The 109,285-nt window shown below is 68.7% G+C and carries 114 protein-coding genes and 1 other annotated feature (2 of these 115 only partly in view); of the genes, 77 read left to right on the top strand and 37 right to left on the bottom strand.

The features are described from left to right. The 3 genes in view from mce to B5X82_RS15580 are tightly spaced (at most 37 nt apart) and all read right to left on the bottom strand, a layout consistent with a single transcriptional unit that may run on beyond the window. Positions 1–58 carry the beginning of a methylmalonyl-CoA epimerase gene (gene mce, locus B5X82_RS15590; RefSeq protein WP_079649071.1) on the bottom strand. It extends 368 nt beyond the left edge of the window, so the window shows 58 of its 426 coding nt (coding positions 1–58); it begins with the start codon at positions 56–58; its stop codon lies beyond the left edge, outside the window. Then, positions 55–1,245, bottom strand: a complete 1,191-nt coding sequence (bktB, locus tag B5X82_RS15585; protein ID WP_079649069.1) for a beta-ketothiolase BktB — start codon at positions 1,243–1,245, stop codon at positions 55–57. Before bktB ends, mce begins: the two co-directional genes overlap by 4 nt. A gap of 37 nt (positions 1,246–1,282) precedes the next feature. After that, positions 1,283–2,815: an acyl-CoA carboxylase subunit beta gene (locus B5X82_RS15580; protein ID WP_079649068.1), complete on the bottom strand. Its 1,533-nt coding sequence runs from the start codon at positions 2,813–2,815 to the stop codon at positions 1,283–1,285. Positions 2,816–2,942: 127 nt separating this feature from the next. Between B5X82_RS15580 and B5X82_RS15575 the strand changes: the two genes are divergently transcribed. Together B5X82_RS15575 and B5X82_RS15570 are read left to right on the top strand one after the other, a co-directional pair. Further along, a complete protein-coding gene (locus tag B5X82_RS15575; protein ID WP_079649066.1) occupies positions 2,943–4,364 on the top strand; it encodes a helix-turn-helix domain-containing protein in 1,422 nt (473 codons plus the stop codon). 70 nt (positions 4,365–4,434) lie between these two features. Next, positions 4,435–4,899 (top strand): hypothetical protein, encoded by a 465-nt coding sequence (locus tag B5X82_RS15570; protein WP_079649065.1) that lies wholly within the window; start codon positions 4,435–4,437, stop codon positions 4,897–4,899. Positions 4,900–5,016: 117 nt separating this feature from the next. Here the strand turns inward: B5X82_RS15570 and B5X82_RS15565 are convergent, their stop codons facing one another. The 3 genes from B5X82_RS15565 to queG are packed head-to-tail and all read right to left on the bottom strand — an operon-like array spanning position 5,017 to position 7,433. Beyond that, positions 5,017–5,364, bottom strand: coding sequence for a DUF952 domain-containing protein (locus tag B5X82_RS15565; protein ID WP_079649063.1), 348 nt, complete (start codon positions 5,362–5,364; stop codon positions 5,017–5,019). A gap of 17 nt (positions 5,365–5,381) precedes the next feature. Continuing rightward, positions 5,382–6,251, bottom strand: coding sequence for a 3-hydroxyacyl-CoA dehydrogenase family protein (locus B5X82_RS15560; protein ID WP_079649062.1), 870 nt, complete (start codon positions 6,249–6,251; stop codon positions 5,382–5,384). Positions 6,252–6,284: 33 nt separating this feature from the next. Then, positions 6,285–7,433, bottom strand: coding sequence for a tRNA epoxyqueuosine(34) reductase QueG (gene queG, locus B5X82_RS15555; protein WP_079649061.1), 1,149 nt, complete (start codon positions 7,431–7,433; stop codon positions 6,285–6,287). 142 nt (positions 7,434–7,575) lie between these two features. On the opposite strand from queG, the gene msrB reads away from it, so the two are divergent. Beyond that, positions 7,576–8,061, top strand: a complete 486-nt coding sequence (msrB, locus tag B5X82_RS15550) for a peptide-methionine (R)-S-oxide reductase MsrB (protein WP_079649060.1) — start codon at positions 7,576–7,578, stop codon at positions 8,059–8,061. 198 nt (positions 8,062–8,259) lie between these two features. On the opposite strand, the gene B5X82_RS27305 is transcribed toward msrB, so the two are convergent. Then, a complete protein-coding gene (locus tag B5X82_RS27305) occupies positions 8,260–9,033 on the bottom strand; it encodes a cold-shock protein (protein WP_079649059.1) in 774 nt (257 codons plus the stop codon). A gap of 349 nt (positions 9,034–9,382) precedes the next feature. Between B5X82_RS27305 and B5X82_RS15540 the strand changes: the two genes are divergently transcribed. From B5X82_RS15540 to rpoN, 6 genes are all read left to right on the top strand, one after another. Continuing rightward, positions 9,383–10,123: a TerC family protein gene (locus B5X82_RS15540; RefSeq protein WP_079649058.1), complete on the top strand. Its 741-nt coding sequence runs from the start codon at positions 9,383–9,385 to the stop codon at positions 10,121–10,123. Between the two features lie 71 nt (positions 10,124–10,194). Continuing rightward, a complete protein-coding gene (locus B5X82_RS15535) occupies positions 10,195–10,812 on the top strand; it encodes a ribonuclease D (RefSeq protein ID WP_079649057.1) in 618 nt (205 codons plus the stop codon). Between the two features lie 133 nt (positions 10,813–10,945). Beyond that, positions 10,946–11,641 carry an LPS export ABC transporter periplasmic protein LptC gene (gene lptC, locus B5X82_RS15530; RefSeq protein ID WP_079649056.1) on the top strand — a complete coding sequence of 232 codons (696 nt, stop codon included), beginning with the start codon at positions 10,946–10,948 and terminating at the stop codon, positions 11,639–11,641. Then, positions 11,641–12,162, top strand: coding sequence for an LptA/OstA family protein (locus B5X82_RS15525; protein ID WP_079649055.1), 522 nt, complete (start codon positions 11,641–11,643; stop codon positions 12,160–12,162). The genes lptC and B5X82_RS15525 overlap by 1 nt, the downstream gene beginning before the upstream one ends. A gap of 155 nt (positions 12,163–12,317) precedes the next feature. After that, entirely contained in the window at positions 12,318–13,094 is a 777-nt protein-coding gene (lptB, locus tag B5X82_RS15520; RefSeq protein ID WP_079649054.1) for an LPS export ABC transporter ATP-binding protein, read from the top strand. 37 nt (positions 13,095–13,131) lie between these two features. Next, the gene (gene rpoN, locus B5X82_RS15515) at positions 13,132–14,670 is read left to right on the top strand and encodes an RNA polymerase factor sigma-54 (RefSeq protein WP_079649053.1); all 1,539 of its coding nucleotides are present in this window, start codon (positions 13,132–13,134) and stop codon (positions 14,668–14,670) included. Between the two features lie 32 nt (positions 14,671–14,702). On the opposite strand, the gene B5X82_RS15510 is transcribed toward rpoN, so the two are convergent. Next, entirely contained in the window at positions 14,703–15,134 is a 432-nt protein-coding gene (locus tag B5X82_RS15510) for a hypothetical protein (protein WP_079649052.1), read from the bottom strand. A gap of 68 nt (positions 15,135–15,202) precedes the next feature. Next, complete coding sequence (locus B5X82_RS15505) at positions 15,203–16,465, bottom strand: NupC/NupG family nucleoside CNT transporter (RefSeq protein ID WP_079649051.1); 1,263 nt, start codon at positions 16,463–16,465, stop codon at positions 15,203–15,205. Positions 16,466–16,567: 102 nt separating this feature from the next. Between B5X82_RS15505 and B5X82_RS15500 the strand changes: the two genes are divergently transcribed. Both B5X82_RS15500 and argB read left to right on the top strand, forming a co-directional pair. Then, a complete protein-coding gene (locus tag B5X82_RS15500; protein ID WP_079649050.1) occupies positions 16,568–17,224 on the top strand; it encodes a queuosine precursor transporter in 657 nt (218 codons plus the stop codon). A gap of 56 nt (positions 17,225–17,280) precedes the next feature. Further along, entirely contained in the window at positions 17,281–18,186 is a 906-nt protein-coding gene (gene argB, locus B5X82_RS15495) for an acetylglutamate kinase (RefSeq protein WP_079649049.1), read from the top strand. Positions 18,187–18,416: 230 nt separating this feature from the next. Here argB and dapD read toward each other — a convergent pair whose 3' ends face one another. The 9 genes from dapD to B5X82_RS15450 form a co-directional block, all read right to left on the bottom strand. After that, positions 18,417–19,241 (bottom strand): 2,3,4,5-tetrahydropyridine-2,6-dicarboxylate N-succinyltransferase, encoded by an 825-nt coding sequence (gene dapD, locus B5X82_RS15490; protein WP_079649048.1) that lies wholly within the window; start codon positions 19,239–19,241, stop codon positions 18,417–18,419. Next, on the bottom strand, positions 19,238–19,909 hold the full coding sequence (locus tag B5X82_RS15485) for a pyrimidine 5'-nucleotidase (RefSeq protein ID WP_079649047.1): 672 nt from the start codon (positions 19,907–19,909) through the stop codon (positions 19,238–19,240). Before B5X82_RS15485 ends, dapD begins: the two co-directional genes overlap by 4 nt. Before the next feature lie 64 nt (positions 19,910–19,973). After that, positions 19,974–20,327: a HesB/IscA family protein gene (locus B5X82_RS15480; RefSeq protein ID WP_079649046.1), complete on the bottom strand. Its 354-nt coding sequence runs from the start codon at positions 20,325–20,327 to the stop codon at positions 19,974–19,976. Between the two features lie 66 nt (positions 20,328–20,393). Beyond that, positions 20,394–20,873, bottom strand: a complete 480-nt coding sequence (locus B5X82_RS15475) for an SUF system Fe-S cluster assembly protein (protein ID WP_079649101.1) — start codon at positions 20,871–20,873, stop codon at positions 20,394–20,396. 13 nt (positions 20,874–20,886) lie between these two features. Continuing rightward, positions 20,887–22,101, bottom strand: a complete 1,215-nt coding sequence (locus tag B5X82_RS15470) for a cysteine desulfurase (protein WP_079649045.1) — start codon at positions 22,099–22,101, stop codon at positions 20,887–20,889. After that, a complete protein-coding gene (locus B5X82_RS15465) occupies positions 22,098–23,183 on the bottom strand; it encodes a SufB/SufD family protein (RefSeq protein ID WP_079649044.1) in 1,086 nt (361 codons plus the stop codon). Before B5X82_RS15465 ends, B5X82_RS15470 begins: the two co-directional genes overlap by 4 nt. Positions 23,184–23,298: 115 nt before the next feature. Next, the gene (sufC, locus tag B5X82_RS15460; protein ID WP_079649043.1) at positions 23,299–24,042 is read right to left on the bottom strand and encodes a Fe-S cluster assembly ATPase SufC; all 744 of its coding nucleotides are present in this window, start codon (positions 24,040–24,042) and stop codon (positions 23,299–23,301) included. 39 nt (positions 24,043–24,081) lie between these two features. After that, the gene (sufB, locus tag B5X82_RS15455) at positions 24,082–25,554 is read right to left on the bottom strand and encodes a Fe-S cluster assembly protein SufB (protein WP_012049120.1); all 1,473 of its coding nucleotides are present in this window, start codon (positions 25,552–25,554) and stop codon (positions 24,082–24,084) included. 3 nt (positions 25,555–25,557) lie between these two features. Beyond that, a complete protein-coding gene (locus B5X82_RS15450) occupies positions 25,558–25,962 on the bottom strand; it encodes an SUF system Fe-S cluster assembly regulator (protein WP_012049121.1) in 405 nt (134 codons plus the stop codon). A gap of 175 nt (positions 25,963–26,137) precedes the next feature. Here B5X82_RS15450 and B5X82_RS15445 point away from each other — a divergent pair, with 175 nt between their 5' ends. After that, positions 26,138–27,172 (top strand): quinone-dependent dihydroorotate dehydrogenase, encoded by a 1,035-nt coding sequence (locus B5X82_RS15445; RefSeq protein ID WP_079649042.1) that lies wholly within the window; start codon positions 26,138–26,140, stop codon positions 27,170–27,172. Positions 27,173–27,181: 9 nt separating this feature from the next. Here B5X82_RS15445 and B5X82_RS15440 read toward each other — a convergent pair whose 3' ends face one another. Next, positions 27,182–28,033 (bottom strand): LysR family transcriptional regulator, encoded by an 852-nt coding sequence (locus B5X82_RS15440; protein WP_079649041.1) that lies wholly within the window; start codon positions 28,031–28,033, stop codon positions 27,182–27,184. Between the two features lie 105 nt (positions 28,034–28,138). Here B5X82_RS15440 and B5X82_RS15435 point away from each other — a divergent pair, with 105 nt between their 5' ends. From B5X82_RS15435 to B5X82_RS15425, 3 genes are read left to right on the top strand one after another with little or no spacing between them, the layout of a single operon-like run. After that, a complete protein-coding gene (locus B5X82_RS15435; RefSeq protein WP_079649040.1) occupies positions 28,139–29,590 on the top strand; it encodes an amidohydrolase family protein in 1,452 nt (483 codons plus the stop codon). After that, positions 29,587–30,084, top strand: a complete 498-nt coding sequence (locus B5X82_RS15430) for a nucleoside deaminase (protein ID WP_079649039.1) — start codon at positions 29,587–29,589, stop codon at positions 30,082–30,084. Before B5X82_RS15435 ends, B5X82_RS15430 begins: the two co-directional genes overlap by 4 nt. Beyond that, positions 30,050–31,330: a cyanate transporter gene (locus tag B5X82_RS15425; protein WP_079649038.1), complete on the top strand. Its 1,281-nt coding sequence runs from the start codon at positions 30,050–30,052 to the stop codon at positions 31,328–31,330. Before B5X82_RS15430 ends, B5X82_RS15425 begins: the two co-directional genes overlap by 35 nt. On the opposite strand, the gene B5X82_RS15420 is transcribed toward B5X82_RS15425, so the two are convergent. Both B5X82_RS15420 and B5X82_RS15415 read right to left on the bottom strand, forming a co-directional pair. After that, positions 31,240–32,859, bottom strand: a complete 1,620-nt coding sequence (locus B5X82_RS15420; protein ID WP_079649037.1) for an EAL domain-containing protein — start codon at positions 32,857–32,859, stop codon at positions 31,240–31,242. The genes B5X82_RS15425 and B5X82_RS15420 overlap by 91 nt on opposite strands. A 127-nt stretch (positions 32,860–32,986) precedes the next feature. Next, positions 32,987–34,582 (bottom strand): isocitrate lyase, encoded by a 1,596-nt coding sequence (locus B5X82_RS15415; RefSeq protein WP_079649036.1) that lies wholly within the window; start codon positions 34,580–34,582, stop codon positions 32,987–32,989. A gap of 252 nt (positions 34,583–34,834) precedes the next feature. Between B5X82_RS15415 and B5X82_RS15410 the strand changes: the two genes are divergently transcribed. The 6 genes from B5X82_RS15410 to B5X82_RS15385 all read left to right on the top strand — a co-directional run bounded on the left by B5X82_RS15410 (position 34,835) and on the right by B5X82_RS15385 (position 41,732). Further along, positions 34,835–36,478, top strand: coding sequence for a putative bifunctional diguanylate cyclase/phosphodiesterase (locus B5X82_RS15410; RefSeq protein WP_079649035.1), 1,644 nt, complete (start codon positions 34,835–34,837; stop codon positions 36,476–36,478). Positions 36,479–36,667: 189 nt separating this feature from the next. Further along, positions 36,668–37,492 (top strand): diaminopimelate epimerase, encoded by an 825-nt coding sequence (gene dapF, locus B5X82_RS15405; protein ID WP_079649034.1) that lies wholly within the window; start codon positions 36,668–36,670, stop codon positions 37,490–37,492. Continuing rightward, on the top strand, positions 37,489–38,748 hold the full coding sequence (gene mtaB / locus B5X82_RS15400; protein WP_079649033.1) for a tRNA (N(6)-L-threonylcarbamoyladenosine(37)-C(2))-methylthiotransferase MtaB: 1,260 nt from the start codon (positions 37,489–37,491) through the stop codon (positions 38,746–38,748). The genes dapF and mtaB overlap by 4 nt, the downstream gene beginning before the upstream one ends. After that, positions 38,745–39,680 (top strand): signal recognition particle-docking protein FtsY, encoded by a 936-nt coding sequence (gene ftsY / locus B5X82_RS15395; RefSeq protein ID WP_079649032.1) that lies wholly within the window; start codon positions 38,745–38,747, stop codon positions 39,678–39,680. Before mtaB ends, ftsY begins: the two co-directional genes overlap by 4 nt. Then, positions 39,677–40,303 carry a septation protein A gene (locus tag B5X82_RS15390; RefSeq protein WP_079649031.1) on the top strand — a complete coding sequence of 209 codons (627 nt, stop codon included), beginning with the start codon at positions 39,677–39,679 and terminating at the stop codon, positions 40,301–40,303. Before ftsY ends, B5X82_RS15390 begins: the two co-directional genes overlap by 4 nt. 121 nt (positions 40,304–40,424) lie before the next feature. Continuing rightward, positions 40,425–41,732, top strand: a complete 1,308-nt coding sequence (locus B5X82_RS15385; RefSeq protein WP_079649030.1) for a methyl-accepting chemotaxis protein — start codon at positions 40,425–40,427, stop codon at positions 41,730–41,732. Positions 41,733–41,900: 168 nt separating this feature from the next. Here the strand turns inward: B5X82_RS15385 and B5X82_RS15380 are convergent, their stop codons facing one another. Beyond that, positions 41,901–42,533: a superoxide dismutase gene (locus tag B5X82_RS15380; protein WP_079649029.1), complete on the bottom strand. Its 633-nt coding sequence runs from the start codon at positions 42,531–42,533 to the stop codon at positions 41,901–41,903. Positions 42,534–42,735: 202 nt separating this feature from the next. Here B5X82_RS15380 and B5X82_RS15375 point away from each other — a divergent pair, with 202 nt between their 5' ends. Next, positions 42,736–43,302, top strand: a complete 567-nt coding sequence (locus tag B5X82_RS15375) for a urate hydroxylase PuuD (protein ID WP_079649028.1) — start codon at positions 42,736–42,738, stop codon at positions 43,300–43,302. 78 nt (positions 43,303–43,380) lie between these two features. Here B5X82_RS15375 and B5X82_RS15370 read toward each other — a convergent pair whose 3' ends face one another. Next, positions 43,381–44,139, bottom strand: coding sequence for a glycosyltransferase family 25 protein (locus tag B5X82_RS15370; RefSeq protein WP_079649027.1), 759 nt, complete (start codon positions 44,137–44,139; stop codon positions 43,381–43,383). After that, positions 44,136–45,185 (bottom strand): phage shock protein operon transcriptional activator, encoded by a 1,050-nt coding sequence (pspF, locus tag B5X82_RS15365; RefSeq protein WP_079649026.1) that lies wholly within the window; start codon positions 45,183–45,185, stop codon positions 44,136–44,138. The genes B5X82_RS15370 and pspF overlap by 4 nt, the downstream gene beginning before the upstream one ends. 174 nt (positions 45,186–45,359) lie before the next feature. On the opposite strand from pspF, the gene B5X82_RS26810 reads away from it, so the two are divergent. The 8 genes from B5X82_RS26810 to B5X82_RS15330 all read left to right on the top strand — a co-directional run bounded on the left by B5X82_RS26810 (position 45,360) and on the right by B5X82_RS15330 (position 48,240). After that, on the top strand, positions 45,360–45,506 hold the full coding sequence (locus B5X82_RS26810; RefSeq protein ID WP_176152572.1) for a hypothetical protein: 147 nt from the start codon (positions 45,360–45,362) through the stop codon (positions 45,504–45,506). Between the two features lie 91 nt (positions 45,507–45,597). Beyond that, on the top strand, positions 45,598–46,269 hold the full coding sequence (gene pspA, locus B5X82_RS15360) for a phage shock protein PspA (RefSeq protein ID WP_079649025.1): 672 nt from the start codon (positions 45,598–45,600) through the stop codon (positions 46,267–46,269). A gap of 4 nt (positions 46,270–46,273) precedes the next feature. Beyond that, entirely contained in the window at positions 46,274–46,543 is a 270-nt protein-coding gene (gene pspB / locus B5X82_RS15355; protein ID WP_079649024.1) for an envelope stress response membrane protein PspB, read from the top strand. A 36-nt stretch (positions 46,544–46,579) separates the two neighbouring features. Continuing rightward, complete coding sequence (pspC, locus tag B5X82_RS15350) at positions 46,580–46,960, top strand: envelope stress response membrane protein PspC (RefSeq protein WP_079649023.1); 381 nt, start codon at positions 46,580–46,582, stop codon at positions 46,958–46,960. Positions 46,961–47,110: 150 nt separating this feature from the next. Next, entirely contained in the window at positions 47,111–47,425 is a 315-nt protein-coding gene (locus tag B5X82_RS15345; protein ID WP_079649022.1) for a hypothetical protein, read from the top strand. A gap of 17 nt (positions 47,426–47,442) precedes the next feature. Next, the gene (locus B5X82_RS15340) at positions 47,443–47,700 is read left to right on the top strand and encodes a hypothetical protein (RefSeq protein ID WP_079649021.1); all 258 of its coding nucleotides are present in this window, start codon (positions 47,443–47,445) and stop codon (positions 47,698–47,700) included. Positions 47,701–47,723: 23 nt separating this feature from the next. Further along, positions 47,724–47,978, top strand: coding sequence for a hypothetical protein (locus B5X82_RS15335; protein ID WP_012049144.1), 255 nt, complete (start codon positions 47,724–47,726; stop codon positions 47,976–47,978). A 16-nt stretch (positions 47,979–47,994) separates the two neighbouring features. Next, positions 47,995–48,240 carry a hypothetical protein gene (locus B5X82_RS15330; protein ID WP_079649020.1) on the top strand — a complete coding sequence of 82 codons (246 nt, stop codon included), beginning with the start codon at positions 47,995–47,997 and terminating at the stop codon, positions 48,238–48,240. A gap of 41 nt (positions 48,241–48,281) precedes the next feature. On the opposite strand, the gene B5X82_RS15325 is transcribed toward B5X82_RS15330, so the two are convergent. Further along, on the bottom strand, positions 48,282–48,989 hold the full coding sequence (locus B5X82_RS15325) for a DUF4386 domain-containing protein (RefSeq protein WP_235862706.1): 708 nt from the start codon (positions 48,987–48,989) through the stop codon (positions 48,282–48,284). Between the two features lie 111 nt (positions 48,990–49,100). Between B5X82_RS15325 and B5X82_RS15320 the strand changes: the two genes are divergently transcribed. From B5X82_RS15320 to B5X82_RS15310, 3 genes are read left to right on the top strand one after another with little or no spacing between them, the layout of a single operon-like run. Continuing rightward, positions 49,101–49,514, top strand: a complete 414-nt coding sequence (locus B5X82_RS15320) for a SufE family protein (protein ID WP_079649019.1) — start codon at positions 49,101–49,103, stop codon at positions 49,512–49,514. Continuing rightward, positions 49,511–49,936, top strand: coding sequence for a SecDF P1 head subdomain-containing protein (locus B5X82_RS15315; RefSeq protein ID WP_079649018.1), 426 nt, complete (start codon positions 49,511–49,513; stop codon positions 49,934–49,936). Before B5X82_RS15320 ends, B5X82_RS15315 begins: the two co-directional genes overlap by 4 nt. Before the next feature lie 48 nt (positions 49,937–49,984). Continuing rightward, a complete protein-coding gene (locus B5X82_RS15310; protein ID WP_235862705.1) occupies positions 49,985–50,962 on the top strand; it encodes a DNA topoisomerase IB in 978 nt (325 codons plus the stop codon). Positions 50,963–50,977: 15 nt separating this feature from the next. Here the strand turns inward: B5X82_RS15310 and B5X82_RS15305 are convergent, their stop codons facing one another. Together B5X82_RS15305 and B5X82_RS15300 are read right to left on the bottom strand one after the other, a co-directional pair. Further along, complete coding sequence (locus tag B5X82_RS15305; RefSeq protein ID WP_079649016.1) at positions 50,978–51,346, bottom strand: response regulator; 369 nt, start codon at positions 51,344–51,346, stop codon at positions 50,978–50,980. 113 nt (positions 51,347–51,459) lie between these two features. Then, on the bottom strand, positions 51,460–51,990 hold the full coding sequence (locus B5X82_RS15300; RefSeq protein WP_079649015.1) for a J domain-containing protein: 531 nt from the start codon (positions 51,988–51,990) through the stop codon (positions 51,460–51,462). Positions 51,991–52,150: 160 nt separating this feature from the next. On the opposite strand from B5X82_RS15300, the gene B5X82_RS15295 reads away from it, so the two are divergent. The 3 genes from B5X82_RS15295 to B5X82_RS15285 all read left to right on the top strand — a co-directional run bounded on the left by B5X82_RS15295 (position 52,151) and on the right by B5X82_RS15285 (position 58,217). Next, a complete protein-coding gene (locus B5X82_RS15295) occupies positions 52,151–53,926 on the top strand; it encodes an AMP-dependent synthetase/ligase (RefSeq protein ID WP_079649014.1) in 1,776 nt (591 codons plus the stop codon). A 486-nt stretch (positions 53,927–54,412) separates the two neighbouring features. Beyond that, positions 54,413–56,965, top strand: a complete 2,553-nt coding sequence (locus B5X82_RS15290; RefSeq protein WP_139385114.1) for a TonB-dependent receptor — start codon at positions 54,413–54,415, stop codon at positions 56,963–56,965. 137 nt (positions 56,966–57,102) lie between these two features. Continuing rightward, positions 57,103–57,156, top strand: a sequence feature (sul1 is cis-regulatory element that is thought to sense ions involved in sulfur or methionine metabolism; They are found in Alphaproteobacteria). A 59-nt stretch (positions 57,157–57,215) separates the two neighbouring features. Then, positions 57,216–58,217 (top strand): acyltransferase family protein, encoded by a 1,002-nt coding sequence (locus B5X82_RS15285; RefSeq protein WP_079649098.1) that lies wholly within the window; start codon positions 57,216–57,218, stop codon positions 58,215–58,217. Between the two features lies 1 nt (position 58,218). Here the strand turns inward: B5X82_RS15285 and B5X82_RS15280 are convergent, their stop codons facing one another. The 3 genes from B5X82_RS15280 to B5X82_RS15270 form a co-directional block, all read right to left on the bottom strand. Beyond that, positions 58,219–60,321, bottom strand: a complete 2,103-nt coding sequence (locus tag B5X82_RS15280; RefSeq protein ID WP_079649013.1) for a S9 family peptidase — start codon at positions 60,319–60,321, stop codon at positions 58,219–58,221. A gap of 84 nt (positions 60,322–60,405) precedes the next feature. Beyond that, the gene (locus tag B5X82_RS15275) at positions 60,406–61,764 is read right to left on the bottom strand and encodes a HAMP domain-containing sensor histidine kinase (RefSeq protein WP_079649012.1); all 1,359 of its coding nucleotides are present in this window, start codon (positions 61,762–61,764) and stop codon (positions 60,406–60,408) included. Further along, entirely contained in the window at positions 61,761–62,441 is a 681-nt protein-coding gene (locus B5X82_RS15270; RefSeq protein WP_176152578.1) for a response regulator transcription factor, read from the bottom strand. Before B5X82_RS15270 ends, B5X82_RS15275 begins: the two co-directional genes overlap by 4 nt. Positions 62,442–62,752: 311 nt before the next feature. On the opposite strand from B5X82_RS15270, the gene B5X82_RS15265 reads away from it, so the two are divergent. Next, positions 62,753–63,325, top strand: coding sequence for a hypothetical protein (locus B5X82_RS15265; protein WP_079649096.1), 573 nt, complete (start codon positions 62,753–62,755; stop codon positions 63,323–63,325). A gap of 5 nt (positions 63,326–63,330) precedes the next feature. On the opposite strand, the gene B5X82_RS15260 is transcribed toward B5X82_RS15265, so the two are convergent. Then, a complete protein-coding gene (locus B5X82_RS15260; RefSeq protein ID WP_079649095.1) occupies positions 63,331–63,792 on the bottom strand; it encodes a MarR family winged helix-turn-helix transcriptional regulator in 462 nt (153 codons plus the stop codon). Positions 63,793–63,929: 137 nt separating this feature from the next. Here B5X82_RS15260 and B5X82_RS15255 point away from each other — a divergent pair, with 137 nt between their 5' ends. The 3 genes from B5X82_RS15255 to B5X82_RS15245 all read left to right on the top strand — a co-directional run bounded on the left by B5X82_RS15255 (position 63,930) and on the right by B5X82_RS15245 (position 66,433). Continuing rightward, positions 63,930–64,355, top strand: coding sequence for an organic hydroperoxide resistance protein (locus tag B5X82_RS15255; RefSeq protein ID WP_012049159.1), 426 nt, complete (start codon positions 63,930–63,932; stop codon positions 64,353–64,355). A gap of 183 nt (positions 64,356–64,538) precedes the next feature. Next, positions 64,539–65,078: an RrF2 family transcriptional regulator gene (locus B5X82_RS15250; protein WP_079649011.1), complete on the top strand. Its 540-nt coding sequence runs from the start codon at positions 64,539–64,541 to the stop codon at positions 65,076–65,078. 149 nt (positions 65,079–65,227) lie between these two features. Further along, positions 65,228–66,433 carry an NAD(P)/FAD-dependent oxidoreductase gene (locus B5X82_RS15245; RefSeq protein WP_176152571.1) on the top strand — a complete coding sequence of 402 codons (1,206 nt, stop codon included), beginning with the start codon at positions 65,228–65,230 and terminating at the stop codon, positions 66,431–66,433. A gap of 175 nt (positions 66,434–66,608) precedes the next feature. Here B5X82_RS15245 and B5X82_RS15240 read toward each other — a convergent pair whose 3' ends face one another. Next, entirely contained in the window at positions 66,609–67,004 is a 396-nt protein-coding gene (locus B5X82_RS15240) for a hypothetical protein (protein WP_079649010.1), read from the bottom strand. 182 nt (positions 67,005–67,186) lie between these two features. Here B5X82_RS15240 and B5X82_RS15235 point away from each other — a divergent pair, with 182 nt between their 5' ends. From B5X82_RS15235 to B5X82_RS15215, 5 genes are all read left to right on the top strand, one after another. Further along, the gene (locus tag B5X82_RS15235; protein ID WP_079649009.1) at positions 67,187–68,356 is read left to right on the top strand and encodes a low temperature requirement protein A; all 1,170 of its coding nucleotides are present in this window, start codon (positions 67,187–67,189) and stop codon (positions 68,354–68,356) included. Between the two features lie 57 nt (positions 68,357–68,413). Continuing rightward, entirely contained in the window at positions 68,414–69,622 is a 1,209-nt protein-coding gene (gene rlmN / locus B5X82_RS15230; protein WP_079649093.1) for a 23S rRNA (adenine(2503)-C(2))-methyltransferase RlmN, read from the top strand. Further along, entirely contained in the window at positions 69,622–69,804 is a 183-nt protein-coding gene (locus B5X82_RS15225) for a hypothetical protein (protein ID WP_016744333.1), read from the top strand. The genes rlmN and B5X82_RS15225 overlap by 1 nt, the downstream gene beginning before the upstream one ends. Positions 69,805–69,943: 139 nt before the next feature. After that, positions 69,944–71,170: an SAM-dependent methyltransferase gene (locus tag B5X82_RS15220; RefSeq protein ID WP_079649008.1), complete on the top strand. Its 1,227-nt coding sequence runs from the start codon at positions 69,944–69,946 to the stop codon at positions 71,168–71,170. 44 nt (positions 71,171–71,214) lie between these two features. Beyond that, positions 71,215–71,538: a hypothetical protein gene (locus tag B5X82_RS15215; RefSeq protein ID WP_079649007.1), complete on the top strand. Its 324-nt coding sequence runs from the start codon at positions 71,215–71,217 to the stop codon at positions 71,536–71,538. Between the two features lie 17 nt (positions 71,539–71,555). On the opposite strand, the gene bdcA is transcribed toward B5X82_RS15215, so the two are convergent. Beyond that, the gene (bdcA, locus tag B5X82_RS15210; RefSeq protein ID WP_079649006.1) at positions 71,556–72,269 is read right to left on the bottom strand and encodes an SDR family oxidoreductase; all 714 of its coding nucleotides are present in this window, start codon (positions 72,267–72,269) and stop codon (positions 71,556–71,558) included. Between the two features lie 74 nt (positions 72,270–72,343). Between bdcA and B5X82_RS15205 the strand changes: the two genes are divergently transcribed. Beyond that, positions 72,344–72,943 carry a TetR/AcrR family transcriptional regulator gene (locus B5X82_RS15205; RefSeq protein ID WP_079649005.1) on the top strand — a complete coding sequence of 200 codons (600 nt, stop codon included), beginning with the start codon at positions 72,344–72,346 and terminating at the stop codon, positions 72,941–72,943. Positions 72,944–72,987: 44 nt separating this feature from the next. On the opposite strand, the gene B5X82_RS15200 is transcribed toward B5X82_RS15205, so the two are convergent. Beyond that, complete coding sequence (locus tag B5X82_RS15200) at positions 72,988–73,614, bottom strand: EF-hand domain-containing protein (protein ID WP_079649004.1); 627 nt, start codon at positions 73,612–73,614, stop codon at positions 72,988–72,990. A gap of 207 nt (positions 73,615–73,821) precedes the next feature. After that, a complete protein-coding gene (locus tag B5X82_RS15195) occupies positions 73,822–74,301 on the bottom strand; it encodes a hypothetical protein (RefSeq protein WP_079649003.1) in 480 nt (159 codons plus the stop codon). Between the two features lie 116 nt (positions 74,302–74,417). Here B5X82_RS15195 and B5X82_RS15190 point away from each other — a divergent pair, with 116 nt between their 5' ends. Further along, positions 74,418–75,635: an argininosuccinate synthase gene (locus B5X82_RS15190; RefSeq protein WP_079649002.1), complete on the top strand. Its 1,218-nt coding sequence runs from the start codon at positions 74,418–74,420 to the stop codon at positions 75,633–75,635. Between the two features lie 105 nt (positions 75,636–75,740). Here B5X82_RS15190 and B5X82_RS15185 read toward each other — a convergent pair whose 3' ends face one another. Continuing rightward, complete coding sequence (locus tag B5X82_RS15185; RefSeq protein WP_139385113.1) at positions 75,741–77,384, bottom strand: glycosyltransferase family 39 protein; 1,644 nt, start codon at positions 77,382–77,384, stop codon at positions 75,741–75,743. Positions 77,385–77,590: 206 nt separating this feature from the next. Between B5X82_RS15185 and B5X82_RS15180 the strand changes: the two genes are divergently transcribed. The 30 genes from B5X82_RS15180 to B5X82_RS15040 all read left to right on the top strand — a co-directional run bounded on the left by B5X82_RS15180 (position 77,591) and on the right by B5X82_RS15040 (position 108,440). After that, positions 77,591–78,700 carry a sensor histidine kinase gene (locus B5X82_RS15180; RefSeq protein ID WP_079649000.1) on the top strand — a complete coding sequence of 370 codons (1,110 nt, stop codon included), beginning with the start codon at positions 77,591–77,593 and terminating at the stop codon, positions 78,698–78,700. Further along, a complete protein-coding gene (locus tag B5X82_RS15175; protein WP_079648999.1) occupies positions 78,697–79,497 on the top strand; it encodes a LytR/AlgR family response regulator transcription factor in 801 nt (266 codons plus the stop codon). Before B5X82_RS15180 ends, B5X82_RS15175 begins: the two co-directional genes overlap by 4 nt. A gap of 44 nt (positions 79,498–79,541) precedes the next feature. After that, positions 79,542–80,393: an HpcH/HpaI aldolase/citrate lyase family protein gene (locus B5X82_RS15170; protein ID WP_079648998.1), complete on the top strand. Its 852-nt coding sequence runs from the start codon at positions 79,542–79,544 to the stop codon at positions 80,391–80,393. Between the two features lie 199 nt (positions 80,394–80,592). Next, positions 80,593–82,650, top strand: coding sequence for a PAS domain S-box protein (locus tag B5X82_RS15165; protein ID WP_223811122.1), 2,058 nt, complete (start codon positions 80,593–80,595; stop codon positions 82,648–82,650). Next, complete coding sequence (locus tag B5X82_RS15160) at positions 82,647–83,273, top strand: response regulator transcription factor (RefSeq protein ID WP_079648996.1); 627 nt, start codon at positions 82,647–82,649, stop codon at positions 83,271–83,273. The genes B5X82_RS15165 and B5X82_RS15160 overlap by 4 nt, the downstream gene beginning before the upstream one ends. A gap of 74 nt (positions 83,274–83,347) precedes the next feature. Next, positions 83,348–84,367 (top strand): UDP-glucose 4-epimerase GalE, encoded by a 1,020-nt coding sequence (gene galE, locus B5X82_RS15155; RefSeq protein ID WP_079648995.1) that lies wholly within the window; start codon positions 83,348–83,350, stop codon positions 84,365–84,367. 485 nt (positions 84,368–84,852) lie between these two features. Then, the gene (locus tag B5X82_RS15150) at positions 84,853–86,826 is read left to right on the top strand and encodes an OPT family oligopeptide transporter (protein ID WP_079648994.1); all 1,974 of its coding nucleotides are present in this window, start codon (positions 84,853–84,855) and stop codon (positions 86,824–86,826) included. A 102-nt stretch (positions 86,827–86,928) separates the two neighbouring features. Then, the gene (efp, locus tag B5X82_RS15145) at positions 86,929–87,492 is read left to right on the top strand and encodes an elongation factor P (RefSeq protein WP_079648993.1); all 564 of its coding nucleotides are present in this window, start codon (positions 86,929–86,931) and stop codon (positions 87,490–87,492) included. Between the two features lie 82 nt (positions 87,493–87,574). Next, on the top strand, positions 87,575–88,396 hold the full coding sequence (locus B5X82_RS15140) for an inositol monophosphatase family protein (protein ID WP_079648992.1): 822 nt from the start codon (positions 87,575–87,577) through the stop codon (positions 88,394–88,396). A 336-nt stretch (positions 88,397–88,732) separates the two neighbouring features. Next, on the top strand, positions 88,733–89,110 hold the full coding sequence (ndhC, locus tag B5X82_RS15135; protein ID WP_012049182.1) for an NADH-quinone oxidoreductase subunit A: 378 nt from the start codon (positions 88,733–88,735) through the stop codon (positions 89,108–89,110). After that, the gene (locus B5X82_RS15130) at positions 89,101–89,664 is read left to right on the top strand and encodes a NuoB/complex I 20 kDa subunit family protein (protein WP_079648991.1); all 564 of its coding nucleotides are present in this window, start codon (positions 89,101–89,103) and stop codon (positions 89,662–89,664) included. Before ndhC ends, B5X82_RS15130 begins: the two co-directional genes overlap by 10 nt. Beyond that, positions 89,661–90,485: an NADH-quinone oxidoreductase subunit C gene (locus B5X82_RS15125; protein WP_079648990.1), complete on the top strand. Its 825-nt coding sequence runs from the start codon at positions 89,661–89,663 to the stop codon at positions 90,483–90,485. The genes B5X82_RS15130 and B5X82_RS15125 overlap by 4 nt, the downstream gene beginning before the upstream one ends. Continuing rightward, the gene (locus tag B5X82_RS15120) at positions 90,482–91,738 is read left to right on the top strand and encodes an NADH-quinone oxidoreductase subunit D (RefSeq protein WP_079648989.1); all 1,257 of its coding nucleotides are present in this window, start codon (positions 90,482–90,484) and stop codon (positions 91,736–91,738) included. Before B5X82_RS15125 ends, B5X82_RS15120 begins: the two co-directional genes overlap by 4 nt. Then, a complete protein-coding gene (locus B5X82_RS15115; protein ID WP_079648988.1) occupies positions 91,738–92,427 on the top strand; it encodes a complex I 24 kDa subunit family protein in 690 nt (229 codons plus the stop codon). Before B5X82_RS15120 ends, B5X82_RS15115 begins: the two co-directional genes overlap by 1 nt. Further along, positions 92,424–92,573: a hypothetical protein gene (locus B5X82_RS26805; protein WP_176152570.1), complete on the top strand. Its 150-nt coding sequence runs from the start codon at positions 92,424–92,426 to the stop codon at positions 92,571–92,573. Before B5X82_RS15115 ends, B5X82_RS26805 begins: the two co-directional genes overlap by 4 nt. 54 nt (positions 92,574–92,627) lie before the next feature. Next, a complete protein-coding gene (gene nuoF / locus B5X82_RS15110) occupies positions 92,628–93,926 on the top strand; it encodes an NADH-quinone oxidoreductase subunit NuoF (protein WP_079648987.1) in 1,299 nt (432 codons plus the stop codon). Next, entirely contained in the window at positions 93,923–94,615 is a 693-nt protein-coding gene (locus B5X82_RS15105; protein ID WP_079648986.1) for a hypothetical protein, read from the top strand. The genes nuoF and B5X82_RS15105 overlap by 4 nt, the downstream gene beginning before the upstream one ends. Before the next feature lie 5 nt (positions 94,616–94,620). After that, on the top strand, positions 94,621–95,292 hold the full coding sequence (locus B5X82_RS15100) for a hypothetical protein (protein WP_079649092.1): 672 nt from the start codon (positions 94,621–94,623) through the stop codon (positions 95,290–95,292). Next, on the top strand, positions 95,292–97,295 hold the full coding sequence (gene nuoG, locus B5X82_RS15095) for an NADH-quinone oxidoreductase subunit NuoG (RefSeq protein WP_079648985.1): 2,004 nt from the start codon (positions 95,292–95,294) through the stop codon (positions 97,293–97,295). The genes B5X82_RS15100 and nuoG overlap by 1 nt, the downstream gene beginning before the upstream one ends. After that, positions 97,292–98,338 (top strand): NADH-quinone oxidoreductase subunit NuoH, encoded by a 1,047-nt coding sequence (nuoH, locus tag B5X82_RS15090; protein ID WP_079648984.1) that lies wholly within the window; start codon positions 97,292–97,294, stop codon positions 98,336–98,338. Before nuoG ends, nuoH begins: the two co-directional genes overlap by 4 nt. Position 98,339: 1 nt before the next feature. Continuing rightward, positions 98,340–98,825, top strand: a complete 486-nt coding sequence (gene nuoI, locus B5X82_RS15085) for an NADH-quinone oxidoreductase subunit NuoI (RefSeq protein ID WP_012049193.1) — start codon at positions 98,340–98,342, stop codon at positions 98,823–98,825. 35 nt (positions 98,826–98,860) lie between these two features. Further along, positions 98,861–99,472, top strand: a complete 612-nt coding sequence (locus tag B5X82_RS15080) for an NADH-quinone oxidoreductase subunit J (RefSeq protein ID WP_079648983.1) — start codon at positions 98,861–98,863, stop codon at positions 99,470–99,472. Continuing rightward, entirely contained in the window at positions 99,469–99,774 is a 306-nt protein-coding gene (gene nuoK, locus B5X82_RS15075; RefSeq protein ID WP_012049195.1) for an NADH-quinone oxidoreductase subunit NuoK, read from the top strand. Before B5X82_RS15080 ends, nuoK begins: the two co-directional genes overlap by 4 nt. A 7-nt stretch (positions 99,775–99,781) precedes the next feature. Further along, entirely contained in the window at positions 99,782–101,866 is a 2,085-nt protein-coding gene (nuoL, locus tag B5X82_RS15070; RefSeq protein WP_079648982.1) for an NADH-quinone oxidoreductase subunit L, read from the top strand. Positions 101,867–101,870: 4 nt separating this feature from the next. Next, complete coding sequence (locus tag B5X82_RS15065) at positions 101,871–103,397, top strand: NADH-quinone oxidoreductase subunit M (RefSeq protein WP_079648981.1); 1,527 nt, start codon at positions 101,871–101,873, stop codon at positions 103,395–103,397. Further along, the gene (gene nuoN / locus B5X82_RS15060) at positions 103,397–104,842 is read left to right on the top strand and encodes an NADH-quinone oxidoreductase subunit NuoN (protein WP_079648980.1); all 1,446 of its coding nucleotides are present in this window, start codon (positions 103,397–103,399) and stop codon (positions 104,840–104,842) included. Before B5X82_RS15065 ends, nuoN begins: the two co-directional genes overlap by 1 nt. A 93-nt stretch (positions 104,843–104,935) precedes the next feature. After that, positions 104,936–105,679: a biotin--[acetyl-CoA-carboxylase] ligase gene (locus tag B5X82_RS15055; RefSeq protein ID WP_079648979.1), complete on the top strand. Its 744-nt coding sequence runs from the start codon at positions 104,936–104,938 to the stop codon at positions 105,677–105,679. Positions 105,680–105,710: 31 nt separating this feature from the next. Continuing rightward, entirely contained in the window at positions 105,711–106,493 is a 783-nt protein-coding gene (locus B5X82_RS15050; protein ID WP_079648978.1) for a type III pantothenate kinase, read from the top strand. Between the two features lie 81 nt (positions 106,494–106,574). After that, positions 106,575–108,155: a ribonuclease J gene (locus tag B5X82_RS15045; RefSeq protein WP_079649091.1), complete on the top strand. Its 1,581-nt coding sequence runs from the start codon at positions 106,575–106,577 to the stop codon at positions 108,153–108,155. A gap of 15 nt (positions 108,156–108,170) precedes the next feature. After that, the gene (locus B5X82_RS15040) at positions 108,171–108,440 is read left to right on the top strand and encodes a DUF1467 family protein (RefSeq protein WP_079648977.1); all 270 of its coding nucleotides are present in this window, start codon (positions 108,171–108,173) and stop codon (positions 108,438–108,440) included. A 37-nt stretch (positions 108,441–108,477) separates the two neighbouring features. Here the strand turns inward: B5X82_RS15040 and B5X82_RS15035 are convergent, their stop codons facing one another. Beyond that, positions 108,478–109,285, bottom strand: the end of a protein-coding gene (locus B5X82_RS15035) for a M28 family metallopeptidase (RefSeq protein ID WP_079648976.1). 857 nt of this gene lie beyond the right edge of the window; only the last 808 of its 1,665 coding nucleotides appear in the window; its start codon lies off the right edge, out of view; its stop codon occupies positions 108,478–108,480.

Genomic DNA, 109,285 nt, shown 5'->3' with positions numbered 1-109,285 from the left:
TGCTCTTCTCGATCGACGGGGTGGCGACCCCGACATGGTTGAGCCGGCCGAGCTTCATGCGCAGCGCTCCACCACCATGGCGATGCCCTGGCCGCCGCCGATGCACATGGTGATCAGGCCGTAGCGGCCGCCGATGCGCTCCAGCTCATAGACGGTCTTGACCGTCAGGATCGCGCCGGTCGCGCCGACCGGATGGCCGAGCGCGACGCCCGACCCGTTCGGGTTGACCTTGTCGGGATCGAAGCCGAGCTCCTGCGCCACCGCGCAGGCCTGCGCGGCGAACGCCTCGTTCGCCTCGATCACGTCGATATCGGCCAGGGTCAGGCCCGCGCGCTCCAGCGCGATCGGCACCGCCTTGATCGGGCCGACGCCCATGTAGAGCGGCTCGACCCCGGCATGGCCCCAGCTCAGGATCTTCGCGAGCGGCTTCAGCCCCTTGGCGTCGACCGCCTTCTTGGTCGCCAGCACGACCATCGCCGCGCCGTCGTTGATGCCGCTGGCATTGGCGGCGGTGACGGTGCCGTCCTTCTTGAAGACGGGACGGAGCTTGGCCAGCTCCTCGGCCGAGACGTCGCTACGGACATGCTCGTCGGTGTCGAACGCGACGACACCCTTGCGGGTCTTCACCTCGACCGGGACGATCTGATCCTTGAAGCGGCCCTCGGCGATCGCCCTGGCGGCGCGCTGGTGGCCCTGCAGCGCCAGCGCGTCCTGCGCCTCGCGGGTGATCTGGTAGCGTTCGGCGACATTCTCGGCGGTGATGCCCATATGGACCTTGTCGAACGGATCGCTCAGCGCCTCGATCAGGCCGTCGGTCATCTCGACATTGCCCATCTTGGTGCCCCAGCGCGCGCCCTTCACGACATGGGGGACGCGGCTCATCACCTCGGCGCCTCCGGCGAGGACGATGTCCGACTCGCCCAGCACCATCGCCTTGGCGCCGGTGACGATCGCCTCGACGCCCGAACCGCACAGCCGGTTGAGGGTCAGCGCCGGGGTCTCGATCGGCACGCCGGCGTTCACGCCGACCATGCGCGCCAGATAGGCATCGCGCGGCTCGGTCGGCATCACCTGGCCCATCACCACATTCTGCACGTCGCCGGGTTCGAGTCCGGCGCGCTCCAGCGCGGCCTTGGCGACGATCACGCCGAGCTCGGCGGGGGGAACGTCCTTCAGCGCGCCGCCGAAATCGGCGATCGCGGTCCGCGCGGCGCCGACGATGTAGATGTCTTGGATCTGGGCCATGAAAGGGTTCCTGCTGCTGGGGTCCGCGCTTCTCTGCTCAGAGCGGAATGTTGTCGTGCTTCTTCCAGGGATTCTCGAGGCTCTTGTTGCGCAGCTTGCGCAGGCCGAGCGCGATCCGCCGACGGGTCGAATGCGGCATGATCACCTCGTCGATGAAGCCCTTCGACGCCGCCACGAACGGGTTGGCGAAGCGGTCCTCATATTCCTTGGTCCGCTGGGCGATCTTCTCGGCGTCGCCGATGTCCTTGCGGAAGATGATCTCGACCGCGCCCTTGGCCCCCATCACCGCGATCTCGGCGGTCGGCCAGGCATAGTTGAGGTCGCCGCGCAGATGCTTCGACGCCATCACGTCATAGGCGCCGCCATAGGCCTTGCGGGTGATGACGGTGATCTTCGGAACGGTCGCCTCGCCATAGGCGAACAGCAGCTTGGCGCCATGCTTGATGATGCCGTTATGCTCCTGCGCGGTGCCGGGCAGGAAGCCGGGCACGTCGACGAAGGTGACGATCGGGATGTCGAACGCATCGCAGAAGCGAACGAAGCGCGCCGCCTTCTTCGACGAGTTGATGTCGAGGCAGCCCGCCAGCACCATCGGCTGGTTGGCGACGATGCCGACCGGACGGCCTTCGATCCGGCCGAAGCCGATCACGATGTTGCCGGCATGGTTCGGCTGGACCTCGAAGAAGTCGCCTTCGTCGACGACCTTCGCGATCAGTTCCTTCATGTCGTAGGGCTTGGTCGCGCTGTCGGGGATCAGCGTGTCGAGGCTCGGCTCGGTGCGGTCCCAGGGATCGTCGGTCGGCCGCTCGGGCAGGTCGTGCCGGTTCGACAGCGGCAGGAAGTCGACGAATTCGCGCACCGACAGCAGCGCTTCGATGTCGTTGTCGAAGGCGTTGTCGGCGACCGAGGTCTTGGTGGTGTGGGTGACGGCGCCGCCCAGCTCCTCCTGCGTCACCACCTCGTTGGTGACGGTCTTGACCACATCGGGACCGGTGACGAACATGAACGAGCTGTCCTTCACCATGAAGATGAAGTCGGTCATCGCCGGCGAATAGACCGCGCCGCCCGCGCAAGGCCCCATGATCACGCTGATCTGCGGGATGACGCCCGACGCCAGGATGTTGCGCTGGAACACTTCGGCATAGCCGCCCAGGGAGGCGACGCCCTCCTGGATGCGGGCGCCGCCCGAATCGTTGAGGCCGATCACCGGCGCGCCGACCTTCATCGCCATGTCCATGATCTTGCAGATCTTCTGCGCGTGGCGTTCGCTGAGCGCACCGCCATAGACCGTGAAGTCCTGGCTGAAGACGAAGACGAGGCGGCCATTGACCGTGCCCGATCCGGTGACGACGCCGTCGCCGGGGATATGCTCGGCTTCCATGCCGAAATCGGTGCAGTTGTGCTCGACATACATGTCGAGCTCCTCGAAGCTGTCGGGATCGAGCAGCACCTCGATGCGCTCGCGGGCGGTCAGCTTGCCCTTGCGGTGCTGCGCCTCGATGCGCTTCTCGCCGCCGCCGAGCCGCGCCGCCGCGCGCTTCTCCTCGAGCTTCTGCAGGATCGCCAGCATAGGACCATAGGCTCCTTGGGATATTTGATCCGGCCCCCTTTTCAAGCTTTGCGCGATAAGGCAAATGTGAACTTGCGGACTTGCGAAGTCCCTATTTGCAAAATTGACGCTCGGAGGGACGGAGGCCATGGCACGACGCACCGGAACGCGCCTCTTCGCGGGGCACGAGCTGCGCGCGCTGCGGCAGCGGGTCGGGCTTGGCCAGGCGGCGATGGCGGCGCGCGTCGGGCTGTCGGTCTCCTATCTGTCGCAGCTCGAGAATGACGACCGGCCGATCACCCCGGCGGTGGGGGAGGCGTTCGCCAAGGCCTTCCCGATCGACTGGAACCGCGACACCGCCGGCGACGCCGAGCGGCGGCTGGCGACGCTGCGCGAGGCGTTCGCCGATCCGCTGTTCGCAACCGCCGAGGTCGGGCCGCAGATGCTCCACCGCATGGTCGAGCAGCAACCGGTCTTCGCCGATCAGTTCGTGCGTCTCCACGATGCCTGGCGCCGGGCCGAGGAACGGCTCCAGCTCGTCGACGACCGGATCGCCAGCGGCGTCCCCGGCGACGACCGGCTGCCATGGGAGGAGGTGCGCGACTGGTTCCATGAGGAGGGCAATTATGTCGACCCGATCGATCGTGCCGCCGAGGCGCTGGCCGACGATCTCGACGCCGAGCCGCTGCCCGAGGCGCTGATCGCGCATGCGCTCAAGCATCGCCACGGGGTCGACATCGTCACCGCGGCCGACGACGGCGGCGGCATGTTGCGCCGCTTCGACCGGGCGCGGGGGCTGCTGACGATCGGATCGGCGCAGCCCCCCGAGACGCGCCGCTTCATGATGGCGCACCAGCTCGTCCAGCTCGAACTCGACCGCGAGATCGCCTCGGTCGCCGCGGAGGCGCGGTTCCGCGCGGCGGAGGCTTTCCCGCTGCTCTCGGTCGGCCTCGCCAACTATGCGGCGGGGGCGCTGCTGATGCCCTATCGCCGCTTCCGCGACACCGCGCGCGGGTTGCGCCACGACATCGACCGGCTGTGCCAGCGCTTCGGGGTAAGCTTCGAGCAGGCGTGCCACCGGCTGTCGACGCTCCAGCGCCCGGCCGAGCGCGGTATCCCCTTCTTCTTCTGCCGGGTCGACATGGCCGGCAACATCACCAAGCGTCATTCGGCGACCCGGCTGCAATTCGCCCGCTTCGGCGGCGCCTGCCCGCTGTGGATCGTGCACGAGGCGGTGGCGATCCCCGACCGCATCCTCGTCCAGCTCGCCGAGATGCCGGACGGGGTGCGCTACGTCCAGATGGCGAAGGGGCTGGTCAAGCCGTCGGGCAGTTTCACCCGCGCGCCACGCCGCTTCGCCGTCGCGCTCGGCTGCGAGGTCGAGCATGCCCGCGACTTCATCTATGCCGATGCGCTCGATCTCGGCAATCCGGGGGCGGTCACGCCGATCGGCATCTCGTGCCGGCTGTGCCCGCGCGAGCATTGCGACCAGCGCGCCTTCCCGCCGGCCGGCCGGCCGATCGAGGTCGACGCCGACCGGCGCGACGTGGTGCCCTACCGGATGAGCTGAGAAAATCCTTGCCCGGGCGGGGGGCGGGGGGTGTAGGCTGTCCCGGCAACAGGGGAGAGGAAGACAGGGCATGCGACCCATCACCCGCGCGATTGTCACCGCGACCGCCCTGTCGGGCTCGCTCGATCTGCTCAGTGCTTTCGCGTTCAGCGCGGTCAAGGGCGTCGGGCCGCTCCGGGTGCTGCAGGGCGTCGCTGCGGGTCCGTTCGGCGATCCGATGCTCCAGGGGGCGAGCGTACCGGTCGCGTTGGCCGGGCTGATCGTCCATTATGCGCTGATGACGGTGATGGTGACCGTCTTCATGATCGCGGCGAGCCTGCTGCCCTTCATCCTGCGGCGGCCGCTGCTGTGGGGCACGCTCTACGGGCTCGGCCTCTATCTGGTGATGTACTGGATCGTCCTGCCGCTGCGCTGGCCCGAACTGTTCCCGCGCACCGGCGCCTGGGACGTCGGCAACGCGCTCTTCTCCCACCTGGTCTGCGTCGGCCTGCCTATGGGATGGGTGGCTGATCGGGTGCTGCGGAAAGAGGCGTAGGTCCCGGCTCTTCGCTCGCCAACTTTCCTCGTCATTCCGGCGGAGGCCGGAATCTCGGGAGAGTTGGTGGCGCTCCTCTCCTGAGGCCCCGGCCTCCGCCGGGGGGCCGATCCTCGGTTACCCCGCCACCGGCAGCCTGATCGCGCCGTCCTCGTCGCGCTCCAGCGGGCCGTAGGCGACCACGCTGTCCAGCGTCAGCACCGCATAGAGGTGCGGGAACAGCGCACCGCCGCGCGACGGTTCCCAGCGCAGCGCGTCGCCGAACGCGGACAGGTCGACGGCGGCGACGAACAACCCCTCCTTGCCGGCGAAATGCTTCGCGACCGTCTCGTCCAGCTGGGCCGCGGTCGACAGGTGGATATAGCCGTCGGCCAAGTCGACCGGTGCGCCGGCGAAACGGCCGTCGGCTTCGAGCCGGGCCATCTCGTCGGCGAGCAGAACCTTGTAGGCGATCGGGTCGGCCATGGCGGGTCGTTCCGTCCTCAGAAGCTCGGGACCGGGGTCTCGCCCGAATAGTCGTAGAAGCCCTTGCCGGTCTTGCGGCCGAGCCAGCCGGCCTCGACCAGCTTCGACAGGATCGGGGCGGGGCGATATTTGGGATCGCCGAAATCGGACTGCAGCACGCGGAGCACCTCCATCAGCGTGTCGAGGCCGATCATGTCGGCCAGCGTCAGCGGGCCCATCGGATGGCCGAGGCCCAGCTTCACGCCGGCATCGATGTCGGGGATCGAGGCGAGCCTCTCGCCCACCGCGAAGAAAGCTTCGTTGAGCAGCGGCAGCAGGATGCGGTTGACGACGAAGCCGGGGCTGTCGGCGGCGAGGATCGTCGTCTTGCCGGTGCGGCGGCCGAATTCCTCGGCGGCTTCGACCGCCTCCGGGCTGGTGGCGAGGCCCTTGATCAGTTCGAGCAGCGGCATCAGCGGCACCGGGTTGAAGAAGTGCATGCCGATGAAGCGCGCCGGATCGGTCGACGCCTGGGCGAGCCGGGTGATCGAGATCGACGAGGTGTTGGTGGCGAGGATCGCGTGGGGGGCGAGCACCTTGCCGATATTCTCGAAGATCGTGCGCTTGATCGCCTCCCGCTCGGTCGCGGCCTCGATGATCAGGTCGGCGGCGCGCATCGCGGACAGGTCGCCGATCGGCTCGATCAGGTCGACGGCGGCGTCGCGCTTGCCGGCGTCGAGCTTGCCGCGCTCGACCGCCTTGTCGAGCAGCTTGACGATCCCGGCCTTGCCCTTGGCGGCGACCTCGACCGACACGTCCGACAGCAGCACCTTCAACCCCGCCTGGGCTGCGATCTGCGCGATCCCCGCGCCCATCTGCCCCGCCCCGACGACTCCGATGATGTCCATGCTGTTCCCTCCGACTCTCTTCGGGGCCGCCTGTTATCGGGCGGCGGGCGCGGCCGCAATCTCCGCGTCCCATTCGGCGGCGACGTCCGAATCCTTTTCGTCGGCGCGGCGGGTCGCCCGCTCGGTGGCGAAACCGGCCGGATCGAGCCGGCCGAGGGCCCAGACCGCAGCGCCGCGCACCACCGGCGCAGGATCGTCGAGCAGCGCCATGATCGGTGGCAGCAGCCTCGCCAGCCCGCTGTTGCCGGCGGCGATCAGCGCGTTGCGCAGCATCCGGTCGCGCCCGATCCGCTTGATCGGCGATCCCGCGAACACCGCGCGGAAGCCGGCGTCGTCGAGGCCGAGCAGGTCCTCCAGCTCGGGCGCGGCGAGTTCGGCGCGCGCGGCGAAGGCGCGGTTGGCGGCGGCGGCCTCGGCGAATTTGTTCCATGGGCAGACCGCCAGGCAATCGTCGCAGCCATAGATGCGATTGCCGATCGGCGCGCGGAATTCGGCCGGGATCGGCCCCTTATGCTCGATCGTCAGATAGGAGATGCAGCGCCGCGCATCGACGACATAGGGGCGCGGGAAGGCGTCGGTGGGGCAGGCCGCCTGGCAGGCGGAGCAGCTTCCGCAGCGATCGTCGTGCGGATCGTCGGGGGGCAGCTCGAGGCTGGTCATGATCGCGCCGAGGAACAGCCAGCTGCCATGCTCGCGCGAAACGAGATTGCTGTGCTTGCCCTGCCAGCCGATCCCGGCCGCCGCCGACAGCGGCTTTTCCATCACCGGCGCGGTGTCGACGAACACCTTGAGTGCGCCCCCCGCCCGATCGACCAGCCAGCGGGCGAGATGCTTGAGCGCCTTCTTGACGACGTCATGATAGTCGGTGCCCTGCGCATAGACCGAGATGCGGCCGATGCCGGGTGCATCCGCCAGCCGCATCGGGTCCTCGCGCGGGGCGTAGCTCATGCCGAGCATGATCAGGCTGCGCGCCTCGGGCCACAGCCCCTGGGGCCGGGCGCGCTCGCCCTTACGCGCTTCCATCCACTCCATCGACCCGTGCGCGCCCGTCGCCAGCCACGCATCGAGCCGGGCCGCGCTCTCGGGCGCGGCGTCGGCGCGCGCGAAGCCGCAGGCGGTGAAGCCCAGCTTCAACGCCTCGTCCCGGATCGCCTCGCGCAGGGAGATGGGGTCGTCGGTCATTTCCGGTGAATCTAGAAGGGTCGCGGCCAAAACCCAATGTTTCGTCATGCCGGCTCTCGCTGGCGATGTTCTCCTCCGTAACCAGGGCCAAGGTTGCCGCGTATCTTCTCCGTCCCCACATTGCAGTGAAAGGAGCAGGGTGATGACGGTCGATCGACGCACATTGCTGGGCGCGGGGATGGCGGCCGCGGTCACGGCGATCATCGCCGGCCGGGCCTTCTCGGCGCCGAAGCGGGCCTATGCCTTCACGCTGAGCGACGCCGAATGGCGCAAGCGGCTGAGCCCGCTCGCCTATGCCGTGCTCCGCGAGGAAGCGACCGAGCGCGCCTTCACCAGCCCGCTCAACAAGGAGCATCGTGCCGGCACCTTCCTGTGCGCGGGCTGCGTGCTGCCGCTGTTCAGCTCGGCCACCAAGTTCGACAGCGGTACCGGCTGGCCCAGCTTCTGGCGGCCGCTGCCGCGCGCGGTCGACACCAGCACCGACTATAAGATCGGCGTGCCACGCACCGCGGTGAGCTGCCACCGCTGTGGCGGCCATCTCGGCCATGTCTTCGACGACGGCCCGCCGCCGACCGGCCAGCGCTATTGCATGAACGGCGCGGCGCTGACGTTCGTGGCGAAGGGCTGAGGCTCTCTCACCTCCTCCCGTCATTCCAGCGAAAGCGGGAATCTCCCTTCCTTATGTCCTTCTCGCCGCAGCGGAAAAGGCAGGGAAGATCCCGGCTTCCGCCGGGATGACGATCCAAATATCGGATGACGGGGAGGCAAAGAAAAAGCCCGGCCTCCCCATGGGAAGCCGGGCCTTTCGTTCGCCGAAGCGCCCCGCTCAGCCGAGCGGGGTGAGGTTCACCGCCGCGTACTTGCCGCGACGATCGACCTCCAGCTCGAACTCGAGCCGGTCGCCTTCGTTGAGGTTGGTCATGCCGGCGCGTTCGACCGCCGAGATGTGCACAAAGGCATCGGGCTGTCCGTCGTCGCGCTGGATGAAGCCGAAGCCCTTCATCGCGTTGAAGAACTTGACCGTGCCGCTCGCCTTCTCGCCGGTGAGCTGACGGGCCGGGCCGCCGGCCGCAGGACGCGGACCGCGATCCTCGACCGGGAGCGGTTCGCCCTCGATCTTGAGATCGGTTGCCGAGACGCGGCCGCCGCGATCGACGAGCGTGAACTCCAGCGGCTGGCCTTCGGCGAGGCCGGTGAGGCCCGCCTGCTCGACCGCCGAGATGTGCACGAACACGTCCTCGCCGCCATCGTCACGGACGATGAAGCCGAAGCCCTTCTGCCCGTTGAAGAATTTGACGACGCCCTTGCCTTCGCCAATCACCTGGGCGGGCATGCCGCCGCGACCGCCGCCGCCGCCGAAGCCGCCACCGCCGCCACGGAAACCGCCGCCGCCGCCGCCACCGCCGAAGCGATCGCCGCCGCCGCCATAACCGCCGCCACCGCCGAAGCGATCGCCGCCACCGCCGTAACCGCCGCCGCCGCCGAAGCGGTCACCGCCGAAACCGCCACCACCATAGCCGCCGTAACTTTCGTCACCGAAGCCGTCGCGCTTGTCCCTGCCGCCGCCGCGCGGACCGCGCTTCCCTCTATCGAAACCCATGCCTTGCAGTTCTTCCCGAATCTCGCCCCATGCATCGAAAGGACGGGGCACCGGGCGTGGGTCCATCATCCTTCCGGCGCGCAAAAATCAGACGCGCCAAACAAAAGACATAAAGCAAATATTCCCGGTGAGCGAGCGGTTTAATGGTGCTGTACCGGCCCTGAACGCGTCGATCGGGTGGAATCGACCGCCGGAATGAGCATGTAACCGTATTTTCTGACGGCTTCGGTGCTCCGCAGCGCCCCGATTCGCGTTTAGCGTCGGCAAATCCGCTTCCGAGTCGCGGCCGGTCGAATCCGTACCGGGACACGGCCGGATCCTTCCCCAAGCAAAGCCCATCAAGGACATCATGCCCGACATCGCCGCCATCTTCGCCGATCCCGCCAATTGGGCCGCGCTCGCCGCGCTGGTGACGATGGAGGTGGTGCTGGGCATCGACAACCTGATCTTCATCTCGATCCTCACCAACCGCCTGCCCGAGGCGCAGCGCCCCCGCGCGCGGATGATCGGCATCGGTCTCGCGCTCGGCCTCCGTCTCGTGCTGCTCAGCCTGATCGCCTTCATCGTCACGTTGACCCGTCCGATCATGGAGCTGTTCGGCCAGCCGCTGTCGTGGCGCGACATCATCCTGATCGCGGGCGGACTGTTCCTCGTCTGGAAGGCGACCAAGGAGATCCACCACAATGTCGACCAGGACGACGAGGGAGAGTTGTTCGACGCGAAGCGCGCCGGACTCGGCTTCGGCGCGGCGATCGTCCAGATCATCCTGCTCGACCTGGTCTTCTCGATCGATTCGATCATCACCGCGGTCGGCATGACCGACCATGTCCCGATCATGTTCGTCGCGGTGATCGCGGCGGTCGCGGCGATGATGACCGCGGCGGGCCCGCTGTCGCGCTTCATCGAGCGCAACCCGACGATCGTGATGCTGGCGCTCGCCTTCCTGTTCATGATCGGCATGACGCTGATCGCCGAGGGCTTCGGCGTCCATGTGCCGAAGGGCTATATCTACGCCGCCATGGCCTTCTCCGCGGCGGTCGAGGCGCTCAACATGATCCAGCGCAACGCCCGACGGCGGAAGGCCGGGTGAGTCGGTAGACCCGGTCTCCCGGATCGGGCTTATGGATTGCCCTCGGCCCGGCCGGGCTTTATGGCGGCGCGATGACAGTCCATCTCCATCAGGAAGACCTGCCCGCCGACGCGCTCGGCCCCGGCCCGGTCGCGGTCGACACCGAGACGATGGGGCTGATCACCCCGCGCGACCGGCTCTGCCTCGTTCAGATCTCCGACGGGCGCGGCGACGAGCATCTGGTCCGCTTCGCGCCCGGCAGCGACTATGCCGCGCCGAACCTGCGCGCGGTGCTCGCCGATCCGGCCCGGCTCAAGCTCTACCATTTCGCGCGTTTCGACCTCGCGGCGATCAGGCATTATATCGGGGTGATGGCCGCGCCGGTCTATTGCACCAAGACCGCGTCGCGGCTGGTCCGCACCTATACCGACCGCCACGGCCTCAAGGAGCTGGTGCGCGAGCTGCTCGGCCAGGAGGTGTCGAAGCAGCAGCAGTCGTCCGACTGGGGCGCGCCCGACCTGACCGACGCGCAGAAGGACTATGCCGCCTCGGACGTCCGCTACCTCCATGCGATGCGGACGATCCTCGACGAGCGGCTGGCGCGCGAGGGACGGACCGCGCTGGCCCAGGCCTGTTTCGACTTCCTGCCTGCCCGCGCCGAGCTCGACCTCGCCGGCTGGCCGGAGATCGACATCTTCGCGCATGTTTGATGTCGTGCGACATGGTCCGCTATAGCGGACCCGGCACCGGCCCGCGCACCCACCCGACCGCCCATAGGATATCATGTCCGGGCGGTCGGGTGGCGGCGCGGGCTGGTGCCGACTGCCGGAGGCCCTGAACAGAATGTCCGAACTCGCCGACCGCGTCCGCAGCGAGCGCCAGCTCTGGGCCGCCAGCGGCAGCAGCCACGACCGGGTGATCGCGATCCTGCGGATCCTGCTGCCGGTCGCGATCGGCGTGCTGGTCGTGCTGCTCGCGCTCGCGCCGCTGACGGTCGGCCGCGACATCAGCTTCGTCCTGTCGAAGGACCGGGTCGAGGTGGCGCGCGAGCGGATGCGGGTGACCACCGCCACCTATCGCGGCCAGGATTCGAAGGGCCAGCCCTTCCAGCTCACTGCCGGCTCGGCGGTGCAGGCGACCTCGCGCGACCCGGTGGTGCGGCTCCAGCAGCTCGCCGCCGAGATCCAGCTTCCCGAAGGGCCGGCGAAGATCGTCGCCGGGCACGGCCGCTACGACATGGACAGCGAGAAGGTGGCGATCGACGGACCGGTCCATCTGCGCTCGGCCGACGGCTACAATATCGAGACGCGCGACGTCGGCATCGATCTCAAGACCCGCCAGGTTGCGAGCCAGGGCCCGGTCGACGGCCGGATGAACATCGGCACCTTCTCGGGCGACCGCTTCACCGCCGATCTCAACAAGCGGATCGTCGTGCTGGAAGGCCGAGCCCGCTTGCATATCGATCAGCGACAGGCCAAGGCAGCGCCCAAGCCCCAGGCCGGGGCGAGAGTCGGCGCGAAGGTCGGAGGTCAGCGGTGATGGGGCGTGCGGTGCTGGCGAAATCGCTGCTGATCTCGGTGCTGGCCGGAACGGCCGCGCTGGCCGGCGCGCAGACCGTCAACGCGCTGAAGCAGCATGATTCGAACGCGCCGGTGGATTTCGCCGCCGACCGGATCGAGCTGCAGGACCGCGCCGACCGCGCGGTGCTGACCGGCAATGTCGACGTCAAGCAGGGCGACATGCGGCTGCGCGCGGCCAGGCTGACGATCGCCTATACCTCGGCCGCCCAGACCGAGGTGACGCGGATGGACGCGTCGGGCGGAGTCGTGCTGACCACCTCGACCGAGAATGCCCGCTCGCAATATGCGATCTACGACCTGCGCACCCGGCTGGTGACGATGATCGGCAACGTCGTCATCGTCCGTGCCGGCAAGGGCGAGACGCGCGGCAACCGCCTGGTCCTCAACCTCAACAGCGGCGCGGCGTCGCTCGAGGGCGGCGGGGCGGGCGGCCGCGTCACCGGGCGTTTCACGCCGCCGCCGCGCAAGACCGGCAACTGAGTTCCGGGCCGCCGCGCGGCCCGGCCGCAGCGGATCGTCTCATTTCGGCAACTCGCCGCCCCCAAAAAGGCCATGCACGAAGCTTGCCAGTTTCCATGGGCGGCGGCTTTCGCTAACTAGCGCCGGATAATATCGACTGCGGGAAACGCCCAGCCATGAACGACACCGCCACGCTCGAACGCCCCGCCGGTCCCGACGGCACCGGTGCCGTGCGCGGCCTTTCGGTCGTGTCGATCGCCAAGACCTACGACAAGCGGCAGGTGCTGACCGATATCTCGCTCGACGTCGCGCGCGGGGAGGTGGTCGGCCTGCTCGGCCCGAACGGCGCGGGCAAGACGACCTGCTTCTATTCGGTGATGGGGCTGGTCAAGCCCGACGCCGGGCGCATCCTGCTCGACGGCGATGACATCACCACCCTGCCGATGTACCGCCGCGCGATCCTCGGCCTCGGTTATCTGCCGCAGGAAACCTCGATCTTCCGCGGCCTGACCGTCAGCCAGAACATCATGGCGGTGCTCGAGCTGGTGGAACCCGACAAGGCGCAGCGCGTCCAGCGGCTCGATTCGCTGCTCGGCGAGTTCCACCTCAGCCATTTGCGCGATTCGGCCGCCATGGCACTGTCGGGCGGCGAGCGTCGCCGCTGCGAGATCGCCCGCGCACTGGCCGCCGACCCGTCGATCATGCTGCTCGACGAGCCGTTCGCCGGCATCGATCCGATCTCGATCTCCGACATCCGCGAGCTGGTCCGCGATCTCAAGCGCCGCGACATCGGCGTGCTGATCACCGACCATAATGTCCGCGAGACGCTCGACATCGTCGACCGCGCCTGCATCATCTACGACGGCAAGGTGCTGTTCCAGGGCAGCCCCGCCGCGCTGGTCGCGGACCCGAACGTCCGCCGCCTCTATCTGGGCGAGGGCTTCTCGCTCTGAGCGCGATGCGGCGCTTCCCCACCTCGGCCCTGTAGCCATGGCGCTCGGTCCCCGCCTCGACCTTCGGCAGAGCCAGTCGCTGGTGATGACGCCGCAGCTCCAGCAGGCGATCAAGCTGCTGGCGCTGTCCAATCTCGAGGTCGAGGCGTTCATCGCCGAGGAGATCGAGAAGAACCCGCTGCTCGAGGCCGGCGGCGGCGAGGCGGGCGAGCGTGACGAGGCGCCCGGTGCCGACGAGGTCTTCGATGGAGACGGGTTTGACGGAGACGGCATCCGCAGCGACGGCTTCGACGAGGATGGCCCGACCGCCGACCGGCTGGTCGAGGCCGGCGACGCACTCGCCGACGCGCCGCTCGACGTGGATTATACGGCCGAGACCTTCCACCATGACAGCGCCGCCGACAGTCCGCGCGGGATGGACGGCAGCCTGGGGATGGACGGTGTCGCGGGCGGCGGCGTCGACGAGGGGCGCGGGCTCGACGATTATGCGACGGCGACGCTCTCGCTCCACGATCATCTGACGGCGCAGGCAGGCGAACTGCTCGACGGGTTCGAACTGGCGATCGCCGCGCGGATCATCGACCTGATCGACGAGGCCGGTTATTTCGAGGGCCAGACCTTCGAGATCGCCCAGGCGCTCGACGTGCCGCTGTTCCATGTCGAGCGGGTGCTGGGGGTGATCCAGACGCTCGATCCGACCGGGGTCGGCGCACGCTCGCTGGCCGAATGCATCGCACTCCAGGCGAAAGAGGCCGATCGCTACGATCCGGCGATGGCCAAGCTGATCGACAATCTCGACCTGCTCGCGCGCGGCGCGATCCCGCAGCTCCGCCGACTCTGTGGAGTCGACGAGGAGGACATGGCGGACATGATCCGCGAGCTCCGCGACTATGATCCGAAGCCGGGCCTGCGCTTCGGCGGCGAGCCGCCCGCGCCGGTCACCCCCGACATCTTCGTCCGCCGCACCGGCGGCGGCTGGGCGATCGAGCTCAATGCGGCGACGCTGCCGCGGCTGATCGTCAACCGGGCCTATTATGCCGAGCTGTCGGGCGGGCCGCAGGACAAGGGCAGCAAGGCGTGGCTCGGCGAATGCCTCGCCTCGGCCAACTGGCTGGTCAAGGCGCTCGACCAGCGCGCGCGGACGATCGTCAAGGTCGCGCGCGAGATCGTCAAGCAGCAGGAGGCCTTCTTCCTCCACGGTGTCGAGCATCTCCGCCCGCTGACGCTGAAGGCGGTGGCCGACGCCATCGGCATGCACGAATCGACGATCAGCCGGGTCACCTCGAACAAATATCTGATGTGCGAGCGCGGGCTGCACGAGCTCAAATATTTCTTCACCAGCGGGGTCGCGGCGGCCGACGGCGGTGACGCGGTCTCGGCCGAGGCGGTGAAGAGCCAGATCGCCAAGCTGATCGCCGCCGAGGGCGACGACATATTGTCGGACGACAAGCTGGTGGAGCTGCTCAAGGACAAGGGCTTCGACCTCGCCCGCCGCACCGTCGCCAAATATCGCGAGGCGATCGGCCTTGGATCGTCGGTCCAGCGCCGCCGCCAACGCGCGATGAAGGCGGCGTAGCGCTCTTCATCCCCCTTTTCAGGGGAGGGAGATCAGGTGTCGCACGGCGCCGCCGGCAGCGCGCGCGCCTCGCCCTTCAGCGGCAGGCTCGCCGAGACGCCGTTGGTGAAGCCGATGTCGAGCCGGTCCCCCGCGCGGATCGCGCGCCACAGCGCACCGAAGGCGGCGGCATTGGCGTGGTCGCGGGTGGCGATCATCCCGTCGCCGTCGGCATGCATGACCACGGTGCGGTCGCCGGAACGGAAGCCGACGTCGCTGCCGGGCGGCGCACCGGCACCGGCGATCGCGACCTGGATGGCGGGGGAGCCGTCGGCAGGGCAGGCGATCAGCACATGGCTGCCGCGCCGGCCGAGGTCGCCGACCAGGTAACGTGCAACGTCGGCTTCGGCCGACCAGCGGGTCGGCAGCGCCATGATCGGCGCCGACAAGATGAATGCCCCACCGATCGCCCAAGCTGCCTTCATCGGATCGCTCCCGCGGTACGGTCCGGTCGAAACGCGCGGAGGAGGCGAAAAGGTTCCTCGGCTCGTCGTCAGTTCGGCAGCAACAGTCCCGCCAGGGCGGCCGACATCAGATTGGCGAGGCTGCCCGCGATCAGCGCCTTGATGCCGAGCCGGGCGATCACCGGGCGCTGATTGGGAGCGAGGCTGCCCGCAGACGCCATCTGGATCGCGATCGAGGAGAAGTTGGCGAAGCCGCACAGCGCGAAGGTGGTGACCGCCAGGCTGTGCGCGTCGAGCGTCGCCTTGATCTGGCCCAGGTGGATATAGGCGACGAATTCGTTGAGGACGATCTTCTCGCCGAACAGGCCGCCCGCCACCTGCGCCTGTTCCCACGGGATGCCGAGCAGGTACATCACCGGCGCGAAGACGAAGCCGAGCAATTGCTGGAAGCTCAACGCCGGATAGCCGAACCAGCCGCCTGCGACGCCGAGCAGCCCGTTGGCGAGCGCGACCAGCGCGACGAAGGACAGCACCATCGCGCCGACCGCGACCGCGATCCGCACGCCGGTCTGGGCGCCCTGCGACGCCGCCATGATGATGTTGGCGGGGCGTTCCTCCGCCTCGTGCGCCTCGGCAAGGACGATCGCCTCCTCGGCGGGATCGTCGCCGAGCGGCAGCTCGCCCTCGGGGACGCGGGGGTCGGGCATGATGATCTTGGCCATCAGCAGCCCGCCCGGCGCCGCCATGAAGCTGGCGGCGAGCAGCAGGTCGATGCTGATCCCCATCGCCGCATAGGCGGCGAGGATGGTGCCCGCGACCCCGGCCATGCCGGTGGTCATCACCGCGAACATCTGGTGCGGGGCGAGGCCGGCCAGATAGGGACGGATGACCAGCGGCGATTCGCTCTGCCCGACGAAGATGTTGGCGGCGGCGCACAGCGATTCGACCTTGGAGACGCCGGTCACCTTCTCGATCGCGCCGCCGACCCAGCGGATCACCGCCTGCATGATGCCGAGATAATAGAGGATCGAGACCAGCGAGGCGAAGAAGATGATCACCGGCAGCGCGGCGAGCGCGAAGCTGGTGCCGCCGATCTCGGGCTTGACCAGCGATCCGAACAGGAAGTCGGTACCCGACTGGGCATAGCCGAGCAGGCTCGACACGCCCGCCGACAGTCCGGCGAGCACCGTCCGGCCCCAGGGCACGTAGAGCACCAGCACGGCGATCGCGGCCTGCAGGGCGAACGCCGCGCCGACGACGCGCGGGCGGATCGCGCGGCGGTCCGACGACAGCGCCACCGCCACCAGCAGGATCAGCGCGATGCCGGCCAGGCCGGTCAGCCATTTGGTCATGAAAGAGAGGTTCCCCGCCCGCCCGAAAGCGCCACCATGGCGCGGCGCCCGGCGCGGTCAAGCGCTCTTTCGCTCCTGCAATAAAGCCGGTAGCAGGCGTCCATGGACGCCTCTCCGCCTTCGACCCCGGCCAGCGTGCCTGCGCGCTCGCTCTTCATCCTCTCGATCTTCTACGGCGGCATGGTCTGCATCGCCGGCGTGCTGGGGGTGAAGCAGGTGGCGCTGGGGCCGCTCGCGGTGGAGGCGGGGATCTTCGCCTTCCTGCTGCTGGTGGTGATGGCGAGCGCGGTGGCCGAGCTGCACGGCCGCGCCGCCGCCGACGCGTTGGTGCGCTGGGGCTTCCTGCCGTTGATCGCCTCGGCGCTGCTGATCCGGCTGGTGCTCGCGCTGCCGACCGACCCCGGCATGTACCCGCCGGCGGTCGAGGCCTTCCCGATCGTGGTGGGACAGGGCGCGCGGATGATGATCGCCGGGCTGATCTCCTACGGCCTCTCGCAGACGCTCAACGTGCTGATCTTCGACAAGCTCAAGGGCGGCGGCGTCGGCCGCTTCGTCTGGCTGCGCGGCATGATCGCCAGCATCGTCAGCCAGATCGCCGACACCGTCATGTTCATCACCATCAGCTTCTACGGCGAGCGCGAGATCCTCGGCCTGATGGGCGGGCAGATGGTGACCAAGGTGGTGCTGTCGGTGATCCTTGTGCCGCCGCTGATCACCCTGTTCGTCGCCTGGGGCAGGAGGGCTGACGCGCGGGGGTGAGCAGAGGCGTGAACGCGCTACTTTATCCCGGGGCCCGGCTCCGCTAAGGGGCCGCCATGTCGACCGATCACAGCCCCGATCCGCTCCTTCTCACCAAGGCCGAGACGCTCGTCGAGGCGCTGCCCTATATGCAGCGCTATGCGGGCGAGACCTTCGTCGTCAAATATGGCGGCCATGCCATGGGCGATCCGGAGGCGGCGCGCGACTTCGCCGAGGACATCGTCCTGCTCAAGGCGGTCGGGATCAATCCGGTGGTCGTCCATGGCGGCGGGCCGCAGATCGGCAAGATGCTCAAGACGCTCGGCGTGGAGAGCAGCTTCGTCGACGGCCTGCGCGTCACCGACGCGGAGACGGCGCGGGTCGCCGAGATGGTGCTGTGCGGGTCGATCAACAAGGAGATCGTCTCGTGGATCGCCCAGGCGGGCGGCCGTGCGGTCGGCCTGTCGGGCAAGGACGGCCGGATGGTCGTCGCCGAGAAGGTCCGCCGCACCCAGCGCGATCCCGACAGCAATATCGAGAAGGCGGTCGACCTCGGCTTCGTCGGCGAGCCCGCCGACATCGACCGGCGGGTGATCGACACCATCTCCAAGGCGGGGATGATCCCGGTGGTCGCGCCGATCGCGATCGGCGAGGACGGCCACACCTACAACGTCAACGCCGACACCATGGCGGGCGCGATCGCGATCGCGCTGGGCGCGGCGCGGCTGTTCCTGCTGACCGATGTCGCCGGCGTGCTCGACAAGGAAAAGAAGTTGATCCGCGACCTGACCCCGCGCCAGATCACGGCGCTGCGCGAGGACGGGACGATCCAGGGCGGGATGATCCCGAAGCTGGAGACCTGCGTCCATGCGGTCGAGGGCGGGGTCGACGCCGCCGTCATCCTCGACGGCCGGGTGCCGCACGCGATGCTGATCGAAGCCTTCACCCGCCGCGGCGCGGGCACGCTGATCGGAATGGGGTGAATCCCCGAAAGCTCTCCCTCCCCTTCAGGGGAGGGAGGTAAGTTCTGCGAGGTCGGGATTGCCCCCCGGCAATCCCTGAAACATGCTGGGGGCATGTTTCACCTCGCTGAAGGGTACGCAACCAAGGGGGCCGATCCCCCTTGGCGGAGTTCTGCGCTGTAGCCGGGGAGGCTCGCTACCGCTCGCCACCCATCCCCGACCCCCTCCCTTGAAAGGGAGGGGGAGTTCGTTCAATCCCGCAGCAGCTCGTTGATCCCGGTCTTGGAGCGGGTCTGGGCGTCGACGCGCTTGACGATCACGGCGCAGTAGAGGCCCGGTCCGCCGTCCTTGCCGGGCAGCGTGCCGGGGACGACCACCGCATAGCTCGGCACGCGGCCGACGAAGACCTCGCCGGTCGCGCGGTCGACGATCTTGGTCGAGGCGCCGAGATAGACGCCCATCGACAGCACCGCGCCCTGCTCGACCACCACGCCCTCGGCGACCTCGGAGCGGGCGCCGATGAAGCAGTCGTCCTCGATCACCACCGGGCCGGCCTGGAGCGGCTCGAGCACGCCGCCGATGCCGACGCCGCCCGACAGGTGGACGTTGCTGCCGATCTGCGCGCAGCTGCCGACCGTCGCCCAGGTGTCGACCATCGTGTTCTCGCCGACATAGGCGCCGAGGTTGACGAAGCTCGGCATCAGCACCGCGCCCTTGGCGATGTGCGCGCCGCGGCGGACGATCGATCCCGGCACCGCGCGGAAGCCGGCGGCGCGGAACTCGGCCTCGCCCCACTTGGCGAACTTCGACGGGACCTTGTCCCACCAGCTCGCGCCGCCGGGCCCGCCGGGAATCAGCTCCATGTCGTTGAGGCGGAAGGAGAGCAGCACCGCCTTCTTGAGCCACTGGTTGACGGTCCAGCCATCAGCGCCCTTCTCGGCGACGCGGCGTTCGCCCGAATCGAGCAGGCCGAGCGCGGTCTCGACCGCGTCCCGCACCTCGCCCCTGGTCGAGAAGGTGACGCCCTCGCGCTCGTCCCACGCCTTCTCGATCACCGTCTGCAGATCGCCGCTCATTCCATTCCCCTTGTGAGTTCGTCGAGCCAGTGGCCGACGTCGTGTATCTCGATATCGATGAAGCTGGCGTCGGCCTCGTGGTTGCCGAACTCGGAACCGTTGTTGACCCACACCGTGGTCATGCCGATCGCCTTGGCGGGCTTCAGGTTGCGGGCCATGTCCTCGACGAACAGCGAGGTCGCCGGGTTGACGCCGAACGCCTCGACCATCGATGCGTAGCTCGCCGCCTGCGGCTTGGGCTGATAGGCGCAGGCGTGGATGTCGTGGATCGCCTCGAAGCTTTTCGAGAGGCCGAGCCGCTGGAGCACCCGGCCGGCATAGTCGGCATCGCCGTTTGTGAAGATCAGCTTGCGGCCGGGCAGCTTCGCGATCGCGTTCACCAGCTTCTTGTCCTCGGCGAGCACGTCCATCTCGATGTCGTGGACGAAGGCGAGGAATTCGTGCGGGTCGATCGCGTGGCTGTGCATCAGCCCCGACAGGGTGGTGCCGTGCTCGCGGAACAACTGCTTCTGGATGCGCTTGGCCTCGGCCGGATCGACCCCCAGCAGCCGCTCGACATAGAGGCCCATCCGCACGTCGATCAGCCCGAACAGGTCCGCCGACGCCGGGTAGAGCGTGTTGTCCAGATCGAAGATCCAGGCATCGATATGGTCGAGCGCGGGCGGCATGGCCGGGCGAGTAGCCTCTGGGGAAGGTGGAGGCAACTTCATTCCCCCTCCCTTGAAAGGGGGGCTAGACCGTGAAGCTCTCGCCGCAGCCGCAGCTGCCCTTGGCGTTGGGGTTGGCGAAGACGAAGCCGGCGGTGAAGTCGTCCTCGACCCAGTCCATCGTCGAGCCGATCAGGTAGAGCAGCGATCCGCCGTCGACGTAGAAGGTGCCGCCTGGGGTCTCGATCCGCTCGTCGAACGGGTCGGCCTCGGTGACATAGTCGACCGAATAGGCGAGGCCCGAGCAGCCGCGGCGCGGGGTCGACAGCTTGACGCCGATCGTGCCTTCGGGCGCGGCCGCCATCAGCGTGGCGATGCGCGCCTCGGCCGACGGCGTCAGGATCAGCGCGGCGGGGCGCGGGCGGGTGGTCGTCGTCATCGGTTCAAACTCCAAACCCATTCACCCCGAGACCCCTGCGAATCATGTGGGAAGGGTTGTTTCACCTTACAACATCCCCAGTTCGAGCTTGGCCTCGTCCGACATCTTCTGTGGGTCCCACGGCGGGTCCCAGACCAGGTTGACCTCGGCCGATCCGACCCCCGGCACCGCGCCGACGCGCAGCTCGACCTCGCCCGGCATCGATTCGGCGACCGGGCAATGCGGGGTGGTCAGGGTCATCGTCACCACGACATGGTTGTCGGCGGTGATGTCGACCCCGTAGATCAGCCCCAGCTCGTAGATGTTCACCGGGATCTCGGGGTCGTAGATCTCCTTGAGCGCGGCGATCACGCCCTCGTAGACATCGCCGCCCGGCTCGCCGGTGCCCGCCTCGGCGGGCTTCTGCGACAGGAAGCCTTCGAGATAGTCGGGCTTGCGCGCGCTCTCGTCCGCCGCGCCCGCGTCCGTCGCCGCGTCGACGCGCGCCTTGGGCGGCGGCGGCACCGCGTCGACCTCTTCGATCTCGATCTTCCCCGTCTCGTTCATCGCTTCGTCCATCTCACCCGAAAATCCGCGTCACCCGTTCGATTCCCCGCGCCAGCGCGGCGACGTCGTCATCGTCATTGTAGATGCCGAAGCTCGCCCGCGCGGTGGCCGGAACGTCGAGAAGCTCCATCAGCGGCTGGGCGCAATGGTGCCCGGCCCGGATCGCCACGCCTTCCTCGTCCAATATGGTGCCGATGTCGTGCGGATGCACCCCCTCGATCGCGAAGGAGACGATGCCCGCCGAGTCCTCGGGCCCGAACAGCCGCACGCTGTTGATCCCCGACAGCGCCGCGCGCGCCTTGCGCACCAGCGCCGCCTCATGCGCGTGGATGAAGGGCAGGCCGATCGATTCGACATAGTCGATCGCGGCGTGGAGGCCGAGCGCGCCGACGATGTTGGGCGTCCCCGCCTCGAACCGCTGCGGGGCGGGCGCCCAGGTCGTCCTGCCGAAGGTGACCCGGTCGATCATCGATCCGCCGCCCTGATAGGGCGGCATCGCGTAGAGCAGCTCGGCCTTCGCCCACAGCACGCCGATCCCGGTCGGCCCGTAGAGCTTGTGGCCCGAGAAAACGTAGAAGTCGCACCCGATCGCCGCCACATCCGCGCCGATCCGCGGCACCGCCTGGCAGCCGTCGATCAGGATTTTCGCGCCGACCCGATGTGCCAGCTCGGTTGCGCGGCGGGCGTCGAGCACCGAGCCGAGCACGTTCGAGACATGGGCGAACGCGACCAGCTTGTGGCGTTCGGTCAGCATCGCCTCGGCCGCGTCGAGGTCGATGCGGCCGTCGGCGGTGAGCGGGCAGACGTCGATTTCGATGCCGGTCCGCTCCTGGATGAGCTGCCAGGGCACGATGTTCGAATGATGCTCGAGCTGCGACAGCAGGACGCGGTCGCCGGGCTTCAGGGTGGCGACGCCCCAGCTCTGCGCGACGAGGTTGATCGCCTCGGTCGCGCCGCGCACGAACACCACCTCGTCGGCGCTGCGGGCGTTGAGGAAGCGGGCGACCCGCTGGCGCGCCGCCTCATAGGCGATCGTCATGTCGGCCGAGCGGCGATAGACGCCGCGATGGACGGTCGCATAGTCGCGGCCATAGGCCTGGGCGATCGCGTCGATCACCGCCTGCGGCTTCTGCGCGGTCGCTGCGGTGTCGAGATAGTGCCAGCCGTCCGGGATCGCCGGGAAATCGGCGCGGCGGCTCAGCTCGGCGATGTCGACGACGCTGCTCATATCCGCTCCTCCAGCCAGGCTTCGGCCGCGGCCTGGAAGGCGTCGCGGACCGGTTCGTCGCCGATCCGCGACAGCGCGTCGGCGATGAACGCCTGAGTCAGCAGCGCGCGGGCGCGATCGGGGGTGATGCCGCGCGACGTCATGTAGAACAGCGCCTGCGCGTCCAGCTCGCCGACCGTCGCGCCATGGGCGCACTTCACATCGTCGGCGAAGATCTCCAGCTCGGGCTTCAGGTTCACCGTCGCGGTGCGCTTGAGCATCAGCCCGCGCAGGCTCTGCTCGCCGTCGGTCTTCTGCGCGTCGCGGGCGACCTCGACCCGCGCCGCCATGCTCGTCGTCGCCTGGTCGTCGGCGACCGCGCGCCAGAGCTGGCGGCTGGTGCCCTCGGGCTCGGCGTGGCGGACGACCACCGCGGCATCGTGGCGCTGGCTGTCGCGAGCGAGCAGCGCGCCGCCATGCTCGGCATAGGCGCCGGCGCCGTCGAGGGTGACGAAGGCGTCGAGCCGGCTGCCGCCCGCGCCCGCACCCAGGATGGTGGTGACGAGGCTCGCGCCCGCGCCGAGCACCGCTTCGTCGCGCAGCGAGGTGAAGCCCGATCCCTGGACCAGCCGGATCGCCCGCATCAGCCGCGCCGATCGGCCCAGTTCGATCCGGGTCAGCCGGTTGGCCCAGCCGTCGCCCACATAGGTCTCGACGATGCTCGCCTGCGCATCCTCGGCCATCACGATCCGCGCCGGGACGTGGCTCGCGCCGCCGGTCGCGACATGGACGATCTCGATCGCGCCCGGTGGCGTCGCGCCGTCCTTGTGGACCGCCAGCGTCCAGCCGTCGCCGCCGGCGAGCCGCGCGAGAGGATGGGTCGAGGCCGCGTCGACCGTGCCGACCGTCACCGGGCCCGGCCGGCTGCGGCCGGCGTCGAGCCGCCCGTCGACGAACAGCAGGCGGGGCCCGTCGCCGATCCAGTGCGAATCGAGGTCGGCGGCGACGCCCGTGGCGTGGGCGGCGGACAGCGCTTCGAGGCCCGACAGGTCGGACCAGCGCCACGCTTCCTCACGGGTCGAGGGGAGGGTGAGCACGCTCATTTCCCCACCCCGTCATCCTGAACTTGTTTCAGGATCCACCAGGCCACAGGCGCCAGCGCTCGCGGAGGAGTGGATGCTGAAACCAGTTCAGCATGACGGAAGAAGATGCCCGTCCTCACGCCGCGATCGCCCCGTAGCCCTCGCGCTCGAGCTCGAGCGCCAAATCCGCGCCGCCGGTGCGGACGATGCGGCCCGCCGCCAGGACATGGACGAAGTCGGGTTTCACATAGTCGAGAAGGCGCTGATAATGGGTGATAAGCAGCACCGCCTTGTCGGGCTTGCGCATGATCGTGTTGATGCCGTGGCCGACGGTGCGCAGCGCGTCGATGTCGAGGCCCGAATCGGTCTCGTCGAGGATCGCGAGCGTGGGGTCGATGATCCCCATCTGCACCATCTCGTTGCGCTTCTTCTCGCCGCCCGAGAAGCCGACGTTCACCGGCCGCTTGAGCATGTCCATGCTGAGGCCGAGCGCGTCGGCCTGGGCCCGCGCGCGCTTGAGGAAGTCGCCGCCCGACAGCGGCTCCTCGCCCCGCAGCCGGCGCTGCGCGTTGAGCGCCTCGCGCAGGAACTGGACGTTGGAGACGCCGGGGATCTCGACCGGATACTGGAAGCCGAGGAAGACGCCGGCGGCGGCGCGCTCATGCGGTTCCTTGTCGAGCAGGTCCTCGCCCTGGAAGGTCACGCTGCCGTCCGTCACCTCATAGCCGGGGCGCCCCGCCAGCACATAGCTGAGCGTCGACTTGCCCGCGCCGTTCGGCCCCATGATCGCATGGATCTCGCCCGGATTGATCGTCAGCGACAGCCCCTTGAGGATGGCCTTGCCATCGACGTCGGCGTGGAGGTTCTCGATCTTGAGCATTGTTACTTTCCAGCGGGGTGACGGTTGCGGGGGAAGGGATCAGCCAACGCTGCCCTCCAGCGAGATGCCGAGCAGCTTCTGCGCCTCGACCGCGAACTCCATGGGGAGCTGCTGGAGCACCTCCTTGGCGAAACCGTTGACGATCAGCGCCACCGACGCCTCCTGGTCGAGCCCGCGCGACATCGCGTAGAAGAGCTGGTCGTCGCTGATCTTCGAGGTGGTCGCCTCATGCTCGATCTGCGCCGACGGGTTCTTCACCTCGATATAGGGGACGGTGTGCGCGCCGCAGCGGTCGCCGAGCAGCAGGCTGTCGCACTGGGTGAAGTTGCGGGCGCCTTCGGCGGTCGGGGCGACGCGGACCAGGCCGCGATAGGTGTTGTCGCTGCGCCCGGCCGAGATGCCCTTCGACACGATCGTCGATCGCGACCCCTTGCCGAGGTGGATCATCTTGGTGCCGGTGTCGGCCTGCTGGCGGTTGTTGGTCACCGCGACCGAATAGAATTCGCCGACCGAATTCTCGCCCGCCAGCACGCAGCTCGGATATTTCCAGGTGATCGCCGATCCGGTCTCGACCTGGGTCCAGCTCACCTTGGAATTGCGGCCCTGGCACAGCGCGCGCTTGGTGACGAAGTTGTAGATGCCGCCGCGCCCCTCGGCATCGCCGGGATACCAGTTCTGGACGGTCGAATATTTGATCTCGGCATCGTCGAGCGCGACCAGCTCGACCACCGCGGCGTGGAGCTGGTTCTCGTCGCGCATCGGCGCGGTGCAGCCCTCCAGATAGGAGACGTGGCTGCCCTTGTCGGCGACGATCAGGGTGCGTTCGAACTGGCCGGTATTCTCGGCGTTGATGCGGAAATAGGTCGACAGCTCCATCGGGCAGCGGACGCCCTCCGGGATGTAGACGAAGGTGCCGTCGGAGAAGACCGCGCAGTTGAGCGCCGCGAAATAATTGTCGTGCATCGGCACGACCTTGCCGAGCCACTTCCTGACCAGCTCGGGATAGTCGCGGATCGCCTCGCTGATCGAGCGGAAGATGACGCCCGCCTTCTCCAGCTCGGCGCGGAAGGTGGTCGCGACCGAGACCGAGTCGAACACCGCGTCGACCGCGACCTTGCGCGCGCCCTCGACCCCGGCGAGCACCTTCTGCTCCTCGATCGGGATGCCGAGCTTCTCATAGACCTTGAGGATCTCGGGATCGACCTCGTCGAGCGAGCCCAGCGCCTTCTTCGCCTTGGGCTCGGCGTAATAATAGGCGTCCTGATAGTCGATCGGCGGCACGTCGAGCTTCGCCCAGTCCGGCGGCGTCATCGTCAGCCAGTGGCGATAGGCCTTGAGCCGCCAGTCGAGCATCCATTCGGGCTCGCCCTTCTTGGCGGAGATGAAGCGGACCGTCTCCTCGCTCAGCCCCTTGGGCGCGAAGTCCTGCTCGATGTCGGTGGTGAACCCCCATTCATAGTTGGAGGCCCGGGCCGCGGCATCGAAGGCCGCCTTGTTGCGCACGTCGCTCATATCTCAGGCCCTCGACAGGGTTGCGAGGCTCACGCCGCCCAGCGCGCCGCGGATCGTGTCGTTGACGACACCCCAGTGCGGCTTGACGCGGCAGGCGCTCTCCAGCCCGCAGTCGTGACGATGGTCGTCGACGCAGGCGGTCATGGCGATCGGTCCCTCGACCGCCTCGACGATGTCGGCGAGGCTGATCGCGCCGGGATCGCGCGCCAGGCGGAAGCCGCCGCCGGTGCCGCGCGCCGAAGCGAGCAGGCCGGCCTGGGCGAGCCGCCCCATCAGCTTCTGCGCGGTCGGCAGCGGCACGCCGGTCTCGTCGGACAGCAGCGTCGCGGTCAGCCGTTCGCCGGCGCCGTGGCGGGCGGCGGCGGAGAGCATGACGACCGCATAGTCGGCCAGGCTGGACAGGCGCATCGCGTTTCGATCCCAATCGGACTGATTCGATCCGATTGGGCAGATGGGCGCGGACGCGGCTCAGGTCAAGGGTGGATATCCACCTTTTCCCGTCATCCCGGCGGAGGGAAGCGGGACGGCGGAGGAAGCAACTTCCCCCATGACGGCGCGGGCATGTCCCGCTAAGCGGGCGTCCATGTCGCTCTATGCCGCCCTCCGTCCGCTGGTCTTCACCCTCGAGGCCGAACGCGCCCACCGCGCGACGATCCGCGCGTTGCGGCTCCGGCCGCGCACGGGCCTGCCCGCGTCGGACCCGCGGCTCGCGATCGAGGTCGCCGGGCTGCGCTTCCCCAATCCGGTCGGGCTTGCCGCCGGCTTCGACAAGGACGCGCAGGTGCCCGACGCGATCCTCGCGCTGGGCTTCGGCTTCGCCGAGGTGGGGACGCTCACCCCCTTCCCGCAGCCCGGCAATCCGCGCCCGCGCCTGTTCCGGCTGGTCGAGGACCGCGCGGTGATCAACCGCATGGGCTTCAACAATGGCGGCCAGGCGGCGGCGCTCGAACGGCTGCTCCGCCGCAACGACCGCCCCGGCATCGTCGGGGTCAACATCGGCGCCAACAAGGACGCCGTCGACCGCATCGCCGACTATGCCAACGGCGTGCGGGTAATGGCGGGGGTGGCGCGCTACCTGACGGTCAACATCTCCTCGCCCAACACGCCGGGGCTGCGCGCGCTGCAGGATCGCGGCGCGCTGACCGCGCTGCTCGACGCGGTGACCGCGGCGCGGCCGGCAGGCGGTCCGCCCGTCTTCCTGAAGGTCGCGCCCGACCTGGAGCCCGCCGACATCGACGACATCGCCGAGATCGCGGCGGCGCAGCGGCTCGACGGGCTGATCGTCTCGAACACCACCATCTCGCGCCCGCCGCTGCGTAGCCGGCATGCCGGCGAGAGCGGCGGCCTGTCGGGCGCGCCGCTGCGCGACCTGGCGCAGCAGCGGCTCGTCGATTTCCGCAAGGCTACCGGCGGCGCCATCCCGCTGATCGCGGCGGGCGGCATCGCCTCGGCCGCCGACGCCTATGCCCGCATCCGCGCCGGTGCCAGCCTCGTCCAGCTCTATTCGGCGCTGGTCTATGAGGGGCCGGGGCTCGCCAGGCGGATCAACGCCGGCCTGGTCGAGCTGCTCGACCGCGACGGCTTCGCGACGATCGCAGACGCGGTCGGCCGGGGCTGAGGCCCCGTCCTATTCGGTGGTCGCCCCGTCGCGGCCGGCGAGGACCGCGATCATCCGGTCGGCGAGCTCGCCGATCGGCCCCGCCGTCTCCCAGCCGTAGAGCGACACCGCCATCGGCCGCTCGCGTCCCAGCGGCGCGTGGATGCGTAGGTCGCGGCCCAGCGTCGATCGGCAGGGGAGCAGCGATATCCCCATCCCGGTCTCGACCGCGACCAGCACGCTCGACAGGCTGCTCGACGTCAGCGCGACATACCAGCGGCGTCCCTCGCGCTCGATCCGCGCGAACATCTCGTCGCGATAGAGGCCGCCGGCCGGGAAGGCGACCAGCGGGATCGGATCGGGCCAGTCGGGCGCGGCGCTCCCCTCGTACCAGGCCATCGGCTCGGCGAAGCTGATGCGGTGGTCGGGCCCCGGCCTGGCCTCCTTGACCACGACGATGTCGAGCTCGCCGCCATGGTAGCGGCGGGTCAGCTCGCGGCTGAGCCCGATCGTCACGTCGAGCCGGATGTCGCGATGTTGCCCGGCGAAGGCGGCGAGCGCGCCGGTCATCGCGTGGGTGGCGATGTCGTCGGGCATGCCGATCCGCACCGGATGGGTGCCGGCCGGGTCGGTCAGCAGCCGCTCCGCCTCGGCGTGCAGCGCGAGGATGCGGCGGGCATGGCCGAGCAGCCGCTCGCCCGCCGGGGTCGGCAGCACCGGCCGCGCGGCCCGGTCGATCAGCGCGCGCCCGACGCCCTGCTCGAGCCGGGCGAGCTGCTGGCTGATCGTCGACTGGGTCATGTTGAGCGCCGCCGCGGCGCTGGTGAAGCTGCGATGGTCGGCGATCGCCACGAAGGCGCGGAGCAGGCGGGGGTCGAGCATCGAACACCATTCATATCCTGAATGATGATCATCCTGATATCCCATTTGCGCATGATGACAAGGCCGACGATAATCGCGCCAGGACATTGCCAGCCGGATGAGACGATGAAAGCTTTCCTGATCGCACTGGCCGCGGCGGCGGCGTTCCAACCGATCCCGGCGGCCGCCGCGAAGCAGGCCGCCGACCTGCTGATCCGCCACGCGGTGGTGATCGACGTCGAGGGCGCCCGGCCGATTCCCGACCAGGCGGTGGCGATCAAGGGCGACCGCATCGTCGCGGTCGGCGGCGATGCGGCGGTGGCCAAGGCGTGGACCGCGCCCCGGCGGATCGAGGCGAAGGGCCGCTACCTGATCCCCGGCCTGTGGGACATGCACGTCCATTTCGGCGGCGGCCCAGCGCTGGCCGAAGAGAACAAGGCGTTGCTGCCGCTCTACGTCGCCTATGGCGTCACCACCGTCCGCGACGCGTCGGGCGATCTGCCGAACGAGGTGCTGCACTGGCGCCGCGAGATCGCCGACGGCACGCTGTTCGGCCCGACCCTGCTCAGCTCGGGACCCAAGATCGAAGGAATCAAGCCGGTCTGGAAGGGCACGCTCGAAACCGGTTCCGAAGCCGATGTCGACGCGGCGGTCGACAAGCTGGCCGGGCTCGGCGTCGACTTCGTCAAGATCACCGACAGCACCCTCAAGCCCGACCTGTTCCTCTACGCCGTTCGCCGGGTGCGCGCGGCGGGGCTGCGCGCCTCGGGGCACATCCCGATGGCGCTGACGGTCGGCCAGGCGGTCGATGCCGGGATCAGCTCGATCGAGCATCTCAGCTATGCCTACAAGGCCGGGGTGAAGGACGAGGCGGCGATCGCCGCCGATGTCGCCGCCGGCCGCATCACCCGCGCCGAGGCGCAGGCGCGGCTCGATGCCGGGTTCGACGAAGCGACTGCGATGGCCGCCTACCGGACGCTGCGCGACCGTCAGGTGTTCGTCACGCCGACCCTCAACATCGAACGCACGCTCGCCTTCCTCGACAGCGACGATCATTCGAAGGACCCGTTCCTCGCCTACGTCGGGCCGGGGCTGCGCAAGACCTATCAGTGGCGGATCGACCGCGCCGCCAAGGCGACCCCGGAACAGATCGAGGCGCGCCACCGCGAGTATCGCCAGACCGCCGCCGTGCTGCCGATGCTGGCGAAGGCGGGGGTGACGATCATGGCCGGCACCGACGCGGGCTTCCTCAACTCGTTCGACTATCCCGCGCTCGGCCTGCACCAGGAACTGGCGCTCTATGTCGAGAACGGCCTGACCCCGGCGCAGGCGCTGTCGGCCGCGACCCGCGCCGGCCCGGCCTGGTTCGGCAAGCTCGACCGCTACGGCTCGGTCGAGGCGGGCAAGCAGGCCGACCTGGTGCTGCTCGACCGCAACCCGCTCGAGGACATCCACGCGACCCGGTCGGTCGACACGGTGGTGCTGCGCGGCATCGCGCATGATCGCGCCGCGCTCGACCGGCTGCTCGCCGAGGCGCGGGCGAAGGTCGCGCGCTGGGATGCCGGGGCAGTGCAATGACAAAGTCGTCGACCGACGCGGAGCAGGGCTTCCTGCGCGCCGCGATCGAACTGGCCCGCGACAATGTCGCGCAGGGCGGCCGGCCGTTCGGTGCGGTGGTGGTGAAGGACGGCGCGATCGTCGCCGTCGGCGTCAACGAGATTCTCGCCACCAACGATCCCACCGCCCATGCCGAGCTTGGCGCGATCCGCGCTGCGGCGCGCCGGCTCGCCACGCCCGACCTCAGCGGTTGCACCGTCTATGCCAGCGGCCACCCCTGCCCGATGTGCATGGCGGCGATGCGGATGGCCGGGATCGGCGCGGTCGCCTATGCCTATTCGAACGAGGACGGCGAGCCGTTCGGCCTGTCGACCGCCGCCGTCCAGGCCGCGATCCTCGCCGATCTCGGCCGTCCCGCCGGCGAGCAGGCGATGGCGGTCCGCCACCGGCCGGTCGACGGTGCGGAGCGGCCCGACATCTATGCCGAATGGCAGCGGCGGCGCGACCTTGCGTGACGCGGGGCGTGACCCGCGGCGATGGCCGCTGCTCGTCGCGGTGGTGCTGGTCGGGCTCAACCTCCGTCCTTTCCTGACCGCGGTCGGCCCGCTCGCCGGCGGCATCCGGACCGATACCGGCATGACGCTGCAGGTGCTGGCGTCGCTCACCCTGGTGCCGATGCTGCTGATGGGGGTGCTCGCCTTCCTCGGGCCAGCGGTCGAGGCGGCGGTCGGCGCCCGCCGCGCGGTGGTCGCGTCGCTCGCGCTGCTCGCGCTCGGCTCGCTGCTCCGCCTGGTCGCGGGCAGCACCGCCGGGCTGATCGGCACCGCCGCGCTGCTCGGGCTCGGCGTCGCCGTGATCCAGGCGGTGTTCCCCGGCATATTGAAGCGTCATTTCCCCGATCGGCTGCCGCTGGCGATGGGGCTCTATTCGGCGATGCTGATGGGTGGCGGCGCGGTCGGCGCGCAGCTTTCGCCGCTGATCGCCTCCGCCGCCGGAAGCTGGCGGGTCGGGATCGGCTGGCTCGGCCTCCCCGCGCTCGCGGCGCTGGTCGCCGCGCTGGTCGCGATCCCCAGGGGCGAGGCGCCGGTGCGGGGCGAGGCGCCGCCCGTCGGCCTGCTGCTGCGGCGCCCGCGCACCTGGCTGCTGATGGCGAGCTTCGGGCTGGTCAACGGCGGTTATTCGACGGTCGTCGCCTGGCTGTCGCCCTTCTACCAGGAGCATGGCTGGACCGCCGCGGCGAGCGGCCGGCTGCTCGCGGCGATGGCGGCGAGCCAGGCGGTCGCGGCCCTGCTCTGCCCGCTGCTCGCGCGCCGCCACCGCGACCGGCGCCCCTGGCTATGGCTGACCATGGCGCTCCAGGCCGGCGGTTTCGCCGGGCTGGCGGCCGCGCCAGCCGCCGCGCCGCTGCTCTGGGCGTGCTGCGCCGGGGCGGGGCTCGGCGGTTGCTTCGCGCTCACCCTGGTCGTCGCGCTCGACCATCTCCCCCGGCCCGCCGACGCCGGCGCGCTCGCCGCGCTGATGCAGGGCGGCGGTTTCCTGATTGCCGGGGCGGCGCCCTGGGTGGTGGCGGTGCTGCACGATCGGACCGGCGGTTTCGCGGCGGGCTGGCTGCTCCACCTCGCCGAGATCGGACTGGTCGCGGGATTGACCCTGCGCCTGCGCCCCGACTCCTATCGCGCCGTGATGGCGCCGTCGCCCGATCCTGCATGGCCCCGGCCGGCATCGGTGGAGCTGTCGTCTCCCTCGGCGTTGCGGCCCTGACGGAAGGCTGCGAATTCGGCGGCCGGCAACGCCCGCGAATAGAGCCATCCCTGTGCGAGCGGGACTCCCGCGGCCCTGAGATAGGCCTCCTGCTCGCGCGTCTCGACGCCTTCGGCGATGATGCGCAGCTTCAGCCCATGCGCCATGTCGATGATGTGCGGCGTCACCACGCTGGTCGCGGCGTCGGTGGCGATCGCCTCGACGAACGACTTGTCGATCTTGAGCGCGTCGAGCGGCAATCCCTGGAGCAGCGACAGGCTCGAATAGCCGGTACCGAAATCGTCGATCGCGACCATGTGCCCCGCCGCGCGCGCCGCCTTGATCGCGCTTGCCGCGATCTCGGCGCGGATGAAGCCCTGTTCGGTCGCCTCGATCCAGATTTGCGACGGTTCGATCCCCGACCGCGCCACCGCGTCGCTCAGCACCGGCAGGAAGCGTCCGCTCTCCAGGTCGCGCGCGGAGATGTTGATCGATATGTGGAGGCCGCGGTCGGCGCGCAGCAGCTCCGCCTGGTCCTCGATCACCCGTTCGATCAGCAGGTCGGTGAGCGGAGAGATCAGCCCGGTGTCCTCGGCGAGCGGGATGAACAGGTCGGGCCTGATCCAGCGGCCGTCGGGCCGGCGCCAGCGCAGCAGCGCCTCGGCGGCGACGCAGCGGCCGTTCGAAAGGTCGATGATCGGCTGGTAATGCACGACGAATTCGCGCCTGCGGATCGCGATCGCCAGTTCCTTCTCGGGCGACAGCCGCTGCCGCGACACCCAGATGACGATCCCGACCAGCACGGTCGAGACGAGCAGGCCCATCGGCAGCAGCAGCAGATAGTCGTTGCGCAGCCGGCCGAGCGCCTGGGCGCGGTCGCTGAACGCGAAGGCGGTCAGTGGCGGCTCGCGCAGCGACGCGAAGACATGGCGTTCATCGATTCCCGCCGCCGCGCCCGCCGTCAGGATGCGGAGCAGCCGCGGATCGCCCTTGCCCGACATGGCGATCAGCCGCCCCGGCCCGGCGGCGATGCCGAGCGTCATATGGCTGTCGGTCAGGACGTCGACCAGCCGTTCGGGCTTGATCAGCGCGGTATAGCCGTCATGGCTCATCGCCAGCATCGGCTGGCTGCGGAAGGTGCGCGGCTCGATGTGGAGGACGAGGGCGAAGCCCCCGCCCAGATCGACGTCGGGCGGCGTGCGGGGGACGTGCTGGCGGATCGGGCCGAGACTGGTGCAGACGAGGCGGCCATCGCGGAAATAGCCGATATCCTCGACGTTGCGCGCGTCCATCGCGATCTGGCGCAGCTGCGCGACATGATCGGGGGAGCATTCGGTCCCGGGCCGCGTCTCGGCCTCGATCAGCACCCGCCGCGCGTCGGCGAACACCCGCTTCGTACGCATTAGCGTCCAGCGGGCATATTCCGCCATGTGCCGCTGCTCGGCCGCGATCGCCCGGACGCGCAGCAGATGGGCGACGGCGACCATCGGCAGCAGCCCCGCCAGGATGGCGAGGCAGGCCGCGACAATGAGGATCGTCCGTCTTCGCATCGGCTGCCCCGTCCCGAGTCGGGGTCATCCTGACGCCGATGGCGGTGATTAGGCAAAGACATTCCTGACGGAAGAAGGCCCGGAGCTTTCGCCCCGGGCCTCCCTTCCTCTCCGAACCTCGTGCGGATCAGGCCGCGAACTGGTTCATCGTGTTGTGCGCGCCGCCGGCCTTCAGCGCGGCCTCGCCGGCGAAATAGTCCTTATGGTCGTCGCCGATGTCGGAGCCGGCCATGTTCTGGTGCTTCACGCAGGCGATGCCCTGACGGATCTCCTGGCGCTGCACGTTGAGGACGTAGCCGAGCATGCCCGCCTCGCCGAAATATTCCTTGGCGAGGTTGTCGGTCGACAGCGCCGCGGTGTGGTAGGTCGGCAGGGTGATCAGGTGGTGGAAGATGCCCGCCCGCTTCGCCGCGTCGCGCTGGAAGGTGCGGATCTTCTCGTCGGCCTCGGCCGCCAGCTCCGATCCGTCATAATCGACGCTCATCAGCTTGGCGCGGTCATAGGCCGACACGTCCTTGCCCGCTTCGGCCCAGGCGTCGAACACCTGCTGGCGGAAGTTGAGCGTCCAGTTGAACGACGGCGAGTTGTTGTAGACCAGCTTCGCGTCCGGGATCACCTCGCGGATGCGGTCGACCATGCCGGCGATCTGCTCGATATGCGGCTTCTCGGTCTCGATCCACAGCAGGTCGGCGCCGTTCTGGAGCGAGGTGATGCAGTCGAGCACGCAGCGATCCGCCCCGGTGCCGGCCCGGAACTGGAACAGGTTCGAACGCAGCCGCTTCGGACGCATCAGCTTGCCGTTGCGGTTGATCACCACGTCGCCGTTGATCGTGCTGGCGTCGGTGATCTCCTCGCAATCGAGGAAGCTGTTATACTGGTCGCCGATGTCGCCCGGCTCGGCCGAATAGGCGATCTGCTTGGTCAGGCCGGCGCCGAGCGAGTCGGTGCGGGCGACGATGATGCCGTCGTTGATGCCCAGTTCGAGGAAGGCATAGCGGCAGGCGCGGATCTTCGCGAGGAAGTCCTCGTGCGGCACGGTCACCTTGCCATCCTGGTGGCCGCACTGCTTCTCGTCGGACACCTGGTTCTCGATCTGCAGCGCGCAGGCGCCGGCCTGGATCATCTTCTTGGCGAGCAGATAGGTCGCCTCGGCATTGCCGAAGCCCGCATCGATGTCGGCGATGATCGGCACGACATGGGTCTGGTGGTTGTCGATCGCGTGGATCAGGCGCTGCTCCTCGACCTGGTTGCCGCTCTCGCGGGCCTTGTCGAGATCGCGGAACAGCCCGCCCAGCTCGCGCGCGTCGGCCTGGCGCAGGAAGGTGTAGAGTTCCTCGATCAGCGCGGGCACGCTGGTCTTCTCGTGCATCGACTGGTCGGGCAGCGGCCCGAAGTCGGAGCGCAGCGCGGCGACCATCCAGCCCGACAGATAGAGGTAGCGGCGCTTGGTGGTGCCGAAATGCTTCTTGATCGAGATCAGCTTCTGCTGGCCGATGAAGCCGTGCCAGCAGCCCAGCGACTGGGTGTAGTTGGCCGGGTCGAGATCATAGGCGGCCATGTCCTCGCGCATGATCTTCGCCGTGTAGCGAGCGATGTCGAGGCCGGTCTGGAAGCGGTTCTGCAGCCGCATGCGGGCAACCGCCTCGGCACCGATGCCGGCCCAGGGCGAACCCTGGCCGCGGATCAACTGCTCGGCCTGCGCGATTTCTTCCTGATAGGTCATGGTCACTTCCTCGGGCTGTACAAGCTATGTGCCCGAACAACCGCGAATCCGGTCCGGAGTCAGCCCGATATTGTCAGAAAATCGGGTCGGACAGTGAGATTCAGGACCGTTTCGCAAGAAAAGTTGTAAGGAGTTTACAGGCCTGCCATCCGCACTTCCGTTACGGCAAGGCAATGAAGCCTGCCGGCGTTAAATCCTTGGAAACCTGGCGCGCCTAGAATCGCCGTTTCGGAACCGACCCCGGAGTAGGCGATGCGCGGCAAGACGATCGAGGAGGGGCCGCCGCTGCGCCCGCCGCGCGATCATGGCGACCGGCTGGCCGGCGGGGTGACGATCGCCGCGGTGTTGCTGGTCTGCGCCTCGGCCTTCACCGTCGCCGGATCGGTGGCGCGTTCGGTCCAAGGCGCGCTGTCGGTCACCGACAATCTGACCATCTCGGTGCTGTTGCTCAACGTCGCGCTGACCCTGCTCGGCTGGCGCCGCTATCGCGCGCTCAAGCAGGAGGTGGCATTGCGCCGCGCCGCCGAAGCGCGGGCCAGCGAGCTGGCGACCAGCGACCCCCTGACCGGCTTGCTCAACCGCCGCGCGCTCGGCGAGAGCGGGGCGCGGCTGGTCGAGACGTCGCTCGGCCAGCGCCGGCCGGTGGCGATGCTGATGATCGACCTCGACCATTTCAAGTCGGTCAACGATCTGCACGGGCACCTCGCCGGCGACCAGCTTCTCCGCGCCGCTTCCGCCGCGATCGTCGCGCCGCTTCCGCCGCACGCGCTCGCGGCACGGCTCGGCGGCGACGAGTTCGCCTGCGCCTTCGCCTTCGATCCCGACCAGCCGGCGGCGGTCGACCATGTCGCCGACGCGATCCTCGCGCGGATCGCCGAGCCCTTCCTGATCGGCGGGGTCGAGGCGCGGATCGGCGCGTCGATGGGGATCGCCCGCACCGAGGCGGGCTGCCGTACCGTCGACACGCTGATGCGCCGGTCGGACATCGCGCTCTATGCCGCCAAGCGCGCAGGGCGGAACCAGCGCGCCTGGTTCGACGCGAGCATGGAGCGCGAGCTGGAGCTGCGCAACGAGATCGAGCTGGGCCTGCGCGCCGGCATCCCCTCGGGCCGCATCGTCCCCTGGTTCGAGCCGCAGATCGACCTCGCCACCGGCGCGCTGACCGGTTTCGAGCTGCTGGCGCGCTGGGACCATCCCGACCATGGCATCATCGAGCCGGCGGCGTTCATCCCGATCGCCGAGGAATCGGGCCTGATCGGCGAGCTGTCGATGTCGGTGATGCGCGCCGGGATCGAGGAGGCGCGCCACTGGGATCCGTCGCTGCTGCTCAGCGTCAACATCAGCCCGTCGCAGATGCGCGACGCCTGGCTTGCCCAGAAGATCGTCAAGCTGTTGACCGAGACGAGCTTCCCGGCCGAGCGGCTCGAGGTCGAGATCACCGAGGCGGCGCTGTTCGAGAATCTCGGCCTCGCCGCATCGATCGTCGCCAGCCTGAAGAACCAGCGCATCCGCGTCGCGCTCGACGATTTCGGCACCGGCTATTCGAGCCTGACCCATTTGCGCACCCTGCCGCTCGATCGGATCAAGATCGACCGCAGCTTCGTGCTTCGCATGACCGAGGACGCCGAAGCGGCGGCGCTGGTCCGCCTGATCGTCTCGCTCGCCCAGGGACTCGACGTGCCGGTTCTGGCGGAGGGCGTCGAGACCGGCGAGATCGCGGCGATGCTGACCGCGATCGGCTGCACCATGGGGCAGGGCTGGCATTTCGGCCGCCCCGCGCCGGCGCGCACCACCCGCGCCCTGCTCGCGGGACGCGGCCTGCTCTCCGCCGCCAGCCCGATCGCCCGCGACGGCGAGGTGGTCGCGATGCGCCAGCGCCGCCGCAAGCGGGCGTGACCCTAAGTCCTCCCCCCCGCGCAGCGGGGGAGCGGGACCGCGGAGCGGTGGAGGGGCGGCGCGATCAGCGCCGTTGCACGGCGCACCCCTCCACCACCCTGCGGTGGTCCCCCTCCCCGGCGGGGCCGGGGAGGATTTGGCAGCGGCTCTTATGGACTCGGGCCCTTCTAATCCTTAAGTCGCGCGGCGATGCAGGTCCGCTTTCACAAGATGCACGGTCTCGGCAATGATTTCGTCGTGATCGATGCGCGCGTCACCGCGCCGGTCGAGATGACCGCGGCGCGCGCGCGGGCGCTTGCCGACCGCAAGACCGGGGTGGGCTGCGACCAGCTCATCCTGCTCGAACCGTCCGCCGTCGCCGACGCGCGGATGCGGATATTCAACGCCGACGGCAGCGAGGTCGAAGCGTGCGGCAACGCCACCCGTTGCGTCGTCAGCCTGCTCGGCGGCAGCGCGCGGATCGAGACGGTCGCGGGGCTGCTCGAAGGCCGCAGCGCCGGCGATCAGGTCTCGGTCGAACTCGGTGAGCCGCGCTTCGACTGGGATGCGATCCCGCTCGCCTATGCGATGGATACGCGCGCGATGCCAGTCGCCTGGGAGGATCTCGAGGCGCCGATGGCCGCCAATGTCGGCAATCCGCACGTCGTCTTCTTCGTACCCGAGACCGACGCGGTCGCGCTCGACCGGCTCGGGCCGCAGATCGAGACCGATCCGCTGTTCCCCGCGCGGATCAACGTCAACGTCGCCACGGTCGACGACCGCGCGAACATCCGCCTGCGCGTGTGGGAGCGCGGCGTCGGCCTGACCGACGCCTGCGGCACCGGCGCCTGCGCGACCGCGGTGTCGGCGATCCGCGCCGGGCTGGTCGATTCGCCGGTGCGGGTGACGCTGCCCGGCGGGCCGCTGACGATCGACTGGGCGCCGGGTCGGCCGATCATAATGACCGGCCCCGCCACCCATGTCTTCACCGCCGAGACCGACCTGAGCGCCTTCGGGGCCGACGCCCGCGGATGAGCGGTCCCGAGCTGATCACATTGGGGTGCCGGCTCAACATCGCCGAGAGCGAGGCGATGCGCGCGGCGATGGCCGACGCCGACGACCTGGTGATCGTCAACAGCTGCGCGGTCACCGCCGAGGCGGTCAAGCAGGCGCGCAAGGCGATCCGCCAGGCGGCGAAGCGCCGGCCCGAGGCGCGGATCGTCGTCACCGGCTGCGCCGCCCAGACCGATCCGGCGAGCTTCGCGGCGATGCCCGAGGTCGCCCGCGTGATCGGCAATGCCGATAAGGGCCAGGCCGAACTGTTCGCCTTCGATCGCGGCGCGCGCGCCGACGTCCACGTCTCGGATGTCATGGCCGTCCGCGACACCGCGCCGCACATGGCCGCCGCCTTCGCCGCGCACGCCCGCGCCTTCGTCGAGGTGCAGAATGGCTGCGACCATCGCTGCACCTTCTGCGTGATCCCCTATGGCCGCGGCAACAGCCGCTCGGTTCCGGCGGGGATCGTCATCGACCGCATCAAGGCGCTGGTCGACGACGGCCATGCCGAGGTGGTGCTGACCGGGGTCGACCTGACCAGCTACGGTCCCGACCTGCCCGGCGCTCCGAGCCTCGGGCAGCTCGTCGAGCGCATCCTGACGCATGTGCCGGGGCTGCGGCGGCTGCGCCTCTCCTCGCTCGACTCGATCGAGATCGACGACCGGCTGTTCGCGCTGTTGACGCAGGAGGCGCGGATGATGCCGCACGTCCACCTGTCGCTGCAGGCCGGCGACGACCTGATCCTCAAGCGGATGAAGCGCCGCCACAGCCGCGCCCAGGCGGTGGCGATGGTCGAGCGGCTCAAGGCAGCCCGGCCCGACATCGCGATCGGCGCCGACCTGATCGCCGGCTTCCCGACCGAGGACGATGCGATGGCCGCCAACAGCGCCGCACTGATCGACGATTGCGACATCGTCTTCGGCCATGTCTTTCCCTATTCGCCGCGCGCCGGCACCCCCGCCGCGCGGATGCCGCAGCTCGACCGCGCCACCGTGCGCCGCCGCGCCGCCGAGCTGCGCGCGCGGACCGAGGCACGCCGCGACCGCTGGCTGCGAACGCTCGTCGGCACCCGCCAGGCGGTGCTCGCCGAGCGGGGCGGCGCGGGCCATGCGCCCAATTTCGCACGGGTGCGTTTCGAAGGGACCGCGCCCGTGCCGGGTGCGATCGCGGACATCATCATCACCGGCGCCGACGACGGCGCCCTGACCGGAAGAGTGACGGACGAGACGGCATGAGCGAAGCGCGCTGGCACGAGAAGCTGTTCGGGGGCTTCCGCAAGACCTCCGACCGGCTCGGCGAGAATCTGACCGGGCTGTTCGGCAAGGCGGCGCTCGACGAGGCGACCCTCGACGAGATCGAGGAGGCGCTGATCGCCTCCGACCTGGGACCCGCGACGGCGGGGCGCATCCGCGCCCGGCTGAAGGGCGAGATGTTCGACAAGGGTCTCGACGAGCGCGCGCTGCGCGAGATCGTCGCGCAGGAGATCGAGAAGGTGCTGGCGCCGGTCGCCAAGCCGCTCGAGATCGAGGCTTTCCCGCGCCCGCAGGTGATCCTCGTTATCGGCGTCAACGGATCGGGCAAGACGACGACAATCGCCAAGCTCGCGCACCTGCTGCAGGAGCAGGACTATGCGGTGATGCTGGTCGCCGGCGACACCTTTCGCGCCGCCGCGATCGGCCAGCTCAAGGTGTGGGCCGACCGGATCGGCGTGCCGATCATCAGCGGGAAAGAGGGCGGCGATGCGGCCGGCCTGGTGTTCGAAGGGGTCAAGCAGGGTACCGAAAAGGGCATCGACGTGCTGATCGTCGACACCGCCGGTCGTCTGCAGAACAAGGCTGGCCTGATGGACGAGCTGGCGAAGATCAGGAGGGTGCTCGGCCGGCTCAACCCGGCCGCGCCGCACGACGTCCTGCTCGTCCTCGACGCGACGACGGGGCAGAATGCGCTGAGCCAGATCGAGATATTCAAGGAGACCGCGGGCGTGACCGGCCTGATCATGACCAAGCTGGACGGCACCGCGCGCGGCGGCGTGCTGGTCGCGGCGGCCGAGCGCTATGGCATGCCGGTCCATGCGATCGGCCTGGGCGAAGGGGTCGACGACCTCAAACCGTTCGATCCGGCCGAGGTGGCACGCGCCATCGCCGGGGTCGAGAGGATCGGCAAGTGACGGGTGATCGCGCGGTGAAAGCGCCCGCCGAGAAGCGCGAGCCCGCCGCCGGGCTGAAGCTGGCGATCGATCTCGGGCCGCTGCTCGTCTATCTTGTCGCCTATTGGGCGACCAAGAACATCGTGCTGTCGACCGGCATCTTCATGGCGGCGACGCTCGCCGCGATCGTCGGGTCGTGGATCACCGTCCGGCGGGTGTCGGCGATGCTGCTCTTCTCGGGCGCGATGGTGCTGGTGTTCGGCGGGCTCACCGTCTGGCTGCACGACGCGACCTTCATCAAGATGAAGCCGACCGTCTATTATCTGATGGTCGCGGCGATCCTCGGCTTCGGCCTGTTCACCGACCGGCCGACGCTGAAGCTCGTGCTGGGGCAGGCCTATCCCGGGCTGTCCGACCTCGGCTGGACCAAGCTGACCCGCAATTGGGCGCTGTTCTTCGTCGCGATGGCGATCGCCAACGAGGCGGTGTGGCGCACGACCAGCATGGAGTTCTGGCTCGGCTACAAGCTGTGGGGAGCGATGCCGGCGACGATCCTGTTCGCGCTCGCCAATGTGCCGATGCTGATGAAGCACGGCCTGACCACCGAGAAGGCCGAAGACGCGGCATTGCCCCCACAGGGGTGAGGGGCGACCAAAGCTCGATGTAAATCGTTGATTTTCATCGAACTTTCATCAATCTGTCACACTATGCTTACCCGCTATTTACCGGGCGGGGGCTAGGCGTCGCCGGGCAAGGAGCCCGACGATGAGCCGCCAAGACGCGATTGCCCGACCGGCCCGGCCCGATCCGATCGAGGCCGCGATGACGACCGACACGATCGCCGCGACCGCGAATCTGCGCGAGGTGATCGCGCGTTTCCGCGACCAGCCCGAGATGGAGGTTCTGCCCGTCGTCGCCGAGGGCGATCGTCCGGTCGGCGCGGTGCTCGAACGCGATGTCCGCCGGTTGCTACTCAATCCCTTCGGCCATGCGCTGCTGTGCAACCACAGCCTCTACCGCCGGCTCGACGGTTTCGTCAGCCAGGTGCCGGTCGCCGATATCGGCTTGGGACTCGGCCATCTCTTCGCGCTGATCTCGGGCGGGGAAGGGCATGATGCGGTGATCCTGACCGCCGAAGGCCGGTTCCGCGGGGTGGTGAGCGGACGCAACCTGCTGCGCCTGGCGGCCGATCGCGAAGCGGCGCTGGCGGCCGGACGCGCGGCGCGGCTGCGCCGGATCCGCCAGGCGTCGGAGGCTATGCGTGGCGAGGCCGCGTTGCTGTCGCGCGAGATGGCGGGAGCCTCGGCGCAGTTGGAAGATGCCGCCCGGACCATGAACGACCGCGCCGGCGATGCGGGCGCCAAGGGCCTGTCGGTGATGGCGGCGGCGGCGCAGGCGGCCGACAATGTGGGCGCGATCGCCGACCAGGGGCATAGCCTGGTCGAACAGCTGGAGGCGCTCGGCCGCGAGGTCGGCCAGGCGCGCGCCTCGACCGCTCGGGTCGGCGGGCTGGTCGAGGAGGGCGGGATCAAGGCGCGCCAGCTCCAGGACGCGGCGCGCGAGATCGGCGCGGTGGTCGAGACGATCGACACGATCGCGCGGCGGATCAACCTGCTTGCGCTCAACGCGACGATCGAGGCGGCGCATGCCGGCGAGGCCGGGCGCGGCTTCGCGGTGGTCGCAGCGGAGGTCAAGGCGCTCGCCCAGCAGACGCGCGAGGCGGCGCGGCACGTCGCCGGACGGATCATGGGGGTGCGCAGCGGGGTGGGCGAGGTCGCCGCCGGCCAGGCCGGGATCGAGGCGGCGATCGTCGCGCTCGATGGCCTCGCCTCGACGATCGACGATACCGTCGCGCGCAACCATGCGGCCGGCGCGATGATCAGCGCCAACGTCCGCGACGCGGCGGGCGCCAATGCCCATATCCGCGAGCAGGCCGCCGAGATCAGCGCGACCGCGAGCGACGCCGCCGCCGGATCGGGCGCGGTGCTCGACATCGCGCGGTCGCTGAGCGTCGGCGCGGACCGGCTGCAACAGCGGCTCGGCCGTTTCCTGGAGGAGATAGAGGGGGCGTAGAAAACCCTCTCCCCTTGGGGAGAGGGAGGGGCCCATTGCGCAGCAATGGGAGGGAGAGGGCACGCTAGAGCCTTGGCCTCGCCCTTGGGAAGAGTGCGGGACGCTCGGGCTATGCCCTCGCGCCCCTCACCCTGCCCTCTCCCCGGTGGGGAGAGGGTTCACGTCGGCTTAGGCGTCGACGAGCTGGTCGGCCTTGGCGATCGAGTCCTGCTCGATGTTCTGCGACACGAAATCCCAGTTCACGACCTTGCCGAGCACGGTCTTGGCGAAGCGCGGGCGCTCGTTGCGATAGTCGATATAATAAGCGTGCTCCCACACATCGAGCGTCAGCAGCGGCTTGACGTTCTCGAGCGAGAGCGGGGTGTCGCCGTCGTGGAGCGAGGTAACCTTGAGCGCGTCGCCGGCGAGCACCAGCCAGGCCCAGCCGCTGCCGAAATGGCCGACGGCCGCCTCGGCCATCTTCTCGACCAGCCCGTCCTGGCCGCCGAAGCTCGCCTCGATCAGCCTGGCGAGCTTGTCGGACGGCCGGGTCGAGCCCTCGGGCGCGAGGCCCTGCCAGAAGAAGTCGTGGTTCCAGATCTGGCCGGCCTGGTTGGCGAGGGCCCGGTCGTTGCGATCCTTGGCGAGGCGGATCACCTCGACCAGCGACTTGCCTTCGAGGCCCTTCTCCTCGATCCAGCCATTGACCTTGTCGACATATGCCTTGTGGTGCTTGCCATGATGATAGTCGAAGCTCTCGGCGGACAGGACCGGTTCGAGCGCGGCACGATCGAACGGCAGCGGGGGAAGCGAAAAGGCCATGGGGGAATCTCCACGTGATGAGGGGTGCCCCCTTAACGATTCCCAAGGGGGTCAGGTCCAGCAAAAAATCGCTTTTGTGGCGGATTTCCGCCGTTACGCCCCCGGCATCATAATGTGTGACAATGGCGCGGCGAATTCATACACTGGTCCCTGGAAGCGATCCGCCGGGTGAAGGGGCGGACGCAACAAGCAGGGGAACGCCATGGATAAATTCTTCGCCAATCTGCATCTCGTGCTGATCGTCGGCCTGGCCGCCGCGATCGCCCTGATCGCCTATGTCCATCCGGACCAGTCGTTGCTGGTGAACTATGTGTTGCGCTGGTTGCACGTCTTCTTCGGCATCACCTGGATCGGCCTGCTCTACTATTTCAACTTCGTACAGATCCCGACCATGCCGGCGGTCCCCGCCGAGCTGAAGCCGGGCGTGAGCAAATATATCGCTCCCAAGGCGCTGTTCTTCTTCCGCTGGGGTGCGGCGTTCACGGTGCTGACCGGCCTCGCGGTCGCCTACGTCACCGGCTATGTCCACCAGGCGCTGATGCTGTCAGCCGACTATCGCCTGATCGGCATCGGCATGTGGCTGGCGCTGATCATGGCGTTCAACGTCTGGTTCGTGATCTGGCCGGCGCAGAAGAAGGCGCTGGGCATCGTCGACGCCGACGCCGACACCAAGGCCAAGGCGGCGAAGACCGCGATGATCTTCTCGCGGCTCAACACGCTGCTGTCGATCCCGATGCTCTATGCGATGACCAACGCCAATCTCGGCTGATCGTCGCTGGACGGAAACACGAAGGGCCGGGGGATCGATCCTCCGGCCCTTTCCTTATGAACGCTTGATGGGACCTCCTCAGCCCCGCATCCAGCCGTTGAGCCGACGGCGGGCGCCGCGCACGAAGCGGACGAGCGGGACGGGCAGCCGGTCGAGCGTGCCGGGCGCGGATATGTCGGTCCGCGACGGCCGCTGGTGGGCGACCGGCGGCACCGCGAGCCAGGTCGCGAGGTCGGGCCTGGCACGGCGGAACCAGTTATAGGCGCCGTCGACATCCATCGGCCCGCCATCGGAGCTCCCCGCCGGACGGCCGAGCATCGCGTCGAGAAAGCCCGGCAGGCCGTCGATCGCCGCCGGTCCGAAGCCCAGGCAATGGGCGAGCCGGATCGTCAGGGCGGGATCGGCGCGGAGCAGCGGCTCGTCCGCCGGGTGGGTGCCGCCGGGCGGCTCGGGCAGCAGATGGCCGCCGTAGAACAGGCCGAAGCCCTCCGCATCGAGCCGGTCGAGCAGCGGTGGCAGGCGCCGGCCTATCGTCCGGACGAAGTCGCAATCATCCTCCAGCATCAGGATGCGGCGATGGCCTTGTTCGCGTGCCTCGCGCAGCACGCCGAGCTGGCTGAGGAAGGCGCCGCGCGCGCCGACGCTGCGGAACGGCCCCGCGTCGGTCGGACGGACCGCTGCGAACAGCCGCACGCGCGGATCGTCGAAGCCGGTGCCGAGCCGCGCCAGCTCCCCCGCCATCGCCTGCCGCCGGTCGGCGCGGTCGGGCAGGTTGACGACATAGAGGCGGTCGAAGCTGCGGAAGAGCCTTTCCGCCGTCGCCGCGATCCTGGTCATCCCTGGCGGTCGAGCAGGTCGTGCCGGCGCAGCGCGTGGCGGAGCTGGTCGTAGCTGAGCTTGAGCGCGGCCGCGGTGGCGCGCTGGTTGAAGCGGCAGCGCTTGAGCGCATCCTCGAGCAGCGCCTTCTCGTAGAGCAGCACCGCGGCGCGGAAATCGTCGCAACCGACGGGCGGCGCGGCCGAGGGGGCGGCAGCCTGGACGGCCGGCCTCGCCGGCGCTTCGCCGTCATCGCTGTGCGGCGGTGCGACGGGCCGCGCCGCTGCGGGGCGCCAGGGGCTGTCGAACGGATCGAACTCGATCGCGTCGATCGGCCGTTCGGGGTCCTCCCAGCGATAGACCGCGCGCTCGACGACGTTGCGCAGCTCGCGGACGTTGCCGGGCCAGTCATGGCGGGCGAGCTCGGCGGCGGCGGCGGTGCCGAAACCCGGCCAATAGGGCCAGCCGAGCTCGGCCGCCATGCGCCGTCCGAAATGATCGGCGAGCACCGGCACGTCGCCCTCGCGGACGCGCAAGGGGGGCAGGGTGATCACCTCGAAGCTCAGCCGGTCGAGCAGGTCGGCGCGGAAGCGGCCCTGGTCGACCAGGGCGGGCAGATGTTCGTTGGTCGCGGCGACGATGCGGACGTCGACCCGCACCGGGCGCGACGCGCCGATCCGCGTCACCTCGCCATATTCGACCGCGCGCAGCAGCCGCTCCTGCGCGCCGGTCGACAATGTCGCCAGCTCGTCGAGGAAGAGGGTGCCGCCGTCGGCCTCCTCGAACCGGCCCGCGCGCGCCTTGGTCGCGCCGGTGAAGGCGCCCGCCTCATGGCCGAACAGCTCGGCCTCGATCAGCGTCTCGGGCAGCGCCGCACAGTTCATCACGACGAGCGGCCCGTCCCAGCGCGACGACAGGCGGTGGAGGCGCTCGGCGACCAGCTCCTTGCCGGTGCCGCGCTCGCCGATCACCAGCACCGGCCGGTTGAGCGCCGCCGCGCGGCTGGCGCGTTCGACCGAATCGAGGAAGGCCAGCGACTGGCCGATGAACTGGGCTTCGCGTTCCATGGCCGACAGTTGGTATTTTTTGCCAAGTCTTGGCAATAGGAAATCGTGCCAACCCGGGTGGCCGGTGCGAAAACGCTCGGATTTCCGCGATTCCCGAAATTGGCACGGTCCCTGCAAAGCTATTCGCAACACCGGCGCAGGCCGGGATCGAAACGCCAGACCAGGAATGAAGCCATGTTCAAGTTCGACAAGATCGACCTCCAGCGGATCACCGTCTCGACGATCGGTGCCGCGATCCTGTCCGTGATCTGCGTGACCGGTGCCGTCGCTCCGGCGCGCGCCGACATGGTCGCCGCCACGGTGGTCCAGGTCGTCAACTAAGCCGTGGCGTCCGGCTTCGACGGGTATAGGATGCCCACCGGACGCCTCCCTTCGAACCAGCAGTACAGAGCGTAGTCCAAGGAGCCTTGAGATGGGGATTTTCTCCCGAACCCGCGACATCATCGCCGCCAACGTCACCGACCTTCTCGACAAGGCGGAGGATCCGGCGAAGATGATCCGCATGATCATCCTCGAGATGGAGGAGACGCTGGTCGAGGTTCGCGCCTCGGCGGCGCGCACGATCGCCGACCAGAAGGAGCTGCGCCGCCAGATCGCCAAGCTCGACACCGTCCAGGCCAACTGGCTGGAGAAGGCGGAGCTGGCGCTGTCGAAGGACCGCGAGGACCTCGCCAAGGCGGCGCTGGTCGAGAAGCAGAAGGCGGCCGACCTGGCCGAGCAGCTCAACGAGGAGATCGCGCTGCTCGACGAATCGCTCAAGGCGTCCGAGGCCGACATCGCCAAGCTGCAGGGCAAGCTGCGCGAGGCGCGCGCCCGCCAGAACAGCATCGTCACCCGTCTCGAATCGGCGAACAACCGCGCCCGCATGCGCGAGATGTACGCCGGCCCGAAGATCGATGAGGCCTTCTCGCGCTTCGAGCTGCTCGAACGCCGGGTCGACTATGCCGAGGGCCGCGCCGAAGCGGCGGGCATGGGCGGCGCGCCCAAGACGCTCGAGGAGGAGATCGCCGAGCTGCGCTCCTCCGACAAGGTCGATGCCGAGCTGGCCGCGCTGAAGGCCAAGGCATCGGGCAAGGGAGCCTGACCCCATGGAAGACATCCTCGTTCCGATCGTCGTCGTCGGCATCCTCTTCCTGGGCCTGCCCTGGCTGATCTTCCACTACGTCACCCAGTGGAAGAAGAATGGCGGCCTGACGGTCGAGGACGAGAAGCTGCTCGACGACATGCATGAGATGGCCCGCCGGCTCGACGATCGGCTCGGCACGCTGGAACGGATCCTGGACAGCCAGGATCCCGCCTGGCGCCCCCGCCAGAGCGTCGACCGCGCCCGTGAGGAGGAGTGGCGCCGCGACAATTGATCGCAGGCAGCCCCCGCAACAGGAAGGAAGTTCGAAATGTCCGCTCGCCGCACCAAATTCTACCTCGACAAGCGCAATCGCAAATGGCTGGGCGTCTGCGCCGGACTGGCCGACTACACCGGCATCGACGTCACCCTGATCCGGGTCGGCGTTGTGATCCTGACCTTCGTCACCTTTCCCTGGGCGCTGGTCGCCTATCTGGTGGTGAACTGGCTGGCCAACGACAAGCCGGGCGAGTTCTACGGCACCAGTCGCGAGGACGAGAAATTCTGGCAGGCGGTCCGCGCCCGGCCCGGTGCCTCGGTCCGCGACGTCCGCGCCCGGTTCCGCGACATCGACCGCCGCATCGCCGACATCGAGGCGCACGTGACCAGCCACAACTCGGCTCTCGCCCGCGAGATCGACGCTCTGCGCTGAATCGCGACCGGATATTTCACCGGTCCGGCTCACCAGGAAACAGGATTACACGACCAGCGCCGTTCGTCGACGCGCCATGCCGTTCGTCGAAAAAAATTAGACAGACATTGATGTAAATAGGGATCGACTCAGGGTTTAGGGGTTCCGACGATGACTTTCCCATTCGAAGCCTTCGCACCCGTCGCCGCGCTGCTCGGCGTGCTCGGCCTGGGGGCCTGGGTGTTCACCACCTGGCTCCGTATCCGCCACGGCTATCCGCTGGAGAACAGCTGGGGCAAGGCGGTCTATCCGCGCACCAGTGACGAGACGACCGAGCGGGTCAGGCTGCTCTCGACCGAGAACGCCCAGCTCCGCGCCGAACTGTCGGCGGTCAAGGACCGGCTCGCCACCGTCGAGCGGATCGTCACCGACGGCAGCTATCGCCTCGATCGCGAGATCGACGCGCTGCGCGGCCCGGCCAACTGATCGCGAAGGGTACCACCATGATCAACGTCTTCGCCTTCACCGTGCTCAGCATCCCGATCCTCGGCATCCTCGCCTGGGTCGTGACCGACTGGTTTCGCCTCAAGGAACGGCAGATCCAGGCGATCTCCGCCGAAGCCGCCGAGAAGGCCGCGCAATATGCGGCCAAGACCGAACGGCTCGAACAGCGGGTCGCGGTGCTCGAGCGCATCCTCACCGACCGCTCGACCGTGCTGGCCGACGAGATCGACCGACTGCGCGATCAGCCGCTCAACTGAACGTCCGATTTCGGAGAGAGACCATGAATCCGTTCGAAATGGTGGTGCTGATCGTCGCGATCACCGCGATCGCGAGCGTGATGCGGGCCAAATATGGCGTCGTCCGGCGCGGCAAGGGCGAGGAATTCGTCCGCCCCGACACCGGCGAGAACGACCGGCTCCGCGAGGAACTGCGTGCGCTCAAGGAGCGGGTCGCGGTGCTCGAGCGGATCGCCACCGAGAATGACCGCGGGCTGTCGCTCGATCGCGAGATCGAAGCGCTGCGGCACCGCGATTGAGTAGGGAACGAGAACGATGAGCGATCCCATTATCTGGATGACAGTCAGCGGCGCCGGGCTGTTCGGCCTGTGCGTCGTCGCCTGGGCCGGCCTGAGCGGCTGGCGCGGCTGGCTGGAGCTCGAGCGGATGAAGCTCGAACGCCGGCCCGTACCGGCGGCCGAACCTGCCGGCGGCCCTTCGCCCGCCGCCCGCATCGAGCTGGCCGATCTCAAGGAACGCATCCGCAAGCTGGAGGCGATCGCGGCCGGGGTCGACCTCTGAGGCGATCGTTCCGGTCTTGACCGATCGTTGGCGGGCGCCGCTCAGGTGCTCCGCGTGCGGGGAAGGCCGGCCAGCAGCAGCCAGGCGGCCAGGGCGGCCTCGCCCGCCAGCGGCAGCATGTCCAGTGCGCCGGGGAGGGCGTGCCGGGCGGCAGGGGCCGCGATCCAGAGCAGCCGGGTCACGATATGGGCCAGCCCCCCGGCCATCATCAGCAGGCCGATCGGAAGCGGCAGCAGGCGACTCGTGACGCATAGGATGCCGATCAGAAGGCAATAGACGCCGAAGAAGACGAGGCTGATCCCATAGAGGTCGCCATGGAGGTCGAGAGCCAGTTGCGCGAGCAGGTCCGGCCGCGCGAGACCTTGATATTCCGACAGCGCGAGGGGAGCCAGATGGAGCATCCCGGCGACCGCCAGGACGGCGATGCCGATCAGGCTGAAGCCGGCCGCGACCAGCGACAGGGACCGGGCGCCGGTTGCGAACAGCCTGTAGAGAAGCGCGGTGACGGCGATGTAGCAGCCCAGCATGGCGAGGTCGGCCGCCTCGCCCAGCCTGTACCAGCTTTGCTGATGGACGATGTTGGACGCCGTGGTCGCGGCGTCGGCAGCGCGGACGCGCGCACGCACCCCGATTTCGGCGAACAGTCCGAATGCGATCGTCCCGAGGTAGAGCGCGCCGGCCCATCGGGCGGCCGCCCCGGAGATACCGGGCGGCGCGACGGCGGCGCCGGCGTTCAGGGTCCTGGGCAAGCGGCTCTCCCTCTGGATGTATTATTCCGATAATACACCATGGGACGCCCCGGGCAACGGCGCGCGTCGATCCGGATGACGCGGACCCGAAAATCCTCTAGTCCGCTCGCCATGACCGAGCCTGCCCGTCTTGCCGACATCCGTGAAGAATATGAATTCCTCGATGGCGACGACCGCTATCGCCTGCTGATCGAACTGGGCCGCGCGCTCGAACCGATGCCCGACGCGCTCAAGACCGATGCGACGCTGGTGCGCGGCTGCTCGGCCTCGGTGTGGGTCTATCCGACCGTGGCGGGAGACGGCACGCTCCACTTCCTCGCCGACAGCAACGCCGCGATCACGAAGGGGATCATCGCGCTCGTCCTGGCGACCGTGCAGGATCGGCCAGCCGCCGAGATCCGCGATACCGACATCGCCGCGCTGCTCGAACCCTTCGACCTCAAGAACCAGCTCAGCTCGAACCGAACCCAGGGGATACCGAACATGATCGCGCTGATCCGCTCGACCGCCGAGCGCTACGCATGAAGCGCCGGCTTGCCCTCCTGCTGCTCGCCGCGCTGCCGCTGACGATGCCGGCCTGCGCCGCCGAGCCGCCCGCCCAGGCGACCGCTTTCGAGACCGGCAAGCTCGCCATCGCCGGGGAAGCGTTCGCGCCGTCGGAGGTGCTCGACGCCCGCGCGCTGCCCGACGTCAACGGCAAGGTCGGCATCATGCTGACCCTGACCCCCGCCGCCGCCCGGCGGCTGGAGGCGATCACCGGATCGCTGGTCGGCAAGCCGATGCTGGTCGCGCTCGACGGCAAGACGCTCGCCGCCGAGCTGGTCCGCAAGCCGGTCACCGACGGGGTGATCGAGATTCCCGGCCGCTGGAACCTGACCGACGGCGAGGCGCTTGCCCGTCGCATCTCCGGCAGGGACCCGCTGCCCGACGACCTCTCGGCGGAATAGAAACCCCGTCATCCCGTCGGAGAGAGAGGCGGTGGCACCCGATGCCGCTTGCCGCGTTCTCCCGTCATGCCGCGCCGCCCGATCGACCCGCCCGACACGATCGATTCCGTTCCCGGCATAACCCGCATCCGACGCGGCGGCGGGTGGCGCTTCGTCGCCCCCGACGGGTCGACGGTCCGCGACCCCGACGAACGGATGCGGATACTGGCGCTCGGCATCCCGCCCGCCTGGCGCCGGGTATGGATCAACCCCGATCCGGACGCGCCGGTCCAAGCGACGGGCATCGATGCCGCCGGGCGCAAGCAATATCGCTATAACAGCGCGTGGCGCGAGGCGCGCGACGAGGAGAAATTCGCGGCCCTTCCCGAATTCGCCGCGCACCTGCCCCGCCTGCGCGCCGTCGTCCGCCGCGCGCTGCGCAGCGACGATCCGTGGGAGCGCGCGCGGGCGGCGGCGGTGCGGCTGCTCGACGGTTTCGCGATCCGGGTCGGTTCCGACGATTCGGCGGCGCGCGGCAGCTTCGGCGCGACGACGCTGCTCAACCGCCATGCCCGGATCGACGGCGACGCGATCCGGCTCTGCTTCTTCGGCAAGCACGGCATCCGCGCCGACCTGTCGGGGCGCGACGCGGCGCTGGCGGCGGCGCTCGCCGAGCTCAAGCAGGCGGGGGCGGGCGAGCTGTTCGCGATGCGGTCGGGGGTGCGGGTGCGCGCCGCCGATATCAACCAGTGGATCGCCGAGCTGACCGATGGCAGCGGCACCGCCAAGACCTTCCGGACCTGGCGTGCCTGCGCGGTCGCGGCGGGGATGCTCGCGCGCGGGCGGCGGACCTCGGTCAAGACGCTGCTGGGCGAGGTGGCGCGCCAGCTCGGCAACACGCCGGCGGTGTGCCGCAAATCCTATGTCGCCCCGGTCTTCATCGAGATGGCCAAGGCGGGTCGCTGGATCGAGACGATCCCGGCCACGCCGCGCAGCCTGCGCGCGAACGAGCGGGCGAGCCTGGCAGTGCTGACCGGCCGGATCTGATCCCGGCCGCTCCGGTCAGAGCGGCGCGACTCCCGGCCGCGGCTGGACGGCCTCGATCGCCAGCTGCAGCTCGCCGAGGGTGCACGGCTTGCGCAGCACCTGGTCGCCCGCTTCCGCGGGGGTGAACTGGTCGACGCCGCTGAAGAAGATCACCGGCATTTCGGGATGGGTCCGGCGCGCGAGCCGGGCAAGGTCCGGGCCACCGGGGCCGCCGGGCATATGGATGTCGGTGACGAGCAGGTCGAATCCGTCGCCTTCCTCGATCGTCCGCGTCGCGGGGGCGCCGCCGATCGCCTCGACCACCTCATGGCCGAGCGCGCGCAGCAGATCCGAGGTGATGGAGAGGACGAGCCCATCGTCGTCGACGCACAGGATACGCAACATGAACCTCCCTCGGCGGAAAGATCGTTACGAGATCGTCATGGTCCGCCGTTACGTCATCGTATCGGCAAGCGCGTGTCGAGGCAATTCGGTTCCAATCCGGATCGATCCCGCCGTCAGCGCGGCCGGCGCTCCTCCGCGCGCCGAAGCACCTCGAACGCGGCCTGAACCGCCTGGAACCGCACCGCCGCATCGGCGTCGCCGGGGCGGACATCGGGGTGGTTGGCCTTGGCCAGCCGGCGCCACGCGGCTTTCACCGCCTCGAAATCGGCGTCGGAATCGAGTTCGAGCGTCTCGAAGGCGCGCAGCTCGTCGCGGGTCCAACGGCCGTCGCCGGGGCCACCCCAGCCATAATGCGCCTGTTCGGCATAGCCCGAGGAGGCCTGGCGCTCCTGCTCGGCGCGCTTCGCCGCCTCCTCGGCCGACAGGCCGGCGAAATAGTCCCAGTTGCGGTTATATTCCTCGGCGTGGCGGGGACAGAAATACCAGCGTTCGCGGCTGTTCGGCGCCTTGGGCGCCGGGCAGTCGCCCGGCTGGTCGCAGCCGTGCCGGTCGCACATGCGCACCTTGGTCGCGCCGCGTTCGCTGCCATAGCCGCGCCAGCGGGGAAAACCCCAGTCGTTCGAACGGGAAGAGGATCGGGCCATAAGCCTTCCCCTGTAGCGCCGAACGGCTGAACGGACCATTGCGGAAATCGGAAGCGGGCGGGGCGTCGTCATCGCCCGGGAACATCGGCGGTACATTCCCCCGGTTTCTGGGTTATAGCCATGGGGAAGAGCGGACGTGGCCGCCGAAACAGGAGAGACGATGCGGACCTTCGAGCGATTTCCGAACCTCGTCACCATGTTCTTCACGCGCGCCCGCGAGAAGGGCGACGCCCCCTTCCTGTGGGCGAAGCGCGGCGGGGCGTGGGCGCCGCTGAGCTGGACGGAGGTCGCGCGCCGGGTCGCCTCGCTCGCCGCCGCGCTGCGTGCGCAGGGGCTGCGCGAGGGCGATCGCGTCGTGTTGGTGTCGGAGAATCGTCCCGAATTCTGCATCGCCGACCTCGCGATCATGACCGCGGGCTGCGTGACGGTGCCGACCTACACCACCAACACCGAGCGCGACCACACCCACATCCTGGAGAATAGCGGCGCGCGCGCGGCCATCGTCTCGACCGCGAAGCTGGCGCAGGTGCTGCTGCCTGCGATCGTCCGCTCCTCGACCTGCGAATTCCTGATCGGCATGGAGCCGCTGCCCGCGACCGCGGTCCGCACCCTCGATTTCGCGGCGCTCGCCGGCGATCCGGCCGCCGATGTCGCCGCAGCCGAGGCCGCCGTCGCCGACTTGCGGCGCGAGGATCTCGCCTGCCTGATCTACACCAGCGGCACCGGCGGCGCGCCGCGCGGGGTGCGCCAGCATCACGGTGCGATCCTGTGCAATGTCGAGGGATGCGTCGACATCATCGCCGAGGATTTCGGCTGGGACGACGAGGTGTTCCTGTCGTTCCTGCCGCTCAGCCACGCCTATGAGCATTCGGGCGGGCAGTTCCTGCCGATCGCGCTGGGCGGGCAGATCTATTATGCCGAGGGACTGGAGAAGCTCGCCGCCAATATCGAGGAGACCCGGCCGACGATCATGGTCGTCGTCCCGCGCCTGTTCGAGCTGCTGCGCGCGCGGCTGATCAAGGCGGTCGAGAAGCAGGGCGGGATCGGCCAGAAGCTGCTCGACAAGGCGCTCGAGCTCGGCACGCGCGAGAAGCTGCGGCTGGCCGACTATCCGTACAAGCTGGCAATCGACCTGCTGCTCAAGCCCAAGGTGCAGAAGCGCTTCGGCGGGCGGATCAAGGCGCTCGTCTCGGGCGGCGCGCCGCTCAACCCCGAGGTCGGGCAGTTCTTCTCCTCGCTCGGCCTCACCCTGCTCCAGGGCTATGGCCAGACCGAGGCGGGGCCGGTGGTCTCGTGCAACCGGCCGAAGGCGGGGATCAAGCTCGACACGGTCGGCCCGCCGATGAAGGGGGTCGAGGTCAAGATCGCCGAGGACGGCGAGATATTGATCCGCGGCGAGCTGGTGATGGCCGGCTACTGGCGCAACGAGGCCGAGACCGAGCGGGTGCTGAAGGACGGCTGGCTCCATTCGGGCGACGTCGGCCATCTCGACGACAAGGGCCGGCTCAAGATCACCGACCGCAAGAAGGACCTGATCGTCAACGACAAGGGCGACAATATCGCGCCGCAGAAGGTGGAGGGCATGCTGACCCTCCAGCCCGAGATCGCCCAGGCGATGGTGGCGGGCGACAAGCGGCCCTATATCGTCGGCCTCGTCGTCCCCGACCAGGAATGGCTGGCGGTCTGGGCCGGTGAACGCGGCCTGCCGCCGGTGCTGGCGCAGCTCAAGGGCAATGCCGATTTCCACCGTGCGCTGATGGCGGCGGTCGACCGGGTCAACGCCGATCTGTCGGTGATCGAGAAAGTCCGCCGCATCGCCGTCGCCGACGAGCCCTTCTCGATCGAGAACGAGCAGATGACCCCGTCGATGAAGAACCGCCGCCACGCGATCCGCGCGGTCTATGGCGACCGGATGGATGCGCTTTACGGGGGGTAGGCGCCTTCTCCGTCATCCCGGCGAAAGCCGGGATCTCCCTGCCTTTCCGCGCCTTTGGAGCATAGGGACGAAAAGAAGAGGGATCCTGACTTGCGTCAGGATGACGAGAAACCGTGGGGACGGGGAACTGTAGCGTCGCCGCCATTGCTGCGACGCGGATTCTTCGTCGAATTGTAATATCGGCGGCTGGCGATGCCGCGCGGCGCCACGCTTCGTCTTGAGGTCGTGTCGAACTATTTCGACATCATGACGGGTGATCTTCTGTTGACCGCGAATATTTTAAAGTGGTGTATAAAATTGTTTCACGAAAGCGATTGAATATATTCTACGGTACCGACAGGTGATAACGCCTGATACCTTCTATATATTTGAAAATGAAGCGAGAATGAACGCATGATTTCATGAGTTTTACTGTGACCGTAACATAAGTGTCGTGACGAAAACCTATAGGCCCCGGCGAACCAGTTCAACAAAGGGGTTTATACGATGCGGTCCCGCACCCGGTTTCATCTCCGCCTGCTCTCGGCCTCGGCCGCGCTGGCGATCGCCGCGCCGGTCTTCGCGCAGGCGGCCGTTCCCGCCGCCTCGGCGGCCGAGGATCTCGCCGCCGACGATGCCGACGGCGGCCTCGGCGCCATCGTCGTCACCGCCACCCGGCGCGAGACCGACCTGCAGAAGACGCCGATCTCGATCTCGGTGATCGGCACCCAGGGGATCGCGGACCGCCACATCCAGAGCCTGTACAACCTGACCGACGGCTCGATCCCGTCGCTGCGCGTCACCACCTTCGAGGCGCGCCAGTCGGCACTGACGATCGGCATCCGCGGCATCGTCCCCTACGACCAGAACCAGACGGCCCGTGATGGCGGCGTCAGCGTCTATATCGACGGCGTCGCGTTGGGTAAGACCCAGGGCCTCAACGCCGCGCTGTTCGACATCGAGCGCATGGAGGTGCTCAAGGGGCCGCAGGGCACCCTGTTCGGCCGCAATACCGAAGGCGGCGCGCTGTCGATCGTCACCAAGGCGCCCACCGGCCAGTTCGGCGGCCATATCGAGGCCGGGATCGGCAATTACGGCAGCCGCAGCGCCGACGCCCATGTCGACCTGCCGGCGTTCGCCAACCTCGCCCTGAAGTTCGAGGGCGTCTACCAGCACCAGGACCCGACGGTGAAGAACCCGCTCGCCGGCGCGACGGGCTGGAACTATTACGACCGCAAGGGCGGCCGCGTCGCGGCGCGCTGGACGCCGGTCAGCGGCCTCACCGCGGACTTCGCCTATGATTATGCGAAGGACGAGAACACCCCGAACTTCAGCCAGCTGATCAACTACAACCCGAACGGCTATGTGGTCGGCTCGTACAACGGCGCCACCACGGGCACCGCGCTGTTCCTGCCGGGCACGACGACTCCCTGTGGCGGAACCATCGCCGCCGGCACCAGCCGCCCCGCCTGCATCGCCCCGCTGGCGCCGGCCGTCGTGCCGCACCCCGGGCGTCAGTCCTCGTCCGATATCGGCGTGCCGCAGCAGCCGAGCGTCGACATCACCCACGGCTTCTCGGCCAACGTCAAATATGAAGCGGCGCCCTGGCTCGAACTGCGCTCGATCACCGCGTGGCGCGGCGTCTCGACCGATCAGTGGGACAATAGCGGCGGTGCGGCGCGCCAGACCTTCTCGCCTTCGGCGAACTTCAGCCGCTACAGCCTCTCCTTCCTGCGCCAGAACCAGTTCAGCCAGGAATTCCAGGCGGTCGGCAGCGTCGACCAGTTCGATTATGTGGTCGGCGCCTATTATTACACCGAGCATGCCACCGAGCATGCGGCGACCCCGCTGAGCAACCTCTGGAACGCCGACGGCACCGGCTACACGGTCCGCAGCCCGATCGTGTCGGGCACGGTCACCAGTGCGAACTCGGGCTACCAGCCCTTCGATCCGTCGTGCATCAACACCCTGGCCGCGACCGTCCCGGAATCCGCGAACAGCTGCCAGTTCATCGCCCGCGCCAGCGAGGCGCATGACCACAGCTATTCGCTGTTCGGCAACGTCACCTACACGCCGGCGGGCCTGGACATCGTCCACCTGACCGCGGGCGGCCGCTGGACGAAGGATCGGCGGCGCGGCCGGCTCTACGTCGTCAACAACACGGCGCAGCCCTTCACCTTCAAGAACCGCATCAGCCGCTTCGATCCGATGCTGAACCTCGCGGTCGACGTGTCGAGCGACGTCCACGCCTATGCGAAATATGCGACCGGTTTCCGCGCCGGCGGGGCCAACGACCGGTCGCAGCAGTTCAACGCCTTCGGCCCGGAGACGGTGAAGTCGTACGAAGTCGGCGCGAAGATGGACTTCTGGCAGCACCGCGCCCGCCTGAACGTCGCCGGCTACATCATGGATCGCTCGAACACCCAGTTCGACTTCGACCTCTATGATACCGCATCGGGCAGCCCGACGCTGGGCAGCCACATCGAGCAGACGCAGAATGCGGGCAAGACCAAGATCCGCGGGGTCGAGGTCGACCTGACGGTCATGCCGGTCGACAACCTGACCCTGACGGGCTCCTACGCCTACACCCACTGGAAGGCGCCGTCGGCGGTGAACCCGATCACCGGCGGCCGGCCGCAGCAGCTCTACATCGTCTACACGCCGAAGCACGCGGCGTCGGGCGCGATCGACTATGTCCTGCCCGTTCCCGCCATCGCCGGCGACGCGAACATTCGCTTCCACCTCGACGGCAATTATCTGGGACGGCAGTACAGCTTCCAGCTGGAGCCGACCCGGACCGACTCGAGCTTCGTCGTCAACGGCCGCATCACCCTCGGCGACATCGCGGTCGGCGGCAACAGCAAGGTCTCCTTCTCGGTCTGGTCGCGCAACCTGTTCAACACCACCTATTATTATCGGCGCTCGGCGGCGAATTCCTCGCCGGTGCAGAACTATAACGGCAGCACGCTGGTCTCGACCAACTATGGCGGCGTGCTGGGCGACTATGCCAACCTCAATCCGCCGCGCACCTTCGGCGGCGAGATTTCCGTCCACTTCTGATCGGGTTCCCAGGCCTGCGCCGGACCGCCGGCCCATCCCCGCAAGAGCGAGGATGGGTTCGGCGGTCCGGCTTTTTTCGGCGAACTGTGCTGTCGGATACTGTGGTCGCGGCCGGGGAGGCTAAGGTCGGGCTCTCCGTCGGACCCGGCTGCGCCGGGTGGCTCCTCCCGGCGCCTATCCCCGGGACAACCGCGCGTTCGCCGACCTGACGACCGGGCAACAGGCGTTCGCGGCTGCCGCTGGACCCGCGATGAAGAAGACCATCGAGCGCGCGCCAGGCGAATCCGTCGCCTCGCCGGCTCACGCCCCCGACATGGCCGCCGCCCGGCCGCGGATGGACTGGATCGATTCGTTGCGCGGGCTCGCCACGATGCTGGTGATCCTGTTCCACGCATCGGTCGTGGTCGGCCGCCACGGGCTCGAACCCTGGCCGCCGCTGCTGCACCTCAACCATCTCTTCACGCCGTTCCGCATGGCGATGCTGATGGTGCTGTCGGGGCTGCTGGTACCCAAGGCGCTCGCCAAGCCGCCGCGCACCTATCTGCTGCGCAAGACCGGCACCTTGCTCTATCCCTATCTGTTGTGGACGCTCGCCTACGGCCTGATGATCGAGCCGGCCGGGCTGCCCCACGTCAAGCTGTGGATGGGCGGCAGCTACCTCTGGTTCATCCTGTTCCTGTTCACCTATTATGTCTGGGCGCTGCTGCTGCGCCGGGTGCCGCCCGCCGCGATCATCCTGGCCGCCGCACTGCTGTCCTTCCTGTCGCCCGACGACAGCAAATATGAGGAACGCTATTTCTTCCTCATGGCCTTCTTCTTCCTGGGCTACCTGCTCGCGCGCGATCCCGGCCGGATCGCCGTCGCCGACGACCGCCGCCTGATCTGGCTGGCGGTCCCGGTCGTCGCGATCCTCGCCGCCGGATCGGCGATCGCGGGCGGGATCAACTACAAGATCGAGCTGTGCCTGCCGGTCGGCATCGCGATCCTGCTGGTGATCGGGCTGGCGCGGCGCCATGCCGAAGGAAGGCTATGGGCGCCGCTGCGCTTCGTCGGCCGCCACTCGATCGTCTTCTTCAGCCTCCATTATCCGCTGATCTACGGGCTGATCGCGCTGTGCCTGGCGCTGGGGCTCGGTTCGGTCCCGGCGATCAGCGCGATCTGCTTCGTCGTGCCCGCCGGGCTGTGCGTGGCGCTCGCCATCGCGCGCGAGCGCCACGCACGGCTCGACTATCTTTACGCCCTGCCGCTGTGACTCAGGGTGCGGCGGCGGCGGTCGCGGCGCCCGCTACAGGCCGGGTCCGGTAGCGGTCGAACCAGGCGATGATCGCCGACGCCTTGGCCGCCGCCTGCGACGGCCGGGCGGCGATGCCGCCATGGCTGGCGCCCGGCACCTTGACCAGCGCGGTCGGCACGCCGCGGATCTGCAGCGCGGCATAATATTGCTCAGCCTCGCTGACCGGGGTGCGGTAATCCTCGCTGCCGACGACGACCAGGGTAGGCGTCTTGACGTTGCCGACCAGGCTGAGCGGCGAGCGCGCCCAATAGCCGGTCGGGTCCTCCCAGGGCAGCTTGGCGAACCAGTAGCGCGAGGTGAACAGCGTCGCGTCCATCGTCAGGGCCTCGCTGATCCAGTTGATCACCGGCTTCTGCGTGGCGGCGCCCCTGAATCGGTCGGTCTTGCCGACGATCCAGCTGGTCAGCACGCCGCCGCCCGATCCGCCGGTGACGAACAGATTGTCGGGATCGGCCACCCCGGCGCCGATCGCCGCGTCGACCGCCGCCATCAGGTCGCCATAGTCGTCGCCCGGATATTTGTGGTGGATCAGCTCGGCGAATTCCTGGCCATAGGAGGTCGAGCCGCGCGGGTTGGTGTAGAGCACCGCATAGCCGGCCGCCGCGTAGAGCTGGTCGTCGGTCGAGAAATGCGGGCCATAGGCGCTGTGCGGGCCGCCATGGATCTCCAGCACCAGCGGCACCCGCTGCCCCTCGCGCCAGCCGGGCGGGGTCACCAGCCAGGCCGGGATCGCGCGACCGTCGGGCGCCTTGACCGCCAGCTCGCGGACCTGGCCCAGGCTCTTGGCGGCGAGGAAATCCTCATTGAGCCGGGTGAGCTGCCGGATGCGGCCGCCGCTCGCCACCGACAGGTCGGCGGGGCGCAGCGCCGATCCGCTGGTGAAGGCGATCGCGCCGGTCCTGGAGACGCTGAAGTCGCCGCCACTATAGGGCCGGTCGAGGCTGGTCCCGGTCAGCCCGCCCGCCAGCTCGGTCACCTTGCCGTCGAGGGTGACGCGCGCGATCCGGTTGACGCCGCGATCGTCATACTGGGCGTAGAGCGAGCGGCCGTCGGCGGCCCATTCGGCCTTGTCGATGCTCCGGTCGAAGCCGGCGGTGATCGCCCGCGCGCCGCTGCCGTCGCGGTTCATCACGTAGAGCAGCGTGGTCTGCCAGGACAGCCGCTTGTCGTCATAGCCGAGATAGGCGACCTTCGAGCCGTCGGGCGAGACCACCGGGGCGACGTCGGGGCCCGCGCGGTCGGTCAGCGCGCGGATCGCGCCGGTCGCGACGTCGAGCGCGTAGATTTCCGGATCGAACACATTGCGCTGCCAGTCGGGCTTGCGCACCGCGCTGAACAGGATCGATCGCCCGTCGGGCGTCCAGCTCAGCGGGCCGCCGTCCTGATAGTCGCCGGAACTGAGCTGCCGGGGCGGCCCGCCGTCCGCCGCGACGACGAAGACATGGTCGTAGCCGGGCTCGACATAGCCGCCGCCGTCGGCGCGATAGTCGACCCGGTCGATCACCTCCAATGGCTTGGCCCAGTCGGCGCCCTCGGGCTTGTCGGGCGCCTTGCCCAGCTTCATCGGCTCGCCGGGCACGCGCATGACATAGGCGATGCTGCGCCCGTCCGGCGACCAGGCGATCGCCTGCGGGCCGTCGGGAAGCTGGGTCACGCGCGCCGTCGCGTCGTCGGCCAGCCAGCGGACGAACAGCTGCGGCTTGCCCTTGGGATCGGCGGCGACATAGGCGAGCCGCCTGCCGTCGGGCGACCAGCGCGGCTGGCTGGCGTCGGCGACCAGCGGGCGTTGCGTGCCGCTGGCCACGTCGACCAGCCAGATCGTCCCCTTCACCTTGTCGGTCATGATGTCGGCCTGGCGCCGGACATAGGCGACCGTCTTTCCGTCCGGGCTGATCTGCGGATCGGACACGACCTGCAGCGCGAAGATGTCCCGCCCCTCGAAGCGGCTGGAGAGGGTGGGCGCGGCCGCGGCGGCCGGGGCGGCGGAGATGTTCTGGGCGAAGGCGGGCATGGCGAGCAGCGCCGCGCCGAGCATCAGCGCGGAAAGGGTCGGTTTCGGCATGGAGGACCTCGATCTTGTGGATGCCGCACCGTTGCGCGTTTCGCGATCGGGCTCAACCCCGGGGGCTTTACGGGTGCGAAACCGTCACGGCGCGATCGGCAGGGCGATCACCGCCCGCAGGCCCGGCCCGGCATCGCCGAGCGCCAACGTCCCCCGGTGGAGCCGCGCGATCGATTCGACCAGCGGCAGGCCGAGGCCGTGGCCGCTGCTGGCCCGGCTTCCGTCGAGCCGGCCGAACCGGCGCAGCGCGCGGGCGCGTTCGGCGGCGGGGATGCCCGGGCCATCGTCCTCGACGCTGACCAGTGCCTGGTCGCCGGCCCGGGCCGCGACGATGCGGATGCGGCTGCCCTCGGGGGTATGGCGGATCGCGTTCTCGACGAGGTTGATCAGCGCCTGGGCCAGCAGCCGGCGGTCGCCCGCCACCGGCAGGTGGACGGGATCGCCGTCGACGAGGGAGCGGCCGGCATCGGCGGCGGCGGGCTGCATCGTCGTCGCGACATGATGGGCGATCGCGCCCAGGTCGACCCGCTCGAACCCGGCGCGCCGCGCGCCGCCTTCGATCTCGGCGATGCGCAGGATCGCGGCGAACATCGCCAGCAGCGAGTCGCTATCGGCAATCGCCCCCTCGATCTCGGCTATGATCTCCGCAGGTGGGGCGTCGCCCCTCTCGGCGCGCCGCGCCAGCGCCTGCAGCCGCCCGCGCAGCCGTGCGAGCGGGGTGCGCAGGTCGTGGGCGATGTCGTTGGAGACGTTGCTGATCTCGGCCATCAATCCGGCGATCCGGTCGAGCATCGCATTGAAGGCGCGCGCCTGCTGGTCGAACGCGCTGCCGGACCCGTCGACCGGCACGCGGCGCTGCATGTCGCCGTCGACGATAGCCTCGACGGTGCGGCGCATCGCGACGATGCGGCGGCCGATGACGAAGCCGAAGGTCGCGACCCCGGCGACCACGACCAGGATGATCGACCCGAAGCCGAACAGATAGATGCGGGCCCGCGCGGCGTTATAGTCGTCGAACGGCTCGGTCTCGGCGACCACCGTCAGGATCAGGCCGTCGCCGATCGGACGGACCAGTGCGCGGCCGGTCGACAGCCCCTTGACGCCGAGCGCGCGGTCGACCGTCGAGAACCCCTCGGGCAGCGGACGCCGCAGCCGGATGTTGCCGGCGAGGAAGCGGCTGTTGGCGGTGGTCAGCAGCAGGCCCAGGTCGCCGGTGTCGCGCTCCCTGGTCAGCGCGCCGATCTGGCGGATCAGCTCGGTTGTGCCGCTGTGCGTGCCCATCGCCGCCAGCTCGCCGCTGACGCTGGCGATGCGCCGGTCCACCAGGGCGACGATCGTGCCGTGGGTCGCCCGGTAGACGGCCAGGCCGGTCAGCCCCGTGGCGGTGATGAACGCGACGAGGAACGCCGCGGTCAGCGCGTGGAGCGATCGCAGCCGCTTCATCCGGGCAGGAGGTAGCCGACGCCGCGCACCGTGCTGATCGGGTCGTCGCCGCCGTTCGCGGTGAGCTTGGCACGGAGCCGGCGGATATGGACGTCGACCAGGTTGGTCGCGGGCTCGAAGTCGTAACCCCACACCTTTTCGAGCAGCATCGCCCGGGTGACGATCGAATCGACGTTGCGGACCAGTTCGAGCAGCAGGTTGAACTCGATCTTGCTGAGGTCGACCGCCTTGCCGTCGCGCCAGGCGCGGAAGCGGGCGGGGCTGACGACGATGTCGCCGGCGCGCAGCGTGTCGCCGTCCTGCGCCGGCTGGCGGCGGCCGCGCAGGATCGCGTTGAGCCGGGCGTTGAGCTCGGCCGCCGTCACCGGCTTGACGACATAGTCGTCGGCGCCGGCGTCGAGCCCCTCGACCTTCTCGACCGGCCGGCCGAGCGCGCTGAGGATGATCACGGGCAGGCCCATGCCGTCCTGCCGGATGCGCTGCAGCACCGACAGGCCGTCGACCGTCGGCAGCATCAGGTCGAGGATCATCGCGTCGAACCGATCGCGCGTCACCGCCTCGATCGCCGCGCGCCCGTCCGTCGCCACCGACACATGGTGGCCCATCTCGCGAAGGTCGCGCTCCAGCATCGCGACCAGCGCGGCGTCGTCCTCGACCAGCAGCAGGTTCAGGCCCATCTCATCCTCACTCGCCGGTCCGCTCCAGCAGAAGCCGGCGCCGGGGGAAAGCGCGATTGTCATCATAGTGCAGCATCGCCGCCATGTCCGGTTCAGAGACGGCCCGGGAAGGGCCGAAAAGGCCGCGCACTGCGCAACCGTATTACTGTTGCATATATGCCATACACTCGTCCGATTTCGGTCGTCGCGAGGCGCCGGCCGCTTTTCGATTGTTACAGCCGCCGAAAATTGATCTCTAGGCCGCCATGCGGGGGAAAGACGAATCGGGCGCCGGGCGCTCCATCGGCGCGGCCGAACGTATCCTACGGGCATTGGCGGCGGAATTTCCGCGCCTGCACGATCGCCAGTCCTTCCTGGACAGCGCGGCGTTGCGTGCCGGATATGACAAGGAGGACGGCGCCGCGCTGTCGGACAATGAGCGCCAGGCGGCCGCCCGTGCGCTGACCCGGCTGATCAGCGACGGCACGGTCGCCGAGACGCTCTGGCCCTCGGGCGACAGCGACAAGGTGCAGCTTCCCGAACAGGGGATGATCGCGGTGTCGGTCAACCTCGGCTCGCTGCGCGAGGAGCGGCTCGCCTGGGAGGCGGAGCGCAAGGGCGCCGAGCCGAGCCAGGAGCGGATCGTCAGCGAGATCGTCGACCGCTCACGCGTCTGGATCGAGCAGAACATGGACGGCGACAAGCTGCCGCTGCTGCTGGTCAACGCCAGCATCATCCACGGATCGAACGCCTTCGATATCCTGATCAGCGCGCAGTACCGCAACCCCTACAACCTGCTGCGCTACACGCGCGAGGTGGTGCAGGTGGTGGCGCACATCGCCGGTACCCATACGATGCTCGTCGCGCAGAGCTACGGCTTCCCCGACTTCACGGCGGGGCGGTAGGGGCCTCAGTCCCGCTCCTCGGCGCTGCGGCGCAGATTGTCGCCGAGGGTGACCAGACGCTGCTGGAGCGCCGCGATCTCCTCGGCCGGCAGGCCGATCGAATCGAACAGCTCGGGCGGCAGGCAGGCGGCGGCGTCGCCGGCGGCGCGGCCCTGGTCGGTCAGGTGGACGCGCACCACCCGCTCGTCGGCGGCGTCGCGGCGTCGCTGGACGAAGCCCGCCGCCTCGAGCCGCTTGATCAGCGGGGTCAGCGTGTTCGATTCGAGGAACAGATGCTCGCCGAGCGCGCCGACCGTCTGGCCGTCGGCATGGCGCAGCGCCAGGATCACCAGATATTGCGGATAGGTGAGGCCGAGCCGGTCGAGCAGCGGCTTGTAGACGCGGTTGAACGCGTGGCCCGCCGCATAGACCGCGAAGCATAGCAGATTGTCGAAGGGACCCGCCGTCCCGGAAGCGTCGTTCGTCATGCCGCAAATATAGATCGCGCGCGATATGATCGCAAGCGTTGACACGGCGCCGCGACTCACCTAAATAAATCGTACACGATTAAATCGTGGAAGATTGAAAAGGGCTCTCCCCGAGCCCCCCGATGAGGAACAGGACCATGGCTACCAAGATTCTCTATTCCACCAGCTCGACCGCCACCGGAGGCCGCGACGGCCGCGCCCGCACCGCCGACGGCAGTTTCGAGGTCACGCTCGGCACGCCGAAGGAACTCGGCGGCAACGGCCAGGGCAATAATCCCGAGCAGCTCTTCGCTTCGGGCTATGCGGCCTGCTTCCTCGGCGCGATGAAGTTCGCCGCGTCGCAGGGCCAGCATGCCAAGGTGCCCGCCGACGCGACCGTCACCGCCACGGTCGGCATCGGCCCGCGCGCCGACAAGGGCTTCGGCCTCGCCGTCGCGCTCGAGATCAGCCTCCCCGGCGTCGACCGCGCCGCGGCCGAGGCGCTGGTCGCCGAAGCCGACACCATCTGCCCCTACAGCCACGCGGTGCGCGGCAATATCGAGGTGAAGCTCAGCGTCGCCTGAGGCGTCCTCCCGCGGCGTCATCCCGGCGGAGGCCGGTATCTCGGGAGAGGTTCGCTCTCTTGCCTCCCGAGACCCCGGCCTCCGCCGGGGTGACGTTTGTCGGGAGGGGGACATAAAACACGGACTATCTAACTCCGTGTTTTATGCTTGACGAATCAAACGCGGAGTGTACTAGTCCGCGTTATGGCGCACATCACCACCAGTATCGAATATGGCATCCATTGCCTGCTGTGGCTCGTCGGATCGGGCGACCGGGCGATGAGCAGCCGCGACCTTGCCGAGCTGCAGGGCGTCTCACCCAGCTTCCTTGCGAAGATCTTCCCCAAGCTCGAAAAGGCTGGGATCGTCGCGGCGAGCGAGGGGGTGCGCGGCGGCTATCGGCTGGCGCGCCCGGCCGATGCGATCAGCTTCCTCGACATCGTCGACGCGATCGAGGGCGAGAAGCCCCTGTTCGATTGCCAGGAGGTGCGCGAGCGCTGCGCCCTCTTCGCCGGCGGCACCCCCGCCTGGGCGACCGACGGCGTCTGCGCGGTCCACGCCGTGATGCTCCAGGCCGAAAAGGCGATGCGCGACGCGCTCGCCGCCCAGTCGCTCCAGGACGTCGCCACCCGCTTCGGACGCAAGGTGCCCGACGATTTCTTCGGCAGCGTCGAGGCGTGGGTGGGCGATCGTATCAGCGGGCGGACCGGCCGCGCCCGGCCGGCGCGCGAATCGCCGGGCTGACCTGACCGCCCCGTAGCGGGGCGTTCCTCCCCTTTCCCGACCTCTTTCTCGGCGCCGCCGGACGTTCCGAGAAAGCCCCTCCGTGCGCCATGATCGATGGCGGCGGGGAACGATCCCTCATGTCCGGCGACCATCGAAAGGAAATCGTCATGACCAGCAAGATCCTGATCGCCGGCTCCGGCTTCGCCGGCCTGTGGGCCGCCCTGTCCGCCGCGCGCGCCGTGTCGCTCGCCGGCCGGGAGGACGATGTCGAGGTAACCATCGTATCGCCCACTCCCAATGTCGCGATCCGGCCGCGCCTCTACGAGATCGACCTCGCCAACATGCACCCCGACATCTCGGCGCTGCTCGACGCGGTCGGCGTCCGCCACCTCGCCGGGTTGGTCGATTCGATCGACAGCGCGGCGCGCACCGTCACGGTCCGCACCCATGACGGTGGCTGGACGACGCTTGGATATGATCGCTTCATCCTCGCCGCCGGCAGCCGGCTGTTCCGCCCGGACATTCCGGGCATCGATCTGGTGTTCGACGCCGACCAGCACGACTCGGCGCACGCGCTGGACCGTCATCTCAAGGCGCTGGCCGAGGCGCCGGAGACGCCTGCACGCAACACGGTGGTGGTCGCGGGCGGCGGCCTGACCGGGCTCGAGACCGCGACCGAGATGCCCGCCCGGCTGCGCGCCGCGCTGGGATCCGATGCGGCTATCCGCGTCGTCATCGTCGACACCGCGCCGACGATCGGCGCGGCGATGGGCGCCGAGGCGGTGCCGCACATCCACGAGGCGCTGGGCCAGGCGGGCGTCGAATCGCGTGCTGGCGTCCGCGTCGCCGCGATCGAGCCGGGCGCGGTGGTGCTCTCCTCGGGCGAGCGGATCGAGACCGACACGGTGGTGTGGAGCGCCGGGATGCGCGCCCACCCGCTGGCGGCGACGATCCCGGGCGAGCACGACCCGCTCGGCCGCGTGGTCGGCGACCCGTTCCTCCATGCGCCCGACGCGCCGGGGGTGTTCGTCACTGGCGACACGGTCAAGGCGGCGACCGACGACCAGGGCAACTTCAACGTCATGTCGTGCCAGCATGCGATGAGCCTCGGCCGCGTCGCCGGGCACAATGCCGCGGCCGAACTGGTCGGCCTGCCGCTGCATCCCTACAGCCAGCCCAAATATGTCACCTGCCTCGACCTTGGCCCGTGGGGCGCGCTCTACACCGAGGGCTGGGAGCGCGCGGTCCGCTTCGTCGGCGACGAGGGCAAGGCGATCAAGCGCGAGATCAACGGCGTGTGGATCTACCCGCCCGCGCCCGATCGCGACGCTGTGTTCGGGATCGCCAATCCCGACTATGTGATCGTCCCCTGAGAGTCTGACGCAAAAGTCCCCGCTCGCCCCGAGGAAGCTTGAGCCTGGTCGAAATGCTGTCTCGAAGGGGCCTTCAAGGCTGGAAATATCCTTCGATATGGGCCTTCGCCAAAGCTCAGTCCCTCCTCAGGATGAGCGGTAAGGCACTTTCCGGTCAGACTCTCAGGAGGGACGGTCAGGACCGGGGCGGCCGCTTGCCCGACGGCGGGCGGTCCGGCCTCGGCCGGCGCGGATCGCGGGGCGCGCCCGGACGTCCCCCGCCGCCGCCCGGTCCGCGTCCCGGTCCCCCCGTGGGCCGGGGCTGCGGCCGTGGCGCGACGCCGGCGACCTTGGGGTTGAGCACGGTATAGCCTTCCGACTGGAGCCGGGTGAAGGCGGCGCGGACACTGGTCTGGATCGACGCCTGCAGCTCGGCTGGCAGGTCCTGGAAGGTGGTGTTGGGGTGGATCGCGCCCAGGTCGCGCAGCAGCGCGTTGGGCACGCCCTTCGACGCGGTGCGCAGCGCGCCGAGCCCGTCGATCACGGCCGCAACGATCACGTCGTGCATGACCTCGGATGCGGACTTGGTCACTTCTTCCTCCGGATTCGACGCGGTTCCGACGACCGGGCCGCTATACAGCCTGCCGGGACGGGCGGAAGCGAAATATGCTCTCGTCATCCCGGCCTCCGCCGGGATGACGGAGTTGGAGTCGCCGATTGACGCCGTGCGCGCCTTGCTGGCAGGCAGGATGCGGAACGACGGAAAGGGACGGCATGACCGAGCGGAAGAGGGCGATCCGGCCGATGCATCCCCGCGACCCGGCCGAGCCGCATCGCGCCGCGACCGCGCTGGAGCTGCTGTTCGACCTCGTCACCGTGATCGCGATCGCCGCCGCGGCCGAGGGGCTCCATCATGCGATCGCCGAGGCGCATGCGGGGCAGGGGGTGCTGCGCTTCGCGCTCGCCTTCTTCGCGATCTGGTGGGCGTGGATGAACTTCACCTGGTTCGCCTCGGCCTATGACAATGACGATGCCGTCTTCCGGCTGCTGACGATGGTGATCATGGCGGGCTCGCTGGCGCTGGCGGCCGGGGTCGACGCGCTGTTCCGCGCGCTCGACATCCATCTGGTGGTCGCCGGCTATGTCGTGATGCGGCTCGCCATGGTGCTGCTGTGGCTGCGCGCCGCCGGGGCTGATCCGGCGCGGCGGACGACCAATCTGCGCTATGCCGGCGGGATCGCGGTCGTCCAGCTCTACTGGGTGCTGCTGGTGGTGCTCGGATCGCCGGGCTCCACCGCCTTCGTGCCGCTGATGCTGCTCGGTTTCCTGCTCGAGCTCGGCGTGCCCGCCTTCGCCGAGCGTGCGACGACCACCCCCTGGCACCGCCACCATATCGTCGAGCGCTACGGCCTGCTGACGCTGATCGTCCTCGGCGAGATATTGCTCGGCGCATCGCTCGCGCTCCAGGCGGCGGCGCGCGAGGCGTTCGACGTGCGGCTCGTCCATGTCGCGCTGTCGGCGCTGGTGATCACCTTCGCGATGTGGTGGCTCTATTTCTGCGAGGAGGAACAGCTCCACGGTTCGGGCCTGCGCCGCGCGCTGTTGTGGGGCTATGGCCATCTGCCGATCTTCGCGGCGGGTGCGGCGGTCGGTGCGGGTTTCGCGGTGCTGGTCGACATCGTCGCCGGCCACGCCCATGTCCCGCTGCGCGTCGGCGACATGGCGGTGGCGATCCCGCTCGCGCTCTACATGGCCGGGCTCTGGCTGGTCCGCGACCGCTTCGTCCTGGCCGGGCCGGCGGGCCTCGTCCTGCCGCTGTTCGCGCTGGCGATCGTCGCGCTGCCCTTCGCCTTTCCCGCGCTGGAGGCGATCGCTGCGCTGGCGGCGCTGGCGGCGGCGATCCGCGCCCGGCTGGGCCATCGCCACCCCGGCCACCATGGTTGAGCGGCCCTGAAACGGGGCACGGTGGAAAATCGGGCCGCGATCGACTATGGGACGGCGATGAATCACCCGCAGCCCATCACCATGCCGATTCCCGGCCACATCGATCCTGTGCCGGTTCCGCGCGACCTGAAGCCGCGCGTGGACGGCCGGATCGACCTGCTCGGCCTGTCGCGCGACGACCTGCGGATGGCGCTGGAGACCGCCCAGCTCGAACCGAAGCAGGCGAAGCTGCGCGCCAAGCAGCTCTGGCACTGGATCTACAATCGCGGCGCGACCGACTTCACGGTGATGACCGACATCGCCAAGGACATGCGCGGCTGGCTCGACCAGCGCTTCGTCGTCTCGCGGCCCGAGGTGGTCGAGGCGCAGGTGTCGACCGACGGCACCCGCAAATGGCTGCTCCGTTCCGACGACGGGCAGGATTACGAGATGGTGTTCATCCCCGACGCGGACCGGGGCACTCTCTGTGTTTCCAGCCAGGTCGGCTGCACGCTCAACTGCCGCTTCTGCCACACCGGCACGATGAAGCTGGTGCGCAACCTGACCCCGGGGGAGATCGTCGGGCAGGTGATGCTGGCGCGCGACGCGCTCGGCGAATGGCCGTCGCAGCCCGAGGGGCGGATGCTCACCAACATCGTGATGATGGGGATGGGCGAGCCGCTCTACAATTTCGACAATGTCCGCGACGCGCTCAAGCTGGTCATGGACGGCGACGGCCTCGCGCTGTCGAAGCGGCGCATCACCCTGTCGACCGCCGGCGTCGTGCCGATGATGGCGCGCGCGGGGGAGGAGATCGGCGTCAACCTCGCCGTCTCGCTCCACGCGATCACCAAGGACGTGCGCGACGAGATCGTGCCGCTCAACCGCAAATATGGGATCGAGGAGCTGCTGCAGGCCTGCGCCGACTATCCCGGCGCCAACAATGCGCGGCGCATCACCTTCGAATATGTCATGCTCAAGGACAAGAACGACCGCGACGAGGACGCGCTCGAGCTGGTCCGGCTGATCCGCAAGTACCGGCTGCCCGCCAAGGTCAACCTGATCCCGTTCAATCCCTGGCCGGGCGCGCCCTATGAATGCTCCGACCCCGACCGGGTCGCGCGCTTCTCCGATCTGATCTTCAAGGCGGGCATCTCAGCCCCCGTCCGCACCCCGCGCGGGCGCGACATCATGGCTGCCTGCGGCCAGCTCAAGTCGGCGGCGGAGAAGAAGAGCCGCGCCGAGCTCGACCGCATGGCGGCCGAGAAGCAGGCGGCGCTCGGCTGATGTCGGGGGACCGCTTCGAACGGCATCGCCAGCCCTGGACCCCCGACGAGGTCCAGAAGCTCCATACCCTGGCGAAGAAGGGCATGGCGCTCAAGGCGATCGCCAAGGCGCTCAAGCGCAGCGAGGAATCGACCAAGGACCGCGCCAAGGCCGACGGCCTCAGCATCGCCAAGCTGCGCTGACGTCCGCTCTCGATCGCTGGAGGCCGGCTACGCAGGCCGCTCCGAAATATTCCAGAGGCTTAACGGTTAAATTTTAGCCGTATCCCCTCTTGCATCGTTTCGCGCACGGCGGTCTTATGGGTTCCCGGAGAACCTGACCATGTCGTTATTCGATCGCTTCGCCGGCCATCTCTTCAAGCGTGGCGAAATGACCATCATCATGGCCGACGGCGACGTCCGCCGCTACGGCACGCCCGATCCGGCGATCAAGCCCGTCACCATCCGCTTCGCCGACAAGGGCGTCACCGGCTTCATCGCGCGCAATCCGCACCTGCACGCCGCCGAGGCGTTCATGGACGGCCGGCTGGTGATCGAACAGGGCGACATCCGCGACCTGGTCGACCTGGTCCGCGCGAACGGCAAGTGGGAGGAGGGCCGCGTCACCCTGCGCGGCACGTTCGGCCACCTGGTCAGGGACCGGCTCCGCGCCGCGCTGACCAGCGTCAACTGGGCGAGCCGCTCCAAGGCCAATGTCGCGCATCATTACGACCTGAGCGATCGGCTCTACGACCTCTTCCTCGACGCCGACCGGCAGTATAGCTGCGCCTATTTCACCGATCCCGACAACAGCCTCGAACAGGCGCAGGCCGACAAGAAGGCGCATATCGCGGCCAAGCTGTACCTCAAGCCCGGGCAGAAGGTGCTCGACATCGGCTGCGGCTGGGGCGGCATGGCCCTCTATCTGAACCGCGTCGCCGACGTCGACGTGCTCGGCATCACCCTGTCGGAGGAGCAGCTCAAGGTCGCGCGCGAGCGGGCGGCGGCGGCAGGCGTGTCCGACCGGGTCCGCTTCGAGCTGATCGACTATCGTGCGCTGGAGGGCAAGTTCGACCGGATCGTCTCGGTCGGCATGTTCGAGCATGTCGGCGTGCCGCAGTACGAGACCTTCTTCATGAAGTGCCGCGACCTGCTCGCCGACGACGGGGTGATGCTGCTCCACACCATCGGGCGGCTCGGCGTGCCGGGCAAGACCGACGCCTTCACCCTCAAATATATCTTCCCCGGCGGCTATAATCCGGCGCTGTCGGAGATCGTCTCGGCCAGCGAGCCGGCGCGGATGATCGTCGCCGACGTCGAGCCGCTGCGCCTTCACTACGGCATGACGCTCGACCGCTGGTACGACCGCACCGTCGCCGCGAAGGACGCGATCGTCGCCCTTTACGACGAGCGCTTCTTCCGCATGTGGACCTTCTACCTGGCCGGTGCACGGGCGGCCTTCTACCACGGCAATCTGTGCAATTATCAGATCCAGTACGTCCGCGATCGCCGCGCGCTGCCGATCACCCGTTCCTATATGGCGGAAACCGAAGCGGCGTTGCCGCGCTGACCGCGGCGCCATGCTAAGGCTCCTCCACCAAGAGGAGAGGCGCGATGGCGGATGGTGCGTGGAAACGGGTCCTGGCGGAATGTTTCGTCGGCGACGAGCTGGCCGAATGGAAGGCGGCGAAGGAGAGGCTGGGCCCCGGCTTCGACCATGATGGCCATGCCGCCGCCTGGGCCGATTACAATGCGCGGGTGCAGGCGGCGCTGCCGCTCGACCCCGATTCGGACGAGACCCGCGCGATCGTCGCCGAATGGGACGCGCTCTGCACCGACTATATGCGCGTCGCCGATCCGGCGATGAAGGCGGGTCCCAAGCCGCTCTGGGCCTTCCCGATGAACCTCGACGATCCCGAGCTGTTCCGGCAGGGGTGAGCGCGTGGCCGGGGCGCTCAGGCCCCGAAACCGCCGTCGATGGTCTGCATCGATCCGGTGATCATCGCCGCCGAGGGGCTGGCGAGGAAGGCGGCATAGTCGGCGATCTCCGACGCGTGGACATGGCGCTTGATCGCCATGAAGCCGTGCATCGTCTCGGCCATCGGACCGCTCGCCGGGTTCATGTCGGTGTCGGTCGGCCCCGGCTGGATCGAATTGACGGTGATGCCGCGCCCGCCCAGGTCGCGGGCGAGGCCGCGCACCATGCCCTGGATCGCCGACTTGGTCATCGCATAGGCGGCGCCACCGGCGAAGGGCATGCGGTCGCCATTGGTCGATCCGATGACGAGGATGCGGCCGCCGTCGGGCATCGTCCGGGCGGCCTCGACCGCGGCGTGATAGGGCGCGCGGACGTTGACGTCGATCATATGGTCGACCGCGTCCGCGTCGATCGTCAGCGGATCGCCGAGCGCGAGCGTGCCGGCATTGACCAGCAGCACGTCGACCGGCCCTTCGGCCGCGACCGCGGCGACCAGCGCGTCGCGATCGGCGCTGTCGACCTGGATCGCGCGGGCGCCGGTCTCGGCGGCGAGCGCGGCGGCAGCCTCGGCCGATCCGGCATAGCTGAAGACGACATGGTCGCCGGCGCCGGCGAAGCGGCGGACCAGCGCGGCGCCGATCCCCCGGCTGCCGCCGAGGACGAGAATCTTGCGCGAAGCATTGTCGGACATCGGAAAGCTCCTTTTCATTTCTATAGTGATCGCTATATAAATATGGCCATGCAGCCGATGCAAGGGTTTTTATAATGATCACTACAAAAAAATCGCAGGGGCGGGGACGGCCGCGCGGATTCGACCCCGAGCAGGCGATCGCGACCGCGCAGGCGCTGTTCCAGGAGAAGGGCTATGACGGGGTCGGCGTCGCCGACATCGGCAAGGCGCTCGGCATCACGCCGCCCAGCTTCTACAACGCCTTCGGCAGCAAGGCAGCGTTGTTCGACAAGGTGCTCGACCGCTACGCAGGCAGCTTCGGCCGCTTCGTCCCCGATGCTCTCGACGGCGGCGGTGGAGTCGCCGAGGCGATCGAGCGGGTACTGTGCGACGCCGCGCGGCTCTATGCGCGCAAGGACGGGATCGCCGGCTGCCTGGTGCTCGACGGCGCGCGCAGCAGCGGCGACGCCGAGGCTGTCGCGATGACCCGGCGGAAGATGGAGGAGAGCCAGGCGCTGATCGCGTCCCGGATCGCCGTGGAGGCGCCCGATCGCGCCGACCGGCTCGCCTCGATCGTCGTGACCGCGCTCAAGGGATTGTCGGCGGCGGCGCGCGACGGCGCGAGTGCCGAGGAGCTCCGCGCCTTCGCCGATGCGGCGGCGGCCGGGTTCCGGGTGGCGCTGGCCCAAAAATGACGTCACCCCGGCGGATGCCGGGATGACGCCGTGTCTGCTGGGGGTCAGCCCCTGTTCTTGGCCGCGTCGCGGCGTTCCTGCCACTTGGCGCGCATCGCCGTGCGGGCGGCCTGGCGTTCCTCGGGGCTGATCGTGCCGTCATGGTTGGCGTCGACCCGGTCGAACATCGCCAGCGGGCCGGCCTGCGCCTCGGCGAGGCTGACCTTGCCGTCCTTGTTCGCATCGGCGCGATCGAACCAATGGCCCATCATCGCCATGCCGCCGCGATGGTGCCCGCCACGCCAGCCGTGCCGGCCATGCTTGCCGTCGCGATCGGGACGGCCGCCGTCCCTGGCGTCGCCGCGCGGCGGCGGGGGCGCGAGAAACTCGTCCTTCGACAGCGTGCCGTTGCCGTCCTTGTCCAGCATCGCGAAGCGCTCGCCCTTCCGTTCCTGGCGCTTCTCGGCGAAGGCGGCGCGCATCTTGGCGCGGGCCGCGTCGGCCTCGGCCTTGGTGACGAAGCCGTCGCCATTGGCATCGGCCTTCTTGAAATGGTCGGCGATCTTCGCCTGCAGCTCCGCGCGGGTCTGTGGCGGGGGCGGACCGTCGCCGCGCGGGCCGGGCTGCGCGACCGCGACGCCGGCCAGCAGGGCGGCAAGCGTGGCGCCGGCGATCAGGGAGGTCTTCTTCATGGGGCATCCTTCATAAGCGTTACATGATGGGGTGGACGGACCGGCAACAACAGGGAAGTGCCGGTCCGCCCTGTGATGCGGTCTAGAAGCCGAATCTTGCACCGATAGTTCGGCGCTGAAATCCGCGTGTCGCGGTTGAAATATATCGCCGTTTCCTGGGCCCGATGCTGAATGGACGTTCAGCATGGCAGGGGACGGCGGGGGGACCTACCCCCGCGACAGCGCCCTGCGGAACAGCGCCAGCCTGTCCATCGCCGCCTGCCGCTCGCGATCGTCGAGGATGCCGTCATGGTCCTTGTCCGCGGCGTCGAAGGCGGCGCCGCCCGCGGCCTGCACCTCGGCGAGCGAGAGCAGCCCGTCGCCGTCGCGGTCGGCCAGGCGATAGGCGATGTCGATCATCCCGGCGGTGCTCAGCGGGCCGTTCTCGTTCAGCGACAGGCGCGGCGTGCCGTCGGGGGCTACATCCATCAGGAACGGCTCGATATCGCGCCGGTCGAGCAGCAGCGAGCGGGCATAGCCGAGCGCCTCCGCCGCCTCGCCGCGGTCGATCCGCCGGTCACGGTTGCGGTCGGCGCCCGCGAAATATTGGGCGAGCGCGCTGTCGAGTCCCTCGCGGGTCATCGGCAGCTCCTGCGCCGTCGCGGGCGCGGCGAGCGCCAGCATCGCGATCATCGCGCCGAGGCGCATGGGCTTCTCCCTCGTTGCAACCGTTTCGTCCTCTCGTACCGCTATCGGCTTGAACGGCGGCCTAACGCATGGCAAGGCGCCGCCGCGCCCGGTCGACGGGGCTGACGGAGACAGAGATGAGCGATGTGAAGCGGGTGGTGCTGGCCTTCTCGGGGGGGCTCGACACGAGCGTGATCCTGAAATGGCTGCAGCAGACCTACCAGTGCGAGGTCGTCACCTTCACCGCCGACCTCGGCCAGGGTGAGGAGCTGGAGCCGGCGCGCGCCAAGGCGAAGCTGATGGGCGTGCCCGACCATCACATCTTCATCGACGATCTCCGCGAGGAATTCGTCAAGGACTATGTCTTCCCGATGATGCGCGGCAACGCGCTCTACGAAGGGCTGTACCTGCTCGGCACCTCGATCGCCCGGCCGCTGATCGCCAAGCGCCAGATCGAGATCGCGAGGGCGGTCGGCGCCGATGCGGTCAGCCATGGCGCGACCGGCAAGGGCAACGACCAGGTCCGCTTCGAGCTCGGCTATTACGGCCTCGCGCCCGACATCCGCGTGATCGCGCCGTGGCGCGAATGGGACCTGACCAGCCGCACCCGGCTGATCGAGTTCGCCGAGGCGCACCAGATCCCGATCCCCCGCGACAAGCGCGGCGAATCGCCCTTCTCGACCGACGCGAACCTTCTCCACACCTCGTCCGAGGGCAAGGTGCTCGAGGACCCGTGGGAGGAGGTGCCCGATTATGTCTATTCGCGCACCGTCAATCCGGAGGACGCGCCCGACCAGCCCGAGATCATCACCATCGACTTCGAGCGCGGCGACGGCGTCGCGCTGAACGGCGAGGGGATGAGCCCGGCGACGCTGCTGACCGCGCTCAACGAGCTCGGCCGCAAGCACGGCATCGGCCGGCTCGACCTGGTCGAGAACCGTTTCGTCGGCATGAAGTCGCGCGGCATGTACGAGACGCCGGGCGGCACCATCTACCATCTCGCCCATCGCGGCATCGAGCAGATCACCCTCGACCGCGGCGCCGCGCACCTCAAGGACGAGCTGGCGCCGCGCTATGCCGAGCTGATCTACAACGGCTTCTGGTTCTCGCCCGAGCGCGAGATGCTCCAGGCCGCGATCGACCACAGCCAGGAGAAGGTGACCGGCACCGTCCGGCTCAAGCTCTACAAGGGCGGAGTCCATGTGATCGGCCGCAAGTCGCCCTACACGCTCTATTCGGAGAAGGTCGTCACCTTCGAGGACGACGCCGGCGCCTATGACCAGCGCGATGCGGCGGGCTTCATCAAGCTCAACGCGCTGCGCCTCCGCCTGCTCGGTCGTCGCGACGGGCGCTGAGGCCAAACATCGTCATTCCAGCGAAAGCTGGAATCTCATTGCCTTCTTTCTGCGACCGGAAAGAACAAGGGAGATCCCGGCTTTCGCCGGGATGACTGCTCTATTCTAGCGGTGGGCGGTAGGTCCTGAAATCCTCCCCAAGCTGCGCTCGGGGAGGATTTTTTCTTTCTGGCGCAATCCGACGATATCGATCGCGCCGTCCCTGAAGTGGCCGACCTCGACGCGGTCGCGGGACAGTTCCTCCAGGAAGACGTCGCCCTTGTCATAGGCCCAGGGACCGAGGCGGAGCAGCCAGACGGTCGGGACCGTGCGGGTCGCGGGAGCCTCGGCGATCGCGCGCAGATGCGCCCGGTCGAGCGAGGGGACGCCGCGCGAGCCGCTGACGTACCAGCTCCCCGGCGGCGGATCGAGGCTGGGGACCGGGGTCGGGATCGGACGGCTCGGCATCGCCAGGCGGCGGTCGCGCACAGCCCGGTCGAACGGCAGCGCGCCCTCGTTGGGATAGGCGAGGACGACGTCGCCGGGCTGGAAGCGCGGGGCGAGCCAGGCGACCGCCTCATACCAGTCGCGGCGGACATGGCCGCGCGATTCGATGTCGATGCCGACCTGCCCGACCAGCATCCAGGCGAGCGCGCCGACCGGCAGCAGCCAGCCGAATCGCCTCCATCCCCACGCGATCCCGAGCGCCATCAGCAGCAGCGCCGGGACGGCGAGCGCGGTCATCGTCCGGATGATGAAGACCGGCGTGATCTGCGCCGAGACGACCAGCGAGACGCCGACCGGCAACAGCGCGAGGATGAGCAGCGCGGCGAGTAGGTCGCGCCGCCGTATGCGCCACAGCAGCGCGGCCCCGCACAGCGCCAGGATCGCTGCCGCCGCGCGGATATCGTCGCGCGGGCCGGTGAACATGTAGGTCGCGCGCCGCCAAAGGTCGACAGTCGAGAATTTGAGCCAGGTCGCCTTGACCCATTCGGGGGCCTGGTCGAGCAGGATGAGGAGCGCCGGCAGCCACAGCGCGATCGCCAGCACATGGCCGCCGACGAACCACAGCCAGTCGGCGCGCGTCATCGTCCGCACCCGGACGATGCAGAGCAGCGCGAGGCCCATTGCTCCGGCATAGAGGGGCCCGAGATTGTGGAGCCACAGCATCAGCGTCCCGCAGCCGAGCCAGCCGGCGAAGGCGGCCCCCGCCAGCGGCCGGCCCTCCGCGCGCCGCTCGGCGATCGCGAGCAGCGCGAGGGTCGCGCCGGCATAGGCCAGGATCATCAGCGGATAAGGCCGGATCTCGCGCGTCATCCAGACCAGCACCGGCGAGGCCGCGACCAGCGCCGCGGCGGCGAGCGCGACCCGCGCGCGGTCGACCCCAGCGATTCGCGCGAGCCGCGCCGCCGCCAGCGCCGCGACCGGCAGCGTCGCCAGCCCGCACAGCAGGCCGAGCATGCGATGCGCGAGCAGCCCGTCGCCCGCCACCAGCGTCCAGGCGCGCAGCAGCGAATAATAGAAGGGCGGATGCGTCTCGTAGCGGGGGACGATGTTCCACAGGAAGTCCCAGCCCTGCGCCGCGGCATAGGCGCTGTAGCCCTCGTCGAGCCACATCGGCTCGGCGCCGAGGTTCCAGGCCCGCGCCCACAGCGCGAACCCCGCGATCAGCGCGGCGGCAAGGAACAGGGCGGGGCGGGGGAGCTTGGCGGCGGTCATCGGCGCCCGCTTATGCCAGACCGGGCCCGCCATGCCAGACTGGATCGCCAACCAGGCCTCGTCCGCTCATCCTGAGGAGCCACTGAGCCTGGCGAAATGGCATCTCGAAGGATCCTTCGAGACGGGTCTTCGCCTTCGCTCAGCCCCTCCTCAGGATGAGCGGATGTCATATCCGCATTATACTGTGGGGCGGCTGGTAGCGTTCCCTGCGCGACAGGCTTCATCCCGCCGCGGCTTTCCAGTAAGACCATCGCCCGATGGTACTCTCCCTTATCGGCTCAAAGCCGTTCTTCGACGACAAGAACCATGCCTTCTGGGTGCTCCAGTCGGCAGGGTGGAGCGGCTATTTCGTGCTGCGCGCGCTCGGCGGCCTGGCCAACAACATGGGCCTGCTGTTCATCGTGCCGACCGCGCTGACCACCGCGACCGGCTATTCGCTGACCCTGCTGATGGCATCGGCCTTCCGCCGGCTGATCAAGCTCAAGCCGATCGTCACCTGGACGGTGTCGATCCTGATCCTGGTGCTGGCGGCGGCGGTGTTCTCGTCGATCGAGACCTGGGCGCACGCCACCTTCTACCGGCCGCAGGAGATGCCCAAGGGCATCCAGTTCTTCGGCGCGATCCTGCTCGACCTCGCGCTGCTCGCGGCCTGGTCCTCGCTCTATTACGGGATCAACTTCTACCTGCTGCTCGAGGAGCAGTCCGACCGGGTCGAGCGGCTCGAAAGCCAGGCGAGCTCGGCGCAGCTGGCGATGCTGCGCTACCAGCTCAACCCCCATTTCCTGTTCAACACGCTCAACTCGATATCGACGCTGGTGCTGCTGAAGGAGACCCAGCGCGCCAACGCGATGCTGTCGCGCCTGTCCTCCTTCCTGCGCTACACGCTCGCCAACGAGCCCGAGGGCACGGTCAGCCTCGCCCAGGAGATCGAGACGCTGAAGCTCTATCTCGACATCGAGAAGATGCGCTTCGAGGACCGGCTGCGCGCCGATTTCGAGATCGATCCGGCGGCGTCGGAAGCGCGGCTGCCCTCGCTGCTGCTCCAGCCGCTGGTGGAGAATGCGATCAAATATGCGGTCACCCCGCTCGAACAGGGCGCCGACATCGTCGTCACCGCCCGTCTGGCGGGCATGGAACCGGATCGTCGCCTGATCATTACGGTCACGGACACCGGACCGGGGTTGAACGATGGATTGACGCGTCCCACCTACTCCACGGGCGTCGGTCTGGCGAATATTCGCGACAGGCTGGCGCAGGCCTATGGCACGGACCACCGATTTGAGGTCCAGACTGACCGACAGGAAGGTTTCGGAGTCGTGATCGACATCCCCTTCCAGTCCGCGAAACAGCGCAAGGATAGTGCATGACGATCCGAACCATTCTCGTCGACGACGAGCCGCTCGCCATTCAGGGCTTGAGATTGAGGCTGGCGGCACACGAGGATGTCGAAATCATCGAAACCTGCCTGAACGGCCGCGAGGCGATCCGGGCGATCAAGACCCACAAGCCCGATCTCGTCTTCCTCGACATCCAGATGCCCGGGTTCGACGGCTTCTCCGTGATCCAGGGGCTGATGGAGGTCGAGCCGCCGCTGTTCGTCTTCTGCACCGCCTATGAGGATCACGCGATCCGCGCCTTCCAGGCGCAGGCGCTCGACTATCTGCTCAAGCCCGTCGACGAGCAGCGGCTGGCCGATACGCTGGACCGCGTGCGCCAGCGCCTCGCCGAGAAGAAGGGCGTCGAGGAGGTCGGCCGCTTGAAGGAGGTTCTCGCCGAGGTCGCCCCCGACGCGGCCGACAGCTATAGCGAGAGCGACGACGCGCCCGCGTCGAACCGCTTCGAGAAGATGATCAACATCAAGGATCGCGGCCAGATCTTCCGCGTCGACGTCGACACGATCGAGCGGATCGACGCGGCCGGCGACTATATGTGCATCTACACCGGCGACAACACGCTGATCCTGCGCGAGACGATGAAGGACCTGGAGAAGCGGCTCGATCCGCGCCGCTTCCAGCGCGTCCACCGCTCGACGATCGTCAATCTCGACCTGGTCCGCCAGGTCAAGCCGCACACCAACGGCGAATGCTTCCTGGTGCTCGATTCGGGCGCGCAGGTGAAGGTCAGCCGCTCCTATCGCGAGGTCGTCGCGCGCTTCGTCCATTGATAATTCCTCCCCTGCGATGCAGGGGAGGAATGAGAGGGAAGCCCATGACGATCCGCCCGCGCCGCAGCGCGCTCTACATGCCCGCTTCGAATCTGCGCGCGATCGATAAGGCGCGCTCGCTGCCCTGCGACGTGGTGATCTTCGACCTGGAGGACGCGGTCGCGCCCGAGGCCAAGACCGAGGCGCGCGCCAATGCGGTGGCGGCAGTGCGCGACGGGGGCTTCGGGAACCGCGAGCTGGTGATCCGGGTCAATGCGCTCGGCACCCCCTGGGCCGAGGATGACCTTGCCGCCGCCGCGACGTCGGGCGCCGATGCGATCCTGGCCCCCAAGGTCAGCGACCCGGAGAGCGTCCGCCGCTACCATGCGGCGATCGCGGCCGCGCCGGCGGCGACCGGTTTCTGGGCGATGGTCGAGACGACCCGCGCGATCTTCCGGCTCGACGCGATCGCCGAGGCGATGACGGCCCGGCCGGGGGCATTCGTGCTCGGCACCAACGATCTCGCCAAGGAGATGGGCGCGCGCCTCACCGTCGAGCGGACGCCGTTCCTCGGCATGATGGCGATGGCGGTCGCGGCGGCGAAGGGCCATGGCCTCGCCATCCTCGACGGCGTCTACAACGCGTTCGACGACGAGGCCGGCCTCGATCGTCAATGCGCCGAGGCGAAGGCCTATGGCTTCGACGGCAAGACGCTGATCCATCCGCGCCAGATCGACCCGGCCAACCGGGCGTTCAGCCCCGACGCGGCGGAGATCGCCTGGGCGCGCGCCGCGGTCGACGGCTTCGCCGCCCCCGAAAATGCCGGCAAGGGCGCGATCAGGGTCGGCGGCGAGATGGTCGAGCGGCTGCATCTCGACCAGGCACGGGCGATATTGGCGATGGCGGATATCGGCTGAGGCCGATGGCCCGGCTTCGGACCGAACAGCCGGAAAGGATCAGCGTCTAAGCGGCGGCGCGGCCGGCGTAAAGGCCGTAAATGTTCGTCTTTCCGCTGTTTTGCCCGGGTGATACTCTCAACGCGACAAGGCTCACCAAGGACGAGAGGGGACTACGCCGACGCGTGCCCAGGACCTGATGCCGCGTGGCTGGCCGCGCATGGCCACGGATCGCCGGACCATCGGGTTCACGGCGCTGTTCGCGGCCATCATCGTCGTGGCGATCCTCAAGGCGGCCCACCTGACCCCGCCGTTCGGCCAGGCCGGCACCGTCGAGATAGCGTTGCTGATCTTCGCGGGCCTGCTGTCGGCGGCGGCGATGGTCTGGTCGTGGCGTTCGCACCTTGTCGAGCGCGACCGGGTCGAGCGGCGCGAGCTGGTCGATGCGGCGGAGCTCGCGGCGGTGATGGTGGTCGACGAGGAGGGGACGATCCGCCATTGGTCGCGCGGCTGCGAGGAACTGTACGGCTGGCCCGCCGCGGCCGCGGTCGGCCGCCGGCGCGTCGACCTGCTCGACACCCAGACGCCCGAGCCGGTCGAGGCGCTGTGGCACCGGCTCCGCACCGCCGGGCGGGTCAGCATCGAGCTGATCGAGCGCCACCGCGACGGCCATGAGCTTATCATCCACGACCACGCAAAGATCATCGGTCATGGCGGCGACCGCCATTCGGCGGTGATCGCCGTCACCGACGTCACCGAATGGCGGCGGGCGGAGGAGGCGCTGCGGCTGAGTGAGGCGCGGCTCGCCACCTCGGTCGCGGTGCAGGGCATCTTCATCTACGAATATGACCTGGTCGCCGGCCAGCCGATCTGGACGACCAGCGGCGAAACCTTCTTCGGCCTCGACGGCGAGGAGACCGGAGCCGGCCCGCGCTACTGGAGCGAGGCGCTCGACGCGCAGGTCCGCGAGGTCGTCGCGACGACGTCGGCCAGCGGCCAGGACCGCGCCCATTTCGACTTCGACTTCCGCCATCCCGACGGTGCCGCCCGGCGCGGCGAAGGCTGGGCGCGGATCATCCGCAACCGCGAGGGCCGGCCGGTGCGCCTGCTCGGCACCCATCTCGACGTCACCGAACGGCGCGAGCGCGAGCAGGAGCTGCGCGCCGGCGAGGCCGAGCGGCGCGCGATCCTGGCGACCGTGCCGGACGCTATGTTCGTCTGCGACGAGCGCGGCCATGTCCGCGCCTGCAGCGCCACCGCGCGCCAGCTGCTCGGCTATGACGAGGGTGAGCTGATCGGACGCCAGCTCAGCGATCTGGTCGACGATCCGCGCGGCCCGGCGGCGGTGCGCCGCGACCTCGCCCGCGCGCGGCAGCTCGGCCCCGGCGACCAGTGGCCGGTGCCGATCAGCGTGCGCCGCGCCGACGGCGAATCGGTGCCGATCTCGTTCGTGCTCGGCGACGCCTATGTCGACGGCGCGCGCATGTACGTCGTGTTCGGCCGCGACATGCGCCCGACCATCGCGACCGAGGAGCGCTTCCATCGGCTCACCAACGACCTTGCCCAGGTCTCGCGCCTCGGCATGATGGGGGAGATGGCGGGCGCGCTCGCGCATGAGCTGAGCCAGCCGCTGTCGGCGATCGTCAACTTCCTCGGCGCGGTCGACCTGATGCTCGACGGCGACGACGACCGCGTCGACATCGCCCGGCTGCGCCAGGCGATCCAGCGCGCCAGCGAGCAGGCGTCGCGCGCCGGGGAGATCATCCGCCGGCTGCGCGCCTTCATCCTGCGCGGCGAGGCCGACATGCGTGCCGAGCCGCTGACCAGCCTGGTGCGCGAGGCGGCGGCGCTGGCGCTGTTCAACAGCAGCAGCTTCGGCATCCGGCTGTCCTATGATTTCGAGAATGAGGGCCGGGTCGTGCTCGGCGACCGGATCCAGATCCAGCAGGTGCTGGTCAACCTGATCCGCAACGCCGCCGACGCGATGACCGCGCAGGGCGAGGGCCGGCGCGAGCTGCTGATTTCCACGAAGATGGCGAGAGACAATTTGATCGAGATTGCGGTGCAGGATTCGGGGCCGGGCATCGCGCCCGAGATGCTGGAGAAGCTGTTCAGCCCCTTCGCCACCACCAAGCGCGAGGGGCTGGGCTTCGGCCTGGCGATCTCACGACGCATCATCGAGGCGCATGGCGGCCAGATGTCGGCCGCCGCGGCGCGGGACGGCGGCGCCGTCTTCCGCTTCACCCTGCCGGTGATGGAGGAGGAAGCGGCGCGATGAACAGCAGGCGTATCTACATCGTCGACGACGACGACGCGCTCCGCCAGTCGGTCGAGGTGCTGCTCGACGTCGCGGGCGGCTTCGTCACCCGCTCCTTCGCCTCGGGCGAGGCGTTCCTCGAACAGGTGCCGCAGATGGAGGCGGGATGCGTCCTGCTCGATCTCAACATGCCGGGGCTCAACGGGCTCGAGGTGCTCCATCGCCTGCAGAAGCTCGACAACCGGTTCGAGACGATCCTGCTGACCGGGCAGGGCGATATCGGCGTCGCGGTCGAGGCGATGAAGTCGGGGGCGATCGACTTCATCGAGAAGCCCTATGACAACCGCATGCTGCTCAACGCCCTCGACAACGGCTTCGCCCGGATCGAGGACCGCGAGAAGGAGGCGAGCGCGATCCAGTCGGCGCGCGACGGGATCGACCGGCTCACCCCGCGCGAGCGCGACGTGCTGCTCGGCCTGATCGACGGGAAGGCCAACAAGATCATCGCCTATGAGCTCGACATCAGCCCCCGCACGGTCGAGATCTACCGCGCCAACCTGATGGACAAGCTCGGCGTGCGCAGCGTCGCCGAGGCGGTCCGCATCGCCTTCGCGGCGGGGCTGGTGCCGGTCTTCCCGAGATAGGCTGACGGGGAATCGGGGTGAGCCGGGGCCCGTGCCGGTTTGACCCGTAACGAGCCGCAGGGATATGCAGGGGCATGAGTTCCGACGCGTCCCGGCCAGAGGCCAAATCCTTCGCCGTCCTCGTCACCGGCGGTGCGGGCTATATCGGCAGCCACGCCGTCCTCGCCCTGCTCGACGCGGGCTGGCGCGTCTCGGTGATCGACAACCTCGTCACCGGCTTCCGCGACGCGGTCGATCCGCGCGCACGCTTCCATGAGGGGGACATCGCCGACGAGGCGCTGGTCGCGCGCATCCTGGCGGAGGACGGAATCGGCGCGATCCTGCACTTCGCCGGATCGGTGGTCGTCCCCGAATCGGTGGCGGACCCGCTCAAATATTATCGCAACAACACCGCCAACAGCCGCTCGCTGATCGAAAGCGCGGTGAAGGGCGGGGTCCGCCACTTCATCTTCTCGTCGACCGCCGCGACCTACGGCATCCCCGACCGCATCCCGGTGCGCGAGGACATGCCGACCGTGCCGATCAACCCCTATGGCATGTCGAAGCTGATGACCGAGGCGATGCTGCGCGACGTCGCCGCGGCGCACCCGATGAACTATTGCGCGCTGCGCTACTTCAACGTTGCCGGCGCCGACCCGCAGGGCCGCGCCGGCCAGTCGACCGCGGGCGCCACCCACCTGATCAAGGTGGCGGTCGAGGCGGCGCTCGGCAAGCGCGCCGAGGTGGCGGTGTTCGGCACCGACTATGCGACCCCCGACGGCACGGGAGTGCGCGACTATATCCATGTCGGCGACCTCGCCGACGCGCATCTCCACGCGCTCGACGCGCTGATCGCGCGGCCGGGCGAGAGCCATGTGATGAACTGCGGCTATGGCCGGGGCTTCTCGGTGCTTGAGGTGCTCGATTCGGTCGACCGCATCGCCGGCACCGCGGTCGCCCGCCGGATGGAACCGCGCCGCCCCGGCGACCCCGACGCGCTGGTCGCCGACAACGCCCGCATCCTTGGCGCCACGCCCTGGCGCCCGAGGCTCGACGACCTCGACACCATCGTAGCGCACGCGCTGGCGTGGGAACGGAAGCTGGCGGGGCGGTAATCCTCTCCCGTTGGTCATCTGGCCGAAGAGAGACATGGACCCCAGCCTTCGGCCAAAGGCCGAAGTTGACGTTTGTTGTGGGATGGGGAAACGGAGCCGCAGGCTCCGCAAGGCCGAACGGCCGCCCGAGCTACTGCGAGGAAAGCCAAGCCGGGCGGATGCCCGGCGCCCGGCGCTTGAGGGCTAAACCAAAAACAAACAAAAAAAGGGCCGATCCCGAGGGGACCGGCCTTGAAAGTTTTAGGAGAGGATGCCTGAAAGGCCCGTTCTTTGTGCAGTTGCGAAGATGAAAATGCAAGCGAAAAATTGCTGCGCCGCCAAAAAAATTTTCAAACCATTGAAAAATAAATATTTATTATATTCACCTCTGTAAGCTCGTTGCAGTTGCGTCGAATCGCGCTCGCACATGCGGAACGACGAGAGGCGGATTGCCAGGCGCTCCCGGCCGCGCCATGTTCGCGTCCGAACGGCGACGGGGAGCGGATATGGCAGGCGGATCGGGCGGGACGGCGGGGCGCGAGCTGACCGTCCGGGGATTGCTGCTCGGTACGCTGATCACCTTCGTCTTCACCTCGGCCAACGTCTATCTCGGGCTCCGCGTCGGGCTGACCTTCGCCACCTCGATTCCGGCCGCGGTGATCTCGATGGCGGTGCTGCGGCTGGTCCGCGGGGCGACGATCCACGAGAACAACATCGTCCAGACGGTCGCCTCGGCGGCGGGGTGCATCGCCTCGATCATCTTCGTCCTGCCCGGCCTGGTCATGATCGGCTGGTGGCAGGGTTTTCCCTTCTGGCAGACCTTCCTGCTGTGCGCCTCGGGCGGGCTGATGGGGGTGGTGCTGTCGGTGCCGCTGCGCCGCGCGCTCGTCACCGGATCGGACCTGCCCTATCCCGAGGGCGTCGCCGCCGCGGAGGTGCTCAAGGTCGGCACCCAGACGCGCGAGGGCGCGGCCGAGGCGCAGGTCGGCCTCCGGACGATCGTCGTCGGTTCGGTCGCCGCAATGGGCTTCGCGGTGATCGGCGCCACCAGGCTGGTCGCGACCGAGGCATCGACCTGGTTCCGGCTCGGCGCCAGCCAGGCTGCGACCGGAGTCTCGGCCTCGCTGTCCTTCGCGCTGCTCGGGGCGGGGCATCTGGTCGGCCTGTCGGTCGGCCTGGCGATGGGGCTCGGCCTGGTCATCGCCTTCGGCGTCGCCACGCCGATCCTGTCGGCGATCGCCGCGATGCCGGGCCCGGCCGAGGCAGCGGCGCTGGCGGCGTTCGGCGGGCAGGTGCGCTTCCTCGGCGCCGGGGTGATCGGCGCCGCGGCGATCTGGACGCTGGGCAAGCTCGCCCGGCCGCTGTGGCGCGGCATGGCGGGCGCGATCGCCGCGTCGAAGGCGCGCAAGGCGTCGGGCGAGGCGCTGCCGATCGAGGAGCAGGACATGCCGGTCGGCTGGCTCGCGATCATCGTCGCGGTGGTGGCGGTGCCGATCGTCGGGCTGCTCTGGCATTTCGCGGAGCAGGGGCCGCTCGCCGGCCACGCATTGTCGCTCAGCCTCGGCTTTTACGTCTATGTGCTGCTGATGGGCGCCTTCGTCGCGGCGGTCTGCGGCTATATGGCGGGGCTGATCGGATCGTCGAACAGCCCGGTGTCGGGGGTCGCGATCCTCGCCGTGCTCGGCTCGGCGCTGCTGCTCGCGATCGCGGTGCAGCCGCTGGCGGGGCGCGAGGCGGGGCCGCAGCTCGTCGCCTTCGCGCTGTTCGTCACCGGCCTGGTCCTCGCCTGCGCGGTGATCGCCAACGACAATCTCCAGGACCTCAAGACCGGCCAGCTGATCGGCGCGACGCCGTGGAAGCAGCAGGTCGCGCTGATCGTCGGCGTGTTCGCGGGGTCTGCGGTGATCCCGCCGATCCTCGACCTGCTCAACGCCGCCTATGGCTTTGCGCCGCTGCCCGGCACCGGCCTGCCGGTCCCGAGCGACCCCCTGCCCGCGCCGCAGGCGACGCTGATCGCCGGCCTCGCGCGCGGCATATTGGGCGAAGGGCTCGACTGGAACATGATCTTCATCGGCGCGGCGCTCGGCCTCGCGCTGGTCGCGCTCGACGGGCTGATGGGGCGCCGGGGCTGGCTCCGCCTGCCGCCGCTCGCGGTCGGCATCGGCATCTATCTGCCGATGTCGGCGACGCTGCCGGTGGTGATCGGCGCGCTGATCGGCTGGCGCTACGAGAAGCGCCGCGCCGATCCGGCGGCGCAGCGCATGGGCGTGCTGCTCGCCTCCGGCTTCATCGTCGGCGAGAGCCTGTTCGGGGTGCTGCTCGCCGGGCTGATCGTCGCGACCGGCAGCGGCGCCCCGCTCGCGCTGGTCGGTCCCGGCCACGAAGGGGCGGCGATGGCGGCGGGGACGGTGCTGGTGGCGGCGCTGCTGGTCGTGCTCTACCGCTGGACCGGGCGGGCGGCGGCGCGGCTGGAGTCCTGATCCCGCGATGACGGGAAGGGAAGGAGCAAGATTGCCATTTGACGGCTCTGCGGCTATGGCGCGCGCCGGCTCTTTCAAATCCTCACAGTCTCAGGTGAACCCATGAAGATCAGCGGCGTGGACATCCGTCCCGGCAACATCATCGAATATGAAGGCGGCATCTGGCGCGCCGTCAAGATCCAGCATACCCAGCCCGGCAAGGGCGGCGCCTATATGCAGGTCGAGATGAAGAACCTGATCGACGGGCGCAAGAACAACGTCCGTTTCCGGTCGGCCGAGACCGTCGAGCGAGTCCGCCTCGACACCAAGGATTTCCAGTTCCTGTTCGCCGAGGGCGAGGACCTGACCTTCATGGACAAGGACAGCTACGAGCAGATCACCCTGCCGCGCGACCTGCTGGGCGACGCGGCCGCCTTCCTGCAGGACGGCATGGACGTGGTGATGGAGCTTTACGAGGAGCGCCCGATCTCGGTGCAGCTCCCCGACCAGGTCGAGGCGACCATCGTCGAGGCCGACGCCGTGGTGAAGGGGCAGACCGCCTCGTCCAGCTACAAGCCCGCGATGCTCGACAACGGCGTCCGCGTGATGGTGCCGCCGCACATCTCCAGCGGCACCCGGATCGTGGTCGACGTCTACGAGCAGACCTACGTCCGCCGCGCGGACTGATCAGAGCCATGCCGGGGCATCGAGCCCTCGGCGCCTCACCCACCCCTAGCCCCTCCCTTGAAAGGGAGGGGGAGAAGAAGACATGGTAGCCCATTCCGGCCTCATCACCGTCATGGACCGCGCCGCGCGCAAGGCTGCGCCGCGGCTGCGGCGCGACTTCAACGAGGTCCAGCAGCTCCAGGTGAGCCGCAAGGGGCCCGCCGACTTCGTCTCGATGGCCGACAAGCGCGCCGAGCAGACGCTGGTCGAGGAGCTGAAGCGCGCCCGCCCCGACTGGGGCTTCATCCTCGAGGAAGGCGGCGAGATCGAAGGCGATCCCGCCAAGCCGCGCTGGATCATCGATCCGCTCGACGGCACCTCCAACTTCCTCCACGGCCTGCCGCACTTCGCCATCTCGATCGCGGTCGAGGAGCCGCGCCCGGGCCAGAAGCGCGGCGAGGTGACCCAAGGGCTGGTCTACCAGCCGCTCACCGACGAGAGCTTCTGGGCGGAGAAGGGCCGCGGCGCCTGGCTGCACGACCGCCGGCTGCGCGTCTCGGCGCGGCGCGAGCTGTCGGAATCGCTGGTCGCGACCGGCATCCCCTTCCTCGGCCATGGCGACATCCGCGAGTGGACCGCGATCTTCGCCGCGATCGCGCCCGAGGTGGCGGGCATCCGCCGCTACGGCTCGGCCGCGCTCGACCTCGCCTGGGTCGCGGCGGGGCGGTTCGACGCCTTCTGGGAGGCGGACCTCAACATCTGGGACGTCGCGGCCGGCATATTGCTGGTGCGCGAGGCGGGCGGCTTCGTCAGCGATTTCCGCGGCGGCGACCGGATGCACGAGCGCAACGAGTATCTCGCCACCAATGATGGCCTCGCGACTCGCCTCCACAAGCTGGTCGCGCAAGGCCTGAAGGGGCTCTGAGGTCCGCCTGAAAGCCGTCATGTCGGCCCCTCGACTGCCTGCAAGGCAAAGGCAGGCGCTCGGGATGAACTTCAGCCAAAGGCTGAAGGCCGGCATCCATGTCCGTCCTCTCCCCGGTGGTCATCTGGCTGGCGAGAGACATGGACCCCTGCCTTCGCAGGGGTGACGGGAGGAAATGGGCGCGACGCGACGAGGTCCGGTCGTCGAAAAACGCCCGGATTTCCGCCTGCTTGTTGCGAATCATTCTCACTTTTCCACGGCTTGCTTCGCCACTGCGGCGCGCCTAAACGTCCCCGCCAAAGGCCGGATTCCCGGCCCCCAGCTCGGAGCCTGTTCATGGCGTCAGTCGCCGCCGGATATCTGCCGATCCTGCTCTTCCTGGGCGTTGCCCTGGTGCTGTCGAGCGCCTTCGTCTTCCTGCCGATGCTGGTCGGCCGGTTGACCGGCACGCATCAGCCCAATCCCGAGAAGCTGGCCGAATATGAATGCGGCTTCCCGGCGTTCGAGGACAGCCGCGCCCAGTTCGACGTGCGCTTCTACCTGATCGCGATCCTGTTCATCATCTTCGACCTCGAAGCCGCCTTCCTCTATCCCTGGGCGGTCTCGCTCGGCGGGATCGGGTTCGTCGGCTGGCTGTCGATGATGATCTTCCTGGTCGAGCTGGCCGTCGGCTTCATCTATGCATGGAAGAAGGGAGCGCTCGAATGGGAGTGACCCTCGATAGCGCGCGCAACCCGTATAAGCCGGAAGGCTTCGGCGAGGTCGTCGCGCCCGATCCCGATTATTTCAAGGCGCTCCAGGCCGAGGTCAACGACAAGGGCTTCCTCGTCACCTCGGCCGAGGAGCTGTTCCAGTGGGCGCGCACCGGCTCGCTGTGGTGGATGACCTTCGGCCTCGCCTGCTGCGCGGTCGAGATGATCCACGTCAACATGCCGCGCTACGACCTCGAGCGTTTCGGCGCCGCGCCGCGCGCTTCTCCGCGCCAGTCGGACGTGATGATCGTCGCGGGTACGCTGTGCAACAAGATGGCCCCGGCCCTGCGTCGCGTCTACGACCAGATGTCCGAGCCCAAATATGTCATCTCGATGGGCAGCTGCGCCAATGGCGGCGGCTATTATCATTACAGCTATTCGGTGGTGCGCGGCTGCGACCGGATCGTGCCGGTCGACATCTACGTCCCCGGCTGTCCGCCGACCGCCGAGGCGCTGCTCTACGGGATCATGCAGCTCCAGCGTAAGATCCGCCGGATCGGGACGCTCGAACGATGAGCGACACCAGCTTCACCTTCCCCCGTTTCGCGCCGAACGACGGGGTGATCGAGGCCGCGACCGCGGCGCTGGGCGCCCGGCTGATCGAGGCACGCACCTGCGTCGGCGAGATCGCCCTGCACGTCGAGCGGGCGAGCCTGGTCGAGACGATGCGCATCCTGCGCGACGAGCTCGCCTATCAGCAGCTCATGGAGATCGCCGGGGTCGACTATCCCGACCGCGCCGAGCGGTTCGAGGTGGTCTACTGCCTGCTGAGCGTCACGAAGAACCACCGCATCCGCGTCCATGTCGGCACCGACGAGGTCCAGCCGGTGCCATCGGTGACCGGGCTGTGGCCGGTCGCCGGCTGGCTCGAGCGCGAGGTGTTCGACATGTACGGCGTGCTGTTCGAAGGCAATGCCGACCTGCGCCGCATCCTCACCGACTACGGTTTCCGCGGCCATCCGCAGCGCAAGGACTTCCCGCTGACCGGCTATGTCGAGCTGCGCTATTCGGAGACCCACAAGCGCGTCGTCTATGAGCCGGTCAAGCTGGCGCAGGACTTCCGCAGCTTCGAGTTCATGAGCCCGTGGGAAGGCGCCGACTATATCCTGCCCGGCGACGAGAAGGTGTCGCCGACCGAGCCCGGCGCGCCGAGCCCGGCCCCCGCGAAGAAGGATGCGGAGCCGGTCGAGGCCAAGGCCCCGCCGCCGACCCCCAAGACCACCGACACCCCGGCCGAGACCGGCGCCGGCGCGGCGGCGAACGCGGCCGCGGCCAAGCCCCGCGCCGCGGCCCGGCCCAAGGCTGCCACCTCCAAGGATACGGGGGGCAAGAAATGAGCGATATCCGCGCCTATCCCGAAGCGGGAACCGACGTCCCCCCCGGCCAGGGCGTGACCGACGCGCCGGCCTCGCCCGACGTGCTGATCCAGAACTACACGATCAACTTCGGCCCGCAGCACCCGGCGGCGCACGGCGTGCTGCGCATGGTGATGGAGCTCGACGGCGAGATCGTCGAGCGCGTCGACCCGCATGTCGGCCTGCTCCATCGCGGCACCGAGAAGCTGATCGAGTACAAGACCTATCTCCAGGCGCTGCCCTATTTCGACCGGCTCGACTATTGCTCGCCGCTCGGCATGGAGCACAGCTACGTCCTGGCGATCGAGAAGCTGCTCCAGCTCGAAGTGCCGCTGCGCGCGCAATATCTGCGCGTGCTGTTCGCCGAGCTGACGCGCATCTGCAACCACATGCTCAACATCGGCAGCCACGTCATGGACGTCGGCGCGATGACCCCGAACCTGTGGCTGTTCGAGATCCGCGAGGACTGCCTCAACTTCTTCGAGCGCGCCTCGGGCGCGCGGATGCACGCGGCCTGGTTCCGGCCCGGCGGCGTCCACCAGGACGTACCGCTCAAGCTGCTGACCGACATCGGCGACTGGCTCGACACCCGCCTGCCCCGCCTGTTCGAGGACGCGGTCTCGCTGTTCGCCGACAACCGCATCTTCAAGCAGCGCAACGTCGACGTCGGCGTGGTGTCGAAGGAGGACGCGCTGGCCTGGGGCTTCTCCGGCCCGATGATCCGTGCCGCCGGCATCCCGTGGGACATCCGCAAGGCACAGCCCTACGACGTCTACGACCGCATGGACTTCGAGGTCCCGGTCGGCACCAAGGGCGACTGCTACGACCGGATCATGGTCCGCATCGAGGAGGTGCGGCAGTCGGCGCGGATCATGAAGCAGTGCCTGAACGAGATGCCCGAGGGGCCGGTCGCCAGCCTCGACCGCAAGGTGGTGCCGCCCAAGCGTGGCGAGATGAAGCGCTCGATGGAAGCGCTGATCCACCACTTCAAGCTCTACACCGAAGGCTTCCACGTGCCGGCTGGCGACGTCTACGTCGCGACCGAGAGCCCGAAGGGCGAGTTCGGCGTCTATCTGGTCTCGGACGGCAGCAACAAGCCGTACCGCTGCAAGATCCGGCCGACCGCGTTCAGCCATCTCCAGGCGATGGACTTCATGATGAAGGGTCACATGCTGGCCGACACCACCGCCATCCTCTCGGCGATCGACGTCGTGTTCGGGGAGTGTGACCGCTAATGTCCGACGCAGCCCATATCCCCGACGAGGCCGAGACCCGCGCGCGCTGGGGCGGTTTCGCCTGGACCCCGGAAAATGCCGAGCAGGCGGAGAAGATCATCGCCCGCTATCCGCCGGGCCGGCAGCAATCGGCGGTGATGCCGCTGCTCGACCTCGCCCAGCGCCAGGTCGGGGCGGAGACCGGTACCCAGGGCTGGCTGCCGGTGCCGGTGATGGAATATATCGGCGCGCAGCTCGGCATGGCCTATATCCGGGTCTACGAGGTCGCGACCTTCTACACCATGTACAACCTCGCGCCGGTCGGCCGCTACCATGTCCAGGTATGCGGCACGACGCCGTGCATGCTGCGCGGCTCCGACGACGTGCTGGAGGCCTGCTACAAGAAGGGCCTGAAGAAGGGCGCGACGACCGCCGACGGCCTGTTCACGCTGACCGAGGTCGAATGCCTCGGCGCCTGCGCCAACGCGCCGATGGTCCAGATCAACGACGACAATTACGAGGACCTGACCTTCGACAGCATGACCGCGGTGCTCGACACGCTCGCGGCCGGCGGCCAGCCGAAGATCGGCCCGCAGATCGAGCGCCAGACGAGCTGCCCCGAGGGCGGCCCGACCACGCTCAAGGAAATGGTCGCCGAGAACCACGACTATCGCGGTCGGTGGGAGGCCACGGGCAATGCTCCGGCATGAGCGGGCTGATCGCCATCGTCGTCACGATCGTGCTGGCGGTCATCCTGATCAAGGTGACCTTCAAGCTGCTCGGCATCGCCATTGCGATCGGGCTGGGCGTGCTCGCCTATTTCGTGGCCGAGAAGCTGTTCGGGAGGCGCGCATGATGCCGCTCTCCCTTTCCCTCCACCGCGCGACGCAGATTTTCGGGGCGTATCGTCATGCTTGACGACAAGGACCGCATCTTCACCAACGTCTACGGGTTCCAGCCCTGGAACCTGGAGGCGGCGCGCAAGCGCGGCGACTGGGACGACACCAAGGCGCTGCTCGCCCGCGGGCCGGACCAGATCATCGAGGACATCAAGGCCTCGGGCCTGCGCGGCCGCGGCGGCGCGGGCTTCCCCACCGGCATGAAGTGGAGCTTCATGCCGAAGGAGCCGAAGCCGGGCCGCCCCAGCTTCCTGGTGATCAACGCCGATGAGTCCGAGCCAGGATCGTGCAAGGACCGCGAGATCATCCGCCACGATCCGCACAAGCTGATCGAAGGCGCGCTGGTCGCCGGCTTCGCGATGCGCGCGCGGGCGGCCTATATCTACATCCGCGGCGAGTTCATCTACGAGGCGAAGGTGCTGTTCGCCGCCGTGGAGGAGGCCTATGCGGCCGGCCTGCTCGGCAAGAACGCCGCCGGCTCGGGCTATGACTTCGACGTCTTCGTCCATCGCGGCGCCGGCGCCTATATCTGCGGCGAGGAGACCGCCCAGATCGAGAGCCTCGAGGGCAAGAAGGGCCAGCCGCGCCTGAAGCCGCCCTTCCCGGCGGGCGCGGGCCTCTATGGCTGCCCGACCACGGTCAACAACGTCGAATCGATCGCGGTGGCGCCGACCATCCTGCGGCGCGGCGCGGCCTGGTTCGCCGGCATCGGCCGCGAGGGCAACAAGGGCACCAAGCTCTTCCAGATCTCGGGCCACGTGAACAAGCCGTGCGTCGTCGAGGAGGCGATGGGCATTTCGTTCCGCGAGCTGATCGATCGCCATGCCGGCGGCATCCGCGGCGGCTGGGACAATCTGCTCGCCGTGATCCCCGGCGGCTCATCGGTGCCGCTGGTCCCGGCGGCGCAGATCATGGACGCGCCGATGGACTTCGACGGCCTCAAGGCGCTCGGCTCGGGCCTCGGCACCGCCGCCGTGATCGTCATGGACAAGTCGACCGACATCGTCCGCGCGATCAGCCGGCTCAGCTATTTCTACAAGCATGAGAGTTGCGGCCAGTGCACGCCGTGCCGCGAGGGCACCGGCTGGATGTGGCGCGTGATGGAGCGGTTGCGCACCGGCGAGGCGCGCGTCGACGAGATCGACACGCTGCTCGACGTCACCAAGCAGGTCGAGGGTCACACCATCTGCGCCCTGGGCGATGCGGCCGCTTGGCCGATCCAGGGCCTGTTGCGTCATTTCCGCCCCGAGGTGGAGCGCCGGATCCGGGAGCGCGGCAACGACGGCGCGATGATGGAGGCTGCCGAATGAGGACGCGCATCCTGACCGCCCTGCTCGCCGTCGCCGTGGCGGCGCCGGCGATCGCCAACGATCCGCCGCTCGGCTCGCGCCTGGGCGAGCGCCTCAAGCGGGGCGAGAGCCGCGACAATTACGACGCGCTGCGCTCGGCCCACCGGCTGGCCGAATGCCTCTATTTCAAGCGCGGATCGGACGTGATCGGGGCCCTGACCGCGTTGTCCGAGGCGGAGCAGAAGCGCTATCAGCGCAACCTGAGCCAGAGCGTCGAGTGCCGCAACGCGACGCTGGTCGATTCGCCGCGCCTCGAAGGCGTCGCGATCCAGGCGCCGGCCGACGTGCTGCGCGGGATGATGGCGGAAGCGGTGCTCGAGAAGACCACCAAGGACGAGGCGCTGCAGCCGCTCCCCGCCGCCACCGGCGGCGCCTATCAGCGCGACTGGTTCGCGATCACCGGGCGCGACCGGACGGTCGACGAGATGGCGGTCTGCACCGCCGAGCAGAACCCGGCCGGTATCCGCGACCTGCTCGCGACCAGGCCCGAGAGCGCCGAGGAGCTGGCCGCCGTCAAGGCGGTGGGCGCGACGCTGGGCCCGTGCCTGCCGCAGGGCGCCACGCTCAAGGCCAACCGCCAGTCGCTCCGCGCGGCGCTGGCCGAGGCGCTTTTCCATCGGTCTACGGAACCGGTGGTGGCGGTACAGTGAAGGCCGTGGAGACATCCCGGGCGTTGCGTCTGGCGACGACGGCGATGGCGGTGGCCGCCATCGTGCCGCCTGCCGTCTGCGAGGCGCAGCGCGTTGGGATGTCCCCGGAACAGTCCCAGCGCTCGACGCGGGCCTTCGTGCAATGCATGGTGGCCAACCGGAAGCAGCTTTCGGAACAATATCTGGGCGCGACCGAGCCGGCCGACTTCGCCAAGTGGCGTGATCGGTTGTGGGACAATGTCCGTTGCAGCCTTCCCGGCTTTCCTGGCATCGGAGGCGGTTGGCGGACCATCCAGATGCCGGTCGACGTCGAACGGGGGCTGGTCGCCGAACAGCTCATCCTCACCGGCCGCGTGACGCCGACGACCGAGCCGGCCAAGCCCGCGCCCTACCAGCCGCGCTGGGCGGCGGTGACGGGCCGCGCCCCCGCCGTCGACGAGATGGCGGATTGCGTCGCGGCAAGCGATCCCGGCGGCGTGGTCGCCCTGCTGCGCAGCGATGCCGACAGCGATGCCGAGAAGACCGCTTTCGCGGCGCTGGGGGAGAAGTTCGGTCAGTGCCTGGTGAGCGGCGCGACGCTCAAGGCCAATCGTCTTTCGATGCGCGCGGCGCTCGCCGAGGCGCTCTACCAACGGGCGGCGTCGCCCGCTTTCAATAGTACCGCAGGAATTCAGTAATGCCGAAGCTCACCGTAGACGGGATCGAAGTCGAAGTCCCCGCCGGCGCCACGGTGCTCCAGGCCTGCGAGGCCGCGGGCAAGGAGATTCCGCGCTTCTGCTACCATGAGCGGCTGTCGATCGCCGGCAATTGCCGCATGTGCCTGGTCGAGGTGAAGCCGGGGCCGCCCAAGCCGCAGGCGTCGTGCGCGCTGCCCGCCGCCGACAAGCAGGAGGTGTTCACCCAGTCGCCGATGGTCAAGAAGGCGCGCGAGGGGGTGATGGAGTTCCTGCTCATCAACCATCCGCTCGACTGCCCGATCTGCGACCAGGGCGGCGAGTGCGACCTGCAGGACCAGTCGGTCGCCTATGGCAAGGGGCAGAGCCGCTTCATCGAGAACAAGCGCGCCGTCACCGACAAATATATGGGCCCGATCGTCAAGACGACGATGACCCGCTGCATCCAGTGCACCCGCTGCGTCCGCTTCGCCGAGGAGGTGTCCGGGATCGAGGAGATCGGCGCGATCTATCGCGGCGAGAACATGCAGATCACCTCCTATCTCGAACAGGCGGTGACCAGCGAGCTCTCGGGCAACGTCGTCGACCTGTGTCCGGTCGGCGCGCTGACGAGCAAGCCCTATGCGTTCGAGGCGCGGCCCTGGGAGCTCAAGAAGACCCCCGGCATCGACGTGATGGACGCGGTCGGCACCAATGTCCGCTTCGACAGCCGCGGCCGCCAGGTGCTGCGCGTGCTGCCGCGCATCAACGAGGACGTGAACGAGGAATGGGCGTCGGACAAGACGCGCCACGCCGTCGACGGCCTGGTCCGCCGCCGGCTCGACAAGCCGTTCGTCCGCCGCAAGGGCAAGCTGGTCGAGGCGAGCTGGCAGGAGGCCTTCGCCGCGATCAAGGCCGCCAAGGCGGGAAGCTCGGTCGCCGCGATCGCGGGCGATCAGCTCGACTGCGAGACGATGTACGCCGCCAAGGCGCTGCTCGCGGCGATGGGATCGAGCCTGCTCGAAGGCCGCCAGACCGGCATGGACTATGACGTGTCGAGCCTCGCCGCGGTCAATTTCAACAGCAGCATCGCCGGCATCGAGACCGCCGACGCGATCCTGCTGGTCGGTAGCAACCTCCGCTGGGAGGCGCCGCTGATCAACACCCGCGTCCGCAAGGCGGTGAAGCGCGGCGCTAGGGTCTTCGCGATCGGCGAGGAGCTCAACCTCACCTATCCGGTGCAGTGGCTCGGCAACGACCTCGGCCTGCTCGGCAAGCTGCCCGAGGCGGTGACCGAGGCCTTCGCCAAGGCGGAGCGCCCGGCGCTGATCGTCGGCGGCGGCGCGCTCAAGGCCGGCGCGCAGGGCGCGACGCTGGCGCTGGTCAAGCCGCTCGGGCTGATCAAGCAGGACTGGAACGGCTACAACGTCGTCCATCTCGCCGCGGCGCGGATGGGCGGGCTGATGCTCGGCTATGCGCAGAAGGGCGGGATCGCCGACATCGTCGCGGCCGCGCCGAAGCTGCTCTTCCTGCTCGGCGCCGACGACGTCGACCTGACGGCGTTCGACAAGAGCCTCAAGGTCTATGTCGGCCATCATGGCGATGCCGGCGCGGCCGGGGCGGACGTGGTCCTGCCCGGCGCCGCCTATACCGAGAAGCCCGGCACCTATGTGAACACCGAGGGCCGCGTCCAGTTCAGCGACCGTGCCGTATTCCCGCCGGGCGATGCCCGCGAGGACTGGGCGATCCTGCGCGCGCTGAGCGAGGTGCTCGGCCACAAGCTTCCGTTCGACAGCCTCGACCAGCTCCGCGCCGCGATGACGGCGGAGGTGCCCGCGCTCGGCGTCGGCGGCCTCGCCGGCTACGCCTGGTCCGCGCCCAAGCTGCCGGCCAAGGCCTCGGGTCCGGTCGGCTATCCGATCAAGGACTTCTACCTCACCAACCCGATCGCCCGCGCCAGCGACACGATGCAGCGCTGCTCGGCCGAACTCCTCCATGGGCAGAGCTTCGCGGAGGCCGCCGAATGACCGCGCTGTTTGAGAGCTGGGGCCTGCCCTACGACTGGGCCTGGTTCGTCTCGACCATGATCGGCATCCTCGTCATCGCGCTGCCGCTGATGCTCGCGGTGGCGATGATCATCTACGCCGATCGCAAGATCTGGGCGGCGATGGCGCTGCGCCGCGGCCCGAACGTCGTCGGGCCCTGGGGCCTGCTGCAGAGCTTCGCCGACGGCGCCAAGGTGTTCCTCCAGGAGACGATCATCCCGGCGGCCGCGAACAAGGGCCTGTTCCTGATCGCGCCGATCATCACCTTCACGGTCGCGCTGATCGTCTGGGCAGTGATCCCGTTCGCGCCGGGCGTGGTGCTCGCCGACATCAACATCGGCCTGCTCTACGTGCTCGCCGCCTCGTCGATCGGCGTCTACGGCGTGATCATCGCGGGCTGGGCGTCCAACTCCAAATATCCCTTCTACTCGGCGCTCCGCGCGGCGGCGCAGATGGTCAGCTACGAGGTCTCGATCGGCTTCGTGCTGATCTCGGTCGTGCTGTGGACCGGCAGCTTCAACATGTCGGCGATCGTCGAGGGGCAGCGCGCCCATATCTTCGGCTTCATCAACGGCTACGGCTTCAATCCGCTGCTGTTCCCGATGGCGGTGGTGTTCCTGATCTCGGCGATGGCGGAGACCGCGCGCACCCCGTTCGACCTGACCGAGGCCGAATCGGAGCTCGTCGCCGGCTATCAGACCGAATATTCGTCGATGTCGTTCGCGCTCTACTGGCTCGGCGAATATGCCAACGTCATCCTGATGTGCGGCCTCAACGCGATCCTGTTCTGGGGCGGCTGGCTGCCCCCGGTCGACTGGGCGCCGCTCTACATGGTGCCGGGCATCATATGGTTCTTCGCCAAGCTGCTGTTCTTCTTCTTCGTCTTCTCCTGGGTGAAGGCGACGGTCCCGCGCTACCGCTACGACCAGCTGATGCGGCTGGGGTGGAAGGTGTTCCTGCCGCTGTCGCTGTTCTGGGTGTTCCTCGTTTCGGGGTGGCTGATGCTCACCCGCTATGGAGTCTGAGATGAGCCTCGGGCACATCATCAAGTCGTTCACCCTCTGGGAGTTCGTGAAGGCGCACTGGCTGACCCTGAAATATTTCTTCAGGGCCAAGGCGACGATCAACTACCCGTTCGAGAAGAACCCGCTGTCGCCCCGCTTCCGCGGCGAGCATGCGCTGCGCCGCTATCCCAATGGCGAGGAGCGCTGCATCGCGTGCAAGCTGTGCGAGGCGGTGTGCCCGGCACAGGCGATCACGATCGAGGCCGAGCCGCGCGATGACGGCTCGCGCCGCACCACCCGCTACGACATCGACATGACCAAGTGCATCTTCTGCGGCTTCTGCCAGGAAGCCTGCCCGGTCGACGCGATCGTCGAGGGACCCAATTTCGAATATTCGACCGAAACCCGCGAAGAGCTCATCTACGACAAGGCCAAGCTGCTCGCCAATGGCGATCGCTGGGAGCCGGCGATCGCCGCGAACCTTGCCGCCGATGCGCCCTACCGGTAAGCGCCAGCCGTTCGCGAAGGGGCACTGAGAAAGCCGTGATCCAGACCATAGCCTTCTATCTGTTCGCCGCGCTGGTGGTTGCCTCGGGCACGCTCACCATCCTGGCGCGCAATCCGGTGCACAGCGTGCTGTGGCTCATCCTCGCCTTCTTCAACGCGGCGGGCCTGATGATCCTGGTCGGTGCCGAGTTCATCGCGATGCTGCTCGTCATCGTCTATGTCGGCGCGGTCGCGGTGCTGTTCCTGTTCGTCGTGATGATGCTCGACATCGACTTCGCCGAGCTGCGTGCGGGCTTCGCGCAATATCTGCCGTTCGGCATATTGCTCGTGCTGGTGCTCGCCGCGGAGATGATCTTCGCGATCGGCGCGTGGAAAGCGGGCGGCATCGACATGGGGTCGCGCATCGCGCCGACCCCGTCCGAAGTGCCCAATATCGAGGCGATCGGCACGCTGATCTACACGCGCTACCTCTACATCTTCGAGGGCGCGGGCCTGATCCTGCTGGTCGCGCTGGTCGGCGCGATCGTCCTCACCCACCGCACCCGGGGCGGCGTCAAGGCGCAGAACGTCACCGCGCAGAACATGCGCCGGCCCGAGGACGCGATCCGCAACGTCAAGCCGGCCGTCGGCCAGGGAGTGGAGCTGTGATCGGCCTGCAACATTATCTGGTCGTCTCGGCGATCCTGTTCGTGATGGGGGTGTTCGGCATCTTCCTCAACCGGAAGAACGTCATCATCATCCTGATGGCGATCGAGCTGATCCTGCTGTCGGTGAACATCAACCTTGTCGCCTTCTCCGCCTATCTGGGCGACCTGGTCGGCCAGGTGTTCGCGATGTTCGTGCTGACGGTCGCCGCCGGCGAGGCCGCGATCGGCCTGGCGATCCTCGTCATCTATTTCCGCGGCCGCGGCACCATCGCGGTCGACGACATCAACCGGATGAAGGGGTGATCGTTCGGTGATTACCGCAATCGTCTTCCTGCCGCTGCTCGCGGCGATCGTCGCAGGGCTCGGCAGCCGCATGATCGGCAACGTGGCGGCCAAGACCGTCACGACCGGCGCCCTGTTCGCCTCCTGCGCGCTGAGCTGGCCGGTGTTCATCGACTTCATGACCGGCGCCGCGACCGCGCATGTCGTGCCGGTCCTCACCTTCATCCAGTCGGGCGACCTCGCCGTCGACTGGGCGCTGCGCGTCGACACGCTGACCGCGGTGATGCTGGTGGTGGTGACCTCAGTGTCGAGCCTCGTCCACCTCTATAGCTGGGGCTATATGGCGGAGGATCCGAGCCAGCCCCGCTTCTTCGCCTATCTGTCGCTGTTCACCTTCGCGATGCTGATGCTCGTGACCTCGGACAGTCTGGTGCAGATGTTCTTCGGCTGGGAAGGCGTCGGCCTCGCCTCCTACCTGCTGATCGGCTTCTGGTACCACAAGCCGTCGGCCAACGCCGCCGCGATCAAGGCGTTCGTCGTCAACCGCGTCGGCGACTTCGGCTTCTCGCTCGGCATCTTCGGCACCTTCCTGGTGTTCGGCACCGTCTCGATCCCCGAGATCCTGGCGGCCGCGCCGGGCTATGCCGGCGCCTCGATCGGCTTCCTCGGCTACCGCGTCGACCTGATGACGCTGCTCTGCCTGCTGCTGTTCGTCGGCGCGATGGGCAAGTCGGCGCAGCTCGGCCTGCACACCTGGCTTCCCGACGCGATGGAGGGCCCGACCCCGGTGTCGGCGCTGATCCACGCCGCGACGATGGTTACCGCCGGCGTGTTCATGGTCTGCCGCCTGTCGCCGATGTTCGAGGTCAGCGAGACCGCGATGCACGTCGTCACCTATGTCGGCGCCGCCACGGCCTTCTTCGCGGCGACGGTCGGCACGACCCAGACGGACATCAAGCGCGTCATCGCCTATTCGACCTGTTCGCAGCTCGGCTACATGTTCATGGCGGCGGGCGTCGGCGCCTATGGCGCGGCGATGTTCCACCTGTTCACCCACGCCTTCTTCAAGGCGCTGCTGTTCCTCGGCGCGGGCTCGGTGATCCACGCGATGCACCATGAGCAGGACATGCGCTATTATGGCGGCCTCAGAAAGCACATCCCGATCACCTATTGGGCGATGATGGCGGGCACGCTGGCGATCACCGGCGTCGGCATCGCCGGGATCTTCGGCTTCGCCGGCTTCTACTCGAAGGACGCGATCATCGAGGCGGCCTTCGCCAACGGGTCGACCTCGGGCGGCGTCGCCTTCGCGATCGCGGTGTTCGCGGCGCTGCTGACCAGCTTCTATTCGTGGCGCCTGGTCTTCCTGACCTTCTTCGGCACCCCGCGCTGGGCCGGGTCGGAGCATATCCAGCACGCCGTCCACGACGCGCACGGGCATGGCCACGACCATGATCACGACCATGGCGCCGTGCCGTCGGAGGAGGATGCAGGCCATGATCCGCATACCCACGACGCGCACGACCACAGCCACCCGGTCGAGGGCACGGCGGGCTATCACCCGCACGAAAGCCCGGCCAACATGCTGGTGCCGCTGATCGTCCTGTCGGTCGGCGCGGTGCTCGCGGGCTGGTTCTTCGCGCCCTTCTTCCTCGATCCCGAGCATGGCGCCGCCTTCTGGGCCGGCAGCATCGCCTTCGACGAGCATCTGATGCACGCGATGCACGGCATCCCGGAGCTCGCCAAGCTGTCGGCGACGATCGTGATGGTGATCGGCTTCCTGATCGCGCTGTGGGCCTATGTGCTCGACCGCACGATCCCGGCGCGCTTCACCGCGCAGTTCCGGGTGCTGTACGACTTCCTGCTGCACAAATGGTATTTCGACGAACTCTATCATCATCTGTTCGTCGTCCCGGCCTTCTGGCTCGGCCGCTTCTTCTGGAAGAAGGGCGACCAGGGCACGATCGACCGCTTCGGCCCGAACGGCGTCGCCGCGGTGGCGGTGCGCGCCGGATCGGCCGCGCGCGCGGCGCAGTCGGGCTATCTCTATACTTATGCGCTGGTGATGCTGCTCGGCCTTGCGGCCGCGGCGACCTGGGCGATGGTGGGCTGACGCGATGGGCTTTCCTATCCTTTCCGTGATGATCGCGCTGCCGCTGGTGGCGGCGCTGGCCTGCCTGTTCGTGGGGGCGAAGGCGGCGCGCTGGATCGCGCTCGCCGCGACGCTCGCCGATCTCGGCCTCGGCATCCTGCTGTGGCACGGCTACGAGATCGGCGGCGCCCAGTGGCAGTTCACCGAGAGCGTGCCGCTGTTCGGCCGCTTCGCCTGGGCGCTCGGCATCGACGGCATCGCCCTGCTGCTGATCGTCCTGTCGGTGTTCCTGATGCCGATCTGCATCGCCGCCTCGTGGGAGGCGATCGAGAAGCGCGTGCCCGAATATATGGCGGCGTTCCTGCTGATGGAGACGCTGATGGTCGGCGTCTTCGCGGCGCAGGACCTGTTCCTCTTCTACATCTTCTTCGAAGCCGGCCTGATCCCGATGTACCTGATCATCGGCATCTGGGGCGGCGCCGACCGCATCTACGCCAGCTACAAATTCTTCCTCTACACGCTGCTCGGATCGGTGCTGATGCTGATCGCGATGCTGTGGATGGTGAGCGAGGCGGGCACCACCTCCATCCCGGCGCTGATGGCCTACGACTTCCCGCCGGAAGCGCAGACCTGGCTGTTCCTCGCCTTCTTCGCCTCCTTCGCGGTGAAGATGCCGATGTGGCCGGTCCACACCTGGCTGCCCGACGCGCACGTCCAGGCGCCGACCGCGGGCTCGGTGATCCTGGCGGGCGTGCTGCTGAAGATGGGCGGCTACGGCTTCGTCCGCTTCTCGCTGCCGATGTTCCCGGTCGCCAGCGCCGAGCTGATGTGGCTGGTCATGGGCCTGTCGATGGTCGCGATCGTCGTCACCAGCCTGATCGCGCTGGTGCAGGAGGACATGAAGAAGCTGATCGCCTATTCGTCGGTCGCGCACATGGCCTTCGTCACCATCGGCCTGTTCGCCTTCAACCGTCAGGGGATCGAGGGCGCGCTGATGGTCATGCTCGGCCACGGCCTCGTCTCGGGCGCGCTGTTCCTGTGCGTCGGCGTGATCTACGACCGGATGCACACGCGCGAGATCGTGCGCTATGGCGGCCTGTCGAACAACATGCCCAAATATGCGATGCTGTTCCTGCTGTTCACCATGGCCTCGGTCGGCCTGCCGGGCACCAGCAACTTCGTCGGCGAGTTCCTCTCGCTGGTCGGCGCCTACCAGATCTCGTCCTGGGTCGCCTTCGTCGCGACCACCGGCATCATCACCGGCGCCGCCTATATGCTCTATCTCTACGCCCGCATCGCCTATGGTTCGGCGCGCACGCCCGAAGCGGCGGCGATGCCGGACCTCAGCCCGCGCGAGCTCGCCATCCTGGCGCCGATCGCGCTCGCCGTGCTGTGGATGGGCGTCTATCCCGAAAGCTTCCTGGCGCCGATGCGCAACGATGTCGGCGCGGTGCTCGCCCGGCTCGCGCCGACCGCGCCCGAAAGCGACGCCAAGGTCGTGATCGGCCATCCCAAACCTGCTGTCGAGGCGCACGCGGAGGCGCACCACTGATGTCGATGACCGCCTCCCTCGCCCTCACCGTTCCCGAGCTGATCCTCTCGGTCGGCGCGCTGCTGCTGCTGCTGGTCGCGGCGTTCGGCGGCGACGGCTTCGCCCGCGCGATCGGCTGGGGCGCGGTCGCGCTGTTCGCCGCCGCCGGCTTCGCGCTGACTGGCCCGGCCGGCAATGGCGGGCCCGGCTTCGACGGGCTCTACATCGCCGACAGCTTCGCGGCCTTCGCCAAGCTGCTGATCTACATCGCCGCCGCCGTCTCGGTGGCGGTGGCGCCAGGCTTCTTCGCCCGCACCGGCGGCGGCTACCGCGCCGAATATCCCGTGCTGATCCTGCTGTCCGGCGTGGGCATGGGGATGATGGTGTCGGCGGGCGACCTGCTGACCCTCTATGTCGGGCTCGAGCTGCAGTCGCTGTCGGCCTATGTGCTCGCCAGCTTCCTGCGCCGGGACACCCGCTCGGCCGAGGCCGGCCTCAAATATTTCGTCCTCGGCGCGCTCGCCTCGGGCATCCTGCTCTACGGCATCTCGCTGCTCTACGGCTTCACCGGCACCACCCTGTTCGCGGGCATCTCGGACTCGCTCGCCAAGGGCATGGGCACCGGTCAGATGTTCGGCATGGTGTTCGTCTTCGCTGGGCTCGCCTTCAAGATCTCGGCGGTGCCGTTCCACATGTGGACGCCCGACGTCTATGAAGGCGCGCCGACCCCGGTCACCGCCTTCTTCGCCTCGGCGCCGAAGGTGGCGGGCATGGCGCTGCTGCTGCGCGTCGCGATCGAGGCGATGGGATCGGGCACCGACGCCTGGCGCCAGATCGTCGTCTTCGCCGCGCTCGCCTCGACCATCCTCGGCGCGGTCGCCGCGATCGGCCAGACCAGCATGAAGCGGCTGCTCGCCTATTCGTCGATCAACAATGTCGGTTTCGCGCTGTTCGGCCTCGCCGCCGGGTCGGCCGAGGGCGTCGCCGCGACGATGACCTATATGGCGGTCTATATCGCGATGACGCTGGGCAGCTTCATCTGCGTGCTGCAGATGCGCGATCGGGATGGCCAGCCGGTCGAGACGATCGCCAGCCTGTCGGGCCTGTCGCGCAGCCGCCCCGGCCTCGCCGCCGCCTTCGCGATCTTCATGTTCAGCCTTGCCGGCATCCCGCCGCTGTTCGGCTTCTGGCCCAAGTTCCTGGTGTTCGATGCGCTCGTCCGCGCCGGTTTCTGGCCGCTGGCGATGGTCGGCATCGCGACCTCGGTGATCGGCGCCTTCTATTATCTGAAGATCGTCAAGACGATCTATTTCGACGATCCGGCCCCGACCCCGTTCGCGCCGGCCGCGTCGAAGCTCGAAGGCGGGCTGATCACCCTCGCGGCGCTCGCGGTCTCGCCGCTCGGCTATCTCGCCATCCCGCTGCTCGACGCGACGAGCATGGCGGCGGCGCGCGCGCTGTTCTGACATGACCATTCCTCCCTGCGCGAAGCGTGGGGAGGGGGACCGGCGAAGCCGGTGGAGGGGTCTTGCGACCCCTACCCCTCCACCATCCTGCGGATGGTCCCCTTCCCCATCTGCGATGGGGAGGATCTGGTGACGCCCATCCGCCACGTCGCCGTCACCGGCTCCACCAACGACGACATGACGGCGCTCGCCCGCGAGGGCGCGGCCGAGGGGACGTGGCTGCGCGCCGACCGGCAGGAGGGCGGGCGTGGGCGCCAGGGGCGGGCCTGGGTGTCGCCGCCCGGCAATCTCTACGCAAGCACCCTGGTCCGCCGCCTCGGCGGCGATCCGCCGGCGCCGAGCCTGGCGATGGTCGCGGCGGTCGCGCTCGACGAGCTGTTGCAGGCCTGGCTCGGTCCCGGCCGGCTGGCGATCAAATGGCCCAACGACCTGCTCGCCGACGGCGCCAAGATCTCGGGAATATTGCTCGAGGGCGCGGGCGACGCGGTGGTGGTCGGGATCGGCGTCAACCTGGCGCATCACCCCGAGGGGATCGACCGGCCGGCGACCAGCCTCGCCGCGCTCGGCCTGTCGCCGCCCGAGCCGGGCGACTTCGCGGCCGAGCTGGCGGCGGTGTTCGCCGCCTGGCTGGCGCGCTGGCGCACCGAGGGGCTCGGCGTCGTGCTTGCCCGCTGGCAGGCGCGCGCCCACCCGCCCGGCACCGCGCTGCGCGTGCGCGCGCCGGAGGGCGAGATCGAGGGGTTGTACGAGGGCCTCGCCCCCGACGGCGCGTTGCGCCTGCGGACGACCGACGGGCGCATCCATCTGGTGCACGCCGGCGACGTTTTCCTGCTATAGCGCCCCCGGAACGGAAGGAATCGGACGAAGCATGCTGCTTGCGATCGACGCTGGGAATACCAATATCGTCTTCGCGCTGGTCGATCACGGCGCGATCGTGGCGCGTTGGCGGATCGCCACCGACGCGCGCCGCACGGCGGACGAATATGCGGTCTGGCTCCACCAGCTGCTCCAGCTCGAAGGCCATGACCGTTCCGCGATCGAGGCGGTGATCATCGCCACCGTGGTGCCGCGCGCGCTCCACAACCTGGAGGTGCTGGCATCAAAATATTTCGGGGTCGAGGCGCTCGTCGCCGGGCGGCCGCCGGTCGAATGGGGGATCACCCTCGACGTCGACGAGCCGCAGAATGTCGGCGCGGATCGCGCGGTCAACGTGATCGCGGCACATGCGCGGCATTCGGGCGACCTGATCCTGATCGACTTCGGCACCGCGACGACCTTCGACGTGGTCGACTATAGCGGCGCCTATAAGGGCGGGATCATCGCGCCGGGCATCAACCTGTCGCTCGACGCGCTGGTCGCTGCCGCCGCGAAGCTGCCCCGCATCGCGATCGAAGCGCCCGACAAGCCGACGGTGATCGGCCGGACGACGCAGGATCAGATGCTGATCGGCATCTATTTCGGCTATGTCGCGATGATCGAGGGGCTGGTCACGCGGATGAAGGCGGAGATCGGCCGCCCGGCCACGGTGATCGCCACCGGCGGCCTCGCCCCGCTGTTCGAACGGCACAAGAAGCTGTTCGACAGCATCGAACCGGATCTGACGATCCAGGGCCTCGGCATCATGTATGATCGCCTCAAGGCCGGACTATGATAGATTGGACACAAGTTTACAGTGACGACTCCCGGTAACGAACTGCTCTTCCTGGCGCTTGGCGGCTCCGGGGAGATCGGCATGAACGTCAATCTCTACGGCACCCAGGGCAAATGGGTGATGGTCGACCTCGGCCTCACCTTCGCCGATCCCGGCTATCCGGGCGTCGAGCTGATCCTGCCCGACCTCGCCTTCATCGAGGAGCGCGCCGACGACCTGCTCGGCGTCGTGCTGACCCATGGGCATGAGGATCATATCGGCGCGATCCCCTATCTCGCCGCCGACCTCGGCGTGCCGCTCTACGCGACCCGCTTCACCGCCGAGCTGATCAAGGGCAAGCTCGACGAGGAGGGGCTGACCGGCAAGGTCGACCTCCACGTCATCGAGAATGAGGGCAGCTTCCAGCTCGGCCCGTTCGGCTTCACCTATGTCCCGCTCGCCCATTCGATTCCCGAGGGCAACGCGCTGCTGATCGACACGCCGCACGGCCGCATCTTCCACACCGGCGATTGGAAGATCGACGAGGCGCCGCTGCTCGGCCAGCCCTCGACCGCCGAGGAGCTGAGCGCGATCGGCGACCAGGGCGTGCTCGCGCTGGTCTGCGATTCGACCAATGTGTTCAACGAGGAGGCGTCGGGTTCCGAGACCGATGTCCGCAAGGGCCTCGACGAGGCGATCGGCGGGTGCAAGGCGCGCGTGCTGGTGACGACCTTCGCGTCGAACGCCGCGCGGCTCCAGACGCTGGGCGAGGTCGCGCAGGATACCGGGCGCAAGCTGTGCGTCGCCGGCCGCTCGCTCGACCGCATCATCCGCGTCGCCAAGGCGAGCGGCTATCTCCAGCATTTCCCGCCGGTGATCGACGTCGACGAGGCGATGCGCCTGCCCCCGCAGGAGGTGATGATCATCGCCACCGGCGGCCAGGGCGAGGCGCGCGCCGCGCTGTCGCGGATCGCGTTCGACAGCCACCCGATCAAGCTGTCGGCGGGGGACACGGTGGTGTTCTCGTCGAAGCAGATTCCGGGCAACGAGATCGCGATCGGCCGCATCCAGAACGCGCTTGCCGCCAAGGGGGTCGAGATGATCACCGACCGCCAGGCCGAGGTCCATGTCTCCGGTCATCCCGGACGGCCCGAGCTCAAGGCGATGTACGAATGGATCCGGCCGGAGATCATCCTGCCGGTCCATGGCGAGCTGCGCCACATGGCCGAGCAGGCGCGCTTCGCGAAGAGCCTGGGGGTGCCGCACGGCATCGTCCAGTCGAACGGCACGGTGGTGCACCTCGCCCCCGACGGCCCCAAGGCGATCGGCCATGAACGCACCGGCCGCCTCGTCCTCGACGGCGACGTGATCCTGCCGGCCGACGGCTCGACGATGAACGAGCGCCGCCGCGTCGGGCTCTACGGCTTCGTCGGCGTCACCGTCGTGATCGGCAAGGACGGCCGGCTGAAGGGCGAGCCCGCTCTCCACCTGCAGGGCCTGCCGGTCGAGGAGGATCGCGAGGACTTCATCGCCGACGCCTGCGCGGCTGCGGCCGAGGCGGTCGCCAAGGGCGGCAAGGACGAAGCCAAGCTCAAGGAGGCGGTCCGCCTCGCGGTGCGCCGCCGCGCGACCTCGTGGACCGGCAAGAAGCCGGTGGTCGACGTCGCGATCATCCGCGTCTGAGGAAGGGGCCAGCCGATGAAGCTCAGCTCGATCGTCGCGATCTACCTGCTTTTCTGGTGGGGCTGCCTGTTCCTGGTGCTGCCCTTCCGACTGCGCAGCAGCGCCGAACCTGAGGCGCTCGTCCCCGGCCAGGCCGAAAGCGCCCCGCCGCGCTTCTCGGTGTGGCGGACGGTGCTGTGGACGACGATCGTCTCGCTGGTCGTCTTCGGCCTGTTCTACGTCAACTATGTCAACGGCTGGATCACCGCCGACTTCTTCGACCTGACCCGCTTCCGGACCGCATAAGATCCTCCCCATGCAAGGCATGGGGAGGATCTGGGTTTTACGGCCGCTTCGCCTTCTTCGCGTCGGGGGCGAAGGTGTCGCCGAAGAAGTCCTTCGCATACCAGAGCGGCGGCGTGTCGGCGTCGGCCATGGCGCGCATGATCCGGTAATTGGCGTCGGCGAAGCGGGCGCCGGCGTCCCAGTCGATCTTCTGCGCCATGTCGTCGTCGGGGTGGTGATAGGCGCCGCCCAGGAATTTCTCCCAATGCTTCTCGCCGCCATTGGCGAAGCCGGTGGCCAGGAAGACGGCGGGCACGCCTTGCTTGACGAACATATAATGGTCGGAGCGGACGAAGATGGTCTGCGCCGGCATCGGGTCGGGCGACAGGGTGACGCCCATCGGCGCGACCGCCTTCGCCACGATCGGACCCAGCGTCGAATGGTCGGCGCCGAACGCGGTGACGTCGGTGAAGCGGTAGAGCAGCAGCGGCATGTCGAGGTCGACATTGCCGACGATCGCCTTGATCGGCACGCTCGGGTGGCGCGCATAATAGTCGGCGCCGAGCAGCCCCTTCTCCTCGGCGGTCGAGGCGAGGAAGATCAGCGAGCGGCGCGGCGCGACCGGCGCCTCGGCGGCGGCGCGCGCCACCTCCAGCATCGTCGCGATGCCGGCGGCGTTGTCGAGCGCGCCGTTGTTGATCCGGTCGGTGTCCGGCTTGTCGCCCGGCTTCGCTGGGGTGATGCCGATATGGTCGAGATGCGCCGACAGCACGACATATTCGGCCTTCAGCGCCGGGTCGCTGCCCGGCAGGATCGCGACGACGTTGGGGCTGGTCACGCGCTTGGTGACGCTCTGGCTCTGGATG

Source organism: Rhizorhabdus histidinilytica (genome assembly GCF_900167915.1).
GTDB lineage: Bacteria > Pseudomonadota > Alphaproteobacteria > Sphingomonadales > Sphingomonadaceae > Rhizorhabdus > Rhizorhabdus histidinilytica.
This window is presented reverse-complemented; position numbering and strand designations above follow the sequence as displayed.

Excerpts from the sequence above, each read along its gene's own strand:
- bktB (WP_079649069.1), bottom strand. The coding sequence starts at position 1,245 with ATGGCCCAGATCCAAGACATCTACATCGTCGGCGCCGCGCGGACCGCG.
- B5X82_RS15580 (WP_079649068.1), bottom strand. The coding sequence starts at position 2,815 with ATGCTGGCGATCCTGCAGAAGCTCGAGGAGAAGCGCGCGGCGGCGCGG.
- B5X82_RS15575 (WP_079649066.1), top strand. The coding sequence starts at position 2,943 with ATGGCACGACGCACCGGAACGCGCCTCTTCGCGGGGCACGAGCTGCGC.
- B5X82_RS15570 (WP_079649065.1), top strand. The coding sequence starts at position 4,435 with ATGCGACCCATCACCCGCGCGATTGTCACCGCGACCGCCCTGTCGGGC.
- B5X82_RS15565 (WP_079649063.1), bottom strand. The coding sequence starts at position 5,364 with ATGGCCGACCCGATCGCCTACAAGGTTCTGCTCGCCGACGAGATGGCC.
- B5X82_RS15560 (WP_079649062.1), bottom strand. The coding sequence starts at position 6,251 with ATGGACATCATCGGAGTCGTCGGGGCGGGGCAGATGGGCGCGGGGATC.
- queG (WP_079649061.1), bottom strand. The coding sequence starts at position 7,433 with ATGACCGACGACCCCATCTCCCTGCGCGAGGCGATCCGGGACGAGGCG.
- msrB (WP_079649060.1), top strand. The coding sequence starts at position 7,576 with ATGACGGTCGATCGACGCACATTGCTGGGCGCGGGGATGGCGGCCGCG.
- B5X82_RS27305 (WP_079649059.1), bottom strand. The coding sequence starts at position 9,033 with ATGGGTTTCGATAGAGGGAAGCGCGGTCCGCGCGGCGGCGGCAGGGAC.
- B5X82_RS15540 (WP_079649058.1), top strand. The coding sequence starts at position 9,383 with ATGCCCGACATCGCCGCCATCTTCGCCGATCCCGCCAATTGGGCCGCG.
- B5X82_RS15535 (WP_079649057.1), top strand. The coding sequence starts at position 10,195 with ATGACAGTCCATCTCCATCAGGAAGACCTGCCCGCCGACGCGCTCGGC.
- lptC (WP_079649056.1), top strand. The coding sequence starts at position 10,946 with ATGTCCGAACTCGCCGACCGCGTCCGCAGCGAGCGCCAGCTCTGGGCC.
- B5X82_RS15525 (WP_079649055.1), top strand. The coding sequence starts at position 11,641 with ATGGGGCGTGCGGTGCTGGCGAAATCGCTGCTGATCTCGGTGCTGGCC.
- lptB (WP_079649054.1), top strand. The coding sequence starts at position 12,318 with ATGAACGACACCGCCACGCTCGAACGCCCCGCCGGTCCCGACGGCACC.
- rpoN (WP_079649053.1), top strand. The coding sequence starts at position 13,132 with ATGGCGCTCGGTCCCCGCCTCGACCTTCGGCAGAGCCAGTCGCTGGTG.
- B5X82_RS15510 (WP_079649052.1), bottom strand. The coding sequence starts at position 15,134 with ATGAAGGCAGCTTGGGCGATCGGTGGGGCATTCATCTTGTCGGCGCCG.
- B5X82_RS15505 (WP_079649051.1), bottom strand. The coding sequence starts at position 16,465 with ATGACCAAATGGCTGACCGGCCTGGCCGGCATCGCGCTGATCCTGCTG.
- B5X82_RS15500 (WP_079649050.1), top strand. The coding sequence starts at position 16,568 with ATGGACGCCTCTCCGCCTTCGACCCCGGCCAGCGTGCCTGCGCGCTCG.
- argB (WP_079649049.1), top strand. The coding sequence starts at position 17,281 with ATGTCGACCGATCACAGCCCCGATCCGCTCCTTCTCACCAAGGCCGAG.
- dapD (WP_079649048.1), bottom strand. The coding sequence starts at position 19,241 with ATGAGCGGCGATCTGCAGACGGTGATCGAGAAGGCGTGGGACGAGCGC.
- B5X82_RS15485 (WP_079649047.1), bottom strand. The coding sequence starts at position 19,909 with ATGCCGCCCGCGCTCGACCATATCGATGCCTGGATCTTCGATCTGGAC.
- B5X82_RS15480 (WP_079649046.1), bottom strand. The coding sequence starts at position 20,327 with ATGACGACGACCACCCGCCCGCGCCCCGCCGCGCTGATCCTGACGCCG.
- B5X82_RS15475 (WP_079649101.1), bottom strand. The coding sequence starts at position 20,873 with ATGAACGAGACGGGGAAGATCGAGATCGAAGAGGTCGACGCGGTGCCG.
- B5X82_RS15470 (WP_079649045.1), bottom strand. The coding sequence starts at position 22,101 with ATGAGCAGCGTCGTCGACATCGCCGAGCTGAGCCGCCGCGCCGATTTC.
- B5X82_RS15465 (WP_079649044.1), bottom strand. The coding sequence starts at position 23,183 with ATGAGCGTGCTCACCCTCCCCTCGACCCGTGAGGAAGCGTGGCGCTGG.
- sufC (WP_079649043.1), bottom strand. The coding sequence starts at position 24,042 with ATGCTCAAGATCGAGAACCTCCACGCCGACGTCGATGGCAAGGCCATC.
- sufB (WP_012049120.1), bottom strand. The coding sequence starts at position 25,554 with ATGAGCGACGTGCGCAACAAGGCGGCCTTCGATGCCGCGGCCCGGGCC.
- B5X82_RS15450 (WP_012049121.1), bottom strand. The coding sequence starts at position 25,962 with ATGCGCCTGTCCAGCCTGGCCGACTATGCGGTCGTCATGCTCTCCGCC.
- B5X82_RS15445 (WP_079649042.1), top strand. The coding sequence starts at position 26,138 with ATGTCGCTCTATGCCGCCCTCCGTCCGCTGGTCTTCACCCTCGAGGCC.
- B5X82_RS15440 (WP_079649041.1), bottom strand. The coding sequence starts at position 28,033 with ATGCTCGACCCCCGCCTGCTCCGCGCCTTCGTGGCGATCGCCGACCAT.
- B5X82_RS15435 (WP_079649040.1), top strand. The coding sequence starts at position 28,139 with ATGAAAGCTTTCCTGATCGCACTGGCCGCGGCGGCGGCGTTCCAACCG.
- B5X82_RS15430 (WP_079649039.1), top strand. The coding sequence starts at position 29,587 with ATGACAAAGTCGTCGACCGACGCGGAGCAGGGCTTCCTGCGCGCCGCG.
- B5X82_RS15425 (WP_079649038.1), top strand. The coding sequence starts at position 30,050 with ATGCCGAATGGCAGCGGCGGCGCGACCTTGCGTGACGCGGGGCGTGAC.
- B5X82_RS15420 (WP_079649037.1), bottom strand. The coding sequence starts at position 32,859 with ATGCGAAGACGGACGATCCTCATTGTCGCGGCCTGCCTCGCCATCCTG.
- B5X82_RS15415 (WP_079649036.1), bottom strand. The coding sequence starts at position 34,582 with ATGACCTATCAGGAAGAAATCGCGCAGGCCGAGCAGTTGATCCGCGGC.
- B5X82_RS15410 (WP_079649035.1), top strand. The coding sequence starts at position 34,835 with ATGCGCGGCAAGACGATCGAGGAGGGGCCGCCGCTGCGCCCGCCGCGC.
- dapF (WP_079649034.1), top strand. The coding sequence starts at position 36,668 with ATGCAGGTCCGCTTTCACAAGATGCACGGTCTCGGCAATGATTTCGTC.
- mtaB (WP_079649033.1), top strand. The coding sequence starts at position 37,489 with ATGAGCGGTCCCGAGCTGATCACATTGGGGTGCCGGCTCAACATCGCC.
- ftsY (WP_079649032.1), top strand. The coding sequence starts at position 38,745 with ATGAGCGAAGCGCGCTGGCACGAGAAGCTGTTCGGGGGCTTCCGCAAG.
- B5X82_RS15385 (WP_079649030.1), top strand. The coding sequence starts at position 40,425 with ATGAGCCGCCAAGACGCGATTGCCCGACCGGCCCGGCCCGATCCGATC.
- B5X82_RS15380 (WP_079649029.1), bottom strand. The coding sequence starts at position 42,533 with ATGGCCTTTTCGCTTCCCCCGCTGCCGTTCGATCGTGCCGCGCTCGAA.
- B5X82_RS15375 (WP_079649028.1), top strand. The coding sequence starts at position 42,736 with ATGGATAAATTCTTCGCCAATCTGCATCTCGTGCTGATCGTCGGCCTG.
- B5X82_RS15370 (WP_079649027.1), bottom strand. The coding sequence starts at position 44,139 with ATGACCAGGATCGCGGCGACGGCGGAAAGGCTCTTCCGCAGCTTCGAC.
- pspF (WP_079649026.1), bottom strand. The coding sequence starts at position 45,185 with ATGGAACGCGAAGCCCAGTTCATCGGCCAGTCGCTGGCCTTCCTCGAT.
- B5X82_RS26810 (WP_176152572.1), top strand. The coding sequence starts at position 45,360 with ATGTTCAAGTTCGACAAGATCGACCTCCAGCGGATCACCGTCTCGACG.
- pspA (WP_079649025.1), top strand. The coding sequence starts at position 45,598 with ATGGGGATTTTCTCCCGAACCCGCGACATCATCGCCGCCAACGTCACC.
- pspB (WP_079649024.1), top strand. The coding sequence starts at position 46,274 with ATGGAAGACATCCTCGTTCCGATCGTCGTCGTCGGCATCCTCTTCCTG.
- pspC (WP_079649023.1), top strand. The coding sequence starts at position 46,580 with ATGTCCGCTCGCCGCACCAAATTCTACCTCGACAAGCGCAATCGCAAA.
- B5X82_RS15345 (WP_079649022.1), top strand. The coding sequence starts at position 47,111 with ATGACTTTCCCATTCGAAGCCTTCGCACCCGTCGCCGCGCTGCTCGGC.
- B5X82_RS15340 (WP_079649021.1), top strand. The coding sequence starts at position 47,443 with ATGATCAACGTCTTCGCCTTCACCGTGCTCAGCATCCCGATCCTCGGC.
- B5X82_RS15335 (WP_012049144.1), top strand. The coding sequence starts at position 47,724 with ATGAATCCGTTCGAAATGGTGGTGCTGATCGTCGCGATCACCGCGATC.
- B5X82_RS15330 (WP_079649020.1), top strand. The coding sequence starts at position 47,995 with ATGAGCGATCCCATTATCTGGATGACAGTCAGCGGCGCCGGGCTGTTC.
- B5X82_RS15320 (WP_079649019.1), top strand. The coding sequence starts at position 49,101 with ATGACCGAGCCTGCCCGTCTTGCCGACATCCGTGAAGAATATGAATTC.
- B5X82_RS15315 (WP_079649018.1), top strand. The coding sequence starts at position 49,511 with ATGAAGCGCCGGCTTGCCCTCCTGCTGCTCGCCGCGCTGCCGCTGACG.
- B5X82_RS15305 (WP_079649016.1), bottom strand. The coding sequence starts at position 51,346 with ATGTTGCGTATCCTGTGCGTCGACGACGATGGGCTCGTCCTCTCCATC.
- B5X82_RS15300 (WP_079649015.1), bottom strand. The coding sequence starts at position 51,990 with ATGGCCCGATCCTCTTCCCGTTCGAACGACTGGGGTTTTCCCCGCTGG.
- B5X82_RS15295 (WP_079649014.1), top strand. The coding sequence starts at position 52,151 with ATGCGGACCTTCGAGCGATTTCCGAACCTCGTCACCATGTTCTTCACG.
- B5X82_RS15290 (WP_139385114.1), top strand. The coding sequence starts at position 54,413 with ATGCGGTCCCGCACCCGGTTTCATCTCCGCCTGCTCTCGGCCTCGGCC.
- B5X82_RS15285 (WP_079649098.1), top strand. The coding sequence starts at position 57,216 with ATGAAGAAGACCATCGAGCGCGCGCCAGGCGAATCCGTCGCCTCGCCG.
- B5X82_RS15280 (WP_079649013.1), bottom strand. The coding sequence starts at position 60,321 with ATGCCGAAACCGACCCTTTCCGCGCTGATGCTCGGCGCGGCGCTGCTC.
- B5X82_RS15275 (WP_079649012.1), bottom strand. The coding sequence starts at position 61,764 with ATGAAGCGGCTGCGATCGCTCCACGCGCTGACCGCGGCGTTCCTCGTC.
- B5X82_RS15270 (WP_176152578.1), bottom strand. The coding sequence starts at position 62,441 with ATGGGCCTGAACCTGCTGCTGGTCGAGGACGACGCCGCGCTGGTCGCG.
- B5X82_RS15260 (WP_079649095.1), bottom strand. The coding sequence starts at position 63,792 with ATGACGAACGACGCTTCCGGGACGGCGGGTCCCTTCGACAATCTGCTA.
- B5X82_RS15255 (WP_012049159.1), top strand. The coding sequence starts at position 63,930 with ATGGCTACCAAGATTCTCTATTCCACCAGCTCGACCGCCACCGGAGGC.
- B5X82_RS15250 (WP_079649011.1), top strand. The coding sequence starts at position 64,539 with ATGGCGCACATCACCACCAGTATCGAATATGGCATCCATTGCCTGCTG.
- B5X82_RS15245 (WP_176152571.1), top strand. The coding sequence starts at position 65,228 with ATGACCAGCAAGATCCTGATCGCCGGCTCCGGCTTCGCCGGCCTGTGG.
- B5X82_RS15235 (WP_079649009.1), top strand. The coding sequence starts at position 67,187 with ATGACCGAGCGGAAGAGGGCGATCCGGCCGATGCATCCCCGCGACCCG.
- rlmN (WP_079649093.1), top strand. The coding sequence starts at position 68,414 with ATGAATCACCCGCAGCCCATCACCATGCCGATTCCCGGCCACATCGAT.
- B5X82_RS15225 (WP_016744333.1), top strand. The coding sequence starts at position 69,622 with ATGTCGGGGGACCGCTTCGAACGGCATCGCCAGCCCTGGACCCCCGAC.
- B5X82_RS15220 (WP_079649008.1), top strand. The coding sequence starts at position 69,944 with ATGTCGTTATTCGATCGCTTCGCCGGCCATCTCTTCAAGCGTGGCGAA.
- B5X82_RS15215 (WP_079649007.1), top strand. The coding sequence starts at position 71,215 with ATGGCGGATGGTGCGTGGAAACGGGTCCTGGCGGAATGTTTCGTCGGC.
- bdcA (WP_079649006.1), bottom strand. The coding sequence starts at position 72,269 with ATGTCCGACAATGCTTCGCGCAAGATTCTCGTCCTCGGCGGCAGCCGG.
- B5X82_RS15205 (WP_079649005.1), top strand. The coding sequence starts at position 72,344 with ATGATCACTACAAAAAAATCGCAGGGGCGGGGACGGCCGCGCGGATTC.
- B5X82_RS15200 (WP_079649004.1), bottom strand. The coding sequence starts at position 73,614 with ATGAAGAAGACCTCCCTGATCGCCGGCGCCACGCTTGCCGCCCTGCTG.
- B5X82_RS15195 (WP_079649003.1), bottom strand. The coding sequence starts at position 74,301 with ATGCGCCTCGGCGCGATGATCGCGATGCTGGCGCTCGCCGCGCCCGCG.
- B5X82_RS15190 (WP_079649002.1), top strand. The coding sequence starts at position 74,418 with ATGAGCGATGTGAAGCGGGTGGTGCTGGCCTTCTCGGGGGGGCTCGAC.
- B5X82_RS15180 (WP_079649000.1), top strand. The coding sequence starts at position 77,591 with ATGGTACTCTCCCTTATCGGCTCAAAGCCGTTCTTCGACGACAAGAAC.
- B5X82_RS15175 (WP_079648999.1), top strand. The coding sequence starts at position 78,697 with ATGACGATCCGAACCATTCTCGTCGACGACGAGCCGCTCGCCATTCAG.
- B5X82_RS15170 (WP_079648998.1), top strand. The coding sequence starts at position 79,542 with ATGACGATCCGCCCGCGCCGCAGCGCGCTCTACATGCCCGCTTCGAAT.
- B5X82_RS15165 (WP_223811122.1), top strand. The coding sequence starts at position 80,593 with ATGGCCACGGATCGCCGGACCATCGGGTTCACGGCGCTGTTCGCGGCC.
- B5X82_RS15160 (WP_079648996.1), top strand. The coding sequence starts at position 82,647 with ATGAACAGCAGGCGTATCTACATCGTCGACGACGACGACGCGCTCCGC.
- galE (WP_079648995.1), top strand. The coding sequence starts at position 83,348 with ATGAGTTCCGACGCGTCCCGGCCAGAGGCCAAATCCTTCGCCGTCCTC.
- B5X82_RS15150 (WP_079648994.1), top strand. The coding sequence starts at position 84,853 with ATGGCAGGCGGATCGGGCGGGACGGCGGGGCGCGAGCTGACCGTCCGG.
- efp (WP_079648993.1), top strand. The coding sequence starts at position 86,929 with ATGAAGATCAGCGGCGTGGACATCCGTCCCGGCAACATCATCGAATAT.
- B5X82_RS15140 (WP_079648992.1), top strand. The coding sequence starts at position 87,575 with ATGGTAGCCCATTCCGGCCTCATCACCGTCATGGACCGCGCCGCGCGC.
- ndhC (WP_012049182.1), top strand. The coding sequence starts at position 88,733 with ATGGCGTCAGTCGCCGCCGGATATCTGCCGATCCTGCTCTTCCTGGGC.
- B5X82_RS15130 (WP_079648991.1), top strand. The coding sequence starts at position 89,101 with ATGGGAGTGACCCTCGATAGCGCGCGCAACCCGTATAAGCCGGAAGGC.
- B5X82_RS15125 (WP_079648990.1), top strand. The coding sequence starts at position 89,661 with ATGAGCGACACCAGCTTCACCTTCCCCCGTTTCGCGCCGAACGACGGG.
- B5X82_RS15120 (WP_079648989.1), top strand. The coding sequence starts at position 90,482 with ATGAGCGATATCCGCGCCTATCCCGAAGCGGGAACCGACGTCCCCCCC.
- B5X82_RS15115 (WP_079648988.1), top strand. The coding sequence starts at position 91,738 with ATGTCCGACGCAGCCCATATCCCCGACGAGGCCGAGACCCGCGCGCGC.
- B5X82_RS26805 (WP_176152570.1), top strand. The coding sequence starts at position 92,424 with ATGAGCGGGCTGATCGCCATCGTCGTCACGATCGTGCTGGCGGTCATC.
- nuoF (WP_079648987.1), top strand. The coding sequence starts at position 92,628 with ATGCTTGACGACAAGGACCGCATCTTCACCAACGTCTACGGGTTCCAG.
- B5X82_RS15105 (WP_079648986.1), top strand. The coding sequence starts at position 93,923 with ATGAGGACGCGCATCCTGACCGCCCTGCTCGCCGTCGCCGTGGCGGCG.
- nuoG (WP_079648985.1), top strand. The coding sequence starts at position 95,292 with ATGCCGAAGCTCACCGTAGACGGGATCGAAGTCGAAGTCCCCGCCGGC.
- nuoH (WP_079648984.1), top strand. The coding sequence starts at position 97,292 with ATGACCGCGCTGTTTGAGAGCTGGGGCCTGCCCTACGACTGGGCCTGG.
- nuoI (WP_012049193.1), top strand. The coding sequence starts at position 98,340 with ATGAGCCTCGGGCACATCATCAAGTCGTTCACCCTCTGGGAGTTCGTG.
- B5X82_RS15065 (WP_079648981.1), top strand. The coding sequence starts at position 101,871 with ATGGGCTTTCCTATCCTTTCCGTGATGATCGCGCTGCCGCTGGTGGCG.
- nuoN (WP_079648980.1), top strand. The coding sequence starts at position 103,397 with ATGTCGATGACCGCCTCCCTCGCCCTCACCGTTCCCGAGCTGATCCTC.
- B5X82_RS15055 (WP_079648979.1), top strand. The coding sequence starts at position 104,936 with ATGGTCCCCTTCCCCATCTGCGATGGGGAGGATCTGGTGACGCCCATC.
- B5X82_RS15050 (WP_079648978.1), top strand. The coding sequence starts at position 105,711 with ATGCTGCTTGCGATCGACGCTGGGAATACCAATATCGTCTTCGCGCTG.
- B5X82_RS15045 (WP_079649091.1), top strand. The coding sequence starts at position 106,575 with ATGAACGTCAATCTCTACGGCACCCAGGGCAAATGGGTGATGGTCGAC.
- B5X82_RS15040 (WP_079648977.1), top strand. The coding sequence starts at position 108,171 with ATGAAGCTCAGCTCGATCGTCGCGATCTACCTGCTTTTCTGGTGGGGC.